Annotated in this window: 105 protein-coding genes, 1 tRNA gene and 1 riboswitch (1 of these 107 running past the window's edge); of the genes, 26 read left to right on the forward strand and 80 right to left on the reverse strand. The window is 35.7% G+C overall.

Features of this window, described 5'->3' with window-relative positions; genetic code table 11:
- Positions 1–179: 179 nt before the first annotated feature.
- Positions 180–512: a PTS lactose/cellobiose transporter subunit IIA gene (locus tag HNR52_RS02540; RefSeq protein ID WP_013787345.1), complete on the reverse strand. Its 333-nt coding sequence runs from the start codon at positions 510–512 to the stop codon at positions 180–182.
- Between the two features lie 300 nt (positions 513–812).
- On the opposite strand from HNR52_RS02540, the gene HNR52_RS02545 reads away from it, so the two are divergent.
- The gene (locus HNR52_RS02545; RefSeq protein ID WP_435619620.1) at positions 813–3,512 is read left to right on the forward strand and encodes a sigma-54-dependent transcriptional regulator; all 2,700 of its coding nucleotides are present in this window, start codon (positions 813–815) and stop codon (positions 3,510–3,512) included.
- Positions 3,513–3,548: 36 nt separating this feature from the next.
- Here HNR52_RS02545 and HNR52_RS02550 read toward each other — a convergent pair whose 3' ends face one another.
- The 9 genes from HNR52_RS02550 to hprK all read right to left on the reverse strand — a co-directional run bounded on the left by HNR52_RS02550 (position 3,549) and on the right by hprK (position 12,881).
- A complete protein-coding gene (locus tag HNR52_RS02550; RefSeq protein WP_435619621.1) occupies positions 3,549–4,592 on the reverse strand; it encodes a Gfo/Idh/MocA family protein in 1,044 nt (347 codons plus the stop codon).
- A 74-nt stretch (positions 4,593–4,666) separates the two neighbouring features.
- Entirely contained in the window at positions 4,667–5,587 is a 921-nt protein-coding gene (locus HNR52_RS02555) for a sugar phosphate isomerase/epimerase family protein (protein ID WP_435619622.1), read from the reverse strand.
- 46 nt (positions 5,588–5,633) lie between these two features.
- Positions 5,634–6,368 carry a sugar phosphate isomerase/epimerase family protein gene (locus HNR52_RS02560; RefSeq protein ID WP_435619623.1) on the reverse strand — a complete coding sequence of 245 codons (735 nt, stop codon included), beginning with the start codon at positions 6,366–6,368 and terminating at the stop codon, positions 5,634–5,636.
- 10 nt (positions 6,369–6,378) lie between these two features.
- Positions 6,379–7,464 (reverse strand): Gfo/Idh/MocA family protein, encoded by a 1,086-nt coding sequence (locus HNR52_RS02565; RefSeq protein ID WP_435619624.1) that lies wholly within the window; start codon positions 7,462–7,464, stop codon positions 6,379–6,381.
- A gap of 14 nt (positions 7,465–7,478) precedes the next feature.
- Positions 7,479–8,471, reverse strand: coding sequence for a LacI family DNA-binding transcriptional regulator (locus tag HNR52_RS02570; RefSeq protein ID WP_435619625.1), 993 nt, complete (start codon positions 8,469–8,471; stop codon positions 7,479–7,481).
- A gap of 271 nt (positions 8,472–8,742) precedes the next feature.
- Entirely contained in the window at positions 8,743–10,215 is a 1,473-nt protein-coding gene (locus tag HNR52_RS02575; protein WP_435619626.1) for a long-chain-fatty-acid--CoA ligase, read from the reverse strand.
- 16 nt (positions 10,216–10,231) lie between these two features.
- Positions 10,232–11,167 (reverse strand): ROK family protein, encoded by a 936-nt coding sequence (locus HNR52_RS02580; protein ID WP_435619627.1) that lies wholly within the window; start codon positions 11,165–11,167, stop codon positions 10,232–10,234.
- A gap of 18 nt (positions 11,168–11,185) precedes the next feature.
- A complete protein-coding gene (locus tag HNR52_RS02585; RefSeq protein ID WP_435619628.1) occupies positions 11,186–11,908 on the reverse strand; it encodes a phosphatase in 723 nt (240 codons plus the stop codon).
- A gap of 58 nt (positions 11,909–11,966) precedes the next feature.
- Positions 11,967–12,881, reverse strand: a complete 915-nt coding sequence (gene hprK / locus HNR52_RS02590; RefSeq protein ID WP_013787334.1) for an HPr(Ser) kinase/phosphatase — start codon at positions 12,879–12,881, stop codon at positions 11,967–11,969.
- Positions 12,882–13,035: 154 nt separating this feature from the next.
- Between hprK and HNR52_RS02595 the strand changes: the two genes are divergently transcribed.
- The 4 genes from HNR52_RS02595 (at position 13,036) to HNR52_RS02610 (ending at position 16,858) form a co-directional block, all read left to right on the forward strand.
- Complete coding sequence (locus HNR52_RS02595; protein WP_435619629.1) at positions 13,036–14,016, forward strand: biotin--[acetyl-CoA-carboxylase] ligase; 981 nt, start codon at positions 13,036–13,038, stop codon at positions 14,014–14,016.
- Between the two features lie 140 nt (positions 14,017–14,156).
- Entirely contained in the window at positions 14,157–15,194 is a 1,038-nt protein-coding gene (locus HNR52_RS02600) for an ABC transporter substrate-binding protein (RefSeq protein ID WP_013787332.1), read from the forward strand.
- A 13-nt stretch (positions 15,195–15,207) separates the two neighbouring features.
- Positions 15,208–16,050, forward strand: a complete 843-nt coding sequence (locus HNR52_RS02605) for an ABC transporter permease (RefSeq protein WP_435619630.1) — start codon at positions 15,208–15,210, stop codon at positions 16,048–16,050.
- A gap of 37 nt (positions 16,051–16,087) precedes the next feature.
- A complete protein-coding gene (locus HNR52_RS02610; protein ID WP_435619631.1) occupies positions 16,088–16,858 on the forward strand; it encodes an ABC transporter ATP-binding protein in 771 nt (256 codons plus the stop codon).
- Between the two features lie 35 nt (positions 16,859–16,893).
- Here HNR52_RS02610 and uvrC read toward each other — a convergent pair whose 3' ends face one another.
- The 13 genes from uvrC to HNR52_RS02675 form a co-directional block, all read right to left on the reverse strand.
- Entirely contained in the window at positions 16,894–18,747 is a 1,854-nt protein-coding gene (uvrC, locus tag HNR52_RS02615; RefSeq protein ID WP_435619678.1) for an excinuclease ABC subunit UvrC, read from the reverse strand.
- A gap of 35 nt (positions 18,748–18,782) precedes the next feature.
- Positions 18,783–20,210, reverse strand: a complete 1,428-nt coding sequence (locus HNR52_RS02620; protein ID WP_435619632.1) for a peptidoglycan D,D-transpeptidase FtsI family protein — start codon at positions 20,208–20,210, stop codon at positions 18,783–18,785.
- Complete coding sequence (locus HNR52_RS02625) at positions 20,182–21,426, reverse strand: FtsW/RodA/SpoVE family cell cycle protein (RefSeq protein ID WP_435619633.1); 1,245 nt, start codon at positions 21,424–21,426, stop codon at positions 20,182–20,184. Before HNR52_RS02625 ends, HNR52_RS02620 begins: the two co-directional genes overlap by 29 nt.
- Before the next feature lie 11 nt (positions 21,427–21,437).
- Positions 21,438–21,839, reverse strand: a complete 402-nt coding sequence (locus tag HNR52_RS02630; protein WP_013787326.1) for an FHA domain-containing protein — start codon at positions 21,837–21,839, stop codon at positions 21,438–21,440.
- 12 nt (positions 21,840–21,851) lie between these two features.
- Positions 21,852–24,632, reverse strand: coding sequence for an excinuclease ABC subunit UvrA (gene uvrA / locus HNR52_RS02635; RefSeq protein ID WP_435619679.1), 2,781 nt, complete (start codon positions 24,630–24,632; stop codon positions 21,852–21,854).
- Positions 24,633–24,674: 42 nt separating this feature from the next.
- Complete coding sequence (gene uvrB, locus HNR52_RS02640) at positions 24,675–26,660, reverse strand: excinuclease ABC subunit UvrB (RefSeq protein WP_435619634.1); 1,986 nt, start codon at positions 26,658–26,660, stop codon at positions 24,675–24,677.
- A 101-nt stretch (positions 26,661–26,761) separates the two neighbouring features.
- The gene (locus HNR52_RS02645; RefSeq protein WP_013787323.1) at positions 26,762–27,478 is read right to left on the reverse strand and encodes a 2-phosphosulfolactate phosphatase family protein; all 717 of its coding nucleotides are present in this window, start codon (positions 27,476–27,478) and stop codon (positions 26,762–26,764) included.
- Between the two features lie 12 nt (positions 27,479–27,490).
- A complete protein-coding gene (locus HNR52_RS02650) occupies positions 27,491–28,723 on the reverse strand; it encodes a PDZ domain-containing protein (protein WP_435619635.1) in 1,233 nt (410 codons plus the stop codon).
- 9 nt (positions 28,724–28,732) lie between these two features.
- Positions 28,733–29,932, reverse strand: a complete 1,200-nt coding sequence (locus HNR52_RS02655; protein ID WP_013787321.1) for a S41 family peptidase — start codon at positions 29,930–29,932, stop codon at positions 28,733–28,735.
- Positions 29,933–30,055: 123 nt separating this feature from the next.
- A complete protein-coding gene (locus HNR52_RS02660) occupies positions 30,056–31,195 on the reverse strand; it encodes a murein hydrolase activator EnvC family protein (protein ID WP_435619636.1) in 1,140 nt (379 codons plus the stop codon).
- A 12-nt stretch (positions 31,196–31,207) separates the two neighbouring features.
- Positions 31,208–32,095: a permease-like cell division protein FtsX gene (ftsX, locus tag HNR52_RS02665; RefSeq protein ID WP_435619637.1), complete on the reverse strand. Its 888-nt coding sequence runs from the start codon at positions 32,093–32,095 to the stop codon at positions 31,208–31,210.
- A complete protein-coding gene (gene ftsE / locus HNR52_RS02670) occupies positions 32,085–32,771 on the reverse strand; it encodes a cell division ATP-binding protein FtsE (protein WP_013787318.1) in 687 nt (228 codons plus the stop codon). Before ftsE ends, ftsX begins: the two co-directional genes overlap by 11 nt.
- Positions 32,772–32,803: 32 nt before the next feature.
- Positions 32,804–33,853 (reverse strand): PucR family transcriptional regulator, encoded by a 1,050-nt coding sequence (locus HNR52_RS02675; RefSeq protein ID WP_435619638.1) that lies wholly within the window; start codon positions 33,851–33,853, stop codon positions 32,804–32,806.
- A gap of 312 nt (positions 33,854–34,165) precedes the next feature.
- Here HNR52_RS02675 and HNR52_RS02680 point away from each other — a divergent pair, with 312 nt between their 5' ends.
- The 5 genes from HNR52_RS02680 (at position 34,166) to HNR52_RS02700 (ending at position 39,298) form a co-directional block, all read left to right on the forward strand.
- A complete protein-coding gene (locus tag HNR52_RS02680; RefSeq protein WP_013787316.1) occupies positions 34,166–35,290 on the forward strand; it encodes a class II glutamine amidotransferase in 1,125 nt (374 codons plus the stop codon).
- Positions 35,287–36,792, forward strand: coding sequence for a glutamate synthase-related protein (locus HNR52_RS02685; RefSeq protein WP_435619639.1), 1,506 nt, complete (start codon positions 35,287–35,289; stop codon positions 36,790–36,792). Before HNR52_RS02680 ends, HNR52_RS02685 begins: the two co-directional genes overlap by 4 nt.
- Positions 36,793–36,855: 63 nt before the next feature.
- Positions 36,856–37,299: a 4Fe-4S dicluster domain-containing protein gene (locus tag HNR52_RS02690; protein WP_435619640.1), complete on the forward strand. Its 444-nt coding sequence runs from the start codon at positions 36,856–36,858 to the stop codon at positions 37,297–37,299.
- Positions 37,300–38,565 carry an NAD(P)/FAD-dependent oxidoreductase gene (locus HNR52_RS02695; RefSeq protein WP_435619641.1) on the forward strand — a complete coding sequence of 422 codons (1,266 nt, stop codon included), beginning with the start codon at positions 37,300–37,302 and terminating at the stop codon, positions 38,563–38,565.
- A 1-nt stretch (position 38,566) separates the two neighbouring features.
- A complete protein-coding gene (locus HNR52_RS02700; RefSeq protein ID WP_013787312.1) occupies positions 38,567–39,298 on the forward strand; it encodes a GltB/FmdC/FwdC-like GXGXG domain-containing protein in 732 nt (243 codons plus the stop codon).
- A 45-nt stretch (positions 39,299–39,343) separates the two neighbouring features.
- Here HNR52_RS02700 and HNR52_RS02705 read toward each other — a convergent pair whose 3' ends face one another.
- Both HNR52_RS02705 and HNR52_RS02710 read right to left on the reverse strand, forming a co-directional pair.
- On the reverse strand, positions 39,344–40,459 hold the full coding sequence (locus tag HNR52_RS02705) for an ABC transporter ATP-binding protein (protein WP_013787311.1): 1,116 nt from the start codon (positions 40,457–40,459) through the stop codon (positions 39,344–39,346).
- Between the two features lie 224 nt (positions 40,460–40,683).
- The gene (locus tag HNR52_RS02710; RefSeq protein WP_435619642.1) at positions 40,684–41,139 is read right to left on the reverse strand and encodes a CBO0543 family protein; all 456 of its coding nucleotides are present in this window, start codon (positions 41,137–41,139) and stop codon (positions 40,684–40,686) included.
- 124 nt (positions 41,140–41,263) lie between these two features.
- Positions 41,264–41,456: riboswitch (Lysine riboswitch) on the forward strand.
- Between the two features lie 131 nt (positions 41,457–41,587).
- On the opposite strand from HNR52_RS02710, the gene lysA reads away from it, so the two are divergent.
- Positions 41,588–42,910: a diaminopimelate decarboxylase gene (gene lysA / locus HNR52_RS02715; RefSeq protein WP_195890945.1), complete on the forward strand. Its 1,323-nt coding sequence runs from the start codon at positions 41,588–41,590 to the stop codon at positions 42,908–42,910.
- A 38-nt stretch (positions 42,911–42,948) separates the two neighbouring features.
- On the opposite strand, the gene HNR52_RS02720 is transcribed toward lysA, so the two are convergent.
- Positions 42,949–43,545 carry a 50S ribosomal protein L25/general stress protein Ctc gene (locus HNR52_RS02720; RefSeq protein ID WP_435619643.1) on the reverse strand — a complete coding sequence of 199 codons (597 nt, stop codon included), beginning with the start codon at positions 43,543–43,545 and terminating at the stop codon, positions 42,949–42,951.
- A gap of 138 nt (positions 43,546–43,683) precedes the next feature.
- Between HNR52_RS02720 and HNR52_RS02725 the strand changes: the two genes are divergently transcribed.
- Positions 43,684–43,759 (forward strand) — tRNA-Arg (locus HNR52_RS02725).
- A gap of 13 nt (positions 43,760–43,772) precedes the next feature.
- Here HNR52_RS02725 and HNR52_RS02730 read toward each other — a convergent pair.
- The gene (locus HNR52_RS02730; protein ID WP_013787307.1) at positions 43,773–44,189 is read right to left on the reverse strand and encodes a type II toxin-antitoxin system HicB family antitoxin; all 417 of its coding nucleotides are present in this window, start codon (positions 44,187–44,189) and stop codon (positions 43,773–43,775) included.
- A gap of 55 nt (positions 44,190–44,244) precedes the next feature.
- Entirely contained in the window at positions 44,245–44,382 is a 138-nt protein-coding gene (locus HNR52_RS02735) for a type II toxin-antitoxin system HicA family toxin (RefSeq protein WP_349265817.1), read from the reverse strand.
- A gap of 244 nt (positions 44,383–44,626) precedes the next feature.
- Here HNR52_RS02735 and HNR52_RS02740 point away from each other — a divergent pair, with 244 nt between their 5' ends.
- The 7 genes from HNR52_RS02740 to HNR52_RS02770 all read left to right on the forward strand — a co-directional run bounded on the left by HNR52_RS02740 (position 44,627) and on the right by HNR52_RS02770 (position 51,479).
- The gene (locus HNR52_RS02740; protein WP_435619644.1) at positions 44,627–45,016 is read left to right on the forward strand and encodes a YmaF family protein; all 390 of its coding nucleotides are present in this window, start codon (positions 44,627–44,629) and stop codon (positions 45,014–45,016) included.
- Positions 45,017–45,113: 97 nt separating this feature from the next.
- On the forward strand, positions 45,114–45,470 hold the full coding sequence (locus tag HNR52_RS02745) for a hypothetical protein (RefSeq protein ID WP_013787305.1): 357 nt from the start codon (positions 45,114–45,116) through the stop codon (positions 45,468–45,470).
- A gap of 118 nt (positions 45,471–45,588) precedes the next feature.
- On the forward strand, positions 45,589–46,572 hold the full coding sequence (locus tag HNR52_RS02750; protein ID WP_013787304.1) for an ABC transporter ATP-binding protein: 984 nt from the start codon (positions 45,589–45,591) through the stop codon (positions 46,570–46,572).
- Positions 46,538–47,245, forward strand: a complete 708-nt coding sequence (locus tag HNR52_RS02755; RefSeq protein ID WP_013787303.1) for an ABC transporter permease — start codon at positions 46,538–46,540, stop codon at positions 47,243–47,245. Before HNR52_RS02750 ends, HNR52_RS02755 begins: the two co-directional genes overlap by 35 nt.
- Positions 47,246–47,257: 12 nt before the next feature.
- Positions 47,258–48,640: a GldG family protein gene (locus tag HNR52_RS02760; RefSeq protein WP_013787302.1), complete on the forward strand. Its 1,383-nt coding sequence runs from the start codon at positions 47,258–47,260 to the stop codon at positions 48,638–48,640.
- Positions 48,637–49,530 (forward strand): DUF4340 domain-containing protein, encoded by an 894-nt coding sequence (locus HNR52_RS02765; RefSeq protein ID WP_435619645.1) that lies wholly within the window; start codon positions 48,637–48,639, stop codon positions 49,528–49,530. Before HNR52_RS02760 ends, HNR52_RS02765 begins: the two co-directional genes overlap by 4 nt.
- Before the next feature lie 194 nt (positions 49,531–49,724).
- Complete coding sequence (locus tag HNR52_RS02770; RefSeq protein ID WP_435619646.1) at positions 49,725–51,479, forward strand: cell division protein FtsA; 1,755 nt, start codon at positions 49,725–49,727, stop codon at positions 51,477–51,479.
- 42 nt (positions 51,480–51,521) lie between these two features.
- On the opposite strand, the gene HNR52_RS02775 is transcribed toward HNR52_RS02770, so the two are convergent.
- Complete coding sequence (locus HNR52_RS02775) at positions 51,522–52,505, reverse strand: acyl-CoA dehydratase activase (RefSeq protein ID WP_435619647.1); 984 nt, start codon at positions 52,503–52,505, stop codon at positions 51,522–51,524.
- 129 nt (positions 52,506–52,634) lie between these two features.
- Between HNR52_RS02775 and HNR52_RS02780 the strand changes: the two genes are divergently transcribed.
- On the forward strand, positions 52,635–54,155 hold the full coding sequence (locus tag HNR52_RS02780; RefSeq protein ID WP_013787298.1) for an ATP-dependent metallopeptidase FtsH/Yme1/Tma family protein: 1,521 nt from the start codon (positions 52,635–52,637) through the stop codon (positions 54,153–54,155).
- A 12-nt stretch (positions 54,156–54,167) separates the two neighbouring features.
- On the opposite strand, the gene HNR52_RS02785 is transcribed toward HNR52_RS02780, so the two are convergent.
- From HNR52_RS02785 to HNR52_RS02865, 17 genes are all read right to left on the reverse strand, one after another.
- Positions 54,168–54,848, reverse strand: coding sequence for a TIGR01906 family membrane protein (locus HNR52_RS02785; protein WP_435619648.1), 681 nt, complete (start codon positions 54,846–54,848; stop codon positions 54,168–54,170).
- A gap of 3 nt (positions 54,849–54,851) precedes the next feature.
- Entirely contained in the window at positions 54,852–56,342 is a 1,491-nt protein-coding gene (locus tag HNR52_RS02790; protein WP_435619649.1) for a hypothetical protein, read from the reverse strand.
- A 15-nt stretch (positions 56,343–56,357) separates the two neighbouring features.
- Positions 56,358–57,338: a coiled-coil domain-containing protein gene (locus HNR52_RS02795; protein WP_435619650.1), complete on the reverse strand. Its 981-nt coding sequence runs from the start codon at positions 57,336–57,338 to the stop codon at positions 56,358–56,360.
- Positions 57,335–58,918 (reverse strand): HEAT repeat domain-containing protein, encoded by a 1,584-nt coding sequence (locus tag HNR52_RS02800; RefSeq protein ID WP_435619651.1) that lies wholly within the window; start codon positions 58,916–58,918, stop codon positions 57,335–57,337. The genes HNR52_RS02795 and HNR52_RS02800 overlap by 4 nt, the downstream gene beginning before the upstream one ends.
- Positions 58,905–60,524, reverse strand: coding sequence for an Hsp70 family protein (locus HNR52_RS02805; protein WP_435619652.1), 1,620 nt, complete (start codon positions 60,522–60,524; stop codon positions 58,905–58,907). The genes HNR52_RS02800 and HNR52_RS02805 overlap by 14 nt, the downstream gene beginning before the upstream one ends.
- Before the next feature lie 43 nt (positions 60,525–60,567).
- Positions 60,568–61,671, reverse strand: a complete 1,104-nt coding sequence (locus HNR52_RS02810) for an MBL fold metallo-hydrolase (protein WP_435619680.1) — start codon at positions 61,669–61,671, stop codon at positions 60,568–60,570.
- Positions 61,575–62,510, reverse strand: a complete 936-nt coding sequence (locus HNR52_RS02815) for a hypothetical protein (RefSeq protein WP_435619653.1) — start codon at positions 62,508–62,510, stop codon at positions 61,575–61,577. The genes HNR52_RS02810 and HNR52_RS02815 overlap by 97 nt, the downstream gene beginning before the upstream one ends.
- A gap of 80 nt (positions 62,511–62,590) precedes the next feature.
- Positions 62,591–62,983 carry a dihydroxyacetone kinase phosphoryl donor subunit DhaM gene (gene dhaM / locus HNR52_RS02820; RefSeq protein ID WP_013787291.1) on the reverse strand — a complete coding sequence of 131 codons (393 nt, stop codon included), beginning with the start codon at positions 62,981–62,983 and terminating at the stop codon, positions 62,591–62,593.
- A gap of 17 nt (positions 62,984–63,000) precedes the next feature.
- Complete coding sequence (dhaL, locus tag HNR52_RS02825; RefSeq protein WP_041592059.1) at positions 63,001–63,642, reverse strand: dihydroxyacetone kinase subunit DhaL; 642 nt, start codon at positions 63,640–63,642, stop codon at positions 63,001–63,003.
- Between the two features lie 26 nt (positions 63,643–63,668).
- On the reverse strand, positions 63,669–64,667 hold the full coding sequence (gene dhaK / locus HNR52_RS02830) for a dihydroxyacetone kinase subunit DhaK (protein WP_435619654.1): 999 nt from the start codon (positions 64,665–64,667) through the stop codon (positions 63,669–63,671).
- A gap of 160 nt (positions 64,668–64,827) precedes the next feature.
- Positions 64,828–66,459 (reverse strand): sigma 54-interacting transcriptional regulator, encoded by a 1,632-nt coding sequence (locus HNR52_RS02835; protein ID WP_435619655.1) that lies wholly within the window; start codon positions 66,457–66,459, stop codon positions 64,828–64,830.
- A 54-nt stretch (positions 66,460–66,513) separates the two neighbouring features.
- Entirely contained in the window at positions 66,514–66,879 is a 366-nt protein-coding gene (locus HNR52_RS02840; RefSeq protein WP_013787287.1) for a DUF1667 domain-containing protein, read from the reverse strand.
- 1 nt (position 66,880) lies between these two features.
- A complete protein-coding gene (locus tag HNR52_RS02845) occupies positions 66,881–68,149 on the reverse strand; it encodes an NAD(P)/FAD-dependent oxidoreductase (protein WP_041592185.1) in 1,269 nt (422 codons plus the stop codon).
- A gap of 3 nt (positions 68,150–68,152) precedes the next feature.
- Positions 68,153–69,634, reverse strand: coding sequence for an NAD(P)/FAD-dependent oxidoreductase (locus HNR52_RS02850; protein ID WP_435619681.1), 1,482 nt, complete (start codon positions 69,632–69,634; stop codon positions 68,153–68,155).
- A 141-nt stretch (positions 69,635–69,775) separates the two neighbouring features.
- Positions 69,776–71,266, reverse strand: a complete 1,491-nt coding sequence (gene glpK, locus HNR52_RS02855; RefSeq protein ID WP_435619656.1) for a glycerol kinase GlpK — start codon at positions 71,264–71,266, stop codon at positions 69,776–69,778.
- Between the two features lie 43 nt (positions 71,267–71,309).
- On the reverse strand, positions 71,310–72,044 hold the full coding sequence (locus tag HNR52_RS02860; protein ID WP_435619657.1) for an MIP/aquaporin family protein: 735 nt from the start codon (positions 72,042–72,044) through the stop codon (positions 71,310–71,312).
- A 74-nt stretch (positions 72,045–72,118) separates the two neighbouring features.
- On the reverse strand, positions 72,119–72,688 hold the full coding sequence (locus HNR52_RS02865) for a glycerol-3-phosphate responsive antiterminator (RefSeq protein ID WP_013787282.1): 570 nt from the start codon (positions 72,686–72,688) through the stop codon (positions 72,119–72,121).
- Positions 72,689–72,892: 204 nt separating this feature from the next.
- On the opposite strand from HNR52_RS02865, the gene HNR52_RS02870 reads away from it, so the two are divergent.
- From HNR52_RS02870 to HNR52_RS02880, 3 genes are read left to right on the forward strand one after another with little or no spacing between them, the layout of a single operon-like run.
- Complete coding sequence (locus HNR52_RS02870; RefSeq protein ID WP_435619658.1) at positions 72,893–73,252, forward strand: ArsR/SmtB family transcription factor; 360 nt, start codon at positions 72,893–72,895, stop codon at positions 73,250–73,252.
- Positions 73,253–73,254: 2 nt separating this feature from the next.
- Entirely contained in the window at positions 73,255–74,331 is a 1,077-nt protein-coding gene (gene arsB / locus HNR52_RS02875; RefSeq protein ID WP_435619659.1) for an ACR3 family arsenite efflux transporter, read from the forward strand.
- A gap of 15 nt (positions 74,332–74,346) precedes the next feature.
- Positions 74,347–74,757: an arsenate reductase ArsC gene (locus tag HNR52_RS02880; RefSeq protein ID WP_013787279.1), complete on the forward strand. Its 411-nt coding sequence runs from the start codon at positions 74,347–74,349 to the stop codon at positions 74,755–74,757.
- A gap of 53 nt (positions 74,758–74,810) precedes the next feature.
- Here the strand turns inward: HNR52_RS02880 and HNR52_RS02885 are convergent, their stop codons facing one another.
- The 18 genes from HNR52_RS02885 to HNR52_RS02970 form a co-directional block, all read right to left on the reverse strand.
- The gene (locus HNR52_RS02885; protein ID WP_230197655.1) at positions 74,811–75,440 is read right to left on the reverse strand and encodes a glycerol-3-phosphate acyltransferase; all 630 of its coding nucleotides are present in this window, start codon (positions 75,438–75,440) and stop codon (positions 74,811–74,813) included.
- Between the two features lie 20 nt (positions 75,441–75,460).
- Positions 75,461–76,546, reverse strand: coding sequence for a glycosyltransferase family 2 protein (locus HNR52_RS02890; protein WP_013787277.1), 1,086 nt, complete (start codon positions 76,544–76,546; stop codon positions 75,461–75,463).
- Positions 76,547–76,588: 42 nt separating this feature from the next.
- On the reverse strand, positions 76,589–77,503 hold the full coding sequence (locus HNR52_RS02895; protein WP_013787276.1) for a cation diffusion facilitator family transporter: 915 nt from the start codon (positions 77,501–77,503) through the stop codon (positions 76,589–76,591).
- Positions 77,504–77,523: 20 nt separating this feature from the next.
- The gene (locus tag HNR52_RS02900; protein ID WP_013787275.1) at positions 77,524–78,486 is read right to left on the reverse strand and encodes an acyl-CoA dehydratase activase; all 963 of its coding nucleotides are present in this window, start codon (positions 78,484–78,486) and stop codon (positions 77,524–77,526) included.
- Position 78,487: 1 nt separating this feature from the next.
- Positions 78,488–79,582, reverse strand: coding sequence for a 2-hydroxyacyl-CoA dehydratase (locus HNR52_RS02905; protein WP_435619660.1), 1,095 nt, complete (start codon positions 79,580–79,582; stop codon positions 78,488–78,490).
- Positions 79,583–80,581 carry an acyl-CoA dehydratase activase-related protein gene (locus HNR52_RS02910; protein ID WP_435619661.1) on the reverse strand — a complete coding sequence of 333 codons (999 nt, stop codon included), beginning with the start codon at positions 80,579–80,581 and terminating at the stop codon, positions 79,583–79,585.
- 92 nt (positions 80,582–80,673) lie between these two features.
- Positions 80,674–82,062 carry a dihydrolipoyl dehydrogenase gene (gene lpdA, locus HNR52_RS02915; protein WP_013787272.1) on the reverse strand — a complete coding sequence of 463 codons (1,389 nt, stop codon included), beginning with the start codon at positions 82,060–82,062 and terminating at the stop codon, positions 80,674–80,676.
- 19 nt (positions 82,063–82,081) lie between these two features.
- Positions 82,082–83,479, reverse strand: a complete 1,398-nt coding sequence (locus HNR52_RS02920) for an MFS transporter (RefSeq protein WP_435619662.1) — start codon at positions 83,477–83,479, stop codon at positions 82,082–82,084.
- Positions 83,480–83,741: 262 nt separating this feature from the next.
- Positions 83,742–84,107 carry a hypothetical protein gene (locus HNR52_RS02925; protein WP_013787270.1) on the reverse strand — a complete coding sequence of 122 codons (366 nt, stop codon included), beginning with the start codon at positions 84,105–84,107 and terminating at the stop codon, positions 83,742–83,744.
- Positions 84,108–84,172: 65 nt separating this feature from the next.
- Positions 84,173–84,379, reverse strand: coding sequence for a 4Fe-4S dicluster domain-containing protein (locus HNR52_RS02930; RefSeq protein WP_013787269.1), 207 nt, complete (start codon positions 84,377–84,379; stop codon positions 84,173–84,175).
- A gap of 33 nt (positions 84,380–84,412) precedes the next feature.
- Positions 84,413–84,730, reverse strand: a complete 318-nt coding sequence (locus HNR52_RS02935; RefSeq protein WP_013787268.1) for a NifB/NifX family molybdenum-iron cluster-binding protein — start codon at positions 84,728–84,730, stop codon at positions 84,413–84,415.
- A gap of 151 nt (positions 84,731–84,881) precedes the next feature.
- Positions 84,882–85,979, reverse strand: coding sequence for a TDT family transporter (locus HNR52_RS02940; RefSeq protein WP_435619663.1), 1,098 nt, complete (start codon positions 85,977–85,979; stop codon positions 84,882–84,884).
- Between the two features lie 126 nt (positions 85,980–86,105).
- Positions 86,106–86,390 (reverse strand): ArsR/SmtB family transcription factor, encoded by a 285-nt coding sequence (locus HNR52_RS02945; protein WP_013787266.1) that lies wholly within the window; start codon positions 86,388–86,390, stop codon positions 86,106–86,108.
- An 84-nt stretch (positions 86,391–86,474) separates the two neighbouring features.
- A complete protein-coding gene (locus HNR52_RS02950) occupies positions 86,475–87,509 on the reverse strand; it encodes a lysylphosphatidylglycerol synthase transmembrane domain-containing protein (protein ID WP_013787265.1) in 1,035 nt (344 codons plus the stop codon).
- A 15-nt stretch (positions 87,510–87,524) separates the two neighbouring features.
- Entirely contained in the window at positions 87,525–88,490 is a 966-nt protein-coding gene (gene pdaA, locus HNR52_RS02955) for a delta-lactam-biosynthetic de-N-acetylase (RefSeq protein WP_435619664.1), read from the reverse strand.
- 66 nt (positions 88,491–88,556) lie between these two features.
- The gene (gene cas4 / locus HNR52_RS02960; protein ID WP_013787263.1) at positions 88,557–89,129 is read right to left on the reverse strand and encodes a CRISPR-associated protein Cas4; all 573 of its coding nucleotides are present in this window, start codon (positions 89,127–89,129) and stop codon (positions 88,557–88,559) included.
- Complete coding sequence (locus tag HNR52_RS02965) at positions 89,126–89,395, reverse strand: hypothetical protein (RefSeq protein ID WP_435619665.1); 270 nt, start codon at positions 89,393–89,395, stop codon at positions 89,126–89,128. The genes cas4 and HNR52_RS02965 overlap by 4 nt, the downstream gene beginning before the upstream one ends.
- Before the next feature lie 105 nt (positions 89,396–89,500).
- A complete protein-coding gene (locus HNR52_RS02970) occupies positions 89,501–91,846 on the reverse strand; it encodes a sugar phosphate nucleotidyltransferase (RefSeq protein ID WP_435619666.1) in 2,346 nt (781 codons plus the stop codon).
- Between the two features lie 129 nt (positions 91,847–91,975).
- Here HNR52_RS02970 and HNR52_RS02975 point away from each other — a divergent pair, with 129 nt between their 5' ends.
- Together HNR52_RS02975 and HNR52_RS02980 are read left to right on the forward strand one after the other, a co-directional pair.
- Complete coding sequence (locus HNR52_RS02975; RefSeq protein WP_435619667.1) at positions 91,976–92,908, forward strand: Na/Pi cotransporter family protein; 933 nt, start codon at positions 91,976–91,978, stop codon at positions 92,906–92,908.
- A gap of 62 nt (positions 92,909–92,970) precedes the next feature.
- Positions 92,971–94,065 (forward strand): GerAB/ArcD/ProY family transporter, encoded by a 1,095-nt coding sequence (locus HNR52_RS02980; RefSeq protein WP_435619668.1) that lies wholly within the window; start codon positions 92,971–92,973, stop codon positions 94,063–94,065.
- A 14-nt stretch (positions 94,066–94,079) separates the two neighbouring features.
- Here HNR52_RS02980 and glyA read toward each other — a convergent pair whose 3' ends face one another.
- Together glyA and HNR52_RS02990 are read right to left on the reverse strand one after the other, a co-directional pair.
- Complete coding sequence (gene glyA, locus HNR52_RS02985) at positions 94,080–95,312, reverse strand: serine hydroxymethyltransferase (protein ID WP_435619669.1); 1,233 nt, start codon at positions 95,310–95,312, stop codon at positions 94,080–94,082.
- Between the two features lie 273 nt (positions 95,313–95,585).
- Positions 95,586–96,521, reverse strand: a complete 936-nt coding sequence (locus HNR52_RS02990; RefSeq protein ID WP_435619670.1) for a dipeptidase — start codon at positions 96,519–96,521, stop codon at positions 95,586–95,588.
- Between the two features lie 148 nt (positions 96,522–96,669).
- Here HNR52_RS02990 and HNR52_RS02995 point away from each other — a divergent pair, with 148 nt between their 5' ends.
- A complete protein-coding gene (locus HNR52_RS02995; protein ID WP_435619671.1) occupies positions 96,670–98,094 on the forward strand; it encodes a PIG-L deacetylase family protein in 1,425 nt (474 codons plus the stop codon).
- Between the two features lie 20 nt (positions 98,095–98,114).
- Here HNR52_RS02995 and hisIE read toward each other — a convergent pair whose 3' ends face one another.
- From hisIE to HNR52_RS03065, 14 genes are all read right to left on the reverse strand, one after another.
- On the reverse strand, positions 98,115–98,795 hold the full coding sequence (hisIE, locus tag HNR52_RS03000) for a bifunctional phosphoribosyl-AMP cyclohydrolase/phosphoribosyl-ATP diphosphatase HisIE (protein WP_013787255.1): 681 nt from the start codon (positions 98,793–98,795) through the stop codon (positions 98,115–98,117).
- Entirely contained in the window at positions 98,795–99,559 is a 765-nt protein-coding gene (gene hisF / locus HNR52_RS03005; protein WP_435619672.1) for an imidazole glycerol phosphate synthase subunit HisF, read from the reverse strand. Before hisF ends, hisIE begins: the two co-directional genes overlap by 1 nt.
- Positions 99,556–100,266, reverse strand: coding sequence for a 1-(5-phosphoribosyl)-5-[(5-phosphoribosylamino)methylideneamino]imidazole-4-carboxamide isomerase (gene hisA, locus HNR52_RS03010; protein WP_435619673.1), 711 nt, complete (start codon positions 100,264–100,266; stop codon positions 99,556–99,558). The genes hisF and hisA overlap by 4 nt, the downstream gene beginning before the upstream one ends.
- 22 nt (positions 100,267–100,288) lie before the next feature.
- Positions 100,289–100,891, reverse strand: a complete 603-nt coding sequence (gene hisH / locus HNR52_RS03015; protein WP_013787252.1) for an imidazole glycerol phosphate synthase subunit HisH — start codon at positions 100,889–100,891, stop codon at positions 100,289–100,291.
- 16 nt (positions 100,892–100,907) lie between these two features.
- On the reverse strand, positions 100,908–101,492 hold the full coding sequence (hisB, locus tag HNR52_RS03020) for an imidazoleglycerol-phosphate dehydratase HisB (protein ID WP_013787251.1): 585 nt from the start codon (positions 101,490–101,492) through the stop codon (positions 100,908–100,910).
- Positions 101,489–102,544 carry a histidinol-phosphate transaminase gene (gene hisC / locus HNR52_RS03025; RefSeq protein WP_013787250.1) on the reverse strand — a complete coding sequence of 352 codons (1,056 nt, stop codon included), beginning with the start codon at positions 102,542–102,544 and terminating at the stop codon, positions 101,489–101,491. The genes hisB and hisC overlap by 4 nt, the downstream gene beginning before the upstream one ends.
- Positions 102,544–103,827 (reverse strand): histidinol dehydrogenase, encoded by a 1,284-nt coding sequence (gene hisD / locus HNR52_RS03030; RefSeq protein WP_435619683.1) that lies wholly within the window; start codon positions 103,825–103,827, stop codon positions 102,544–102,546. Before hisD ends, hisC begins: the two co-directional genes overlap by 1 nt.
- A gap of 25 nt (positions 103,828–103,852) precedes the next feature.
- Positions 103,853–104,497: an ATP phosphoribosyltransferase gene (hisG, locus tag HNR52_RS03035; RefSeq protein WP_013787248.1), complete on the reverse strand. Its 645-nt coding sequence runs from the start codon at positions 104,495–104,497 to the stop codon at positions 103,853–103,855.
- Positions 104,490–105,650, reverse strand: a complete 1,161-nt coding sequence (hisZ, locus tag HNR52_RS03040) for an ATP phosphoribosyltransferase regulatory subunit (protein WP_435619674.1) — start codon at positions 105,648–105,650, stop codon at positions 104,490–104,492. The genes hisG and hisZ overlap by 8 nt, the downstream gene beginning before the upstream one ends.
- 103 nt (positions 105,651–105,753) lie before the next feature.
- Positions 105,754–106,449: an endonuclease/exonuclease/phosphatase family protein gene (locus HNR52_RS03045; RefSeq protein ID WP_013787246.1), complete on the reverse strand. Its 696-nt coding sequence runs from the start codon at positions 106,447–106,449 to the stop codon at positions 105,754–105,756.
- Between the two features lie 96 nt (positions 106,450–106,545).
- A complete protein-coding gene (locus tag HNR52_RS03050) occupies positions 106,546–107,502 on the reverse strand; it encodes a slipin family protein (protein WP_435619675.1) in 957 nt (318 codons plus the stop codon).
- Between the two features lie 127 nt (positions 107,503–107,629).
- Positions 107,630–108,718: a DUF1648 domain-containing protein gene (locus HNR52_RS03055; protein WP_435619676.1), complete on the reverse strand. Its 1,089-nt coding sequence runs from the start codon at positions 108,716–108,718 to the stop codon at positions 107,630–107,632.
- A gap of 12 nt (positions 108,719–108,730) precedes the next feature.
- Positions 108,731–109,111, reverse strand: a complete 381-nt coding sequence (locus HNR52_RS03060; RefSeq protein WP_013787243.1) for a GntR family transcriptional regulator — start codon at positions 109,109–109,111, stop codon at positions 108,731–108,733.
- Between the two features lie 124 nt (positions 109,112–109,235).
- A protein-coding gene (locus HNR52_RS03065; protein WP_435619684.1) for a glycoside hydrolase family 94 protein crosses the window boundary here: on the reverse strand, positions 109,236–115,343 show its 3' portion. Its footprint extends 2,493 nt past the window's final position; 6,108 of the gene's 8,601 nt are visible here — the last part of the coding sequence; its start codon lies off the right edge, out of view — the gene reads right to left on this strand; it ends in the stop codon at positions 109,236–109,238.

Genomic DNA, 115,343 nt, shown 5'->3' on the forward strand with positions numbered 1-115,343 from the left:
CATAAAGCTGCTTAAAGTCTTGCACTATACTTGGAAATAGCTATTAACTATATTAAGTTTTCAAAGTTCGGCTCTTAATTGAGTTTGTTTGCTATACCCTTTTTTACAACGTAAAAAATTTTAAATTTCTTTTTAAAACCTATTGACTTTTACTAGCTGGTCTATTTAGTGTTTGATTTTTATTTTGTCACGCATGTATGAAGAACTGGCTCCAACATCTTTCTAAGCTCAATAATCTCTGATATGAGATTTTTCTCTGATATAGCAGTCATAAGATGATCTTGTGAATGCACGAACAATATAGAAAAATCTAATTTTTCGCCCGATGCTTCTTTTTGCAACATGCTGGTCTGCACATTATGTGCCTTCTCAATAGCCTCATTAGCCTGGGACATAAGTTTTTCAGCTTCTTCAAATTCGCCGTCATATGCCTTTCTAAGCGCTTCATGTGCATATGCTCTTGCTTCACCTGATTGTATAATGATTTCCATAACTATTTGCTGCAAATCCATATTATTTTCCTCCTTGAATTGGTTTTATCTATTTTGGGGTTCACTAAATAATATATGCAAAAACCATGCCAAAACACTAAACTGCGTAAAAAGGCCGCAATTTATGCCGTCCATGCGCTTTAAAGCGAGTAGTGTTTCTTAGTGTTTAATAAAAATCTGCATATTGTTTTATTATTTTTTATTAGTGTTTTAATGTTTAAATAGTGTTTAATCCAGTAAATCACTATTGAAAAACTTATTGCGAAATATATAATAAGATATAGGTATAGAAAGTTACTTATGGCAAAGGGGATCTTTAAATTGAAGAGAAAAGACTTGATTTTAAAAAAATTAATAGAGCTAAGCAATGGAAACGGTATAGACGCTATGACATTAGCAAATGAGCTAAATATGTCGCGAGCAAACGTTAGTCATGAGTTAAATCTTTTGTGCAAGGAAGGAAAAGTCGTAAAGTCAGATGGCAGGCCAGTGATGTTTTCACCTGTGTTTGAAAACACAAAAAGCAATTCCAGTGACAGCAAATTGTATGAGCTGGACATGCTGATTAAAAATAATATAAGCCTAAAACAAGCTGGTGAACAGGCAAAAGCTGCTATTTTATATCCTCCCAAAGGAATACACTGCTTAATATTAGGTGAAACAGGTGTGGGAAAATCTACTTTTGCGAGAATAATGCACAAGTATGCCATAGATATGGGAGTAAAAAAGCCTGACGCTCCCTTTATAGCTTTTAACTGCGCAGATTACAGCAACAATCCTCAACTTTTGACAGCACAGCTATTTGGGGTTAAAAAAGGCGCTTACACAGGTGCTGATACCGACAAAGAAGGACTAATCGAAAAGGCAAATGGAGGAATCTTATTCCTTGATGAAGTACATCGCTTGCCGCCTGAAGGGCAGGAGATCTTATTCACTTTCCTCGATACTGGGTATTTTAGAAGAGTTGGCGATGTGGAAAACAGGACATCTGATGTGCTAATCATATCAGCCACAACTGAGGATCCTTCTTCATCCCTTTTAAATACATTTACAAGAAGAATACCGATGATAATTAAAATACCGCCACTTCGAGAAAGGACTTTAGAAGAAAGGTTTTACATTTTAAAAAGGTTCTTTAAACATGAAAGCATAAAGCTAAACAGAGATATATTCGTGTCCCTTAATTCCATGAGAGCGTTTTGTTCATATGACTGTCCAAACAACATCGGTCAATTAGAAAGCGATGTCAAGCTTATATGTGCAAAAGTCTATTCAGAATTTTTGACTAATAAGAAAAATGACATAAGGATCTGCAGTAGAGACTTGCCAGACTATATAAAGAAAGGATTATACACAGATAAACAGCACAGGATGCTGTGGAATGAAGTCATAGGTGACGATATAGAGTTCTTTAAGTTTTCCCCTACAAACGAAATAGAAGAAATTCCAACTGCATCTAACGATAACAGCATTTACGAGATAATAAACGACAGACTAAGGCAGCTTAAAGCAAAAGGTATATCTGATATAGACATTGAATCGATTTTGGAGAAAGACATAGCAAAGTACTTCCACAAGCAGATATACGGTATAACTGAGGAGAAAAACAAGCAGAATTTGATTCATATTTTAGGAGAAGACATAATAAGCATTACAGATAGGATCGCAGAACTTGTATCCGAACTTCTTGGGAAAGATCTCAGCCAAAACAGCTATACTGCACTGGCTTTACACTTAAACACGCTTATTGAAAGGGTCAATAAAAATAAGCCTATTGTAAATCCCCAACTGTCAAAAATAAAGCAATTGTACCCAAGAGAATTTGAAGTTGCAGTGGAAGCTAAAAAAATCATAGAGAAATATTTGAACGTTTCGATTCCAGAAGATGAAGCTGGATTTATCGCAATATTTCTCATGTCCGACAAGGAATACATCAATAAGCAAAACGAGAAAGTTAAAGTTATCATAATTGCTCATGGCAATTCTACTGCCACATCCATGGCAGATGTGGCCAACAAGCTACTGGGTGAAAATTATGCAATAGGCTTAGACGCTCATCTTGACAAAAGTCCTCTTGAAGTCTTAGAAACTTTAAAAGATTACGTGAGAAATGATATGAATCAGGCAGGATATCTTCTCTTAGTAGACATGGGCTCCCTTACAACGTTTGGCGAAACGATTGAAAAAGAGTTTAACGTGCCAGTAAAAGTTATACCGCTTATTTCCACACTCCACGTCATTGAAGCTACCAGAAAAGCACTATTAGGCATGCCTCTTAACAATATTTACATGAGCGTACAGTCCATAAATTCTTATATGGAGAACAACATGGATTTCGCCCCACTGATAAGCGACAAAAAGAAAATCGCAATCATAACAGCATGTCTCACTGGTGAAGGCGCCTCTGTTGCGATTAAAAGCTTCTTGAAAAACAACTTAAAGTACGACAAAGATTTATTTGAGATAATACCAATTGACAGCCTTGATAAGCACATAACAATTAAGAAAATTGATGAAATACAGGAAAACATGGAAATAGCTTTTATCGTATCGTCTTTCCCATTGGAAACTAATATTAAACAGTACAGCATGAATGACGTTTTAAGCTTGAAAGTCATGAAAGAATTGCAAGAAATAGTAGATATTAAGACAACCCTTATCAAAATGGGCAATGTCCTAAAGGAAAACATCGATAATATTGACGGAGAAGAGCTATATAGCGACATACAAAACACAATAATGAAGCTTTGCGACACGCTGTCGATTTGCTTTGATGATGACATGCTACTTGGCATAATACTTCACTTTGCTTTTATGGTAAGCAGAATCAAAAAAGGAGAAAAAAGCATTGAGTATATAGGGAAAGAAGAATATATTAAAAGCAACAAATCATTGTACAACGCAGTAAAGAAAGCATTGACACATTTAAACTCAAAATATTCTATAAAAATACCAGATGATGAAATATGCTATATAATGAGGTTTTTCCAAGAAAAAGATGCTCTTTTCAATATGATATAAAAAATCCCCTGTGCATTATGCATAGGGGATATCATTTTATAGCTCAACAGCTTTTCCTATATGGTTTGATTTAAATGCAGCTTCTATTATCGAATAAACTCTTTTTACTTCATCTGGTTTTACTATAAGCTCTGCTTTTCCTTCAATCGTATCGCGGACATTCTCATAAAACTCTATCCACTCTGTGTCTACATCTGGAAGTTCAAAATGATCTTTTACTTCTTCTGGTCTCGGTGCAAATGTGCGGGTCGGTCCTGCCGTCGTCTCTACTATTTCCGCATCAAATTTGTCTGCAAGCTTATTTAGCTTGACAATTTCACCATGTCCTTCAAAATCATCTACTACCAGTGTCCCTTTATTTCCGCCCACAAACCATCTTGGCAATGGCTTTAGACAAAATGTTCCCACTTCTATCTGTGCAGATAAACCATTGTCAAATTTCATCAACAGTTTGAAATAATCGTCTACATCTTTGTTTAATACGCTAAATAGTTCAGCGTAGACTCTGACTACTTTATTCGGGATCATATATAGAATCTGATCTATAAGGTGGACACCCCAATCTAAAAGCATCCCGCCGCCGCACTCTTTTTTATTCCTCCAACCGTAAATTAATCCACCTGCGCCGTGTACTCTGCTTTCGATTGTATAGACATCACCAATCATACCTAATTCTACGGCTTTTTTCACTTTATTAAAGTCTTTATCCCATCTGCGGTTCTGATGTACTGTAAACACCACGCTGTTCTTCTCTGCAGCCTCTATTATTTCATCTATTTCTTTCATTGACATTGCAACAGGCTTTTCAACTATAACATTCTTTCCAGCATTTGCTGATGCCACTGCAAGATCCTTATGCACATCGTTGGGAGTTGCAATTAATACGGTATTTACTTCCTCATCTTTTAAAAATTCATCCAACTTATCATATCCTCTAAGTCCAGCTTTTTTCGCTACATCGATTTGATATGCATCAATATCGTACGCCGCTACTACATCTACACCTTTAACTTTTGGGGCGTTTTTATGATGCCACATTCCCATTCCACCATAGCCTATTATTCCAAGTTTAATTGGCATCTTTCTACCTCCTACTGTGATTAAATAAAAACATTTTATAGACAAGTAGATTAAACTACTTGTCTATTTGGAATTTATATGAATTGTTTCAAATGATCATACCCTAATTTCAATCCTTCTTTGACTTTTTCCTCGCTGCCTTCATACAGCGGATCTTCATGCTCAATGCTTATAACCCCATCGTATCCTACATCTTTTAAAGCTTTTATAAACTTGTTCCAATCCACTTGACCAAGGCCAGGCATTCTAAACCTCCAATAGCCTGTTTCGCCTTTTTTATGAAATTGCCTGTTAAATACGCCATACCACTCAAGCTTATCTTTGAAAATTTCAGCGTCTTTTGCATGTACGTGGAAAATTCTATCCTTAAATGCTGGCACAACTTTTACATAATCAATTAGCTGAAACAAAAGGTGAGATGGGTCTAAGTTAAGTCCAAAATTCATAGACGGTATTCGCCTAAACATCTCCTCCCAAAGCTCTGGAGTAAATGATATTGTACCAGGAAGTCCTTCTTTCTGCCAACCTTCCATTGGACAATTTTCAATTATGATCTTTACGCCTTTGCTTTCCGCATAGCTTACTATATCACCAAAGACTTCTTCAAATTCATCAAAGTTTTCTTTTAGGTTTTTCTCAGGATTTCTACCTATAAACGTTCCAACCATAGATGTACCTAACATTGCTGCAGCATCTATGCATTTTTTAGTGTGATTGTTTATAAATACCCTCTTTTCAGGATCAGGGTGCAAATTATTATCATAGTATGCCAAAGACGATATGGAAAGACCCAAATCCCTCATGTATTTTTTTATTTTTTGAGCTTCTTCTTCTGTCAACGTTTCTACATCTATGTCACAACTGGAATAATCTCTGTCGTTTAGCTGCGGCCAACAAGCAATTTCTAATGATTTAAACCCATTCTCTGATGCCCACTTAGCCTTATCCAAAAGTGGCATGTTTCCTAAACAAACTGTTAAAAATCCAAGATACATGATTTATCTCTCCTCACATTTTTCACATTTTCTTTATTCACATTTTTCACATTTTCTTTATATTATCAAAGCTTATCTTAACACTTTCAAGAGGCGGCCTTTTGCAAACATCTTGTTCAACTATAAGCCAATCGACACCTGCCTCAAGTGAAGCGTCTATAATATCCTTAATATTCATAATACCTTCGCCAATCTCAGCAAAATCCTTTGTTGCATCATCCATATCCTTTAGATGTACCAAAGGCACACGACCACTGTAGTTTTTAATGTAACTTACAGGATCTTCTCCAGCATATTTGACCCAATACGTGTCTATCTCTGCCTTCAAAAATGCTAAATCAGCATTTTCATAGAGCAAATCCAATCCGTATTTTCCGTCAAAGTTAACGAATTCATGATTATGGTTATGATAGCAAAAAATCAATCCTTTTTCTGCACACTTCTCTCCTATTTCATTAAAAAGTTTCGCAGTTTCAATGAAATCCTCTTTCCCCTCGTATTTGTTCCAAGGGCATACAATGTATTTGTTTCCTATTTCGAGGTTGTACTCTATTTCTTCGTCAAGATTGTTTTTTAGCACATCTAAACTTATGTGACTTCCAGTCGGGGTCAATCCAAGTCGTTCTAAATGTCTTCTTAGTTCATTTGCCTTTAAGCCACCATATCCAGCAAATTCAACACCTTTGTACCCTATCTCTGCCACTTTCTCTAAAGTCCCTACAAAATCGTCTTTCAATTCATTTCTTACAGTGTACAACTGCAGTGACAACGGCAAATCCATATAAATCACCCTATTCATTAAAATATACTGGCTTACCAGTCTTTGATGATGTGTATATAGCCTCTAATATCTGTGATACTATATATGCCTCTTCTGGCTTTACGACAGGTTCCGTATCGTTTATAATACTTTCTATCCACAATCTTGCCTCCAAGTCAGCAGCATCTTCTGCCTTTCCTTCGTAAAATGCCACACCACCTGAACTTAAATCGATTTTTGTAGTGTACAATCGCCCATTCATCTCTCCATTGATCCTAAGCCCATCTTTCATGTCTGCTCCACCTTCTGTCCCGCACAATGTGGTCTTTGCTTCATCTACATCGAGAGAATTTAAGGCCCAACTGGATTCAAGAATGATCGTTGCACCATTTTCCATGGTTATAAAGCCAAAAGCCGAATCTTCCACCGTAAATTTATCAGGATCCCATGGCCCCCAAGCATTCGCTGCATTCCTTCTTTCAGCTAATTTACGGTATGTATTTCCGACAACGTATTTAGGCTTATAGTTGTTCATCATCCAAAGGGTTAAGTCAAGGGCATGTGTACCAATATCTATAAGAGGCCCTCCACCTTGCTCTTCTTCGTTTAAAAATACTCCCCATGTAGGAACAGCGCGACGCCTTATAGCATGTGCCTTTGCAAAGTATATTTCGCCTAACACGCCATCTTGACACAATTTGTGCAAATACTGAGAGTCCGGTCTAAAGCGGTTCTGATATCCTATTGTCAACTTCTTTCCAGTTCTTTTTGCAGCATCCAGCATCCGTTTAGCGTCATTAGAAGTCTTCGCCATAGGTTTTTCGCACATGACGTGCTTTCCAGCTTCTAATGCGTCAACTGTTATATCTGAATGTGATTTATTTGGTGTACACACGTGCACTACATCGATGCTTTTATCCTCTAAAAGCTTTCTGTAGTCATTATATGTCTTAGCTCCATCTACACCATAATCTTTTGCAGCTTTTAATGCTTTCTCCTCTTTTACATCGCAAAAAGCAACCATTTCTACGTTGTCAAGCTTTGATAGGGACGGCATGTGCTTGCCATTTGCTATGCCTCCACATCCTATTATTCCAATTCTTATCTTCTCTCCCATAAGAATTTCCTCCTTCATTTTACAGTAGAATGCCTTATTATCAATTCATGCTCTAAAACTATGTTCTCTTTATTACCTCCTTTATTTTCTATTTGCTTTATGAGTAGCTCCATAGCAGTACAACCTATATCGTACTTTGGCTGAGACACCGTTGTAAGAGACGGATTGTACATGGAAGCAAAGCTTATATTGTCAAATCCAACAATGCCAATGTCGTCAGGAACCTTCAAGCTATTTTCATAACATGATTTAATTGCCCCAATGGCCATTATGTCTGATATAGCAAATATTGCCGTAATCTCTTTATGATCTTTTAAGAGACCTTGCGCTGCTCTGAAGCCGCTTTTAAATGAATAATCGCCATACCTTATGTAATCGGGATTAAACGAGATTCCTGAATCCTCTAAAGCGCTTTTATATCCTTCTTCCCTGTGTTTTGTAGACAAAAAATTATTTTTGCAGCTAATGAGCCCGATGTGCTTATGCCCTAATCCAATCAGATGCTTTACCGCCTTATACGATGCCTTGTAATTGTCTATAGATACATGTGAAACATTTGCACCCTCCTTGTACTCGCAACACTGGACAACGGCGTATTTTTCTCCTATCTCGTTAAGCTCGTCTTTATCCATCTCAGGCGCCATAAAAATCACACCGTCAGACAACCTGTTCTTTAAAAGCTCCAGGTACATCTTTTCTCTCTCTATATTGGAATCTGTATTGCAAAGCATCACACCATACCCATTTTTTTGTGCCACATCCTCTATGCCTTTTACTATCCTTGCGTAAAAGGGATTTGATATTGTGGGAAGCAGCACCAACACCATTTTAGTCTCCATCCTACGAAGATTGCGCCCCAAAAGATTGGGATTGTAGTTTAGCCTTTTTATAACAGATAAAACTCTTTCTCTCGTCTCATCCGAGACGCCAGGACTGTTATTCAAAACCCTCGATATTGTAGCAACAGATACGCCAGCTTCTTTGGCAACATCTTTTATCGTTATCATAGCAGCTCCTTCGTAATTGATTACTATAATTTTAGGTGAAATTTCCTTAAATTTAACTCACTAATAACTCTTTCTAAAAATATTTTGCGTAACGGATTACATTAATATCATAAAACAAGTTTTCCGTCATGTCAATTTCAATAAACACTTTTAATTTTATATTTCCAGTAATTTAATGCATCTACCTTCAAATAACTTTTGTTTGCTTCAACTTTTGAGCAGTTCAAACTTGTCCTAAAAACAAAAGCCACGCTCATGACGTGGCTTTTGTTCATTTAAGCAACTTCTTTAACACCTTCCCAGTTGGACTCTTAGGAAGTTCATTGACAAACTCAAATATCTTAGGAATCTTATACTTCGCCAATTTATCATGCAAGAAGTTTTGAAGCTCTTTTCTGTCTGCAGTCATTCCATCTTCCAACACGATAAATGCCTTGACTTCCTCGCCCTTATATTTATCACCAACTCCGATGACTGCTGCTTCTCTAACTGCTGGATGCTCCATAAGTGCTTCTTCTACTTCTCTTGGATACACATTAAATCCTCCCAATATAATCATGTCTTTAAGTCTATCAACTATATAATAATAGCCATCTTCGTCTTTTTTTGCAACATCACCTGTATGAAGCCATCCATTTCGCAAAACCTTTTCTGTCTCCTCTGGCATATTGTGATATCCTACCATTATGTTGGAACCTTTTAAAATAAGCTCACCTACTTCACCAACTGGCACTTCATTGTCGTCTTCATCTACTATTTTAGCTTCATTGCACGGAAGAGGTAGCCCTATGGAGCCTGGCTTCCTTATTTCGTCAGCTCCAAGGGGATTCAACATCGCTACAGGCGCAGCTTCTGACAATCCATATCCTTCAACAAGCGGAAAATTAAACTTTTCTTCAAATCCCCTTTGCACTTCTGGCGCTAATGGCGCACCGCCTGAGATAGCAAGCCTTAATGCTTTAAACTGTCCTTTTTCTACCATTCTAATCAAAAATGCAAAAATAGATGGGACACCGCAAAATACAGTTATATCTTCATTTAAAAGCGTCTCCAATGTATCCTTTGGCATGAAGTTGTCTTTAATAGTTACTGTGCTGCCAAGATATAATGCAAGTAGCACATTTACAGTCCATGAAAAGCTGTGAAAAAGCGGCAACACGCATAGAAAATTATCATCTGGACCTAAATCAGATATTTCATCCATCGCCACTACATCAGCTTCAAAATTTCTATGTGTAAGCATAGCACCTTTTGGCTTGCCAGTTGTCCCTGACGTATATAGGTATGTGCAAACTTCATCATCATCTATCTCAACTTGCTTAAAATCATCGTGTTCCATAATTTTTTTCTTTGTGTCATCGCTTAAAACTACTATGTTTTTTAGATTCAGCTTTCCAAAAGCTGATATATCCACATTTTTAAGAACGACAGGATGCACCACGATAGTATCCGCTTCAGATTCTTTGACAACGTACTGGATTTCTTCCATCGTGTACATGAGGTTTAAAGGAATAGTAACAGCTCCAGCCTTTGCAGAACCTAAATACGAAAAAACAAATTCCGGGCAATTTGGCATGCTAAGTATTACTTTATCCCCTTTTTTGACACCTAAAGATTGAAGATACGCTGCATAACTATTTACATACTTTGGCAAATCGCCATATGTTATAGTTTCACCTTTAAATTTTATCGCAACGCGATCTTTTAAACCTGCGTTTTTCTCAAAAAACTCATAAATCTTCACATTAAAACCCCTTTTCTTAAAGAATTGCTGCGCCTATTATTCCAGCATCATTTCCAAGCTCTGCTTTTCTAATGTCAGCATAAGGCAGATCTTTAAAAAGTATGTTTTTGCTTACTTCTTCTTTAAGCGGTTTTAAAAGGAAATCACCAGCATTAGCAACACCGCCACCTATTATGACTACCTCTGGATCAAGTATGTTTATGATATTGACAATTCCTATGGCAAGATACTTTACGTAATCATTAAATATAAGCATTGCTGTTTCATCAAATTGCCTTGCAGCGTCAATTACGTTTTTAGCCGTTATGGACTCAATCTCTCCGCCTGCCAATTTGAGTATGAGAGAATCGCTGTTTTTCATGACAGCCTTTTTGCCTTCTCTGATTAATGCCGTTGCAGACGCAAAAGTCTCAAGACATCCTACTTTGCCGCAATTGCACAAAACCCCATTGTCTCCAATCACAATGTGCCCCAGCTCAGGAGCAAAATGGTGCGAACCGTTAAACACTTTGCCATTTAATATAAATCCGGAACCTACACCTGTGCCCAAAGTTATAGTAACAGATGAGTTTGTACCTCTTCCAGCTCCAAATACACCTTCCGCAAGCGCAGCTACATTTGCGTCATTGTCCATGTTTATAGGCACATCGATGTATTTATGTATTTCCTTTACTAATGGCACCTTTGTCCAATATAAATTCACAGCTCTTAAAACAATACCTTTTTCGTTATCAGCAACACCAGGAACACCAATACCCATCGACTCAATTTGAGATACGTCAAGCCCACACCTTTTCACAAGTTCCAGCGAAATTTCAGCAATGTCTTTAGCAATAGCAGCATAACCTCTTTTAGGCTCTGCAGGTCTCGATCCTGTCGCTACTATTTTCCCATCCCTGTCGACTAACCCAACAGCTATGTTTGTTCCTCCTATATCAACGCCAATTCTCATATTACACTCCTCCTTAACTCAATTTCTAAGTTTTCCCTTTGATTTTAAATACGCTTTAAACTTACCTAAATCTGTATTTAAAATATTTTCCTCTCCAATATTTGCGCTTTCAATTACTTCCACTGCCTTGTCAAATCTTCCTACATCAAACGATATATGTGCATCGCTTCCAACACAGATCTTCACATTTTTCACCGAAGCTTTTTTGGCTATTAAAAGGCAATTGTCATAACTTCCAACTCTGGAAGACACAAAAGAACTGTTGTTTATCTCTATACACGTATCGTATTCCAATGCCGCTTCTATTACTTTATCGATATCAATTTCAAACAAAGGATTGCCAGGATGGCCAATGATATCTACATAAGGGTTTTTCATCGCATTAATGATAGCTTCCGTATTTGATTCTACATCCCTGTAAGGAAAACACACATCGTGAAGACTGGCAATAACGACATCCAACTTCTTCAAGATTTCATCTGGAACATCGAGATTTCCATCTCTATCGATTATGTTTGCTTCAACACCTCTTAGTATTTCAACGCCATATATCTCCCTCGGCATGACTTTTAAATTGCCAAAGTGAAAAATATGTGGTCCACCAGGCATTTTAGGCCCATGATCGGTCATGCAGATAAGTTTAAGACCTTTTTCAGATGCTCCTTTGGCATTTTCCATTATTGTACTATAAGCATGTCCACTTGCTACCGTATGTGTATGTGTATCAAGTAAAAGATTCATCAGGCTTTGCATCCTTTCGAATATAAAAATTTAAAACAATCACTACAACAATTATATTTTATGTGGAAATCTGTTTCAACAATTTTTTATTAAGCTCATGAGCAGCGTTATAGCCCATTTGCTTTTGCCTGTGATTCATGGCTGCCACTTCCACTATTATGGCAAGATTTCGCCCCGGTCTTACAGGTATAGTCAGCTTTGGAACTTTTATGTCTAAAAACTTTATGTAATCGTCATCAAGCCCCAGCCTATCATAGTACTTATCCTCATCCCACTCCTCCAGTTGTATCACCAAGTCGATGTTCATGTTGTCCCTTACTGAACCGACACCGTAAAGTGTCTTTATATCAAGTATTCCTATTCCTCTTATCTCTATATAATGCCGTATTATATCAGGTGAACTTCCTTGTAAGACGTAATCGCTAATTTTCCTTATCTCCGTTGCATCATCAGCCACAAGCCTATGACCTCTTTTTATAAGCTCAAGGGCTGTCTCGCTTTTTCCTATGCCGCTTTCTCCCAATAAAAGCACACCAACGCCATACACATCTACAAGATCTCCATGAATAGTAATCTGCGGTGCCAATTTTTCTTCCAAATAATTAATGAGTCTGCTTATGAATTTTGTAGATGATTCCTTCGTCCTTAATAGATAACGACCATGTTTTTGTGCCGCATCTACGATTTCCCTTTTTATATTCAATCCCCTTGTGACAATTACACAAGGCACAGGGTATTCAAAAAATTTATCAGCCCTTTCTGCTAACAAATCAAGAGGCATTCCGTCTATAAAAGCTGTTTCTACCATCCCTATGACTTGAACTCTCTCTTTAGCAAAATGCTCATAAAATCCTGAAAATTGAAGACCCGGTCTGTTTACATCACTTGTGGTTATATCGATCTTTTCCTTAGCTTCTACTATAACTTCTAAGCTCAGATCTTTAATTAAATCCTCAACAGATACACTTAACAAATCTATTACCTCCTAACCGGCACTGCTGACCTTTACATTAATTATATTATTTTATATCAAATATGTAAATAAATTACCTTATAAACAAAACTATTTGTTGCAAATTATTTTTCTTGTATAATAGACTTGAATCTAAAATTGAGGGTGAGTAGCTTTGCTAAAAAATGATGTTTTATCGATTTTGAAATCAAATAAAGGAAAATACACATCAGGTCAAGATTTGTGCTACAAGTTAAATGTTTCAAGGACAGCAGTGTGGAAGTGCATAAATGAGTTGAAGTCAGACGGTTACATCATAGATTCCAAACACAAATCAGGATACATTCTGATGGAAGAACCTGATATCATAAATTACACTGAAATATCTCCAAATCTAAAGACTGATTTTATAGGAAGAAACTATCTGTACTTCGATACAATATCATCTACAAATGACTATGCAAAAGAAATAGCTTCAGATTCCCCTGATGGAACGACAATCGTTGCAGAAGAACAGACATCTGGAAGAGGCCGCATGGGTAGAATCTGGGTTTCTTACAAAAAGCAAGGTATATGGATGTCTATTATACTCAAACCAGATATAGCACCTAATGACGCAGTTAAGCTGACACAAGTTGCAGCAGTATCATTAGTAGACGCAATAAAAGAAACAGCAAATTTGACATCTTACATAAAGTGGCCAAATGACATAATCGTAAATGGTAAAAAAGTTTGTGGAATTCTGACAGAAATGAATGGCGAATTAGATAAGATAAATTTTATAGTAGTAGGCATAGGAGTAAATGCCAATGTTGTTAGTTTTCCAGTTGATTTGCAGGATAAAGCTACATCTCTCTCCATTGAGGCTTCGAAAAAAATAGATAGAAAGCTTTTAACGGCATCTATACTAAACAATTTTGAAAAATATTATCGTACATTCCTTAATGAGGGATTTTTCAACATTAGAAATCTGTGCAAAGAATACTCTTTGACATTAGAAAAAGATGTAAAAGTCATTATGAACAACAAGGAATATGTAGGACGAGCTATTGACATAGACAATGACGGTAATCTCATCATCATGTTTAAAAACGGCGAAAAAAAAGCGATAACATCTGGTGAAGTGTCGATAAGAGGTCTGACTGATTACATCTGATATATTTTCAAATATACGCATTACACACTGAAGAATCAATTGTGTTTAGTCGAATTTATTAACATTTGATAGAACCTTTTATTTATTTGTTGAATAAGATAAAGTAAAACTTATTCCAAATAAATAGAAGGAGGCGCAACATGAAAAAAATTCTTTCATTTCTTTTTATACTTTTATTTATCATCTCTATAAGCGGCTGTGGAAAAGAGCAAAAAAGCACAGCCGTAAACAAGATAGAAACTGTAAGAGTCGCATTTGATGATTCCCCGTCTGAATCAGGTATAATTTTAGCTGACAAATTAGGCTTTTTCGCAAAACAAGGTATAAAAATCGAATACGTAAAATTTAATTCAGGTGCTGATGAACTTTCAGCAATGGCATCAAACCAAGTTGATGTAAGCAGAGGAATAATAAACGCAGGACTTTTCAATGCTTGGAATAGCGGCATAGATATAAAGCTTGTAGCAGATGGAGGACATAATATACCAGGAAAAGGTTACTTCCAAATAGCTTTAAAAAAAGGATTGGGGCAAAAAGTCAAAGACTTTAAAGATTTAAAGGGTTTAAGAATAGCAATAGCATCTACAGGATCAATAAACGAACTTTTTGTTCAAAAGGCATTAGAAAAAGGCGGTTTAACTGACAAGGATATAACATTTGTTGTTGTGGATTCATTCCCAGATATGCTAACCGCCGTCGCCAATGGAAGCGCAGATGCAGCTATGGAAATAGAGCCTCTCATAACTAAAGGTGTAGAAGAAAACATACTTGAATGGTGGAAAGACCCTGATGAATACATTAAAGGCGAAGAAATATCTGTTTTAATGTACAGCCCAAATTTCTCCAAAAACAAAGATTTGGGCAACAGGTTTATGATTGCTTATCTACAAGGCGTTAGAGCATACAACGATGCATTTATAACAGGCAATAAAGACCAAGACAAGATAATAAGAATACTCACAAAATACACGTTTGTAAACACACCAGAAACATTTAAAAAGATGAAGCCACCAGGACTTGACCCAAATGGTCACGTATTAAAACAAGGTGTTTTAAATGATCTAAATTGGTACATGAGCAAAGGAATGGTTAAAAAAGCACCTGATGTCAATAAATTTGTAGATGACTCGTACGTTGAAAATGCATTAAAAGTTTTAGGACCATATAAAAGTCCATAATCTGGCATAAGGGGTGATTCGCTTGAACAGCACAAATGTATTAGAAAAAAGCAGCGCAAAAACAAGTGTAAAAAACAAAAAAGATAAAAAACTCAAAGACGAAGCAAAATCCAATAAGTTTATACAGCAGATAATCTCTCCCATAGCCATTTTAATCCTTTGGGAAATATTAGCTGATTTAAGGTTGATTGACACCAGATTTTTCCCTGCTCCTTCTATGATATTTCACTCGTTTATAAATCTTTTAACAACAGGTATACTCTTAAACGATCTGTCTGTAAGTCTTTTTAGAATCATCGGGGGATTTATAGTAGGAGCTGTACCTGGGCTTATAATCGGGCTTACAATGGGGCTTTTCCCCATAATCAGAAATATATTAGACCCTATTGTAGCTGCCACATATCCTATACCAAAATTAGCTTTAATGCCACTTATCATGATAATGTTTGGACTTAACGACTTAGAAAAAATAGTCGTCATCGCAATAGGCACTTTTTTCATCGTCCTTATGAATACAGCAGCAGGTGTAATAAATTTAGATAAAATATACATGGATGTAGCCAGAAACTATGGAGCATCGAAAAAAGACTACTACTTGACAGTTGCCCTTCCCGGAGCACTGCCGATGATATTTACCGGGTTGAAGCTTGGCATGGGAATGGCTCTCCTACTCATAGTAGCTGCCGAAATGAACGGTGCAAGCTCAGGCATAGGGTATAGAATATGGGAATCCTACAATATATTTGATATACCTGCCATGTTCGTTTCCTTCATAATCATGTCAATATTAGGATACGTATTTACAATTATTCTGGATTTAATAGAAAAATTGATAATTCCTTGGAAGCACAGCTAGCGCATCAAACCAATTTCAATAAAGATGGTGATAAATTATGAAAGATGTTAAAGTTGAATTAAAAGATCTGACAAAAAAGTTCAAAATCAAGAAAAATATCGTAACTGCTTTTGAAGACATTTCTTTGCAAATCAAAGAAGGTGAATTTTGGTGCTTCATAGGTCCCAGCGGATGTGGAAAAACGACACTATTGCGCGTATTAGCAGGACTTGAAGCTCCCACAGACGGGACAATTTACATTAAGCATGTAGATGACAGCAAGCCTCTTAACTCCATGGTCTTTCAAGAACACGCCATATTTCCATGGATGGATGTAAAAAACAATATCGCTTATGGTCTTAAAATGAGAAAGATAAAGCCTAATCAAATAAATGATATAGTAGACTTCTATATAGACAAGATGGGTCTTACTCCTTTCAAACACGCTTATCCACACCAACTATCAGGTGGCATGAAGCAGAGAGTTTCCATCGCCAGGGCATTTGCCAATGATCCAGAAATACTGCTTATGGATGAACCTTTTGCAAACTTAGATGAACAAAATAGGGTTCTCCTTCAGCAGGAACTTCTAAAAATATGGGAAAAAAGCGGAAAAACAGTCATATTCGTCACCCACAGCATAGACGAAGCTATATTCCTATCAGATAAAATAATGCTTATGACCAGACATCCTGGTAAAATAAAAAACATCTACGATATAGACATAAAAAGGCCAAGGATAATCGAAGAAATAAGATCATCACCACAGTATGCAGATATATTTCAGGATATCTGGCTAAACTTGCGCCAAGAGGTATCATGTTCTTAATGATGCCTCTTTTGTTATAATGTTTTTAATTTCGCTTATCCATGGCTTCTAAAATAATCATATACGGCATTAGCAGCTTTCTCGTTCATTCCTTCAACTTTTTTAAGTTCATCGACTGTTGCATTTTTAATGCCATCAATTGTCTTAAAAGCATTATACAATGCTTTCATTCGCTTTTCACCAATGCCTGGTATGTTTAAGAGATCGCTTCGTAACTTTTTACTTTTTGTATCTTTATGGAATGTAATAGCAAATCTGTGGGCTTCATTTTGAATTTCAGCCACAAGCCTAAAAGCCCTGCCTGTCATAGGCATATCTATTTCTCCATCAGGTGAAACTAATCCTCTTGTCCTGTGTTTTGAATCTTTTACCATACCATACACAGGAATCTCAACATTTAATTGTTGTAGCGCTTCTATTACTGTCTTGACATGCCCCAGTCCACCATCAACAAGAATGAGATCTGGCATAATGTGAAACTTAGCTTTTTCCTCTTTAAGTTCACCAGTCTCAATCTGCTTTTGCTCTTTAAGCCCATGAGATATTCTCCTTGAAATGGCCTCTCTCATGCTGCCGTAATCATCTTGTCCCTCCACCGTCTTTATGATAAACTTTCTATAGGACGATTTATGAGGTTTTCCATCTACAAATACAACCATCGATGCTACATTATCGGTTCCCCTTATATTTGATATGTCAAAAGCCTCAATTCTCTCGGCATAGTCAATTCCTACAAGGTTAGATAACTCTGATACAGCATCATTTTTATGTCTTTCCATCTTTAAGCTTACGTCATTTTTTAAAGCTTCAAGGGCATTCTCATATACCATATCTACCAGTTCTTTCTTTTTACCCCTTGATGGAACGACGATAGACACTTTATTTCCACGCTTTTCAGAAAGCCATTCCACCAAAACATCCTTTTCTTCCATATCTACATCCAATATGATCTCTTTTGGCACATACGGTGCACTGTCATAAAATTGCTTTATAAAAGATGACATAATTTCGCTTCTGTCCATATCGTCAGTATTTTTCATAAAATAATGCTCTCTGCCGCTTACTTTTCCATCTCTTATAAAAAACACTTGAATGCATGCATCCTCTGCACTTCTTGCCATAGATATTACATCTTGATCTTCTAAAGATGCAGAAACTATTTTCTGCTTCTCTGATGTCTTCTCGATTCCGTATATTTGATCTCTTAATTTTGCAGCCTTCTCAAATTCCATATTTTCCGCTACCTTTTCCATCTCTTCCTTTAGCTTTTTAAGCAGCACATCCCGCTTGCCTTCTAAGAACATCAAGGCATCATCTGTCAGTTTTTTGTATTCCTCTTTTGTTATACGGCCTGTACACGGCGCTGAGCACAATCCGATATGATAATACAGACATTCTCTGCCTTTGCCTATATCTCTCTCTATGTTTCTGTTGCATGACCTTAAAGGAAACATATGTCTTAAAAGTTTTATCGTCTCCCTTACCGCAAACGCACTGCTGTAAGGTCCAAAATACTTAGCGCCATCCATATCAACCTTCCTGGTAAAGACGATCCTTGGATAGTCTTCATTTACTGTTATCTTTATATAAGGGTAGTTTTTATCGTCTTTAAGCAGTATGTTGTACTTGGGCTTATGCTTTTTTATTAAGTTGCATTCCAATATTAGGGCTTCTAATTCTGTATCTGTCACAATGTACTCAAAATCTGCAACATGCTTTACCATTGTTCTAACTTTTGGAAGCTGATTCGACTGATTTTGAAAATACTGCCTTACGCGATTTTTTAAGATGACAGCCTTTCCAACGTAAATTATCTTGCCGCTTGAGTCTTTCATTATATATACACCTGGTTTGTCAGGCAACAATTTTAATTTTTCTTCGATGTTTATCATATCATCACCTTAAATGGTATATTTACATTATATCAATAACCTAAATACGCCTTCATGACTTCTCTGGCAATAGGCGCAGCAGTAGTTCCACCAGCGCCGCCATTTTCTATGATTACTGAGACGACGATCTTTGGATTGTCAGCAGGTGCAAATCCTACAAACCAAGCATGTGCTTGCCCATGTGGATTTTCTGCAGTACCTGTTTTGCCTGCAACAGTAATCCCTGATATCTGCGCAGCCGTACCTGTACCTTGCTGTACAACACCTATCATAAGTTGTTTTATTTTATCAGCTACATCTTTTGTTATCGGATTTAGATATTTTTCGGGTGTCGTCTTTTCTAATATCTCTCCGGTGACTGGATTTTTGACGTAATCCATAAGATATGGTTTCATTATAACTCCACCGTTTGCAGGTGCCGAAGCCATCAAAGCCATCGTAAGCGGCGTCACTAAAATCTTGCCTTGCCCAATGGAACTTTCTGCTAATTGGACCTTTCCGTTTATTAACGGAATTGATGGAAACTGATTCTTTTCAACAGGTATGTCAAATGGAACGCTGTCATTTAATCCATACTTGTTGGCCATCGCTTCTAAATTCGAACGTCCCAATTGAAGTCCTATTTTTACAAAAGAGGTATTGGAAGAAACGTAAAATGCCTTTTGAAACCCTATAGTCCCATAAGCTATGTTGTCATAGTTTGTAATCTTATTCCCATCAACTGTTACATACCCTACATCGTTAAATGTTTGATTGTAAATATCCGGTTTGTACGTCAAAGCAGCAGAAGCCGTTATGATTTTAAATATTGAACCTGGAGGGTACAATCCCTGTGTAGCCCTATTTAAGACGACGTGATCAGGGCTATTCATCACACTGCTCCAGTTTTCGCTTAAAGTATTTGGATCGTAGGATGGGGACGATACTAAAGCCAACACTGCACCTGTTTTTGGATCTAAAGCCACTACAGCACCTTTTCTGCCTCCTAATAAGCTATACGCCAAATCCTGCAGTCTTTTATCTACAGTCAATACCACATCATCGCCAACCTGACTTTTGCCTAAGACAGTCTCTCTTAAAAAAGTCATAGGATCTGTATTGATCATTCCCAACAGCTCTCTGTCGTACGTGTTTTCTATGCCTGTACTGCCTTGTTGATATATCCTCCTGCTGTATCCGATTATATCTGCAAAAGGCACCCCATCAGGATACTGCCTAATTTGTTCTCCATTTACAATAGTGCTTTTTGCCAGGACATTGCCATTTCTATCGTAAATACTGCCTCTTAAAATCTTTTTTTCCTGTTCGATCAGCCTTTTGTTATAGACGCTGTATGAACTTGTGATAAGTTTATTCTTTTCATATAATTGAAAGTAAGAAAGATACGCTATGAGGCTAAAAAAAAGAATTGAAAAGACGGCAAAAAGTATTTTAATGTTGCGGTTCATACTGTTCAACATCCTCATCCTCTCTTACTGCGATGCCGTTTAACATACCCAATGTTATAAAGCTCATTACCATAGAGCTTCCGCCGTAGCTTACAAAAGGAAGTGTCACACCTGTCAATGGTATGAATTTTATGACGCCGCCTATTATTGTAAAAACTTGTAAACTGAATATACTGGTAAGTCCTATAGCAATCAAAGCGCCAAACTCATCTTTGGCGTCAAGAGCGACTTTTATACCTCTGTACATTATCACAAAGTAGACCAAGATTATAGCAACAGCACCCAACATTCCAAACTCTTCACTGATGGCTGAAAAAATAAAATCGCTGGCCACAACCGGAATATATTCGGGATGACCCATGCCAAGACCCGTGCCAAAAAAGCCTCCTGCACCTATTGCAAAGAGAGACTGGGCAATTTGGTATGTCTTCCCAGGCACATCCATCCACGGATTTAGCCATGCCTGTATTCTAACGCGAACATGATTAAAAAGAAAGTACGAAATGACGCCTCCAATTCCTAAAAAAGCTACACCTACGCCTGTGTAAAGTACACTTGAAGTTGCCACAAATATCATGAACATCGTTGTGAGGTAAAACAGTAGCGCAGTACCAAGGTCTTTTTCAATCACCAAAATTCCTACAATCAAAATTGTTATTGCGCCTATTTTTATTATGTCGTTTGTGGTCTTATGGTCTTTTAAATACCTTGCAAGGTATATTATATAAATTATCTTAACCACTTCAGATGGCTGTACTGAAACGGAACCAAACGTAAGCCAGTTTTTAGATCCACCTATTTCCTTTCCAAATATAAATGTGGAAAACAACAAAATAAAGGATATTGCTAAGTACACGTAGTCTCCGTACTTAACCTTGTAAAAAAAGTCATAATGGAGAGAAGCGTATGATGAAGCAAAGTACAAAATAAAGCCTATAAATATCCAAGCAATTTGCTTCAATATCAAATCAGGCGCCACTCTGTATATCATTATGAGGCCCATCTCTGCCAAGAAAGAGCTTAGTATAATAAGCTGAATTTCTCCCATCGGAAAAAGCCTAACATGCAAATAATAAACAATGTAAATAAGCGGCAAAAAGGCTATCGTAAAGTAAATCGTATCAAACCCTTTAGGCTTATGATATATAAAAAGTAGCATAAAGGCGATTACAAATATCAAAAAAACATCTTTCATAGCCTTCGAGCCAGTCTTAACATACTCTTCCATCAGATACCACCTTAAATCAAAAATCTGTACTCTTCATTCCCCAGTTTTATCACATCTTCATTTTTTAATCTAACAATGTTTTTTACACGCCTACCATTTACAAACGTCCCATTCGTGCTATTTAGATCTTGTATGATGTATTTTTTACCTTTTTTTCTGATCATGGCATGTTTACTGGATACATAAGGATTATCAACGACTATATCGCAATCGTCGGCTCTGCCAATTGTTGTCACTTCAAAAAGGTTAAAGCTACCCATACCTGAAAGAGAAACCAACTTTGCCTTTGTAATCTCTCTTTCTTTTCTTACACCTTTAATGTCAAGGTAAATAATCTTAAAAACTCTGTACAAAAAAAGATATATAAGCAGTAATAATACATATTTTAATATGTTTGCTGCCAGTTGATACATAAAAACACCTCATTATCTGGCAAGAATTTTTTTCAAAAACTGCCCCGTATATGATAGGCTGTTTTCAGCCACTTCCTCTGGTGTGCCAGTAGCCACAATAGTTCCTCCTCTGTCTCCGCCCTCAGGTCCCATGTCGATGATGTAATCAGCAGATTTAATAACGTCTAAGTTGTGCTCTATCACAATTACAGTATTGCCTCCGTCCACAAGCCTGTTTAGCACATCCAAGAGCCTGTCGACATCTGCAAAGTGAAGACCTGTAGTAGGCTCATCAAGTATATAAACCGTCTTGCCTGTAGAACGCCTTGATAATTCAGTTGCCAATTTGACTCTTTGGGCTTCGCCACCAGAAAGCTGCGTAGAAGGCTGCCCTAACTTAATATAACCTAATCCCACATCATTCAATGTCTCCAACTTGCTTTTTATCCTTGGTATATTGGCAAAAAACTCCAACGCTTCTTCCACCGTCATATTTAAAACATCAGATATATTCTTACCCTTGTATTTTATATCCAAGGTTTCTCTATTATACCTGTTGCCTTTACATACTTCACATGGCACGTATACGTCTGGAAGAAAGTTCATCTCAATCTTTATTATACCATCACCACTGCAGGCCTCGCACCTTCCACCTTTGACATTGAAGCTAAAGCGACCAGGTTTATAGCCTCTCATCTTGGCATCTGGCGTATTTGAAAATAGTTCTCTAATAGGATCAAATACACCTGTATACGTGGCTGGATTTGATCTGGGGGTTCTTCCTATAGGTGACTGGTCGATGTTTATGACTTTGTCTATATTCTCAATTCCTTCTAATGCAGCATATTTCCCAGGCAAGTCCTTTGCTTTGTACAATTTTTGTGCCAGCGCTTTGTAGAGAATTTCGTTTATAAGGGTACTTTTGCCTGATCCAGACACGCCTGTTATACATATAAGTATGCCAAGTGGAAACGTAACATCTATATTTTTTAAGTTGTTTTCAGCTGCACCGCGAATTGTCAAGTAGTTACCATTAGGCTTTCTCCTTGTCTTTGGAACATCGATTTTCTTCTTCCCACTCAAATACTGACCAGTAAGAGATTCTTCACATGCCATTATATCTTCTACTGTTCCTACAGCAACGATTTTACCGCCATGTTCTCCAGGACCTGGACCTACGTCGACGATGTAATCTGCAGCAAACATGGTATCCTCGTCATGCTCAACTACAATCAGCGTATTTCCTTGGTCCTTCAACTTCTTAAGGGAATTTAAAAGCCTTTCGTTATCTCTTTGATGAAGCCCTATGCTGGGCTCATCAAGTATATAAGTAACTCCTACCAATCCTGAACCTATCTGGCTGGCAAGCCTTATCCTCTGAGACTCTCCGCCTGATAATGTACCTGCATTTCTTGAAAGAGTAAGGTAATCCAATCCTACATCTTTTAAGAAATTAAGCCTTGCTTTAATTTCTTTAATTATTTGATGTGCAATAAACTCCTCTCTTTCTGTCAATTTAAGTTCATCCATAAATTGCAGAAGTTCTGTTACAGAAAAATCTGTCATCTTGTTTATAGGTATACCACCTACAGTGACAGCCAACACTTCGGGTTTTAGGCGAGCACCATGACAATCAGGACATACGATTGGCCTCATGTACTTTTCTATTTCTTCCCGCATAAAGCTTGAATTAGTGGAATTATACCGTCTCTCCAAATTACTTACTATTCCCTCAAATCCATGTCTTTTACCGTTTTTATCTTTCCCATACAGTAAAACATTTATCAAATCATCGCTGTACTCTTCTAATGGAGTATTCTCACTATATCCATAGCTTTCTACAAGGTTTAAAATATTTTGATACGTGTAACTTTCCTGTGATACGATAAATCCAGAAAACACTCCATCTTTTAACGACTTGCTTCTATCTCTTATAAGCAAATCCGGATCGATTCTCATAAATTCACCTAACCCAGCACACGTTGGGCAAGCACCGTAAGGGCTATTAAAAGAAAACATCCTTGGAGAAAGTTCTTCAATACTTATGTTGCAGTCAGGACATGAATACTTCTCAGACATCGTAAAGCTTTCTTGACCTATGACGTCAATTGTGACGATTCCATCTGACAGCTTTAGTGCAGATTCTATTGAATCTGTAATCCTTGACTCGATATGTGGCTTTACAATTATTCTGTCTACAACAACCTCTATAGTGTGTTTTTTGTTTTTTTCTAATTTTATGTCTTCGCTTAAATCGTACATTATTCCATCTATTCTCACTCTGACGTATCCGCTTTTCTTTACGTCTTCCATGAGCTTTTGGTACTCGCCTTTGCGCCCTCTTATGATAGGCGAAAGGACTTGTATCCTTGTGCCTTCATCCAACTTCATTACTCTGTCCACCATCTGATCAACTGTCTGCATGGAAATCTCTCTGCCACATTTAGGGCAATGTGGTATACCTATCCTTGCGTACAATAATCTCAGATAATCGTATATTTCTGTAACCGTCCCTACTGTAGAGCGGGGATTTCTATTCGTAGTCTTCTGATCTATAGATATTGCAGGTGACAAACCTTCGATGTACTCCACATCTGGTTTATCCATCTGACCTAAAAATTGTCTCGCATAGGCAGATAGAGACTCCACATATCTACGCTGTCCTTCCGCATATATCGTGTCAAATGCCAATGACGATTTCCCTGAGCCAGAAAGCCCAGTTATGACGACAAACTTGTCTCTCGGTATTTCAACGTCAATATTTTTCAAATTATGGACTTTTGCACCTTTAATTACGATTTTATCTATTGCCAATTTGCTTCTTCCTTTCATGTGTTTGAAAAATTGCAATAGCAATCATATAGCATTTTTCATCATCTTTTGAAGTTCAAATATCCTATCTCTGAGTTTTGCAGCTTTTTCAAATTCAAGGTCTTTTGCAGCTTTTTTCATCTCTTTTTCAAGTTCACTTATCATTTTCTCAATAGATACTTTGTCTATTACTTCTGCTTTCTTCACCTTATAAGTGCCCTTATCTTCTGCTACTTTTGTAGCCTCTATCACATCTCTTATGCCTTTTACAATCGTCTTTGGCGTAATACCGTGCTTTTTGTTGTATTCCATCTGTATGGCTCTTCTTCTGTTGGTTTCGTTTATGGCGTTTTTCATAGATTCTGTTACAATGTCTGCATACATGATGACTTTTCCATCGGCATTTCTCGCAGCACGGCCTATAGTCTGTATAAGTGAAGTTTCCGAACGCAAAAAGCCCTCTTTATCTGCATCGAGAATGGCAACTAAAGCCACTTCAGGCAAATCCAAACCTTCTCTCAACAGATTTATTCCAATTAAGACATCAAACTTACCTAACCTCAAATCCCTAATTATCTCCATTCTCTCTATCGTTTCAATATCCGAATGCAGATATTTCACTTTCACACCCATGTCCCTAAAATAATCTGTTAAATCTTCGGCCATCTTTTTTGTCAAAGTCGTGACTAATACTCTGTATCCTTTTTCCACAGTCATTTTTATCTCGCTTAGTAGATCATCTACTTGTCCTTTAACAGGTTTAACAACCACTTCTGGGTCTACAAGCCCTGTTGGTCTTATTATCTGCTCAACAACTCTTTCAGAATGCTCCAATTCATATGGACCGGGTGTAGCAGAAACACATATTAGCTGATTTATCCTCTCTTCAAATTCCTCAAATTTCAAAGGTCTATTGTCAAATGCAGACGGAAGCCTAAAACCAAAATCCACCAAAGATTCTTTTCTGGCTCTATCTCCATTGTACATGCCTCTAATCTGCGGTATTGTGACATGTGATTCATCGATGAACATTAAAAAATCATCAGGAAAGTAATCTAACAGTGTATACGGCGGGCTTCCAGCGGCCCTGCCTGATATATGCCTCGAATAATTCTCAATTCCAGAACAATACCCAACTTCTTGAAGCATCTCGATGTCGTAATTAGTCCTCTGTTTAAGCCTTTCAGCTTCCAAAATTTTCCCTTGATCCTTAAGCTCTTTATACCTCTCTTCCAGCTCTTTTTCTATGCTTTCTATGGCTTTTTTCAACTTTTCCTTCGATGTAGCATAGTGTGATGCTGGAAAGATAGCCACATGGCTTCTTTCGCCGATTATCTCGCCAGTCAATACATCTATTTCTGTGATTCTATCGATCTCATCGCCAAAAAGCTCGATCCTGATTGCTTTGTCAGATGATGATGCTGGGAAAACCTCTATTACATCACCTCTCACTCTAAACTTGCCTCTTATAAAATTTATGTCATTCCGTTCGTATTGAATGTCAACAAGTTTCTTCAAAATCTCATCTCTATCTTTTATCATGCCAGGCCTTAAAGAAAGCATAAGCTCCTCATAATCCTCCGGATCACCTAATCCGTATATGCATGAAACACTGGCAACGATAATCACGTCTCTTCGCTCGAAAAGGGCTGCAGTAGCTGAATGCCTAAGTTTATCAATTTCTTCGTTTATGGATGCATCTTTTTCAATATAAGTATCTGTCTGTGGAACATAAGCCTCTGGTTGATAGTAGTCATAGTAACTTACAAAGTATTCTACAGCGTTCTCTGGAAAGAATTCTTTAAACTCTGCGCAAAGCTGAGCTGCTAAAGTCTTATTATGTGCAATTACAAGTGTAGGTTTATTGACATTCTTTATGATATTTGCCATAGTGTATGTTTTGCCAGAACCGGTGACCCCCAACAATGTCTGACACTTAAGGCCTATGTTTACGCCTTCTGTCAATTTTCTTATTGCTTCCGGCTGATCACCTGTAGGCTTATAATCTGATACAAGTTTGAACTCACTCATTACAAACACCTTCTATAAACAATTCCCAAGCATTTTATAATATTATACCATATATAAAAAATCAACACAAACATATGTTTTTAGCCGGCATGTGCCGGCTTTCAACATATCTTTACTACACCATTTATGTATTTAGGAACAATTGAAAACATATCTATCCTTGTGCAAAACTCCACATCATCATGATAACCTAATTTTTCAATCCTGTTTAAATGATAACCATATTTCATTATGTCTAAAACATTGTCTTTAAATGATTCATATAGAAAATATGACGCCTTCGACAAATCGTCACTTTCATACGGCTTTAGTTCTTTAAGCTTATGCAAAATAGCACCTGCAGTTATAATATCGTCGATGGAGAATTTACCCTCAGTGCCAGCACAGATGATTACTACATCTTTATCTTCTTTTTGGATGTATTCTGCAATAGATGAAACATTTAAAAGGCATCCAACAACCACATCATCTGATGAAGAAGCCTTTTTTAAAGCCCTCGTACCATTAGTAGTCGTCAATATGATAGTTTTTCCTTCTACAACATCTTTTGAATATTCCAAAGGCGAGTTGGAAAGATCAAACCCATCGATTTTGACGGCATTTCTCTCGCCACCTAATAATATTTCATCTTTGTCAAAATTGTAAGACAGGTTTACAGCTTCTTCAATATCAGCTACTGGTATAACCTCTTTTGAACCATTGACAAGGGCTGTCGTTATGACACTGGTAGCCCTAAGCGTATCTATCACAACCACCAATTTACCTTTCAATGTTTTATCAGAAACAGCATTGTATGTCTCATAAGTTTCTACAAACATCTGCTTTACCTCCTAATGCTTTTTCGTAAACTTACGCAACAAGCTTTTTATCAACCCCCCATTTTCCATCTCACTTATGCTGTATAAATTATCTGGATACTGCGGTACGATAAGCAGTCCAAGCCAATTTATCCCCTTGCAATTTCTGTATTCATATCTGACAAAACTGCCATCAGCCTCTCTTACTGTAATAAACAATATGGTTGGATTGGTTGAAAGCAATCTTTTAATATCATCTTCACTGTTAATCTGAATATCATTTATCTTTAAAACCACATCGCCTGGCTTTATTCCAATTTGTTCAGCAGGAGAATTTTTTACTACAGACAGCACCATCAAACCAGTATCTTGGTATTCAAAAAGTGGTTTTTTCGTCTTTTCTTCCCTCTGCCCAATTATAATGATTAGCTCGTGTGCCAACGGTCCAAAGAAAGCCGCAATCCATTTGAAAATATATATTTTAATGCTTAAAAGAGATAATCCTATCAATATTAAGCTAAAACCCAGAAGCCTTATTGATGATCTATGCGCTCTTTTCTTAGGCATCTCTGTAAGCGCTATATCTCCATACCCAAGTGCAGCAACTACAGGCATCATGATAAATACAATATCTTTTAAATTTGAAGAAGGTCCTAAGAGAGGCCACCAATCAGGCATGTTTATGGATGAAGCACCACCTAATATGGCTGTCGTCGTAGACAAGGCAATAAACGGTATAGGCCAAAATTTCTGCATCGTATATCCACCGGCAATATTACCGTTTTTTAGCCTTACGAATACCGGTATGCTATTTGCTGAACCATCCAAGTAAATGAGTATGCTTTCCATCAGATGGAGAATGCCCACAATAGCCATAAGCCCAGATACATTTACATTTGGATATCCAATCATCAAGCTTATGAGTGATACAATCCCGCCAGCGTAAGAAAAACATATATACCTTGGATTTATCAGCATAAGCAGTATAGCAAGCGGAAATACGTACTCTATGCCAATATTATCTATTGTTATTCCTAAAAAAACTATCACTATGCTTCCTAAAATGCCTATCAAAAAGCCATATATAGTAGAATCTAAAACCTGGTCTTTAAGGGATGTTTGCTCTTTTCCCACCATCTGCCTTTCAATCTCTACATTTCTCTTGTACTGAAAGTAAATAAAGGCAACGACAAGCCACATGAAAGGGTTTAAAATCATCAACGCAATAGATTTAATTATAAGCCATATTAAATTAATGTATATCATATAAACACCTTATTTGATCTCTGATTTTACTATGTCGTATGCTTTTATAAGCTGTGTATCGCCTTTTAAATCTGGTGTGTCCGTCACGACATAGTTTTTTGGAAGCTCGACAACGTAGTTTGGTTCAATGCCCTTCCCTTGAATGTTTACACCGCTTGGCGTGTAGTACCTTGCAGATGTGTACTTAAGGGCAGTGCCATCGCCAAAATCTATGACAGACTGTACCAAACCTTTGCCAAATGTCTTTGTACCCACAAGCACACCGACTTTTCTGTCTTTTATTGCCCCTGACAGTATTTCAGAAGCACTGGCGCTTCCACCATTAACAAGGACAGCTATCGGCTTTTGCAACCCCGGCCCTTTTGCATATATCACTTGGTCATCCTTACTTTGTCTGCCTTTCGTAGATACTATAAGCCCCTTTGGCAAAAGTTCATTAGCAATATTGACACACTGCTCCAATATGCCACCTGGATTGTCTCTTAAATCTATGATAAGTCCTTTTAAGCCCTGTGATTTAAGACCATCGAGAGCCTTTGTAAAATCAGCAGATGTGTTTTCATCAAACATCGTCATCTTAATGTAGCCTATGTTGCCTGGCAGCATAGTGCTGCTTACCGTCTGCAGTTTGATTATCTCTCGCGTCAAAGTCTTAGTAATAAGCTTATTGTCTCTCATCAAAACAAGTGAAACTTTAGTGCCTTGAGGCCCTTTCATCAAAGAAACAGCTTTATCTAAATTATTTCCATTAACCTTAACATTGTCTACAGATACTATTATGTCGCCAGATTTTATTCCAGCTTTCTCACCTGGTGTTCCTTTCATTGGCGAAACAACTACAATATGTCCATCTTTGTCAACTGAAACCACGATGCCAACACCAGCATAAGAACCTGTCGTCTGTGTAGTGAAATCTTGGTAGTCTTTCTTATCCATGTAAACTGTATATGGATCTCCAAGGGAGCTAGCAAGACCCTTTATCGATCCATCAACAAGTTTAGATTGATCTATCTTATCGACATAATCATTTGTCAGTATGTTCTCAACTTGAAAAAGCTTGCTGTATTGTTTAATAAGGTTGTACTCTTCTCTTGGCACAATCACCGAACCACCGTATGCAAGTGGTACAAGCCTTGTGAGGTAAAAAGTCATTATGCTGCTTACAAATACAAGTAAAACCGCACCAGCAACCATTCTTTTTTTATTCATATATTTATCCATTCCTTTCTTTAAAGCCAAAATATTAAACTGCCAAATATCAAAACAGTTCTCTAAATTATATGATGTTACATCTTATTATACAATAATATGGTGACAAAAAAAATAGACCGGTTATTTTAACCAGTCCATAGGATTTACAGGTACTCCATTTTTTCTTACTTCAAAATGACAATGCGGTCCTGTCGACAATCCAGTGCTCCCAGCTCTTGCTATTTGTTGGCCTCTTTTCACCGTTTCACCGACTGTAACTAAAAGTTCGGAGTTATGACCGTATAAAGTGGTTATGCCGCCGCCATGATCGATTATTACCGCATTTCCATATCCACCATAGTATCCTGCGTATATGACTTTGCCATCTGCTGCAGCAACTATAGCGGCTCCATATGATGCAGCTATATCAATGCCTGTATGCATTATATACTCATGCAAAATAGGATGATACCTTGTGCCAAATGGCGATGTTATTGTTGAACTGCTGGGAACAGGCCATCCAAGCTTTCCACCTGTATAAACCGTGTTAGAGGACTGCAATTTGGCTATGGTGCTCTCCAATTGCTTTGACTGCTCTAAAAGAGCCTTTTCTTGCTCCTCATATAGCTCTTGCTGCCTCTCTAAATCTCTCATAAATCCTTCCCTGGATGACAAGGCAACTTGAATATCCCTCTTTCTGGCTTCAACTTGATTCTTGTAATTTTCTGCATCCTGCTTTGCGATAGTTAATTGCTTCGTCTTTTCCTCAACAGTCTTTCTCTGCTGCTGATACGAATTTAGGAGATTGACATCAAATCCAACAAGCCTTTCTACTAAATCAAGCCTTGTTACAAAGTCAGCAAAGCTTTTTGCACTTAAAAGCACATCAAGATAACCTGTTTCTCCACCGCTTATGTACATGGCTCTTACTCTTCCTTTCAATATATCCCTTTGACTCTCTTCCGCCTTTTTTGCCGTATCAAGCTCTTGCTGTGCTTTATTTAATTTTGCTATCGCATCATTTAATTTCGCCTCTGCATCGTTAAGCTGTCTTGTAGTATCGTTCAATTTCATATCAAGATCTTGTATTTCCTTTTGTATATCCTGCTTCTGACTTGCAATCTGGTTCTGCTTAGCCTTGTTTTGATTTATGGCACTTTGAACATTGTTTAATTTGTTTTTTGCATCTTGCAGTTGGTCAGCTCTGGGAAATGATGTCGTAAGAAGCATCACTGAAATTAATAATGTAAAAATTATCTTCCTCCATTTTCCTTCCTTCAATAATATACCTCCTCAGACATTTAAAAATCTCTTTATAGATATACCACTGCCAATGGCACCTATTAAAGAACCCATAGCCAAAAAGTACACAAGTGATTGCCTTATCACGACACCTGCAGGAAGAAGCGTAAATATAATCAGTTTGTTGTTCACAAGGTCTGAAGCATATCCGTATATAAAACCTAGGATAGCTATAGCCAGCACTGAACCGACAAGCCCTAATACAATGCCCTCTACAAGAAATGGCCACCTAATGAACCAATCTGTAGCGCCAATATACTTCATGATGTTAATCTCCCTGCGACGTGCAAACACTCCCAATTTAATTGTGTTTGAAATTATTACAACTGAAATTATAAAGAGAATAAGTATCACAAATAGGCCAACAATCCTTATTATCTTTATAATTCCCAGCAGTTTATCTACCACATCTTGTCCATAGCTTACCTGCGTTACACCATCAATCTTCTTTATCTCTTCTGACACTTGCTTCATCATGTTTGCATCTGTCACTTTGACTATAAAAGACTGCGGCATCGGATTGTCATTTTCCAAGCCATTTACTAAATAACTTTTGTCACCCAACTGCTTTTTAAAATTATTAAGAGCATCTTTTTTAGACTCAAACGTTATGGATTTTACACCGCTTATTGCCTTTATCTCCTCACCCACTTTTGCCACTTTAGCAGCATCATAATTATCATTTATGAATGCTTTAAGCTCCAATTGCGATTCAACTTGGCTGGCCATAGAATCCACGTTAAGTATGATTATCAAAAACAGCCCTAATATCAGCAGTGCCGCCGTAACAGAAGTAATAGATGCAACTGTCATCGCTCTGTTTCTTTTGACATTCGTAAGACCTTCTCTTATGTAATATGCTGCAGTGTTAAGCTTCATATCCGTAAACACCTCTCATCTCATCTCTTACTATATTTCCCTTTTCAAGAGCAATGACCCTTTTCTTCATCGAATCAACAATATCTTTTGCATGCGTAGACATTATTACAGTTGTTCCCCTTTTATTGATTTCAGACAGCAATTTTACTATTTCCCATGACGTATCAGGATCCAAATTTCCCGTAGGTTCATCAGCCACAAGAATCGAAGGCTCATTTACAATCGCCCTTGCAATTGACACCCTCTGCTGTTCACCACCAGACAATTGCTGCGGATACGAATTGGCTCTCTCGCTTAATCCAACTAAAGACAAAACCATCGGTACCCTTCTTCTTATATACTTAGGCTCAGCTTCCACAATCTGCAGTGCAAATGCTATATTCTCATACACTGTTTTATTCGGCAAAAGTTTAAAATCCTGAAACACTACGCCGATATTTCTTCTTAAATACGGCACTTCTTTTCTTTTTAACTTTGTTATATCTTTTTTATCTACAAAGATACTTCCTGTAGTAGGAATTTCTTCTCTCAAAAGAAGCTTTAATATCGTAGATTTTCCAGCACCACTTGGCCCCACCAAAAAGACAAACTCGCCGTTATCAATCGTAAAATTGATATTTGAAACAGCGATAATGTCATTTTTGTACTTCTTTGAAACCCCAACAAATTTAATCATTTCCTGCAACATTCCTTTCGAAATTGTTTTTACTATGGTAAAAATTTCGCAAACGTCATTAAAACCTTAAGTATTACGGCATCATTAAACTGTTTAGGATCAAATCCTGTTAATTTATGTATCTTATCCAATCTATAAACTAAAGTGTTCCTATGGATGTACAAATCTCTTGATGTTTCACTTAAATTCAAACTATTCCTAAAAAAAGCATTGAGAGTCGTAACAAGTTCATCGTCATTGAAATAATCTAAATTGCCATCTGTAAAAGCCATAAGAAATCTCTTAATGTCATCATCTGAAAGCTTCAACAGCAGATCCTCTAAAGCATAGCTTCTGTAAAAGTAAATCCCTTTCTCATTGTTATCAATTTTTTCCCCAAATTTCAATGCTATAAACGCTTCATCATAGCCTTTGCTTATCTCTTTAAAATTGTAGGCTTTGTTTGAAACACCCATATCTATCCTAATATATATTTCGGATTCAATTGTATCCTTTAAAGTTTTTGCAGCCATATCAATATCCGTTAAAGCTGTCTCTAAAAGCAAAACAGCAAATCTATTTTCACTTAGAATGATAGTTTGAAAGCTGTTCTTTTCAAATATGTGACCTACTATCTTATGAGCATCATAAATCTGCTCACTTGACTCGATTATTATAACTCTATAAAGTTCTTTTTCTTCGATTTTAAATTTTTGAAAGTAATACTCCATCTCATCGTCTTTTAAATCACCTAAAAGAAGCTTTAAAAGCAAGTCGTCTTTCGACAACTGATTTGCAATGTGTTCAAAGCTCATCGATAACAGCATGACAATGTTTCGAGCCTTCTCACCAGTGCCTTTAACACCGACAGTCAAGAAACGCCATCCGTTTACAAATATGTTGTAGAAAGTCATGGCTTGACATTCGTATACATCCTTTTTGTCTATAAATTCTCTGTTTACGACAAAAATTCCTTCTTTTTTTAAAGAATTTTCTTCACCTGAAAAGATCAACTTGCCATCTTTATCGATGAGATATATTGGAACATCTACATATCTTTGAAAATCTCTAACGGCTTTTTTAACATTATCGTAAATACTCATACAATACCACCTTAATATAAAGTATATAATAATTATACAATATTTTGTAGTAGAAAAAATAGGTATTGTAGAAATTAACAAAATTTTGCCGTAAAATGTCACAAACGTTTTTGGGTAAAACAACTTTATGAATTTCTACATTTTTGTATTGCAATTTTCAAAAAATGTAATATAATATTGATAACACTCTTATCAAGCTGAAAATTTGGTTTCAAACGGTTTACTGTAAGAATATGCTGCAGTAAACTTTTTCTAAAAATTGCAGTTTACAAAAAAAATATTGCACATAAAAAATTTTAAGGGGGTTATAAAATGTTGAAAGAAGGAAATATAAGGATACCTTCTGGGTGCGCTATTAGCGGCATAATAGATAGATCTGGAGCGGTTTTTTCTGGCCAGATAATTGCCGATTCGATTGCAACGATGCATGATAGATCAAACGGCCTTGGTGGTGGTTTTGCTGCCTACGGCATTTATCCTGAGTTTAAAGAACATTACGCATTCCACATGTTTTACGACAACACAAAGGCAAAACAGGAAACGGAAGAACTGCTTAAAGCAAATTTCGTCATAGCTTACGAGGAAAAAATACCTACAAGAAAGACAGAAAGCATAAAAAATGCGCCTCTTATCTACAGATACTTTGCATTACCTAAACTTGAAGTATTAAATGCCAATGAAATTACCGACGAAGATTTCGTCGTTAAGTTTATCTTCAATGTAAATAAAAACGTGGATGGAGCGTATATTTTCTCCAGCGGCAAAAACATGGGTGTCTTTAAAGCGGTTGGTTATCCAGAAGACGTGGCTGAGTTTTACAAATTGGAAACTTACAATGGCTACATGTGGACAGCTCACGGCAGATTTCCTACTAACACTCCTGGATGGTGGGGCGGTGCACATCCTTTCAATCTCTTAAACATATCAGTAGTACACAATGGAGAGCTTTCTTCTTATGACACAAATAGAAAGTATTTAGAAGAATTCGGATATTCTTGCACACTTCAGACAGATACCGAAGTCGCTGCATATATCTTCGATCTGCTGTTGAGAAAGCACAATCTACCCGTGTCTTTGGCAGCGAAAGTCGTAGCGTCACCTCTGTGGAATCAAGTTGAACGCATGCCTCAAAAGGAAAGGGAACTTTATCACAGTCTCAAAATGATATACAGCAAAGCTTTATTGAATGGTCCTTTCTCGCTAATCGTAACATACGATAATGGCTTCATCGCCATCAATGACAGGATAAAATTAAGACCATTAACAGCCGCAAGCCACGGTGATGTAATTTACGTCGCAAGCGAAGAATCAGCTATAAGGCAAGTCTGCAAAAATCCTGATAGAGTATGGATACCTAAAGGTGGAGAGCCTGTAATTGCAGAGATGGACCAGCAAAACGTCTCTGAGATTTTCAATAAAAAGGAGGTTACTGCATGAGCCTTAATTACCTTACACCAGAATTTAAAGTGATAAGAGATTACGATAAATGCATAAACTGCAAAGTCTGCATGAGACAATGCGCAAATGAAGTACACAGCTACGATGAAGATTTAGGCAAAATGGTAGCTGACGATTATAAATGCGTAAATTGCCAAAGATGTGTCGTAATGTGTCCTACACATGCTTTAACAATAGTAAAACATCCTCAAGTTTTCAGAGAAAACGCCAACTGGACTTACGACGCCATAAGAGATATATACAGGCAAGCTGAAACAGGGGGAGTTCTTCTGTCAGCCATGGGAAATGACAGGCCATATCCTATTTACTGGGACAAGATGGTGATTAATGCAAGTCAGGTTACGAACCCTTCTATAGATCCATTAAGAGAACCAATGGAGTTAAAAATTTTCATAGGGAGAAAGCCAGATAAAATAGAATTAGACGAAAATTTAAACGTAAAGACAAAAATGCCTCCGCAGCTAACATTAAATTACCCTATAATGTTTTCTGCCATGTCGTATGGTTCAATAAGCTACAATGCTCACGCATCACTGGCAAGAGCAGCAAAAGAATTAGGAATATACTACAATACTGGTGAAGGCGGTCTTCATAAGGATTTTAGAAAATACGGTCCTAATACAATCGTTCAAGTAGCATCAGGTAGATTTGGAGTTGATAGGGAATACTTAAAGATTGCTGCGGCAGTTGAGATAAAGATTGGTCAAGGGGCAAAACCTGGAATTGGCGGTCATTTGCCTGGTGAAAAAGTAAGCGAGGACATTTCCGAAACAAGAATGATACCTGTAGGCAGCGACGCCATATCACCTGCACCACACCATGACATCTACTCAATTGAAGATTTAAGTCAGTTGATATATTCGCTAAAAGAAGCAACAGACTACAAAAAGCCTGTCGGTGTGAAAATAGCTGCAGTCAACAACGTGGCAGCCATAGCATCTGGCATTGCAAGAGCTGGTGCTGACTACATCGCTATAGATGGTTTTAGAGGCGGTACAGGTGCGGCTCCAAAGCGCATAAGGGATAATGTAGGCATTCCAATTGAGTTTGCCATCGCATCAGTAGATTCAAGGCTCCGCTCTGAAGGTATAAGACACACCATCTCCCTCATCGCAGCAGGCAGCATAAGAAGCAGCGCTGACATAATAAAAGCTATTGCGTTAGGCGCTGATGCAGTCTATATAGGCTCTGCGGCGCTCATCGCACTTGGTTGCCACATGTGTCAACAATGCTACACTGGAAAATGCAATTGGGGAATAGCCACTCAAGATCCTAATCTCGTAAAAAGATTAAACCCTGAAATAGGATATAAAAGGCTTATAAACCTCATTACAGCTTGGGGCCATGAGATACAGGAGATGCTTGGCGGTATGGGTATAAACGACATTGAAAGCCTAAAAGGCAACAGGCTTATGCTAAGAGGAATAGGCATGACTCAGAAAGAACTGGATGTATTAGGCATACTGGCAGCCGGAGAATAAAATCTTTTAATATTACATTTATCAACTATTAATCTATCATATTGAATGAAAGGATTGAAATATATGAAGAAGGTTTATGCCAAGGAAGAAGTTTGCGTCGGATGCAAACTTTGCGAGGTATACTGTATAACATCCCACTCCAAGTACAAAGATGTTTTGAAGGCATACAAACTCGACAGTAACCGTCCAACTCCAAGAATTGTTGTAGAAGAAAATCGTCCATTATCCTTTTCACTGCAGTGCAGACACTGTGATGATGCTCCATGTGTAAAGGCTTGTATAACAGGTGCAATGCAAAAAGATCCTGTAACAGGTGTTGTAACTTGCGATACCGATAAGTGTGTAGGATGCTGGACATGTGTCCTCGTATGTGGATTTGGAGCAATCGTAAGAGACACAAACAATAAAATCGCTTCAAAGTGTGATCTATGTGCAGAAGCTGGTGAGCCTGCCTGTGTAAAAAACTGTCCTAACGAAGCTCTTGTTTTTTCAGAAGGAGGTATTTAGATGAATATAGTAATAATCGGAAACTCCGCTGCAATGGTTGGGGCAGTGGAAGCCATCAGAAAGTACGACAAAGCGTCAAATATAACCGTCATATCTGATGAAAAATACCACGTGTATTCAAGACCTTTAATATCGTACTACCTTGCAGGGACAGTTACAGAAGAAAAAATGGCTTACAGAGACAAGGACTTTTACCAAAAAAACAATGTAAAAACCATTCTTGGTGTAAAAGCAGTATCCATTGATGAAAACAAGAAAAATGTAATGCTTGAAAATGGCGATTCTGTATCATACGATAAACTGCTTATAGCAACAGGTGGCAAACCCTTCGTCCCTCCAATAAGCGGACTTGAAAAGAAAAACATTCAGACATTTATAAAACTTGACGAAGCAAAAAGCTTAAAATCAAATATCAGGCCAAACTCAAAAGTAGTCATCGTCGGAGGCGGCCTGATAGGGTTCAAAGCCGCAGAAGGACTTCATGAATTAGGAGCAGATGTCACCATCGTTGAGCTTGCCGATAGGATTTTAAGCACTATCCTTGATAATGAATCCGCATGTATAGTAACAAAAAGGCTTACAAACGAGGGTATAAAGATTAAGTTAAATACAACAGTAGACGAAATTATAGGTGACGACTATGTAAAAGAAGTCCATTTGAAAAATGGTGAAACATTGGCTGCCGATCATCTCATATTTGCAATAGGCGTGACTCCAAATACAGATGTTACAAAAGGAACATCCATAAAAGTCAATCGCGGTATATTGGTAGATAAACATATGAAGACTAACCTTGACGATGTATACGCTGCTGGAGATGTGGCTGAAGGATACGATATGCTCATCGATTCAAATAGAGTCGTACCTATATGGCCCAGTGCCTACATGCAAGGAGAGATTGCTGGTTTAAACATGGTAGGCGTTGAAAGTACCACAAAAGGTACATTCCCAATGAATTCCATAGGCTACAAAGATACTTACATCATTACAGCCGGAATCATAAATCCTCCAGATAGCTCTTATGATGTGATAACAAAAGCTGATTATGACAAAAACTCTTATAAAAAAATTGTGCTTAAAGGTAACAATATTGTAGGCTTCATACTGATAAACGATGTTGATAGAGCAGGAATATATACAGGACTAATAAGAGACAGAATAGATGTTTCCCCATTTAAAGATCATCTTATGAAAGATGATTTCGGATACGTTTATTTCCCTAAAGACTTACGTAAATCCAAAATGTTGGATCTGGAGGTGCATTAATGTGAAGACAATCGATGCAAAAGACATGCATTATAAAGACTTAAACGAAATGATAAAAGAATTAGTCAATTCAGGAGAAGATGTGATAAATTTAAAAAATGTGAACGGACAAAGGTATATAGGAGATAACTTGAATGGTAGTACCAAAATAAACATAGAAGGTACGCCAGGAAATGACTTAGCTGCATTTATGGACGGATTGACTATTGAAGTGTTTGGCAATGGTCAAGACGCCATTGGAAACACCATGAACGATGGAAGCATAATAGTCCACGGTCATGTTGGAGATGTTGTTGGATACGGCATGAGAGGCGGCTCCATGTATATAAAAAGCGATGCCGGATACAGAGTAGGTATCCACATGAAACAGTACAACGACAAAGTTCCAGTAGTTGTAATAGGTGGAACGCCTGGAGACTTCTTCGGTGAATACATGGCAGGTGGATGCATGATAGTGTTAAATTTAAGCAACAAGAAAGATATCGTTGGTGAATACTGCGGGACTGGAATGCACGGCGGTGTCATATATTTAAGGTGCAATGACGTAGAAGATTACAAGCTTGGAAAAGAAGTCATAAAAGAAGAAGCAACAGAAGATGATTTAAAGGAAATAAGCAAATACATCAAAAACTTTTCATCGTATTTCAAGTACGACTACGATAAAATAATGAATCACAAGTTTATAAAGCTTCATCCTGCAGGTCATAGGCCTTACGGAAAGCTGTATGCATAAATAAAACCCATAGGAAGAATAATCTTCCCTATGGGTTTTATTGTTTTATCTATTTAATATCGTCTGCTCTGTCTGCTTGTCAAACAGATGGAGTTTATTCGTATCAAGACCGATTTTGATTATATCGCCAGCTTTTGCTGTCGATCTTGGATCAACTCTCGCTGTAAGCGGCTGTCCTTGCAAATCGAGGTAGAGATATGTTTCAGAACCCATAAGCTCTGTAACATCTACTTTAGTCTCAATCACGCTATCTGGATATGCTTCAAGGAAAACTTCCTCGTCATGCAGATCTTCTGGCCTTATGCCTAATACAACTTCTTTGCCTATATAGCTTTCATCTTTTAACCTCTTTACGATTCCATCCGGAACCACAACTTTAAAGCCTTTGAAAGATGCATAAACTTTTCCATTTTCGCTTTCAAGCCTTGCATCTATGAAATTCATCTGTGGACTTCCAATGAAACCTGCAACAAACAAATTATCAGGATGCTCATATATTACTTGTGGCTTATCTACCTGCTGTATAACGCCATCTTTCATGACGACTATTCTTGATCCCATCGTCATAGCCTCTGTCTGATCGTGTGTTACGTATATAAATGTCGTCTGCAATCTGTCATGAAGCTTTGCAATCTCTGTCCTCATCTGAACCCTAAGCTTTGCATCCAAGTTTGAAAGAGGCTCATCCATGAGGAACACCTTAGGATTACGAACTATAGCACGTCCTAAAGCAACCCTCTGCCTTTGTCCACCTGACAATGCCTTTGGCTTTCTCTTTAAATAATCTTCTATGCCAAGTATCCTGGCTGCTTCCTTTACTTTTTGGTCTATTTCTGCCCTTGGCACTTTTCTAAGCTTTAAGCCGAAAGCCATGTTGTCATAGACTGTCATGTGTGGGTACAGAGCATAGTTCTGGAACACCATCGCTATATCTCTGTCCTTTGGTGGAACATCATTTACTAATTTCCCGTCAATATATAACTCTCCTTGACTTATCTCCTCAAGACCAGCAACCATCCTCAATGTAGTAGATTTACCGCATCCAGATGGTCCGACTAAGACTATAAATTCTTTGTCTTTAATCTCCAAGTTGAAATCTTTAACAGCCGTCACTCCACCCTGATATGTTTTGTATACATGCTTAAGAATAACATCAGCCATCTTTCGATATCCCCCTTAAAATGGTAAACGTTTGATACTTATATTATAATATTATTTTTCAGTATTTCAAATATACAATACCTATGATATTTACATTGTTTTTTTGTACATTATTAATCATCTATTTTTTCTTAATCTGTCTAAATATCTAAACCACATGTAAACAAGTATTGAATCTATAGAAACAATTAAGATAAATTTAAGCATACTTATCCCCCATTCAGCTATCTTTCACTTCTCATCCACGGCGCTAACTTAAATATCGTAATTAAATTGCCTAAAGACATCAATGCCAAAACGTCTATCGTAATGCTGTAAAAATAATGCCAATGTATATATTTAAGTGCTCCAGACAGCTTTAATGCGAACTCTAACCCAAAAAACAAAGCAGTAGATACAAAGACATTTATAAGCCTCAATATTCTATTCTCCGGATAAGTCTGGGCATATAATATGCCTATCGTAAATGGTGCGCCAAATGTAAAAAAGAATGATGAATTGAAAATCTTTAAAATGTCGTACCTAAAATCGTACAATTTTAAGTGAAACGCCATATTATCAATTATTAACTGACAGATAGCAGCTAACAGTCCTGCCCATATCGTATACTTTATCTGTTTTAAATCAATAAGCAAGATGAAAATTATCCAAGATGCTATAAAAGTCATCAACCACTGCATAACATCACCCCTTGAAAGTCTCATTATTGATTATTCCCTAAAGATTTATAAATATGTTGACACATTAAGTTTTTAATGGTATCATATTAAAAAAAATAAATACTATGTACCTCATCTTCCTTGAAGGTGAGGTAGAGGAGCGGGGCATCAAGAGTAACATGCATTAGGCTTTAAGGAGTCGATGATTGCATGTGAAAGGGATAAATCCGCCGAAGCGTGTAGATACCTTAATATCTACATAGCTGGGCCTATGCATAAGATGTATAGGACTGTCACAAGTAGTTGACCCGGACTATTTGTGATGAGCTATCTCGCTAAGGGAAAGGAGGTATTTCTATGTCTATTAAAGCACAGCTAAAGAAAATACCTTAGCTGTTTTTATTTATACATTGATTTTGATATTTTAAATTAATAAAGTGATGGAGATGATTTTGTGTTTCAAAAGAACATGCGCATAAATTCAAAAGGTCATTTAGAAATTGCTGGGTGCGATACCGTAAAGATAGCAAAGCAATACGGTACTCCCCTTTACGTTATAGATGAAGAGCTATTAAGAGAAAATTGCCGTTCCTTCTACAACGGTTTTAAGAAAAATTATCCAGGAAATGAAGTGATTTATGCCAGTAAGGCATTTATGACAACAGCCATATGTAAAATCATAGAAGAAGAAAATTTAGGATTAGACGTAGTATCCGGAGGTGAACTCTATACAGCACTAAAAGCCGATTTTCCTGTCCAAAATATATACTTCCACGGTAACAACAAATCAATAGACGAGCTAACGATGGCATTGGAATACAACATAGGCTGCATCATAGTCGACAATTGGTTTGAACTCAATATGCTAAATGAACTGGCTTTAAAGATGGGCAAAAAACCCAACATATACTTAAGAATTTCACCTGGTGTAGAAGCCCATACACACGAATACATTAAAACTGGTCAAATAGACTCTAAGTTTGGATTCCCTCTTTTTAATGGCGATGCCCTCGACGCCATAAAGTACGCCTTGACGCTGGATAATGTAAATCTAACTGGTTTACACTGCCATATAGGTTCACAGATTTTCAGCTACGATTCGTATAAGGCAGAAATAGATATAATGATGAACTTCCTTAAAAAAGTAAAAGACACTACAGGTTGGGAAGTCGAAAATCTGGATTTAGGCGGTGGATTTGGAATAGCTTACGTTGAAGAAGATGACCCACAACCTATAGAATTAATAGCAAGCGAGATAATGAAGACAGTTGAAGAATTTTCAAAGGAATTAAATATAAAAAGGCCCAACATAATAGTAGAGCCAGGTCGCTCTATAATTGGCAATGCAGGCACTACGCTTTACACTGTTGGAGCGATAAAAAACATTCCTGGCGTAAGAAAGTACGTCTCAGTTGACGGCGGAATGGCTGACAATATACGTACAGCTTTGTACGGTGCAAAATACAATGCAATTGTGGCCAACAAAGCTCGCAAAATAAACCTTGAGAAAGTTTCTATTGCAGGGAAATGTTGTGAATCTGGTGACATGCTTATATGGGACATAGATTTACCACAGCTTGAAAGTGGCGATATAATAGCCGTAACGTGTACAGGCGCTTACAATTACTCAATGGCAAGCAATTACAACCGCCTCCCTCGACCTGCTGCTGTACTTCTAAATAACGGTGAATCAGATTTAATAGTAGCCAGAGAAACTTATGATGACTTAATCAAAAATGATGTAATACCAGAGAGACTTTTAAGTGAAAACAAAAAGATCATAAATTATTAAAAGGAGCAAAATGCTCCTTTTAATTTTCTCAAATATTCTTATTCACCCTCTGAAGCAGCTTCAGTAGACTCCTCTGCTACATCAGCATCCTTTGGAGCTACTACTGTCAATATAACCTCGTCAGAATCATCTACCTTCTCAACATTTTCAGGAACAACTACATCTTTTACAAGTATCGTATCTCCTATATCTAAATTAGATACATCTACTACAATCTCTTCTGGTATGTCTGTAGGCAGAGCCTCAACATTAAGCTCCCACTTCTGATGCTGTACTAAAAGACCTTTGCTTTCAATAACGCCTACACCTTCAAATTTAAGCGGTACTGCTGCTTCAACTTTCTCATTCATAGACACTCGCTGAAAATCTATATGTATCAGCTTTCCAGTCAATTCATCCTTTTGTTCATCTTTCAGTATTGCTTGATGCGTAGCACCGTTAACTATCAAATTGAGGAGGACATTCCTGCCGTGTTTTTGTACTATTGTGCGAAGCTTACCGGTTTCGACAGCTAGCGGAATGCTCTCCATGCCTTTTCCGTACAGTATGGCAGGAATGTAGCCTTTTTCCTTCAGCTTGCGGGCCGCATTCTTACCCGGTGTTCTCAATACAGCTTCAAGTTCGACATTTTGCATTGTCTCTCCTCCTTCGTAATTATTTTGTTCAATTTTTAATTAATTATAGCACTACATAACAAAAATATCAAATTTCTGTCAGCAAATACGGTTGACTTATGTCTTTTAAAAAGGATATAATGTAGTATGAAGTTTCGTGCGCCTGTAGCTCAGTGGATAGAGCGTTCGGCTCCGAACCGGGAGGTCGCAGGTTCGATTCCTGTCAGGCGCACCAGAACGCACCCCTCTTAGAGTGCTTTATATCTATCTGTTATTTTTAATTGTTCTTTTAGTGCATATTGAAGTACTTGTGAAAAGTTTATGTTTGCATTTTCTGCTGCCTCATTTAACCATCGTGGTATTGTTACTGTTTTATTTACACTTTTATTGGCCATTTCATCACGAACAGGAGGCATGTAAACCTCGATAAGATTTACAAAAGCACCTTCAGGAACTTTTATCTTTTCTGGAGCTGTTGGTATTGGAATTGTTTCGTTATCCTCTTCCAAATTGTATATATAAAGCTCTAAAGCATCCTTAGCCATGTATAATGCTTCATCAAGTGTATCACCTTCAGTTATGCATCCAGGAAAATCTGGAAAAGTTACAGTATAACCGCCGTTTCCATCAGACTCAAATACAGCTGGGAAAATATATCTATCCATAACAAAACCTCCTTTTATATTTTTTTATGTTATCCTTTTATGCAAACAGAATTTTTTATTTTAACCCTGCTTGCTTTAGGATTGAATTCAATGTTTTAGGCTTTAAGTCTTTGTTGTGATATGGAATTTGAATTTTGCCTGGTTTTGAAGAATGTATCATATGTACATGAGAGCCCCTCTGATTTTTTATTATTCATCCTTCTTTCTGAAGCATTTTTATTAATTCCTTGGGTTTCATTTCCCTCACTCCTGACAATTATATCATAACACGTGTATATTACACGTATCAATAGATTTTATAAAAATTGTAAAAATCTTAACATAATATATTTTTTATAAATATTAAACCTTCTAAAATGATTTTTTAAGCACATATTATATTACATTTGCATATTATATCATTGTCATTACTCAATAATTTATTGGAGGTTGAATTTATGGAATTATCAATTGAAGAAATTAAAAACTATTTTGATCTTTATAACAATAAAAAAGATGAAGGTCAAACTCATAACCACGAATTTTTAGGAAGTACCATGTTAGCAGGTGAACACGAAGAAGAAGATCACAACCACAGATTTGCTGGTGTCACAAGCCAAGTAATAAAAGATGGTGATAGCCATGTCCATGCAATCTTAGTAAGCACAGATTTTTATGAAGATCATCATCACGAAATTGGTGTAATAACAGGGCCAGCTATTGAAGTCGGTTACGGTAAGCATGTTCATTTTGTAGAAGGCAAGACTACTGTTGACGATGACCACTATCATAAATTCGTCTTTGCAACTTTGATAGAAGATCCGATTTCAAAGCATAAACATTGTTAAGTTTTTAATCGACATTTTAAAATACCCGGTAAAACCGGGTATTTTTTCATAATACATATTTATCTTAATTAAGCCCAAAATATATTTGGGTGATTTTATGAAAATAAATGGATATTTTTACAGTTTAGAAAGCGCCAATAAAGCTTCTGCGTATTTAAAAAGCATGGGATATAAAGCGTACATCGACATTATTGATAAATATGCAGATACTTATAATGACAAACAAAACATAGCTGGCACAGAAACAGGACCTACACTGGCATCACTTGTCTTAAAATCTGGATACACTTTTGACATAAGAAAAAGTCCTCTGTTGATGTCAGATCCCACGATAAGTGGAATGGGTTATTACGATGAAACTGCCGATGCTAATATACAGCTTAATGTAGAAGTCAGTGATGATAAGATAAACGATGTAGTAAAAGTTATCAGTTCTTTTGGCGGCTTAACATAGGGCTTTTTAAAGCTCTATGCTTTTTTTATTTTAAAATTCTCTTACATTTTATTAACAATTTGTTAATAAAAGTTGGTTATAATTAAGTAGTATATACAAAAAGGAGGTTTAGCCGCGTATGATGATTGAAGTAAACAACGTTACCAAAGTTTACGGAAACCGCAAAGCTGTTGACAACATAAGCTTTTCTGTTGACAGCGGAGAAATAGTAGGATTTTTAGGCCCCAATGGAGCTGGAAAAAGCTCAACGATGAAAATGATAACTGGTTTTATGCCACCAACATCAGGCACAATAAAAATCGCTGGATATGATATTATAGAAGATTCTATAAAGGCCAAAAAACATATTGGCTATCTTCCAGAAGTTCCACCATTGTATTTAGATATGACTGTAGAAGCGTATCTGGCTTTTGTCTGCGAATTAAAAGAAGTCCCAAATAACAAGAAAAAAGCCACAGTAGATAAAGTCATAGGTGAAGTTGGTTTAGCAGACGTAAGAAAAAGGATCATTAAAAACCTTTCAAAAGGTTATAAACAGAGAGTAGGTCTTGCACAAGCAATAGTAGGAGATCCAGATGTATTGGTGCTGGATGAGCCGACGGTAGGTTTAGATCCAAAACAAATCAAAGAAATAAGAGATATAATAAAGGAATTAGGAAAAAAACATACAATAATTCTAAGTACGCATATTTTGCCAGAAGTAAGCATGATATGCGATAGAGTTATAATCATAAACAAAGGTAAGATTGTGGCGGTAGATTCAACTGAAAATTTGACAGACACCATAGGAAAATCAAAACGATATTTCCTAAAAGTAATAGGTTCTGTAGAAAAGATATCTACTACTTTAAAAGGAATAAATGGAATTAAAAGCTTTAAATCAAAAGCAGATTCAAAAGAAAATTGCATCGATGTAGATGTTGAAACAGATGTAGACCATGACCTAAGAAAAGAGATTTTCTTTTCCTTTGCAAATCAAAGTTTGCCTATCATTGAATTTAGGCCTGTAAACTACAGCTTAGAAGAAGTCTTCCTACAGCTTACAACAGATGAGGAGGTAAATGATAATGAAAATGCTGACAATATACAAAAGGGAGCTTAAGTCCTACTTTCTTTCGCCTCTTGCGTATGTACTTGTGGGCTTTTTGCTGCTTATATCTGGATATTTCTTTGCGACATTTGTCCTTTCAACGCAGTACGCATTGATGTCACCAGTTTTCGGGAACATGGTGTTTGTATTCATGTTTGTAAGCCCTATTTTGACTATGAGATTAATATCAGAAGAAATGAAAAATGGCACAGACCAACTGCTTATGACATCACCTCTTAGGATAACCGACATGGTTTTAGGAAAATACTTTGCTGCATTGACTGTCTATACATTATCTTTGGTGGTTTCTTTAATATATCCTTTGTACCTTAAAATATACAGCACACCTGACTTTGGGCCAATTTTGACAGGATACATTGGGACATTTTTGATGGGTGCAGCGTTTATCGCAATAGGCATTTTTGCTTCATCTTTAACTGAAAACCAGCTAATTGCAGGCGTTATAGGTTTTTCAATATTGCTGCTTTTTTGGATAGTTAGCTGGCTGGGAGATGTTTTCCAAGGAACGGCAAAAAACATTGTAGACAACATTTCGCTTTTACAAAGGTTCACTAACTTTCAAAACGGTGTTTTAAGCTTAAATGACGTTGTCTTCTACTTGAGTGTGATAATTTTCTTTGTTTTTGTCACTATAATGGTAGTCGACAAAAGACGCTGGAGTTAGGAGGTAATTCTATTGAACAAACTCAGATTAAAATACGGAAGTAACATGGTTTTATCAATCGTTATTTTACTTGGCATATTGATCTTTGGTAATCTAGTATTGGCTCAAAAACCTGTAAAATGGGATCTCACTAAATCAAAACAGTATACCCTTTCTGATAAGACGAAGCAAGTATTGAAAAATCTAAAGACAGATGTGACAGTCTACGCATTTTTCCAAAATGACAGTGCGAAGTCACAAGTCCAAAATCTTTTAGATGAATACACAGCATTGTCAAAAAGGATAAAAGTCCAATTCATCGATCCTGACAAAAATCCATCCCTCGCACAAAAATACGGAATTACAGATTACGATACAACGTTATTTTTAAACAGCAAAGACGACAGCAAGAGACAGATCGTAAATTCATACGACATTTTCACACAATCTCAAGAAACCGGTCAGAATATTTTCAGCGGTGAGCAACAATTTACTCAAGCAATAATCAATGTCACCGAAGTCAACAAAACAAATGCTTACATCATTCAAGGCCATAATGAGGTAAACAGCACAGATTCCCTTACGACCTTTAAGTCAGCATTGCAAGGTGAAGGCTACAGCGTAAATGACCTTAATATTGGTCAAGCTGGTGGTATACCAAAAGATGCCGGGCTTATAATCATTGCCAATCCAAAGTCAGATTACACTCAACAAGAAATGAATGCTATAATGGATTATCTGAAAAAAGGCGGAAAGGCCTTCATCATGATGGGAGCTGAAAATGGCCCTCTTACTGAAAAATCAATCAATGATCTTTTGTCGAATTGGAATGTAAAAATTGACAATGACATAGTTGTGGATCCTTCAAGAAACTATTTTATGGACGCTTTATCGCCTGTACCAGAGTATGGATACCATGACATCACTGACAAACTGGAATCAGCTAATTTAGCAACTGTTGCTCCAAGCTCCAGAAGTATAACTTACAAAGCGTCAAGTAGCAGCAACATCTCGGTTCAATCATTCCTGACCACCAGCGACAAAGCATGGGGAGAAACGAATTTCAACAGCAAGCAAGCATCTTACGACAAAAACGACATAAAAGGACCTTTGACATTAGGCGTTACCATCTCTGACAGCAAAACAGGCATGAAGATAGTGGTGCTTGGAAACGACCTTATGGCTACAGATAGAGTTATAGGTTTAGAGGGCAATAGAGATCTCCTTATGAATAGTGCAAACTGGCTTACAAACAAAACAGTACAGATCTCCATAAGTCCTAAATCTCTTGACTACGCGACATTATTCATGACAGGAAAACAAGCTGACTACATGTTCATAGTCACAGTTATAGTTATACCTTTAGTTATTTGGATCATAGGCGGCTACGTCTTCTTCAGGAGGAGAGCTTTATGAAGACTTTTAGAAACACTATAATAATGCTTTTAATTCTCGGCGTACTTGCAGGATACTATTATTACGCAAAATCTACAAAAAAGCCTGCGCCGTCTACAAATATAATCAACATAAGCAAAAGCAAAATATCTTCTGTAGACATAAAAGATGCAGGCAATGAATTGGCTATTGAAAAGAGTGGCAGCACCTACAATGTAACAAAGCCTGTCAGTTATAAGGCAGATAGCACCAGCACAGATGATCTGTTTAATTCGATTTCAGGCCTTAAATACAGCAGAAAATTTACAGATACCGATGTAAAAAAATACGGTTTAGATAAATCTGATTTTACAATATCTGTATCATCTAAGGACGGAAAAAATGAAGAATTGCTTGTAGGAAATAAATCACCTGTGGGAGATTCATACTACGCAAAGCTTAAAAATTCTAATTATATATACGTTGTAGATGCCAGCTCGATAGAAAACTTTCAAATAACCAGTAACGATACCTTGTTTAATTACTTAGACAAAGACGTGTACACAATGTCAAAAGACAAGATTTCAAAGATAACATACACAGATTCCACTGGAACTTACAATATAGAAAAAAACAAAAGTGGAAAATGGGTATACAATGGCAAAGAAATAAGCAGCGATAATTCGGAAGCTCTCCTTAATGACATTGTTTTGTTGAATCCGACAGGCATCGATCCAAACAAAAAAATTGTTGGAAACAATTCAAGTTTTACACTGACAATATCTGACGGAAATAAAAGTGAAGAAGTTAAATTTTTGACTAATGACAATGCCACATACTATTTGCAAAAGAATGCAACTCAAATTGGATTGTATATATCAAAAGACCAATTAAGCAGTTTATTAAGCGATATAAAGAAAGTGATAAAATAAGGAGTCGTTGTACTCCTTATTTCTTTGCCGTTTTAATAACATCTTCTTTAATCATATTCTATTTGTTCCTCTACAAAAATTACTTTTAAGGTAAATAAAAAAATTGTATAATGTATAATATGAAATAATGCATTTATCTAAAAATTATTTAAAATATATTTTTGTTTTACGATATATTTTTCGGGGGAATTTTGATGAACGATAATTTAATTTTTTCACTTGACATAGGTACAAGAATTGTTGTAGGTATAGTAGGTGTACCAGAAAATGATAGGCTAAAAGTCTTAGCTGTCGAACAAATGGAGCATACAGATAGAGTTATGTTTGACGGCCAAGTTCATGACATAGACAAGGTGGCATCTGTCGCAACCAAGATAAAGGAAAAATTGGAAAAAAAGCTCGGAATAACGCTTAAAAACGTTAGCCTTGCTGCCGCCGGAAGATCTCTTAAAACCAAAATGGTAAGAGTCGAAAAAAACATTGAGGAAAACTACATAATAAAAGACAGCGACATAGATAACCTGGTACTGTATGCATTGAACACAGCAAAAGAAGAAATATCCCGAGAAAGCCACACTTTAAAGTACCACATGGTGGGATACTCCATAAAAAGCTTTTACTTAGACGGCCTGCCTATAACTAATCTTAAAGACCATACAGGCAAGGAAATCTCTGTAGAGATAATAGCCACATTCTTGCCGTATGATGTAGTAGAAAGCTTATACTCCGTAGCAAAAAAAGCAGGGTTAGAAGTATCATACCTTACATTGGAGCCAATTGCAGCAATCGGCGTTGCAATAATGCCACAAATTAGAATGCTTAACATAGCGCTTGTAGATATTGGAGCAGGTACATCTGACATAGCCATTTCAAAAGACGGAAATATCATATCATACTCAATGGTTCCATTTGCAGGTGATGAAGTAACTGAAACCATACAGCAGCATTACCTTACTGATTTTAATACAGCAGAAAAAATCAAAACTACATCTAAAAAAGATATAAAATTCAAAGACGTTATAGGACTCCAGCATCAAATATCTCGCTTAGACGTTTTAGACTTAATATCGCCTGTTGTCAAAAATCTCGCGAAGAAGATCTGCGATGAAATAGTAAAGTACAATGGAAAAAGTCCATCTGCTGTATTTTTAGTTGGAGGCAGCAGCAACCTGCCAGGCATAGCAGAGGAAATAGCAAAAAATCTATCTATACCGATAGAAAGAGTTTCAGTAAGAGATGCCAGCACTATTGCCGTCGTAGATTATAAGTGCAAAAAATTAAAAGGTCCAGAGTACATAACACCTATAGGCATCGCATACTCCACCATGAGAGACAGAAAAAAAGATTTCATAACAATTTATTTCAATGACGAAAAATTAGAATTATTAAACCTGAAAGAAATGACAATAATGGACGTACTTTTAAAAACCAACTTTGATTCAAAAAGATTAATCGCAAAGCCAGGTAAAAATTTGTCATTTTCCCTTAACGGTGAAAATATAATCATAAAAGGTCAAATAGGAACACCAGCTAAAATTTTAAAAAATGGCAAAGTCGCAAATCTTAAATCTAAAGTAGAAAATGGAGACAAAATAGTGGTCGAAAGTGGCATAAATGGAAGTGATGCATCTATCTCGATTCGAGAAATAAAAGAAAAATACAACGCATCTAAAGTCACTGTTAATAATTTAATTGTAGATGACGATTATATGATAAAAGATGGAGACACAATTAAAACAATCATTGATGAAGAAGATTGCTTTTACGTATACATAAATGGCGATAAAAAAATTCTCACAGGTAAACAACAGTATATATTTGTGGATATATTTAACACTGTAGACTTCGACATACCTAAAAATAAAATTCCTGAGATGACCTTAAACGGCAAAAAAGCATCGTATACGGACATCTTAAAAAAAGGAGACAAAATAGAAATACTTGTTTGATGATAAGGGCCAAATTAGGCCCTTATATTACAATAAGCGTCACTATACACTTTGTGAAAAGATATTTTTGTTTGTTGAATTTGACCATTTGCCACACCTGTCTCCCCAACGTGATACGACTTCTTCGTCTTTTATAAACTCAACAACTTCACAATTGTTTGAACAGCCAGAACATATAAACCCCTGTGCTTTATAATCAATATCGGCAATTTCAAATCCATTAAACTGTGTATATCCTTTTTTCTTTACAGCTTCTTTAGCAAGTATTGCAGCACCTATTGCACCCATCACTCCATAATATTTTGGTACGAATACTTCCATCCCTAAAGCTTTTTCAAAGGCAGCCTTTATGCCTTTGTTGGCCGCTACACCTCCCTGAAATACTATAGGTTCTCTTATATCCTTCCCTTTCCCTACATTGTTTAAATAATTTCTAACTAATGCTTCGCATAAACCGTTTATTATATCGTTAAGAGGATATCCCATCTGTTGCTTATGTATCATGTCAGACTCGGCAAACACACCACATCTGCCTGCTATCCTTACAGGATTTTTTGACTCCAACGCCAAATCCCCAAATCTCTCTATTGGTATGTTAAGCCTATACGCCTGTTGATCCAGAAACGAACCTGTTCCTGCAGCGCAAACAGTATTCATGGCAAAGTCAACTACAATCCCATCCCTTAAAATGATTATCTTGGAATCTTGACCGCCTATCTCAAAAATCGTATGGACATCAGGTATCAAGCTGGACGACGCAATTGCATGTGCAGTAATTTCATTTTTGACGATATCTGCACCTACCATGAGACCTGTCAATTGCCTTCCACTTCCAGTCGTGCCGACTCCTTTTACATTTACATCGCCATTAAGTCTGTCTCTAAGTTCCATCAAAGCATTTTGAACAGCTTTAATTGGCTGTCCTTGTGTCCTCATATAAACATAATCAATAACCTCATTGTTTTCATCTATCAAAGCCACATCTGTGCTGACAGATCCAACATCAATCCCAATATATGCATCCATTCAAATTTCCTCCTTTGCAACAATTTACTTTGAATCCAAAATTACCCTGAACTTTTATATTTATTATCTACGCATAATTTGCAATTGTGGGCAAAAACTATTGTTAGTAAATCACTGGGGGCGATGGCTATGAAAAAAAACTTATATATAATATTATTGACACTATCACTGTTAATAAACATTGTTTTAGGCATGTTACATAGTAAAAATGGAAATTCAGCGCTTATAATAATTTCCATGCTGACTCTTTTGCTTATAGGGTACATGCTTTACAAAAACAAAGTGTCTGAAATGATGCCTGTAAACCTAAAAAATGAATTTCCACCCAAAGAAAAAGAATCCAGCAAAAAGGTCAATATTACATTCAGAGATGTTGCAGGACTTGATGAGGTTATTGATGAGCTTAAAATCATCATTGATTTTATAAACAACACTGAAAAGTACGACAGGATGGGTGCTAAAATACCAAAGGGAATACTTTTTTACGGTCCGCCAGGTACAGGCAAAACCTTGCTGGCAACTGCTTTAGCAGGTGAAACAAATTCTACATTCATATCTGCATCAGGTTCAGAATTTGTTGAAAAATACGTGGGCGTTGGAGCCAGCCGCATAAGAGCATTATTTGCAAGAGCTAAAAAATCAACACCAAGCATTATCTTCATAGACGAGATCGATGCAGTTGGAAGTAAGCGAAATAACGACAACAATTCTGAAAAAGATCAAACATTGAATCAGCTATTAGTTGAAATGGATGGGTTCAACAGCAATGACGGGATAATCGTAATAGGTGCTACAAACAGGCTGGATATGTTGGATGAAGCCCTTTTAAGGCCTGGAAGATTTGACAGAACTATTCACATAGGAAATCCAAACGTAAAAGCCAGATTGGAAATACTGAAAGTACATACGAGAAATAAACCTTTAGACACTGACATATCGTTAGATGAAATTGCTAAAAAAACTCACGGCATGACAGGAGCACACTTATCGTCTATATGCAATGAAGCTGCCATTCTTGCTGTAATAAGGCACAAGCAGAGAATAGGAAGAGAAGAATTTGATGAAGCAATAGAGAGGGTCGTCGCAGGCCTTCAAAAGAAAAATCCAGAAGTATTGGAGAAAGAGCGCAAAATTGCGGCACACCATGAAGCAGGTCATGCCATAATCGGAAAAATATTAAACTCCAGCACAGTGGAGAAAATATCCATCGTACCACGAGGAGAAGCCTTAGGATACGTCTTGAACTTTCCAAAAGACGATGCTTTTTTGATGACAAAAACAGATTTAAAAAATAAGATAACAATGCTTTTAGGCGGTCGTGCCGCTGAGGAGATAATGTTTAATGAAGTATCAACTGGTGCAGAAAACGACCTAAAGGAAGCTACAAATATCTCATATCAAATGGTTTGCAATTATGGCATGAGCGAATTAGGCCACAGAATATATGACATTAGAATGACAAAAACAACAGATAAAATTGACGCTGAAGTAAATAAAATAATCAATAACTGCTACACTAATGCAAAGAAAATCCTCTTAGAGAAAAAAGACAAGATAATCTTAATAGCAGAAAGATTATTGTCTAACGAGACGATAACGAAGGAAGAAATCGACGAATTGATGAAAGACGAAAAACAAATGTGCATATAAAATAGGCCTTCTTTAGAGGCCTATTTTACTGTCTTTTTTCCCTTTTAATAGAAAAGATACAAATCCAATTATAATGTATGTAATGATTGAATTCCTGAAAGTCAAATACGATATGTCACTGAAAAAACCTTCTGGAAGCATCTGAATTAACCTATCTCGAGTTACATCTAATTGCCATAAATTATTGTCAAAAAAAATGTGGTGAAAATATATAAACCATCTGTTAAAATCTAATGAAACTATGGCTCCTGTAACGAGTAAAAACAATATCACAAAAAGCATACCTCGGTATATATGATAAAAAACATCCTCTTTTCTAAAATACAGAAACAAAAAAGCCAAAATATAAATAAGTATCATTAAGTTTCTAATCAAAAGGCCATTCTCAAAAAGCTTTCTGACATCTCTCATATGTTCCAATTCCCTATCATTAAAAACCTTCTGATTTTGTCCATCTATTACAGCGTCTATTTGAAGGCTTTCAGATTTCCCATAAAGATAATCTTGAATTCTTAATGCAACTTTGCTTAATTGCGATTTATCCATACCTGTAACGTACTTAACACCGTATTTGTCAAATTCATTTATATAGAAATTTAAATTAAACGCCAAGTACTGCAAATTCGAAAGTAAGACAACCAAAAATAAAAGCACAGTCATAATTATAGATACAGTTTTATTTGTAACTTTCATTCACTACAATCCTTCCTTGACGTTTTTTAAAAGAGCTTCATACAAAAGCTTGCTGTTTTTCATGTCCTTGTACAACTTTATCCTTTTGTCGACACTTTCCATTATGGCAGCCTTAACATTTGACGTCGTCTCAAACTCCAAAGAGCTTTTTAAATAGTTTAAAAACTCATTTTCAAAATTCCCAGGAACAGGTATAATTCCTAAAAGTCGCCTCATTCGTACCTTTCTGTAATCAGGATTCATGAACTTTATTATATCATCTATCATGGAAACAAGGTTATTTATTTCGTCTTCAACAATGCTTCCATCTATTATATCGCCTGTGATGTCGTCAAATTCGTCGCTGTCATCATTCATCAGATTTTCGTACTCAGCTAAAATTTCTATATCATTCAGTATATCTTCATCTATCAATGTATCTATCTCATTTTCAAGATAATTCACATCACTTAACAATCTATTGTAATTGTAAAGCTCAAAATACCAATTAGAAATATCTTCGTTCAACATCTTTAAAAAGTCTTTGACTTTCTTCTTTGTATATCTTTCCTCGTATATACTGCTGTAAATGTCAAAAAAGATTTTTATTTTAGGTTCCTCATGCATAATATCTTCTATCTTTTTGTCTGATTTATAAAATATTAAAAGTCTATTTACGATCCTTATGAGCGAATAAACTATTTCTCTTACATCCTGTATCTTGCTTAAAAGCAAGATTGTATCTTTTAAATACATCTCCAAATCATCTTTTGCAGCATTCTTTAAGTCCAATGTCTGAAGCTCATCTATCTTGTTGGCTATCTCTGCAAATTTATCCCCATAACCTTCTACCAATTTTCCATAAAAATTTTCCTCTATCTCAAAAATGCTCTCTAAAAGTTTCTCGTAGCCAGTGTATTCATGGATCAAACCACTTTTCATGTAATCAAAAAACCTCTTTCTGGAAAGGGCAAAAGGTATAGCTGATATGACTTCCTGAATCCTCTCAAATTTCTCATCTTCATTTTCAAATACAAACTCCTTAATTTTATCGTAAAACTCATCAATGCTTATATTAATTTCATTCTGATTAAAAATCTTTAATTTATCATTAAACACATCACTGCAATACCTTGCTTCCACAAAATACCCAAATAGCACTTCAAGATCTGCTTCTAACTTATCTTTTTCTTCTTGAAGCGTTTTTATGATGTTATCCTTAATTTTCATGTCTATCTGCCTATAGTGCCTGATCCTACTGACAACATCTCTGTAACTTTCAACAGTAACGTACAGTTGGTTATCTACACTTTTTATAAACTTTAAAACACCACTTCTCTTTAAAATGATGTCATATAGATATACAGATTCATATATAAGTTCTAAGACGCAAATTGTCATGATTATGCTTTTTTGTCTTTTAAATACTTCTTTAAGAGCTCTCGAAATATTAGTTTCATCATTGTTGTCTTCAATTAGTATCTTTTTAAGTTTTTGAATCTCATCATGATGCATTGTTACACCTCGCAATTATGAATTTTTAAGCATTTTTGATAGATCGTCCAACAAAGAGTAATCATCGTCTTCTAAACTTACTGCCGATTGCAAGTGAGCGGTTCCTACATAGTTAGATGCAATCTTCTTCTCAATATTAAATATCAGATCCTTGATTTCAGAAAAATTTTTCTTTATTTCCTGATTGTCTTGTTGTAAATCCACCAATATTTTATTTAAAGAAACCTTTAAATTTTCACTTTTCTTCTCCTTAGCCATGCTTTCATTTATGAGTTTTACTACGTGTTTGTCGAATTCTACCCCTATATGCTCCAGAATCATTTCCAAACGTCTTTTTTCTTGTCTTAAATCCTCCAATCTTTTGTTTAAAGATGCTATTTCCTTGTCCTTATTTTCCAACGCCTTTTTTAAATTGTCCACCTCAATTATATTCTTTTTTTCTTCTTTTATCAATTTGTCCTGCAATTTTTCTACTTCTCTTTCAAGCTTTTTGACCTTCTTGAGTAAGTCTACGCTATCTTTTTGATTCATTATTCTATCATCGTCTTCTACCAATTTTTCATCAGCCACATCCACATTTAGCTCCATGGCTTTATTAATTATATCACCAAGTTCCTGCCTATTGTCAATAAGAAGCGCAGAAACGACATTTTCACGTCCATAATTGCGGCATAACTCAACGATGTTTTCTTCCATTTCGTCAACATCCATCTGGCTTATCTTCTCATAAAGATCTTTTTTTAGAACCTTCCATGTATCTATTAAATCAGCATAGTCAAAATTTCCTTTTAATATTTCTTGCCTTAGTATAGGAACGATTTTTGATGGAGGGCTGGATTTTTCGTTTAGTCTAAATCCGGCAAGCTTCTTCTGGAGATTTTTGTCCTTATTAAAAGGTCTTATCAATACGCTGTATGGTAAAGAATACAAAAATATATCTAAACATTTGGCAATATCTATTCCATTTTTGTCTAACAAGACACATCTTCCCTTCATGCTTTTATAAGTTTATCTTTTCCTTTGTAATTCCTCTCAATAATCTTTTGTGCAAGGTATCTGATTCTGGTGCTATCGTTAAACGACGCATCAATAAAAATCCTCTCATTTATGATATTGCTTAATAAACCTGTGTTCTTGCCTAAAATTTTGTAAATAGTGTATTGAATCTCTTCTTTCTTTGTTGTCTTAAGTTTTAAAATCAACTCTTCAGCCATGCTGTCATCAATGTTGGTGTCTAAAATCCTTAATGCGTTTAAGCATGCAAAGCCGTCATTATTTCTTATTAAGTATCTGACGCCATTGGTTATTTCCTTGCTTATCTTGCTGTCTTTAAATCCTTTAAGCCTTTTAAGCTCTTTGATTGCACATGATATGTCGCTGTAAGAATTATTTGGAGATATCAAATACTCAAATAAGCCTCCTAAGTATTTTATCTCACCTAACTGCACTAATGCAGACATAGTATTTATTCTAAGTTCCTTATCATTCATATACTTTTTGATTATGTCTTTTGCCTCAAAAGCTTCTAAATTTGCCAGTGACGTTATGATACAAGCCTTAACATCATTTTTGAAATTCTCATTCTCCAGCATATTCATCAAATATTTTACAGCCTTTTTGTCCTTTGTATATCCTAAACCTATGATGATGTTCATTTTATCTTCTATCAAAGGAGATTCCAGCGCTTCAATAAGCTTATCTGTTGCATTTTCAATCCTCATCTTCCCTAATGTTATAGCGGCTTTTTGATTGTACTCATCATTGTAAAGCATCTTCGACAAGCTTTCTATCGCCATCTCCTTTGAACGAGATATAACATTTGAATAGACTGTATTGAGGCTTTTATTCTCGTTGTTCATGTAGCACTTCAAAATTTCAGACAGTGCATCTTCTCCAAATCGTGAAAGCCTATCTATAAGTCTAAATGCCACATTTCTTTCATTCACACTGAACCCATTGAATTTATTCACCATGTTTAAAATAGGTCTTACACATCTTTCGTCGTCACCAATGTCCAAAAGACATTCCGCAGCTTCGATTTTTAAACTTTCATTGTCAAACAAAAGCAAAAGCGTATCAAAAGCAGACTTTTCCTTAATAGTCCTTATGACTTCTATTGCTATTTTCATCTGAAGATCCCATGACCAACTCTTTAGCACACTGATAAGAGCATCTCTCCCTGCCTTGCTTAAATTGCACACCGATACTAAGACCCTCAATATAGATTGGTAAATATTCCTATCACTTAAATTCAGTGCTTTCGTGCAGTATAAAAACATTTCAATAGGATTCTGCCCTTCCTCTAATATGCTTTTAAATAAATCTATGATTTCAACTTCTATTAAATTCACACCTTTTTCGCTTGTTGAACCTAATTTAAGCGTTTTTTCATAGATAAGCCGTGCATTTACATCAGATATATAGTATTCAAAAACCTGTTCTTTAGCTGATTCCACTTTTTCAGCATTTGCAGCAGCTCCTAAATATCCTTTACCTTCTTTGATTTCTTCATTGTGTATATTAAAAAACAAATCTCTGTTTTCTTGAAGCAAAGCTCTCCAATTAACAGCCATCATACAACACCTCTTTATCAAATGTGACATCTATTTTCTGCTTAAAATTTCCCGTAACCCATGCTTCTAAATGCAATATCCTGTTTTTGTCAAAAGTCACTTTTATAGAAATAGGTGTACCAGGCTTTATAATATCAGTAAACGTCAATTGCACTGATTTAAGCCTTTTCATCTTTGGATCGTAAATGCTTTTCCCTGATAAAATGTCAAGCTTTATTCCTGTAGCATTGTCTACTTTTACAATGCCTTCATACACTTTTTCATAAGGTGCTTTCGTTCCTTGGCTTACTAATAGAACTGGCAAATTATTTTTCACATCAAGGTAAATATTCTCTGCTACTACGGGATATATGATGATTTTTCCTTTTTCGTTTTTCTTTTTATTTTCGTTGTAATAATTATATAAAGCAGCACCTTTTGCTACTGAATACATAGGATCTAAGTAGCTTATAGTTTTCTTGCCAAAAAAGTTCTCTATCGTTTCCCTAACAGTGCTGTAAGCCGTCATGCCTCCCACTAAGAAAACTTCGTCAATATCTTCCTTTTTTAAATTAGCTTTATTGAGAGTATCAATTATCGGATCTATTATATTGAACCCTAAATTGCCGCCTTTTGTAAGTAAAGGCTTTATACACTCATCATATTCTTTTTTACTTATTTCAAATTCAAATGACTGCCTACTGTAGAAATTTTCTAAACTATTTCTATACACAACATCACCATATTCTTCACCTGTTAAACCACTGCCTATAGACGAAAACATGATTCTGGCTTTCTCAATCTCCAACGACAATACGCTAAATATATATCGCTTTACATCAACATTAGGCAACATTCGCTTATAATCAACATCATTTAAAATAGAATACTTGTGCAATAAATACAGAACTCCACATACATCAAAGTCAACGCCTCCAAGTTGTGTATGAGGAGATATTGCCAATTCTTCAACTTTATAATCATCACCATTTATTTCCACATTCATTATGGATACGTCACAAGTGCCTCCACCTAAATCAAATACCAAAACTTTTTTTGGCTTGCTAAAATCGTGAATGGCGTATCTTTTATCGCTTAACTTTTCTTCATAAATTAGATCCAACAATGCCGCTGTAGGCTCTGATATAAAGATAAGCTGATCCTCTAAAAATCCTGCCGATTTAGCTGCATTTTTAGTAGATTCAATTTGGTCATGATTAAAAGATGCCGGAACTGTTATGACAGCACCATATACTCTTTCACCATAAAATCTTTCAACGTTTGCCTTAGCAACAGACAAAATTTTCTCTGCCACATCTTCTGGAGTATACTTTTTTTTGCCAATTTGCCACACATGATTCCTATTCCCTATATAATTTTTGCTATTGTATATTACACGATCGTATTCAATGTTTTTCATATTTTTAGCCAATTGGCCTATATATTCATTTCCGCCATCATCCACGTAAATGCAGGATGGCAACGTTTTTTTTACTGTTATACTACCGTTCTTATCAGAGATTTGCTCTATATCTAAAATATCAATTTTCACGTTGCCATCTTCTGTATAATCAGCACACGCCACGACCGTATTAGTAGTTCCAAGGTCAATACCAATATATGGTTTCATTTTTCCTCCTTTACTCCCTCATGGTAAAATAAATTTAAACGCTCTACGGAGCCATAACGTCTACATCATCAAACATATTCAAAATCTCCTCAATATTAAATGTACTATTTGTCTTTGCTCCTCTATGAACAATATAAACCTTTTTAGGTGTCAATTTCAAAAATACTTCTAAAATATCCTGCAGTATCCCATGGTTGATAATAGGAATATTCTCCTGCAACATAGATATAGGTTTCTTTATGTTGTTGCTTATGTTTAGCAAAATCGCATTGTCAAATGACATCAACTCCCGCCCGTACACAAAAGAAGTACTGCCTTCGGTAAGATTGTCCGAGCTGGTCATTACCAGACAATTTCCCAGCGAAATTTCCTTTCTTATAAATTCCCTTTTGCTATCATACAATTTTATGTCATTTGCATTTAATATGCCATTTCCGTAGATAGGCCCTCTTACTTTTTCATATAACATGGTTATATACGACAATGCTCCATCAACATACACATTGTACGGCATATATTCAAAGTTTCTCTTCATAAGCATCAATAAATCTTGAGCTTTCCCTACAGCAAATGCAGGTATAAAGCCAACACCACGATTGGCTAATTCCTCTATCACTTCCAGAATCAACTTATCTTGAATTGTCTTATCATAAACGCTAAAGCTTGACGTATATCCAAACGTAGCTTCAGTAATCAGCACATCAGCGTGCATTCCATCAGGAATTGTAAGACCACTATTTGTCTCAACATCTTTTACAGTAAAATCGCCTGTATAAAACACTGAAAAACCACCAATTTCTGCGTAAACCCCGCAAGCCCCCAATATATGTCCGGATGGAATAAGCTTCACTAAGACTCTTTTGCCTTTCACAGATTCATCAAAAAGGCAATCGGTCAATGTCATGCTGTTTATTTTATTCAGCAACTTATAATCAGCATCATTTAGATTTAAATCCTGCATATTGCTGTTTTTAGAAAAAAATCCGTTCAATATATATTTCGTCTCATAAGACATAATTATAGGACAATTTAGTCCGCTTTTTATAAGGTTTACAATGCCCCCGCAGTGATCAAGATGGCAATGTGTAATAATGAGTAAATCAATATCTTTAATATCAATGCCAATTTTTTTAAATTCTCGTAATATATGTGATCATCTTTAAAGTTAATTCCACAATCTAATAATACATTAACATCATCGTACGTTATTAAGTAACTACTACCACCCGTACCACCACCTTCTAATAAATTAAATTTAAACAGATTAAAATCACGACCTTTACCATCTACTTCGCTGTAAAGCTGGTAATACTTCTTTAAAATAAATTTATTTTCAGGAAAATACCTAAAATATTTAACCTTTCTAAGCTCATCATCTCCTTTGACGCCCCATTGTATCATAAGCCTAATCATTCTCAAATTGTCGTGATTAAGCTCATAAGCCTTCCTCAATTCAATATACCATCTCTCGTTTCTATCATCTTTGTACACCTCTGCCAATACAGTATGTATTAATGACTGAAAAAATCTGTCAGTATTTTTTTCTGCCATATATAGTAGTTCGTCCTCAATTGAATAATTCCTGCTTTTATTTTTAAAACTTAATATAAAAATATATAAATTTATCCAATTATTTTCTTCATCGTAGTTCATCAATTGCTCATATATGCCATCTTTTTTTAGCGACAATTCGAACATATCAAGCAACAGCACACATTCAATAAATAATGATATGTTATTCTTAGATAAAATAATATTATCAAAAATGTTCAAAAAGTGCTCTTTCGCATCTTCAATAATACCGAGATAAATTTCAACTTTAATTTGCCATAAAATTAAGTATAAGTAAATACTTCTATCGAGATCGCTGACGAGATTTTTCTGTTTGAAAATGTATTTATACGCATCCATGTACCTCCTTTCTTCTACATATGTTTTAAGTTTGGTATCGTATTCAGAAACTATGTGATCGTAAATTGACTTCACCCCCCTCTGTATATTATATATTTTAATATTTTTTTATAAAAATTTCTACAAAAAAATAAAGCCTGGTTTCATCCAGGCAATTAAATCTTAACAAGATTCTTAGCCGCTTCTGCTACTGCTTTAACTTTTAATATGTCACTGCCTATTGAAGCTTCTACGCTTGCAGCAATCGTTCCTTCAACAAGAGGCGCATCTGCTATCTCAACTTTTCCCGCGTATTCTTCATCAAGAAATTCTAACGCCATTTGAGCACTCATTACAGAACTTCCTAAATCAACTAAGATTAAAACGCCGTCGCCGCTTTCGCACTTTTTTATTTCTTCTACGATTTCGTCTACATTTGTGCCTAATCGCCCATCTTTGGTGCCGCCAGACTTGCCTATTCTTATTTTCCCTCCTGTCATCTGGTCAGCTAATTCATACAAGCCATCTGCCACCTTCTTTGAATGAGACACAATAACTATACCTACCATTAGATCCAATCCTTTCTTCATTGTTGCAACTTATCTACATAATCAGCAACAGTTTTTATCATCAAATAAGCTGATGTTGCTCCAGGATCCTGATGTCCTATGCTTCTTTCGCCAAGATAGCTGGCTCTGCCTTTTTTTGCAGCAATGTCTTTAGTCATTAAAACACCATTGTATGCATTATTTGCCGCTGCTTCTATAGCTTCTTTTAAACCACGTCCTTCACTTAATGCTTTCTTTAACTCATTCAAGGCAGGCTCCATCGAATCGATCATAGTCTTGTCTCCTACTTGTGCTTTTCCTCTTTCTTTTATTCCAGAAAGACCAGCCTCAAACATCGCGACAATGTCATTTTCATCTAATGTGTTTTTGCCTGATACTACATTTCCCATTCTCATGAAAAATGTTCCATAAAGTGGTCCAGATGCTCCACCAACAGTAGAAACTAAAACCATACCAACATTTTTAAGTATTGTGCCTATGTCTTTATCTGAAAATTGTGTCATCTTATCCCTCACTGCTTTAAATCCCCTATCAAGATTTATGCCGTGATCAGCATCACCTATTGCTGCATCCAGATCTGTAAGGTATTGCCTATTGTCTTCAATTGTCTTTACTATGTCATTTAAAATGTTTACTACGTCTGTCTTTCTCAACAACAATATCATCATCCCTTTCGGCTCATATCTTATAATTGCTTAAATGCAGGTGTATCTGCTGATGCATCTAAAAGCGATTTAAGCTCATCATCAAGTTTTAAAAGTGTTATTGAAAATCCGCTCATCTCAAGGGACGTCATGTATTCACCTACGAAAGTCTTATAAATGTTGATATTTTTTCCCATAAGGTATTCATTCACTTCTTTGTTTGCTATGAAAAGCTCTGAAAGAGGTGTAGCACCAAGGCCATTTACCATCAATGCCACTTCATCACCGTCGTTAAACGGCAAGTCAGAAACAATTTTGTCCATAAGCTCAGCAACTATCTCTTTTGCACTTTTTATCTTCTCCCTATGTGTACCAGGTTCACCGTGTATTCCAATTCCTATCTCAATTTCATCTTCTTCAAGTGTAAAGCTTGGTTTTCCTGCTGCAGGCACAATGCATGGTGTAAATGCCATTCCCATAGACCTTAAATTCTTTATGACCTTTTCTGCAACTTCCTTGACTTCTTCAATCTCAGCCCCTTCTTCAGCTTTAGCTCCAGCTATTTTATGGACGAAAACAGTACCTGCAATACCTCTCCTGCCCTGCGTATATGTGCTGTTTTCAACAGCCACATCATCATTCACAATCACTTCTGAAACCTTTATACCATCCATTTCAGCCATCTCTTTTGCCATCTCAAAATTCATTACATCGCCTGTATAATTTTTGATTATGAGCAAAACACCTTTTCCGCCGTCAACAGCTTTTATAGCTTCATAGATTTGATCAGGCGTTGGCGACGTAAAAACAGCACCTAAGCAAGCTGCATCCAACATGCCTTTACCTACATACCCTGCATGTGCAGGCTCATGTCCACTGCCACCACCGCTTACAAGCCCAACTTTCCCCTCTACAGGAGATGTTTTTCTTACTACAACATCTACATTATCAAGCTTTCTCAAGTATGTTGGATATGCGTAAAGAAGTCCTGCCACCATTTCCTTTACAACTTCTTCAGGATTGTTAATGAGCTTTTTCATGATATTAACCCCCATATTTTTTATTTTTTTATATCTATTGCAAATTGTATGCCAATAAAAAAGGTCATATGCAGATGAAAATGTCAGCATATGGCCACTTCAATGAAAAGATTTTTATTTTTTCTTGGTAAAAAGTATCAATCATAAATGAATCCTGATATTAATTTTCAACCAAATGAAATTTTCTCGCTTTAGCTGCAACTGTTTTATGGGTCAATCCTAAGGCTTTTCCAGCTTTGTTAAAACTTTTATACCTGGATAATGCAGCTTTGATTATTTTATACTCATAATTTTCCATCTTTTCAATATCGTAATTGTCGCCTAAGTATATTACTTCGTCGTCTTTGCTGTCTTTTACATTTTTTATATACGATGGAAGATCATCGAAGTCAATGTACTCTTTATCGCTTAATGTTATGCACCTTTCAATTAGATTTTCAAGCTCTCTTATATTTCCCGGCCAATCATACTTTATCAGGGATTTTATGGCTGTGTTTGTAATAAACTGAACATTTCTTCCAAGTTTTTTGTTCATCTTCTTTATAAAATGCTCTACCAAAACAGGAATGTCCTCTTTTCTATCCCTTAAAGCTGGCAAAAAGACAGGTATAACATTTAACCTGTAGTAAAGATCTTCCCTAAATGTGCCATTTTTCATAGCTTCTTCAAGGTTTTTGTTTGTTGCCGCAATTATCCTTACATCTACTTTTATAGTCTTTATTCCACCAACTCTTTCAAACTCTTTATCTTGAAGAACCCTTAAAAGTTTTGCTTGAATTTCTATTGGAATATCTCCTATTTCATCCAGGAAGATCGTCCCTCCATCAGCAAGTTCAAACTTCCCTATTTTCTGCATTATTGCGCCAGTAAACGCTCCTTTTTCGTGACCAAAAAGCTCACTTTCTAAAAGTGTGCTTGGTATAGCAGCACAATTTACCCTTATAAAAGGTTTATCGTGTCTTTTGCTTGAATAATGTATCGCATTAGCAACTAATTCTTTTCCTGTCCCGCTTTCGCCTCGTATTATTACGTTAGAATCCGTTTCTGCCGCTTTAGATGCCACCGTCAATGCATCTTTCAATTTTCCGCTGTTACCTACTATTATGTCAAAGGCTTTATCAAGTTTTCTGCTCCTTTTAAGTTCTCCTTCAAGGTACTCGATTTGTGGAAAATCTTGAAATACAACCAATGATCCAGTAATGTTGCCTCCAGCATAAATAGGAGTCATGTTTAAAAAAAGCGTCTTTTCACCTATGACGTATTTTTTGTTTAAAAACTCACTTCCATATTTTAAGACTTGACTTACATCTATATCTGACATAACTTCACTTATATTTTTGCCGATTGCCTTATCAAGGCTAAAACCTGTTATTTTTTCAGATGCTTTATTAAATATAGTTATGATTCCATTATCGTCCGTAGCAATTATGCCAACTGCAATGGAGTTAAATATTTCTTCGTACGCAATAGACGTATTCTTTAAAAGCTCGTATGTTCCACTCTCGTCATTCACCTTTTTTAAATCCACTAAAAAAATCTTTTTAATCTCTTCCATTGAAGAAATGCAGTTATCTCCTTCTACGATTATATCAATATCATCGCCTTCTGATGCAAAAAAAGTTATCATGGAAAGCATGCTATTGGCAGGCACAAGCCTTGCGCTTTCAGCTTTTTTAAGCATAACTTTGACATTGTCCTTTTTGCATACGTCATTTACTCTCCTGACTATCATTGCAGATATTTGCGAGTGTATATTAATTGGAGACTTTATTCTTTCACAAATTTTCTCCATACTTTGCATTCCTTCCTCATTAAAATATGTCATAATTAATAAGCCACTAAACACTTATTTGCTGTAAAGATTTCTCGTTGCAATAACATCCACACCAGTATTTAAGATGTTTTTGACAACGACATCACCTACATTAATCGGCGGCTTTAAAGTTATTTTAGATAGTTCCATCACTGCTTTGCCGATAAGCTCTTTTGGAATTGGCTCTTTAGTCCTGACAGAAACTACTGGAAGATGACCCTTTTCAGCTTTTACTATTGTAGTCAGAGTCCTTTTGGGAGCAATTATCTCATCTTCAGCATACTTTAATCCTCTTTTGCACTCATATCCTGTGATATTTACAATTTCCTTTCCTTCCATTTCTACAACCAAGCGACAACCATTTGGGCATACAATACAAGTTAATTCTCTTTTTATCATATTATACCACCTCTACTTCGAATGTGATTTCATCTGCAGGAGATAGATCATCTCTTAAAAATTTTTCCTTTGGCACATCTATTAATATCATCTCTCCTGGTGTCAACCTCTGCATTTTTTTCCTGGCTATCTCTCTGTCACCTGATTTCACGGCGATATAAGCGTTTTTGTACACATCAGTAGGCCTCATGTGAAATTTAACTTTTGCATCTATATTATCATAATTTACTATTTGCGGCACCACATATCTAATGCCTAAACCAGCTTTCACGACGATGTATCGCCCTTCTTTTATTAACATATTATTAATGTACTTTACTGCAGAATCAGCCGCCAGCCTTGCTTCTTTTGTAACATTGTCCACAAGATCGTGCACTTGCAACACATTGCCACAGGCAAATATCCCTTCCACATTCGTTTCCATACTTTCATTCACAAGCGGTCCCCCAGTAACGGGATCTAACATTATGCCTGCACTTTTTGACAGTTCATTCTCAGGAATCAAACCTACAGATAATATTAAAGTATCACAGCTTATGTATTTAGCTGTGTTTAATATTGGCTTTCTGTTTTCATCTACCTGTGCTATTGTCACACCTTCAACTCTTTCTTTACCGCGTATTTCTATCACAGTGTGGCTTAAAAGAAGCGGTATGCCAAAGTCATCTAAACACTGAACAATGTTTCTGGTAAGTCCACTGGAATAAGGCATAAGTTCAACAACAGCTTTTACCGTAGCACCTTCAAGCGTAAACCTCCTGGCCATTATAAGTCCAATATCACCAGAACCCAATATCACAATCTCTTTGCCAGGCATGTATCCTTCCATATTTACATATCTTTGTGCCGTTCCCGCCGTAAATATCCCTGCAGGCCTTGTGCCAGGTATGCTGATTGCACCTCTTGGCCTTTCTCTACAGCCCATCGCAAGTATTATCGCTTTCGCTTTAATCTCCATGACGCCATTTTCTTGATTTACTGCTTTAACTACTTTATCGCTTGATATGTTTAATACCATCGTATTAAGCATAATCTTTATTCCATATTCATTTACCTTTTCTATAAATCTTTCTGCGTATTCCGGCCCAGATAATTCTTCTTTGAATTCAATAAGTCCAAATCCATTGTGTATGCACTGCTGAAGTATTCCTCCCGGATAGCTGTCCCTTTCGATTATTAAAATATCTTTTACACCTTTTTCATACGCTTCAACTGCTGCTCCAAGTCCTGCAGGACCTGCACCAATTATTACTATGTCGTATTTCATCATCATCTACACCCCACTTTTTAATAGTTCATTGTACAAATTTACGACGTATTCTTTCGCTTTAGCCGTCAAAATATTTGAATTGCCGCCAAACTTTGTGACATTAAGCGGATCTACATTAAGCTCTCTTGAAAGTATCTCTAACACTCTGGGGCTGCAAAATCCACCTTGACATCTGCCCATGCCAGCTCTGGTCCGCCTCTTTACGCCGTCAATGCTTTTTGCGCCAACAGGCCTTCTTATGGCATCAATTATCTCACCTTCAGTAACTGTCTCACATCTGCAAATGATCTTTCCATAAGCAGGTTCTCTCTTTATCAGCTCATTTCTTTCTTCATCTGTCAATTCATTAAAGCGTATGACAGGCTTCCTCTTGGGATTGAAATTATCTTTTTCAACCATTTTAAGTCCTGCATCTTTAAGAATTTCTCTTACCATCTCCGCAATTGCTGGTGATGATGTGAAACCAGGTGATTCAATGCCTGCTACATTTATAAAACCTTTAACATCTGATTCGCTTATAATAAAGTCTTCGCCATCTACATCTGGCACAGCCCTTACACCAGTAAATTGTGTTATCGTCTTCCTTTCGCTAAATTTTTCAACGCTCTTTTTGGCGCCTTTTATAGCCTTCTCCAATCCTTTGTAAGTAGTCTTTCGAAATTCCTTATTGGATATATCCTCAGACGTAGGACCTATAAGCAAGTTGCCATCAACAGTTGGCGACACCAGTATTCCTTTTCCCATCTTAGTTGGTACTTGAAATATGACAGTATTTGCCAGATAGCCTTCTTCTTTATCTAAAATCAAATATTCGCCTTTTCTTGGATGAATCGAAAAATGTTGATCGCTTACCATATTGTTTATCACATCTGCATAAAGCCCTGCCGCATTGATTACGTATTTGCTAAAATACTCTTTCACTTGTGTTTTTACCCTAAAAACATCGTCTTCTTTATCTATAGATATGACTTCTTGATTAAATACAAATTCGACGCCGTTTTGTGCAGCATTTTCAGCCAAGGCTATTACAAAACCGTAAGGACATATAATGCCTGCTGTCTTTGCATATAAAGCAGCAACAATTGTGTCGTTTATGTTTGGTTCAATTTCCTTAACCATATCTGAAGATATAATAGACATATTCTTGACGCCATTTTTTAACCCTCTATCATACAATTTATAAAGGCTATCTACTTCATCTTGTGAAAATGCGGCAACAAGTGAACCAACTCTTTTCATTGGAACATCTAAATCTTTACAAAGCTCATCAAACATCTCATTTCCTCTTACATTTAGTTTGGCTTTCAATGTACCAGGCACTGGGTCGTATCCCGCATGAAGTATAGCACTATTGGCTTTTGATGCACCACCTGACGCTACATCATCTTCTTTTTCTATAAGCAGAACTTTAATGTTGTATTTAGATAATTCTCTGGCAACTGATGAACCTACTACACCGCCGCCGATTATTATGACATCGTACATTTTACCATCCCTTTCAGCTATCAAATTCTTAAAAAAAGACAAAGCCATATATAGCCGGCTCTCCGGTTATATATGGCTCTCCTATTCTCCGCCATCCTAATATTCAATTGTATCTTTTGTTTATCAATTTAATTATACCACTTAATCAGCCCAATTCATAGACCTTTCTACGGCTTTTTTCCATCCCGCATAAAGTTTTTCTCTTGTTTCATCATTCATGTTAGGCTCGAAATGTCTGTCAACTCCCCAATTCTTAGCTACTTCTTCTCTGCCACTCCAGAATCCTGTAGCAATACCTGCAAGATATGATGCACCTAATGCAGTCGTCTCTATGACAGTAGGTCTATCTACAGGTACACCTAATATATCTGCCTGGAACTGCATCAAGAAATTATTTGCAGATGCTCCACCGTCAACCTTTAATGCACTTAACTTTATACCAGAATCATCCTGCATAGCCTCTAAGACGTCTCTCGTCTGATACGCCAAAGATTCTAACGTTGCTCTTATAATGTGCTCTCTTTTCACACCTCTTGTCAAGCCCAAAATCGCGCCCCTTGCATACATATCCCAGTATGGTGCACCTAATCCCACAAATGCCGGCACAACGTACACTCCATTTGTGTCACTGACCCTTTGAGCGTATTCTTCACTTTGCGGTGAATTGTCAATTATCTTAAGCTCATCTCTTAGCCACTGTATAGCAGCACCAGCTATGAATATGCTTCCTTCTAAAGCATATTCAACTTTATCATCGATACCCCACGCTATCGTGGTAAGCAAACCATTCTTGGATGGCACAGCCCTTTCGCCTGTATTCATAAGCATAAAGCATCCGGTTCCATAAGTATTCTTAGCCATTCCTTTGTCATAACAAGTCTGACCAAATAGTGCTGCTTGTTGGTCACCTGCGCAACCTGCTATAGGTATTTCAACGCCAAATATGCTTTTGTCCGTGTATCCGTATACATAACTGGACGGCTTAACATCAGGAAGCACCGATTCTGGAATGTCAAGATATTCTAATATGTCCTTATCCCACTTCAATTCGTATATGTTAAAAAGCATCGTACGAGAAGCATTAGAATAGTCTGTCACATGTGCCTTTCCACCAGTCAAATTCCAAATTAACCAGCTATCAATATTTCCAAAGTAAAGATCTCCATTTTCTGCTTTCTCCCTTGCACCTTCTACATTGTCAAGTATCCATTTTATCTTCGTACCCGAAAAATAAGCATCAACTACAAGACCAGTCTTCTTTAGAATTTCTTTGTCAAACCCACTATTTTTGATTTCATCGCAGATAGGTGCAGTCCTCCTACACTGCCAAACTATCGCATTGTACACTGGCTTGCCTGTGTTTTTATCCCAAACCACAGTCGTCTCTCTTTGATTTGTTATGCCGATTGCTGCAATGTCTTCTGCCTTAATCCCAGTTTTCTCAAGCACCGCCTTAGCTACTTCTATCTGAGAATCTAAAATCTCCATAGGGTCGTGTTCAACCCACCCTGGATTAGGGTAAATCTGCGTAAACTCTTTGTTTAGTGATGCAACTATGTTTCCACTGTGATCAAAGATTATTGCCCTTGAGCTTGTGGTGCCTTGATCTAATGCCATTATATACTTTGACATGATATGTTCCCCCTATATTTTATAATTTCATCCTTTATAAATTTTACAACATATTTATGAATGCCTGATATATCAAAGCTCCTAAAATACCTCCTACTATAGGTCCAAATAACGGAACAATAAGACCATATCCCCAATCAGAATCTCTCTTGCCTGGTATCGGCAATACAGCATGTGCAAGCCTTGGTCCTAAATCTCTCGCTGGGTTTATAGCATAACCTGTTGGACCACCAAGTGTAAGACCAATAACCCAAATTAAAATACCTACTAAGAATGCACCTAATGCCCCAACTTGATTGTGTTCATTTGTTATACCCAGTATTCCAACTAATAGCATTGCAGTTCCAATGACCTCTGTCAAGAAATTGTAAAACAGATTTCTGATGGCTGGAATTGTGCAAAATACACCAAGTTTTGAATTCTTGTCTTCTGTAGCATGGAAGTGATCTCTATATGCCACATATACAAGCAAAGCTCCTACAAATGCTCCTAAAAATTGAGCTACAATATAGCCCGGAACTTGCGACCAAGGGAATTTACCTAAAACCGCCATTGATATTGTCACTGCTGGATTAAAATGAGCTCCACCTATCCATCCCGTAATATACACAGGTACAGCAACTGCAAAAGCCCATCCTGCTGTTATGACTATCCATCCACTGTTTTGACCTTTAGTCTTATTTAGTACAACGTTTGCAACAACGCCGTCACCAAGGAGAATGAGTATCATGGTACCAAAAAACTCGGACAAAATCTTGCCAAACAATGATATTTCCATAAAAACCCCTCCGTTTAAACTTTTAAATTTTTTCTAAAATCTGAAGCTACACTCTCAATAACACCACCTCCTTGTCAGTCGATAAACCAAAGACTTTTTTCGCTTGTAGAAACTGCTACTGCACCAGAAGAAAGAGCATTTATCACATCTTCTTTTGTTTTAACTAAACCGCCTGCAATGATAGGTTGATACACTTCCGTAGTAAGCTTTTTCGTCACATCATGTGCAACACCTGGCATCACCTCTATTGCAGTTGGTTCAATCTGCTTAATTGAATTTAAACCTGTTTTTAGCGCTTGCGTATCCAGTAGAAAAATGCGCTCAATACAAGGAATATTCAACTCCTTAGCATATGTAAGTATATTAGTACGCGTAGAAATTATGCCATCTGGTTTTACTACTTCCTTAAGATACTCCACCGCCTTATAATCTTTACCAAGCCCTTCTACTAAATCAAAATGAATGAATGCTGTTTTCTCATGTGATTTAATGTCATCAATTGCATCTTTCAATATCAATATATTACTTGTCAACAAAAATATTACTTCACAGTTAGATGAGTAAACATCTTTTATATCTTCTAAATTTCTTATAGCTGCGATAATAGGAAAATTTTTAATCCTTTCAACAATGAAATTATCCACATCAATTCCTCCTATCATTTTATAAATGCAAATTGTATGCCAACACATCTTCATTTATTTTAGCATATGCGGAATTAATAAGTTGATATATATTATCAATTTTATGCTTTTACATGGTATTTAATATCAATATCAATTTGACAGTTTTAATTTGTTAAGCTATAATATGAGTATAATCAAATATAATCATAAGGAGGGTAGCTATTGAATATTGTTGGCGTCTTTAAGGCATTATGTGATGAAAACAGATTGAGAATATTTAACCTCTTATCACAAGAAACATTATGTGTATGTGATATAGAAACCATTTTAAACATGACTCAATCAAATGTTTCCCGCCATCTAAATAAGCTAAAAAGCGAAGGGATCATAACATTTGAAAAAAAAGCCCAGTGGGCGTATTACAAAATTGATGATAATTTTATAAAAGAAAATAAATTATTGTATGATTACCTTATTAGCACATTAAGAAATCATCCAAAATTTTTAGAAGACAATGAAAATTACAAAAAACATAAAGAAAGCAATATATCTTGCGAACAATTTATAAAGAGAGGAAATTGACATTGAGAGAAAGCAAAAGAAGATTATCTTTTTTAGACAAGTTTTTAACTGTATGGATTTTATTAGCAATGATCATTGGTATTTTGATAGGATATATTTTCCCTAATTTTGCAAATATGCTTAATAAGCTTAGCATAGGAGCAACGTCGATTCCAATTGCAATTGGGCTTATTTTAATGATGTATCCACCACTTGCAAAAGTTAAATACGAGGAAATAGGAAAAAGCAAAACTTCAAAAAAACCTTTTAAAATTGCAATTTTATATAACTGGTTTATAGGACCTTTAGTGATGTTTCTTCTTGCCATTATATTTCTTCACAATTATCCACATCTAATGATAGGTGTAATACTGGTAGGACTTGCAAGATGCATTGCAATGGTATTAGTCTGGAATGATTTAGCAGATGGGGATAGAGATTTTGTTGCTCTTTTGGTGGCTTTTAACGCTATCTGGCAGGTAATCACTTATTCCATATTTGCTTATGTATTTATAAAAATACTTCCTCCGATTTTTGGTGTTAGCACCAAAGCAATTAATATAAATATATCTATAAAAGATATTGCTACATCTGTTCTTATATATCTCGGCATCCCATTTGTTGCAGGGGTTCTATCGAGATTGTTACTTGTTAAAGCTAAAGGAAACACATGGTATGAAAAAAATTTTATACCTAAAATAAGTCCTATTACTCTTATAGCACTTTTGTTTACAATTATAGTTATGTTCTCTCTAAAGGGAAAATATATAGTAACATTGCCTTTGCAAGTTTTAATGGTTGCAATTCCACTGACGCTATATTTTATTATAATGTTTCTAATGGGATTTTTCACATCATACAAATTTAAATACGGATATTCAGAAAGTACAACTGTTGGTTTAAATGCGGCAAGCAATGACTTTGAATTGGCAATAGCAGTTGCAGTTGCGGTTTTTGGACTTAATTCAAATGAGGCTTTTGCAAGTGTAATTGGCCCATTAATAGAAGTTCCTGTAATGCTAATGTTAGTTAATGTAGCCTTGTATTTTAGGAAAAGGCTCAACTGGAATAAAAACAAAGAATCAAACAGTGAAAAATAAGAGAGGAGAATTTTTATGAAAGTAAAAGTAGCATTTATCTGTGTGGCAAATTCATGCAGAAGTCAAATGGCAGAAGGTTTTGCGAAATATTTAGGTTCTGATATATTTGAAGCATACAGCGCTGGTACAAAACTTGCTGAAAGGGTAAATCCAAAAGCGGTTGAAGTTATGAAAGAAGTAGGCATCGATATAAGCAGTCATCGCCCAAAATTATTAGATGAGATACCTCCAAAAGTGGACATCTTGATTACTATGGGATGCAATGTAGAATGCCCATATATACCTTGCAAGTTAAAAGAAGACTGGGGCTTAGATGATCCCGATGGAAAACCAATAGATGAGTTTAGAAGGACAAGAGACATAATTGAATCAAAGGTTAAAGAACTTATTGAAAGAATTAAAAACAATGAAATAAACTTAAATTAACGCATATCCACAATACCCTTTTTCTATTTAAGCCAGCAAGTTTTCTTGCTGGCTTATCTCATAACAGCGTTTTTTTCATGACGTTTATCATAAACATCTTTATAAAGCTTATAAAGCTTCTCCTTATTTGTATATGTAATGATGAGAAGGTTAGCAAACCATATATCATAAATATACATTTGGTATGATTTGTAATAAAGAAATAATACCAAAGTCAACATTCCAACTACAACCATCAATCCATCTACTTCAGATGATGTAGCTTTTCCCTTGTTTAAAATGACGGCTATGACATACAACATAGCCAATATAACAGCGTATGCAATAGACACTCTAAATGATGTTAAAGCACTCCATACACCAAACGTAACAGCTATTCCCTTGCCACCACGCCATTTTAGAAAAGGAGAAAAAACATGACCTAATATCGTAGCAACAGCTACAGGAACTATTCCAATGCCGCTAATATATCCCTTTGACATCATGAATAATAGAGGAAAATAGCCTTTTAAAAAGTCAAGAACAACTCCTAAAATACCAAATTTGTATCCAACTGCATGCCAGAGATTAAATGCACCGGGATTTCCATCACCGTAATGACGTATATCTTTTAAAGCTAATAAGCCTAACCAGTATGAAAACATCATTGAACCACTTAGAAATCCTATTAAGACAAAAAGCATTATCAATGTAATCCCCCCCTTTAAACCTTAATCCTTCTCCCCTTCCATGTGACGTATCCTAAAAAGAAAACTTGGTACAATGAGTAAACCATGATGTATATAAAAAATAGCGATGATAGTATATGAAATAAAGGAACTATGATGCCATAACGCCCTGTCCAGTTGTCTATATAAATTATCTGCAATGTGTACATAATGTAAAGCACCAAAAACAAACCAAACAAATCACTTTTATAAAATGCAAGAAATGGAGTAATAAACTCTACCGCCAATAATCCTATAAGCCATAACGCTATAAGAATTATCGTCGCAGTTTCTAATCTGGATGTGCTTAATATCGCTCCTTTTCCAAACCCCTCTACTTCACTTTTTATGCCGTATGGATACATCCTAAACGAAATTAGATCGTATCCTATGAAATTCTGAACATTTATACCATTTGACGTAAATTTCTCTCCTAAATTTAAATCGTCCAAAAGCTCTCCCTTTATGCTGTAATGTCCGTTTACCTTTTCATAATCTTCACGAGACACAACAATACAAGAGCCATACATTCCTTTTCGTGGATTGTATTTTTCAAATGGCGATGTAAATGCAAAAATCCCCAAAATATATGGTATCAATGAAAGCTTTTCATAAAATTTCTCAGGGCTATGATATGGCACAACAGATATAGCTCCATTTGCCTTCTCCCTCGCTTTCACCAATGACTCCAAAGCACGTGGAGATAGCCTAACATCAGCATCGATGAATGCAAATACGTCACCTGTAGAATTTTTATATCCATTCCACAAAGCCCACGTCTTCCCAGTCCAACCATCAGGCATTTCAGTATTTCTTATAACTTTAATGCCATAACTTTCAGCGATCTCAAAAGTCCTATCTGAGGAAAAATCATCAACTACAATTACTTCATAAGGCATATACGTCTGATTTTTTAAAGACTCAAGTATATATGGGAGATTTTTCTCTTCATTTCTTGCAGGGATTATGACAGAAATTTTATAATGCCTTTTAAGAGGCTGATTACCATAAGTCACCTTCAAATTTCTAAATAAAACAAAACCAGAAATAATGCCTAAAAGCAAAAAAGCACTGGCTATCATTTCGCATCACATTCCTCTCCCATTTTAAATTACAGAAATGTGTTAATTAATAGTATCATCAACCTTTTTTATCAAGCCAACATCTTCACAACATTCGTACTCCATCTGCAATGTAACATGATGTATGTCAAACAATTCATCTAAAACAATTTCAATCTGTTCCATCACCTCTTTTGATTGACTTACTTTAACATCATCTTTTAAATTTACATGGCATTCAAAATGTACATCGTCGTCATTTGTCTGCCAAACATGAACATGGTGAATATTTTTTACATTTGGTAATTTCTCAATTTCTCTTTTTACAATTTCTAAATCTATGTTTTCAGGTGTTCCTTGCATAAGTATGCTCACAGATTCGTTGATTATTTCAAAGCTTTCTTTAATTATATATATACCAATTAAAACCGTCAATAGCGGATCTATCCAATAAATTTTAAAAAAATATATACATATTCCTCCAATAACTACTCCTACAGAAGACAAGGCATCTGACAGAAGATGTACGTAGGCAGAACGAATGTTGAGATTTTCTTCTGCATTTTCTTTAAGCAGAAGTACCGACGATGCATTTGCCAAAAGACCTATTAGAGCAACTACAATCATTATAGCTCCATTGATAGGCTCTGGATTGAAAAATTTTATATAAGCCTCTTTAAACAAAAATACCGATATTACAACCAAAACGACTGAATTAAAAAGAGCTGCAAGAATTTCTGCTCTCTTATATCCAAACGTCATCCTTTCATTATTTTCCTTCTGTGATATCAACATAGCAAAATAACTAATTATGATAGATATAGCATCGCTAAAATTGTGAAGCGCATCTGATATAAGGGACAAACTTCCTGAGAATAGCCCTCCAATAATTTCTGCTGCTGTTATTGAAAAATTTAAAAACATCGTTGTTATTAAGCTTTTCTTAGTTTTGACTTCATGTTCATGATGATGAGCCATTTTAATAACCTCCCAATTTTTTAAACTATAGAATTAGACCATTTACCACACTTATCGCCTGTCATTGCAATCGTCTTGCCATTTGCCTGTATTTTAATAACTTCACATTCATTTGGGCAACCATTGCAAATAAAACTAGTTGTTACAAATTTCTCTTCAGAAATTTCAAAACCTTTAAACTTTGTCGGCTTATTTGTTGTCTTTATATGATTTTTTGCTATCATTGCAATTCCAATCGCACCCATTACATCAAAATGCTTAGGTACAATAACTTCTTCTCCAATTTCTTCTTCAAATGCCTTTTTAATTGCTACGTTTGCTGCAACACCTCCTTGAAAGACATAAAGAGGTTTTAATTTCTTTCCTCTTACAAGGTTATTCATGTAATTTCTGACTAAAGCCTTAGAAAGACCCTTTAATATTTCAGCTTTGCTAAATCCGTACTGCTGTTTTGATATCATATCTGATTCTGCAAAAACAGTACATCTGCCTGCTATTCTAACATCTCTTTCAGCAGTCAGTGCAATTTCTCCAAAATCCTCTATTTTTATTCCAAGCCTCTCTGCCTGATGATCAAGAAACGATCCGGTTCCGGCCGCACAGACTGTATTCATTGCAAAGTCTGATATGATACCATCGTTAATAATTATTAACTTAGAATCCTGTCCTCCTATCTCAAATATCGTTTTTACATCTGGATAATAATACAATGTTGCTGTAGCATGTGCTGTAATCTCATTTTTTACTACATCTGCTCCTAAAATATATCCTAAAAGTTGCCTTCCACTGCCAGTTATTCCAATCCCATTTATATTGCTATCACCAATTGCTTGATAAAGCTTTTTAATTTCACTTTTTACTATATCTACTGGTTGTCCTATATTCCTTGTATATGACTTAAATAACAAATCGTCTTCCTCGTCAATTGCTACGACATTTACGCTAACAGAACCAACATCAACACCAATGTATATATTCTTCATACTACTTCACCTTCTTTACCATTAATTTTTTATTTTTTACCACGTCAATAAATGCTTCAATCCTTGTTAATAAATTTGCAGTAGCTGACTGTTCATCAATGGAAAGAGATATAATTGGAAAATCATATTGCTTAGATATTTTATCTATTATACTCTGAGAAATTAATTCCGGTAAACATCCAAAGGGCTTTAAGTGTATGACACCATCAAATCCCCTATCTTTAAAATCCAAAATTGCACCGATCGACTGTTTTGCATGACCACCTATTATTATCTCTATATATTTTTCTGCTTTTTTCAAAATATCATGTTCTTTTTTATTGATCTTAAAAGGCAGTAAATTATTGTCTATCCATTCTGATATATAATGAGCTCTTTCCACTTCTACTCCATATCCATTCAAAACTTCTTCTATATTGTTATTTATAGATGGCTCCATAACAACATATATTTCACCAACTATACCTATTTTTATTTTTTCGCTCTCAGGAACATTGCATATCTCAATATTATTAATGCGTCTATATGCCTCTTTTTCTACAAATAATATATCATCAGGCATTCTAATTCTTCTATACAACGATAATATTTCATTCCAAGCTTTTGTAAATTCGCCTTTGTTGCATTCATAAGCTCTTTTTTCTTCTATTATTTTTTCTATTTTATCCATAGATTTTGCCATTTTATATACAGTGTTTACTATTCTTAATACGTCTGTCCACGTATTTTCTCCTTTAATCCTTGATATTTTCTGTAAGAAGCCTTTAAAATCTCTTTTTGGTTCATCCAATATTATAAAATCCACTTCATACCCCATATTCTCTAAAATTTTCTTCTGTGCTTCTCCATAGTAACCAGCTCTACAAGGTCCATTACCCCCAGATGTTATTATCGTATCTGCTCCTAACTCAATAGCTTCTAAATATGTTCCCAATATGACTTTCAAAGGAAAACATGCAAATTCAGGGCTATATTTAACACCATAATTTATTGTCTTGAGAGATGGCTTTGGCGGAGTTATAACATCATGCCCTAACAATTCAAATAACTTTTCATAAATAAGTGGTGAACCCATATATGGAAAAGTAACTTTCAATTAAATCACGCCTTCCGAAGTGTTTTCAACTTTAACTCTTTTCAATTTTTGCTTTTTTATTCTAACAAGATCAATAAACGCTTCTATACGTGTCAATATATGACTTTCTCCCGTTTGCTCATCTATTCGCAATATCATGTACGGTTTCTTTGCATTTTCTGAATCTATAGAAAGAAACGGTTCAAGAATGGAATCAGGACCACATCCAAAGGCTGATATTTGTATTATGCCATCAATAATATCCATTTCCATAAAATTATAAGCAGCTCCCATTATCTTATTAGTAAACTCCCAAAACATCTCTTTTTTAAAACGGCTTTGATACTTTTTGATTAATTTTTCATCTAACATATCAAATGTAATGATTTTTACATTCATCTTTCTCAATGTATTTATAAGATCCATATTCATAAATCTGTCGTAAACATTGTATACATATCCCAATAAACCTATTGTAATATCGCCATCATATTTTTGAGGTGTATCTTCATCCAAAAGTTCATTTATATCAAAACCTTTTTTATTTAACTTTCTAAAAGAGAGCCATTCTTCTCTTGCTCTTTTTAATGCTTTTTTTAAATCATATTTACTTACGCCTAACCTCACTATGAAATCTTTGTAAATCTTAAAATCAGAAATATCATCGTCTTTAGAAATTATGCTATTCGTCAATATCTTGTCATCAATGTCATCAAACAATCCCTTAATCATGTCTGGCAATCCCATGAATTTTGGACACATGAATGTACCTTTGCTTAAACTTACGAATCTAGGAATATATATATAATCAACATTTTTATCTAAAAGATTTATAATGTGTCCAGTATACACTTTCATTGGAACACATATCTCTGGCACTGCTTTCTTAACGCCTAAATCCAATATGACTTTCGATGTGTCTTCAGATAATACCGTTTCTATTCCCAATTCTTTAAATAGAACATCCCAAAACGGAAAATAATAATAATATAAAAGCGCCTTTGGAATACCAATCTTCATCTCTTTGCTCTCCCGATAATCATGTTAAATCCTATATATTATTGGACATACGTATGCAAGCAATAAACTTGCATACGTAGCATAATAAAGTTTTATAAAAGATTTAATGCTTTCTCTGCCGCTTCAGTTATTATTTCGCTTAATGTAGGATGTGTATGGATGCTTGCAGTAATATCCTCAAGCCTACCATTCGTCCTAATTATATATGTTGCTTCCATTATAAGCTCACCAGCTTCTTTTCCTACTATCTGCATACCATAAAGCTTATGAGTCGCAGGGTCGACAATCATCTGAACAAATCCCTTATCATCACCTACAATCAATGCTCTTGCATCCTCTGAATAAGAGAATTTGATAACTTTGTAACCTAAATCAGTTGCTTTTGATGAGTCAATGCCAACACTTGCCGCCTCAGGTTCACAGAAAATCGCATGTGGTATTGCATTGTAAGTCATCGGAACATTGCTCCCCAATATTGATTTCGCTGCAATAATTGATTCTCTTGTAGCCGCATGTGCAAGCATAATTTTGCCATTTACATCGCCAGTTGCATACACATTTGGGTTTTCTGTTTGCATAAAATCATTTACTGGTATCTCTTTATGATTTCCTAATTTTATTCCCAATAATTCTATATTTAAGTTTTCAGTACGAGGTCTTCTTCCAACTGCTACCAATACTTTTTCAGCTGATACCGCATTTTCGATACCACCTTTTACATAGTTGACCTTAAATAAGTCATTTTCTTTAGAAATTGATGCTACTTTAGCATCTGTGTAAATATCTATATTGTATTCTTTTAAGCCTTCTTCTACTGCTTCACTTACTGCAACATCTTCAGTAGTCAATATCCTTGGAAGTGCCTCAATGATAGTGACCTTTGTATCCATTCTAGCAAGCATAGATGCTATTTCAACACCAATATATCCACCACCTACTACAACCATAGATTTAGGTTTTGTTTTTAGTTCAAATACATCTTCACTAAACATTATACCTGGCAACTCAATTCCCGGTATAGGTGGTTTTACTGTCTCAGAACCTGTAGCAATAATAAGCTTATCAAATACAAGCCTTATCTTCTCCTCTTTTGTTTCAACTTCTACAACATTTTTGTCTGCTATAGTAGCCATTCCATAATAAATGTCCAATTTATTCATTTTAGAAGCTTTTTCAGCTCTTGTAACACGTGCATTTAATATTTTATCTTTTCTTTCCTTTATGGCTAAAAAATCGACATCAATATCATTGTAATTAAGTATTCCGCCAAAATTTTTAAACTTTTTTATATCTGCATATCTTGTAGCCGTCTCAATATATATTTTTGATGGAATGCAACCCTCAAAAAGACACGTTCCACCTAAGCCAACACCTTTTTCAACAAGGGCAACTTTAAGGCCATTTTTGGAAAGCATATTGGCTCCCGGTGTTCCACCAGGCCCTCCGCCTACCACAACAACATCATACTTTAGTTCCTTCACTTTAATCACCTTTCTTTTATTAATTTGTTTTATTTCTAATTGCAGATATTGCAGCACCTATAAAGCTCAATACTGCAGCAATATAGTAAACTATATGAGCACTTTGAAGAAATTTAGTGCTATAGTTTCCTGTGTAATGCTTCATAAATGCTGTAAACAATGCAACAGAAAATGCCATGCCCATTACCATGCCTAAATTTTTTACAAGTTGCGTAATGCCATTTGCCGCTCCTAATTTATCCTTAGGAACGCTGCCCATTATACAGCTATTATTAGGTGACTGAAACATTCCAAGAGACAATCCCATAAGCCCTACATACACTAAAACTAAATAAATTGGTGTATTTATTTTAACATTTGCAAGCAGTATGAGACCAATTCCATTTATGACAAGTCCAGATGACGTCAATGCTACAGCTCCTATCCTATCAGAAAGTGCACCACTAAAAGGAGATATTATAGCCATTGCCACTGGAAAAGCCATCATATATAATCCTGATGTCCCTACACTTAATCCAACAACTTTCTGATAATAGAAAGGCATCAAGACATTTGGTGAGTACATGGTCATAAACGATAATAATGAAGCTATAACTGATGATGTAAAAGTGATATTCTTGAATAAGCTTAAATTTACAACAGGATGTTCTTTTTTTGTTTCAGCTATAATAAATATGACAAATGACACTGCAAAAATGATTAAGCTACCATAAACAATAGGATTATTTATCCCATACTTATTTATATCCGAAAATCCTAATATGAATGTTACTATTGAAAGCACCAAAAATATAGAACCAGTAAGATCAAATTTAAAATCTTTTTTTGCACGTTTTCTATCTAAAGGAACTGAATAGTACGAAGCTATAAATCCCAAAATAGATACAATAAATGTCAAATAAAATACAGATCTCCAACCCCAAATTCCAGTTACATACCCTCCTAATGGAGGACCTGCAATACTTCCTATAGCCATAGTAGTAGCCAGCAAGCCTATATTTTTACCTCTTTCATTAGGTGGATAATTTTCTGTCACAATGGCCATTCCATTTGCCATTACCATTGCACCACCTACTGCCTGTAAAGTCCTCATCACTAAAAGCATTGTAAGATTTACAGATAGACCACACAGTAGCGTAAAGATTGATATTATAAAATATCCCATATTGTATATCTTCCTTCTGCCATAATTATCAGCTATTGTGCCGAGTATCGGCAAAAGTGCAGACATAGTAAGCAAATAAATGGTGGCTATCCATTGAACAGTATTTATGTCTACTTTAAATTCTTTTGATATGACAGGAAGTCCCACATTTACAACACCGCTGTCAAACATAGACATAAATGCGCCTATCATTACGGTATACAAAATCCATTTCGATTTTGAATAACCATTTGAATCACCCATATTGTTCATAATATTTCCTCCACATTTATAGAACTCTTTTTAATATATTGTTACCTATAATACCTATTTAATAACATTTTCTGTTCTCGACAATTAATTTATACTATACTATAGCAGGGTATAATAGAAGCAAAATATATATTTGAAATTTCAAATATATTATATACCGATTATTGTCATATGTCAATTTATGATTTATTTTTAAACTGCTGCGACTAACATAATTAAGATTATTTAGCAATCGCAGCAGTTATATTATATTTCTTTTATTTTAACCTTGTTCTTTTTCTTTAACAGCCTTTTTAATCTCATTTATTACTTGCTCTGTATTCATATTTCTTATTTCTATACCGATATGCTTTTCTCTGTCGAATCCTACTGCATCAAAAGCATCCCTGTACATTTTTCTCTGCATTACTGGATCACATGCAGCAACGTATAACTCATCTATATCTGCACCTTTCAAAAGTTCACGCAAATACCTGTCGCCATCCTCTGCGCAAAGCTGTGGATGCAATCCTACCCATTCGAATATATTTTCTCTTCTCAATGTGTTTAAGACTTCGAATGTGTCCATCTCCTGAAATGAAGGACATGTGCCTTGGCATACACATAAAAGCAATCCCTTTTTGCTCATTTTATTATTCCCTCCAATTAAATTTATAATTTTTTAAAATCTTTAAACGAGATTGTAAATTAAGCTTATTTATTGTCGCCAAAATAAGATATAGCATCGTTATCGCATATCTTCTGGCAACCTCTGCAGAATTCTACACAGTTGTCAGGATTTATTACAAGCGGAAAACCATCGTCGCCTATTGTATAAACATCGTGTGTGCAGAAATTAACACACTGGTAGCACTGTATGCATTTATCGTGGTCAATAATCGGATACCAATTTTTAGCCATGTCTTTCACCCCCTTTCAATCTTTTTTCAATCTTTAAAATGACTTTAATATATCTGCTATTCGCCCTAATGTTACAAGCTTTACTGATATGTTGTTCTTTAAAAGTTCTGCTTTTATTTCTTCACTTATGTTCATCACAACAAAAATCTCAGCATTTGTCTTTGAAATAAAGTCCACAAAATCTTTTGCATTCAATTTTTGATCATTGTAAAATATATTTTCTACATTTTTTACTTTCTTTAACTTACCATCTTCTACCTCTGCAACTGTAATGTATTCAGAATTTACAATATCACTTCCTATATCGCTGTTAAGTCCCAAATGATTTTTTGATGCAAAAGCTATAATCATCATCGCACCTCCTTTTATTTCTTGATTCGGTTTTTCGAATCAAATAGCCAAAAAAATAACTATTTGTTCTAAAAAAAATATTTCATAAATTTATAAAATATATTATAGGTTGCCTGTGTAATGTAGCAAATAGCTACATTACACAAGTTATTTACTTTTTATTTTTAGGTTCCTGAGGGACCAAAAGCTTTCCATTAAATGTCCCAACCAAAGATTTTATAAAAGTGCTTATCCATAAGACAATCAATAATGCAGCTAATAAAAGTGTGTACCAGTACACTATTTGAAGCTTCACATACATATATACATTAAATGAAGAAAGCGTATATGCTGAAAGCGGGAATATGAAGGCCCACCATGATAGTGAAAAAGGAATTCCACCTTCTCTTAAATATTTGACAGTTATAGCAATTGTGAGAACAAAAGCCCATATTCCAAATCCCCACAAAATAAGAGATAACATTTTTAGAGAATCAGTGGTTGTAATAAGGCCAACTAATTTCGACGCATCAGCGATTCCCATTAAGCTTAACGTTCCTACGCCTATGGGGCCTAAAATTATCCAAAATGTAGGTGTAGCCATAGCATGAGGCATTTTATGATTTATAAACCTGTTTAATATTATACTGCTAAGTATTATGAATAGAAACAAACCTATTCCAAAAAACACAATATCAGTAAGATTTACAATTTGTGCTACACCAATACTTTTCTTTGCATAAGCTTTCACAAGCTGATTTCCAAGAAGCGGTATTACTATACTTGCCACAGGTGTTATATACCATGAATTATTAGTTAGTTCTGGGCTTACTTCATCCATTAACATCATATTGTATGTTACAAATACGCCAAAAATTAGAGCTAATAACACACCATAAGCCCATAGTATAGTTCCAAGAAGCACTACAAAGCTCATATTAAAGAAATCTTTTCCTATGATAAAGAAATTAGTACCTAAGATAAGTCCTCCAACAGGCATCGTGACGAAAAAGTTTGACATCACTGGATGTCTTAAATCATCTTTTAACTTATCAAAGTGCAAAAACCATCTCGCTGTCCATGGCCCTATCAACAATAAAAACAGAATAACATTTAACCAAAAGATTATTACAGAGAGCGGCTTTAAAAACGCCATTTTACCGCTTAGCATATACAAAACATTTGCTAAGCCTCCTGTCCCCATGACTGATGCATACCAAGCAGGGGAAAAGTGCCTTACAACATCATTTAAACTAATTTTTTCTTTCATCTCAGACCTCCTATAATATTTTGCTAAATCAATAATAGTATATCTTGGTTTTTGTCATATGTCAATATATTTATTGAAATTTTATTTTTTTATTCGGTTATTCGAATATATCGGATAAGCAACTACCTACTCACCAACTATTTTCTTAACTGAATCTATAATTTTAACCATGTCCTTATTTTTAAGAGTATAATAAATCTTCGTCCCTTCCCTTGAATCTTTTACTATCCCATTTGCTCTTAACACCATAAGATGTCTTGAAATATGAGATTGGTCAAGATTCAAAACAGCCATCATTTCACAAACGCACATCTCATTTCTACTTAGAAGCTCAATAATCTTGATTCTTGTCGGATGCGACAGTGCTTTAAAGTACTCAGCCGTCTTGTCGTACAAATCAATTGTTACCATGTTATCACCCTTCCCAACTAATTATATTCGTTTTTTCGAATAAAGTCAATAAAAAGATTTTTAAGGCGCAATGTGGTAAAATAATCATTCAGCGCCTAACGGCTTGTCTGTATCTTTTCTCATCATTAAGAAAAATCCTATTCCTGATGCAATCAAATAAACGTAGTATGTGAAAAATCTCCATATACCTATAAACACACCTAATAGATGATGTGGAACTATATTTGAAAATATACTGGCAAAGCCAACTTCAACAAATCCTGCCCCACTTGGTATCACATTATAAGCAAGAATATCGTAAAATATAATTTGCCTTGATATGACAGCTAAAATATTGAATTTTATGTTCATTGCTATCATCAAAATTGGTGCAATGCTGTAAAACAAAGTCCAAAAAAGCATAGCGTACAAAAGCTGTGATATTAAGAGCTTTCCTCCCGAACTTACCATGAAAAGTTCATTAAATCTGTGATTGTATTCAATAATTTCAGTTTTTGTATTTTCAAAAAACTTTTTATACCTTTCACCTGAGAAAAAACTTATGCCAGCAATCAAATTTACTACAGAGATTAAAAAAGCTGGCCTCAATATTATATAGATGAGAGCTATCAATAAAATCAGTAGTATAAATGAAACCAATATGGCAAATATAGATAAAGCATGCGTAAGCTCCAACTGCTTTCTAAAAAATATCAGTAAAATAGGAGGTATCGTGCCGAAAAAAATACCTGAAAACAAAATCTTGGCTGTAAAAATCATAAGACTTTTATTTGGTGGTATCTTTTTTTTGTTTAAAAGGTAAATAGTTATTGGAAGTGCACCTGAACCAAATGGAGTTATATAACTGAAGAAAAAAGTAGCCAAATTGAACTTAAATAGATATCCAACGCTTAGATCTTCTCCTAACGCCAAAAGTAAATCCCTTATCCTATAAGTATCAACCATCAAGCTTAAAAAAATAAAAAGCAGCATGATGCCAATGTATATAGGATTTATATTCATAACATCTTTTAATCCTTGATACCCTGAAAATTTCATTATGATGGCTATAGCGCCAAAGCTTAAAACAAACGCAACAGCCATCATGTAAAAATTCTTCCTCTCTAATATATGATTCAAAATTATCCCCTCGCTTTATTGGCTTATATCATCTAAAGTCTTAAATACATATCCCTGCGCTTTTATATCTTTTAATATCCTATCAAGAGCCATCGTATCATCTTTTGAGACAGCATGAAGCAGTATTACTGCTCCTGGATGAATTCTGGCCATAACGGTATTGTAGCTTTCATCAGGACCTCCTGGCAGTGGCTGCCAATCAGCAAGAGCAAGACTCCAAAACACCGTCTTATATCCCAAAGACTTTGCTATATACAATGTCCTTTCGCTGTACTCACCCATAGGTGGCCTCAAATAATGCATATCTTTTCCTGTAAGCTCTTTAAACATTTCAGCAAGACCAGTTATCTCGGTTTTAACTTTTTCATCTAAAAGCTTAGGAAGACTGGGGTGATTTACTGTATGGTTGCCTACTATATGTCCTTCAGACACCATTCTCTTAACAAGATCACCATGCTCTTTAATATACGGACCCGTCACAAAAAAAGCCGCTTTTACATCATTTACCTTTAGTATGTCTAAGATTTTAGGTGTATATCCGTTTTCATATCCTTCATCGAATGTCAAGTACACGTATTTTTTTGTTGTGTCGCCTGTAAATATTCCATCGTATTTTTTTATAAGGCTCATAGCTTTGGATGTAATCTCAGGCGTCTTGTGATCAGGTAACACCCTCATACCCCATCCGTACAATGTATTATCAAGGCCTTGTGTATTTATCAAAGAATTACTGTACACATTGCTATTCACGGTGTTGTTCTCCGTAATCTTAGTATCACTAACATCGTTAGAAGTATTTTTAGCTGAATTATCTTTCCCGTTATTGCTTGCCACACTGCTATTTGTCTTCACATTCACACTTGGCTTTTGAACAGACTTCTTTTCCACATTTGTTGGATTCTTGGTTTTCAGAAAGCTGCAAGATGCTGTCGATAAAACCATCACTATGACAAAAAATAAAACGCCTAACTTTTTTAACATTTTATCATCCTCATTTCAAAAATATCTTCTTATGTATTTTTTGCATTCAGATGTTTTGTATTCTTATCAGATTTTTACTTTGCTTCCTTTATATATCTCGCACACAGTGTCTCTACATGGGCAAAATCTGCACTTTATAAAATCCCCTTCCACATCAGGGAAAAACTTTTCTTCTTCTAAGAGTCTCATCTCTTTTATAATTTTAATAAGTTCTCTTCTAAGACCTTTCGTATTATATACTTCAAACATCGTATTTTGATAGACGATTCTACCCCGTCTTACTTTTTTACCAAATTCTTCTTCTATTATCAAAAAATAAGCAGTCAATTGCATGACATCTTTCAAAAATGGGGAATGTCCTTCGGCTTTTGAACTTTTTAGCTCCAACGGTATCAATTCATTCCCAACATCGTAAATATAATCTGGCTTTCCACTTATGCCATATTTTGAAGATTTTAAAAGCTTGCTGTACATAACGCCGTCCTTTTTTACCTCTTCCTGCTTATCTATGTATATAAGCTTTCCTCTTTTGAAACCGATTGTCCTTTTCATCTCCTTATAAGGAGGTCTTTTTTCTGCAATCTCCTTCAAGATGACGTAAAGTATTAAAAGTGTAAAGACGAAATTTAACACTATCATTTCAAAAACCCTATTACAATAGCTACAAAAGCCAAGAGAATCAATATGGCTATAGCTATTTTCTTGTATTTTAACCTTACAATATCTCTATAGTATTTCTCATGATACTCAATGCCTTTTTTAAAGTTGCTATCTTCATACCTTATGCCGTTTTTTTCTCTCAATTCATTTATATATTTATGTCCGTACTTTTTTTCATAGTACCATTGATATGGGCAATACAAGTATTGATTTATCTCAGAAGCAGATATGTATTTGTTTGACATATTATCACCATTCTAAGCAAAAATAAAAACATTGCAGATCATTCCACAATATTAACTATATCAATTTTTAGGTTCATCTGCAATGTTTTAGACATTAATTTTTTATTAACTGTCTTTAGACTTTATTATTTCATTCACATATTCAACATACTTGTTTAAAAGTGCCTCTGCTTTTTCCTTTGTGGGAGCCTCTGAATATATTCTGCATGCAGGCAGCTCTGAATCTGGAACTAACAAAACCCAAGCATCGCCATAATTAAACCTTATCCCATCTAAAAACATCGATTTTTCATCCTTTTTTTCGTAAAACTTTCTTATTATCAAACCCTTGTCCTTCCAATTACAGTTTATCACTTTGTTCAATTTAACCCTCTGTGGTATAGACTTCTTTAAATCAGACAATTTAAGCTTGTTTTTGCTTAAATATTCAACTAATCTCAATGTAAAATTTATACCGTCGAAACTAAGGCTAAACTGAGAATTCTCATCACCATTATTACTTTCAATCTCAAACATTTTTTTCATCTTCTCGCTCTGAGAGATTTTACTAAACCTCGTCTCGATGCCAAGCTCTTTCGACATTTCACTTAAAAATTGAGAACTATTGAATGGTATTATAAACTTACTTTTCCCATTTTCCTTGCCGACAAGTATCCTCAAATAATCCAATTCATCTTCATCAAGCAAATGTCCTTCATCATCATAAATTTCAACATTTTCTCCATCATCTGAAATCTTAATACCCATATCGTAACTTGCCACAGCTTTTTCATAACCGCGACTTTGATTTAACAAGCTTAATAAACTTCTTGTGGTCTGACCAATAAAATTTACATTTAATTTTTCAAATGAATCGCCATTTAAAGATAAACTTTCAGCGTACTCCTTATTTACATCTACTATAACTTCGTCATTTATAACATTGGCTATACTATAATCGTTGATCTTGTATTTATTCAATATCTTTTTCTCTACATTTCTGTCCACGTCACACCCATTCTCATCTATTAAAATAATATTTACCGTTTTTTTATCTATTTTTTTTACAAATACGCCTGCTTTATATCCATTTTTTTTGATAGAATACCTCATAGCAGGCAGTATGGTAGAATGAGCATTGTACACCTTTCTTCCCACTGAAATTATCCCATCTTTTAAAAGATTTAAAGCTAATCTTGCGTAAGAATCATCCACACATCCCACAAGTATCTCTCCATCAAATACGCTGCCTATTACTTCACCTAATCTTACCAAATTGTCAGGTGTAAGATTATCATGCAAATTCCCCTTTATCCCTCTATCTCCAAACAATGACGCTTCATCATTATTTCCCCACACAACATCTCTTTCTACTATATTCCCTGTTGATATGATTCTATTAGGCCATATTTTCGTATTTGGTTTAATCTCACAAAACGATTGAAGCTTAGATTTTTCACCTATTATTGAATTATCAAAAGTCCTGACGTTATTTTCGGTAATTGCTCCGCTGCAAAATACAGTTCCTCTGATTTCGTTATTTCTTCCAATTTTTACATTGTCCCAAAGTACGCTATTCTTTAATGTTGACATAGGTCCTACATAGCTTCCACTTCCAATTATTACATTCGGTCCTATCACTGCACCATCATCTATAATAGCACTGTCGCCTATTATTAATGGCGGAACAAGCTTGGCACTCTGAGATATAAAAACATTTTTACCAAAAATCATTCCATCTTTGCTTATTTTCTCTTTAAATCCAAGATCGATATTCCCACTTAGGAGATCAAGGTGGCTTTTAAGGTATTGAACTCCATTCCCTATGTCACACCAGTAATCGTTGCTGATGTATCCATACACAGGAACATTTTTTTCAAGCAGCATTGGAAATAAATCCTTGCTAAAGTCAAATTGCCTGTTATCAGGTATGAAATTTAGAATCTCAGGCTCTATGATGTAAATACCTGTATTTACAGTATCGCTAAATACCTCTCCCCATGATGGTTTTTCTAAAAACTTCACGATTTTTCCATCATCATCTGTTATCACAACGCCATATTCCAATGGAATATCTACTTTTGTAAGCACCAATGTCACTTTCGAACCTTTGTTTTTGTGAAATTCATAAGCCTTTTTCAGATCTATATCTGTTATCACATCGCCGCTTATTACCACAAATGTATCATCAAGAAAATCAGCAGCATTCTTTACGCTGCCTGCTGTCCCAAGTGGTTTATCTTCCACGTAATACTTTATCACGTCACCGTATTGCTCATACAAATAATCTTTTATCTTGTGAGGCAAATAAAAAAGGGTTACACCCACATCATTTATGCCATACTTTTGAACATGGTTTATAATATGCCAAATAGCTGGCTTTCCAGCCATAGGTACCATAGGCTTAGGAATTCCACATGTCAACGGCCTTAACCTGCTACCCTCACCACCAGCCATGATTATAGCTTTCATATCATCACCTTCTATGATTATTACTACTAATTAGTATCCAGAAAAAAAATCATTTTATACAAAGTCATATTTAATAGTAATATTTCAAAATCAAAATAAATATGTATTAAAAAAACGCTGGAGGTCAAAATGGTAAATACGATCTTTTTCATAGCTTTAGGTATCGCAATTTTTCTCCTTGGACTTTTATTTTTAACTTCATCGTTAAAAATCATTTCAAAGCACAAAGTCAAGACACTTATTGAAAAATACACAGGTAATATATATTTATCAATATTTATTGGATTCATTCTGGCCATAATGATGCAAAGCAGCAGCATGATTACAATAGTAGCAGTTAGCATGGCTGATGCAGGACTTCTAAACTTGTACAGTGCAGCAGGCATAATAATGGGAGCAAATATCGGAACAACGATTGCCGTTCAACTCTACGCATTTGACCTTTACAGTGCTGTACCTTACTTGATTTTTTTAGGCTCCATTTTAAGATTTCAAAAGCAAAAAATATTTAAGTTCATCGGCAATATACTTTTGGGCTTCGGAATCATATTTGCGGGACTAAAAATAATTGATATAGCCGTTTCACCACTTAGAAATTTTTCTGCTATAAAAAATTTTGTCACTATGACAGAAAACCCATTTTATGGCATAGCAACTGGAATCGTCATGGCACTTATCATGCAGTCTAGCACATTTTGCATCGCAATGCTTCAAGTTCTTGCAAATGTTAAAATAATGCCTGTATACAATGCCATCTACATCGTGTATGGACTTAATATAGGCACGTGCTCTGAAGCTTTATTGATAAGCATTGCCACAAACAAAGAAGGAAAGAAAATAGCTATTTTTAACGTGCTTTTTAATCTAATAGGAACAATCGTTTTTCTCCCTTTGACACACTATTACTATAAATTTTTGAAATTTATTACTCCAGGCAATGTGTCTTTGCAAATTTCAAATAGCCATATGTTCTTTAATATTGCTTCAACATTGTTGGTTCTACCAATAATGAAATACCTGTTTTATTTTATAGAAATTATGTTTGAAAATGGTTCTAAGTGAGTAAAAACAAAAAATTATTCACAACATAATAATATAGAATAGCAGATTAGGATGTGAAACTAATGAATAAAATAACGTACAAGGAACTTTTTTCTGCAATGCTGGCGTTTGAATTAGGAAGTGCTGTATTATTTGTATTAGGCGCGTCTGCAAAGCAAGACGCGTGGATATCAATATTGCTGGCAACTGTCGCTGCACTGCCACTGGTCTACTTATACGTAACACTTTATAAAATGCACGATGGAAATCTGCCTCAAATTTTGGAAGTCACATTTGGAAAGGCATTTGGCAAAGTGCTTTCTGTAATTTACGCCATTTACTTCTTGTACATAGCTGCCCGCGTAACAAGAGATTTTGCCGAGCTTAATATAGGTACCATATACAAGCAAGCACCTGTATCAGCCTTTTCAATTGCAATTTTGGTTGTAGTTATGTACTACCTTGTGTTCGACATAAGCGTTATGATAAAGTCTTCACACGTGCTATTGCCAACTTTTATTATCATGGCATTTTTTCAAATCATTGGCGTATTCAGCGTAAATTGTGTAACTATAAAAAAAATTTTTCCTATCTTAGGAAATGGACTTATGCCTGTAGTAAAAGCTGCATTTCCAAATATTCTCACATTTCCATACGGTGAGCTTATCACATTTATGATGGTGTTCCCAGAATTCAAGTTTAACACAAATAAATTGACCAAATATTGCTTTGCATTAGTTGTAACAACAGGCCTTTGGCTTGCATTAAACACAGTGGAAATATTTTCAGTCCTTGGAGTAGCAGAAGCGACAAGGGCAAATTTCCCATTTTATGAGCTTGCACTTATAATGAAATTTGGAACTTTTAGAAATCTTGACCCATTTTATGCAATAGTAACTGTTATAGGAGGTGTCATAAAAATAACTGTCTTTACGTATGCCGCCATAAAGACAATACAGACGATCTTCAACTTAAAAGAGTACAAATTTTTGCTTATACCTGTGGGCACTATCGTATACGCCTTATCTATATTAATAGCTGATTCATACCCACTTCACATTCTGATTGGCCTTAAATTGACGACGCTTTATATTCATGTGCCGCTGCAGATAATCATACCGCTTATAGCATTGATACTGTCTTTCATAAGAAATCCTAAAACAAGTAAAAATAAATAAGCCTAACTGCAGGCTTATTCATAAAGTGGATATTTGTCGAGAAGTTCACTTACTCTCTTTTTAGCTACATCAACGTAATTTTCATCTTTTAAAACATTATAGATTATATCAGCAATCACATCCATGTCATCTTCATTCATTCCTCTCGTAGTAACCGCTGGTGTTCCAAGCCTTAGGCCTGAAGTGACATTAGGACCCAATGGATCGTTTGGTATGGCATTTTTATTTGCCGTTATTCCTACATAGTCAAGCCTTTTTTCTAATTCCTTGCCTGTGACGCCAGTCCCTCTTAAGTCCAATAACATCAAATGATTGTCTGTACCACCTGAAACTAAGTTCACTTTTCTGTCCATAAGGCCATCTGCCAAGGCTTTTGCATTTCTCACGATCTTCTTCTGATATTCTTTAAATTCTGGTTTTAATGCTTCATTAAAGCATACTGCTTTTGCAGCGATTACGTGCATCAGTGGACCACCTTGTACTCCTGGAAAAACAGATTTATCGATGGCCTTTGCGTGAACCTCTTTAGATAAGATTATGCCGCCTCTTGGCCCTCTTAAAGTCTTATGTGTTGTAGACGTTACAACGTCTGAATACTCTACAGGATTAGGATGAAGTCCTGCCGCTACAAGTCCTGCAATGTGTGCCATGTCTACCATTAAATATGCTCCAACTGAATCTGCAATTTCTTTAAATCTCTTAAAATCTATTATCCTGGGATACGCGCTTGCACCTGCTACAATAAGCTTAGGCTTGTACTCTTTTGCTAATCTTTCCAACTCATCGTAGTCTATAAAACCAGTGTCTTCCCTTACTCCATAAGGTATGATGTTGTACAACTTGCCTGAGAAATTTACTTTGCTGCCATGTGTTAAATGTCCACCGTGTGCCAAATTCATGCCTAATACTGTATCACCTGGATTTATCAATGCAAAATAAGCTGCCATGTTGGCTTGAGCGCCAGAATGAGGCTGTACATTTGCATGCTCTGCTCCAAAAAGCTTTTTAAGCCTCTCTCTTGCCAACTCCTCAACTACATCGACGTACTCGCAACCTCCGTAATACCGCTTTCCAGGATACCCCTCAGCATACTTGTTTGTAAGCGGTGAGCCCATCGCTTCCATGACTGCAGGGCTTACAAAATTCTCTGATGCGATCAGCTCAATCTTATTTTTCTGCCTTTTAATCTCATTAGAAATTGCATCAGCCACTTCAGGATCTACTTCTCTTATAATATCGATATTCATTGTCTTACCTCCAATTTTTATTTTCACTATACAGCAATAAAGTGCTATATTTTTATTATAATTACTGAAGCTAAATTGTTCAACAAAAAAGTATAAAAGTTGACACTAAAATATAATCTTCTGAAAATTTATTTATCAAATAATTTTTTAATAACCTCTTGATTTTTATTTGAATTATATGTATAATGTATTCTTGGTCAAAACAATGACTCCCCCTTTAACATATGCAAGCCCCAATTAAATCATCGGGGCTATTTTTTATTGTAAAAATAATCAATGTAAGATTTCTTTTATTATTCTTTCGAAATTGCCGTGAGATATTAAATCTATTTCGTCGTCGTTAAAACCTCTTTTTTTAAGTCCTTCAAGTACCTTAGGAAAACACGATACATCATGAAGCTCGAGAGGTGTTTTTTCTATGCCATCAAAGTCTGAGCCAAATCCAACATGCTCTGCACCTACTAATTTCGCAATATATTCCACATGGTCAAGCACATCTTCTATTGTAGCATTGCCATCTTCTCTTAAAAAATCAGGGCAAAAATTAATTCCTATGGCGCCATTTTTATCAGCAATAGCCTTTATCTGCTTATCACTTAGATTTCTCGGATGATTGCAAAGAGCTTTACAGTCAGAATGGGACGCTATAAATGGCTTATCACACAAATCTACAACATCCCAAAATCCTCTTTCATTTAAATGTGATACATCTACGATCATTCCTAACCTGTTCATTTCTTTTACGACACTTTCACCGAATTGCGTGATGCCGCAATCCTTGCATCCTAATACACCATCACCTATGTCATTTCTAAGGCTCCAAGTAAGCGTCATAGCTCTCACGCCCAGTCTATAAAACATCCTTAAAAGGGACAAATCTCCTTCTATTGCTTCGCCGCCTTCTATTGACAATAATACGCCTAATTTGTTTTTATTTTTTGCTTCATCAATATCATCACCACTTAAAATCAATTTGATTCTATCGCTTTTTTCTATGGCTTGATAAAGTTTATCGATCATCTTTAACGTTTTTGCTGCAGCATCTTTTTTCATAAATTCTGGTTCAACAAAAGTGGCAAATACTTGAAGATGTACCAATCCTCCTTCTAATCTAACTAAGTCAAGATGCCCATCAGTATTTTTTATCGTCATGTCTCTTCCGTATTTTTCAGCTAAGTACAACGTATCACAATGGAAATCAACTATCATGCCAATGCCTCCTAAAAATTTTCTCTCAAATAATATTTTACGCTTATGGTTATACATTACAAAAAATTTTTCACATAAAATCTCAATTTTTTAACAAATTATTAATAAATATATGCTACAATTATGACATAATTGGAGGTGTGAAGCGATGAAGGTGAAGAAATATTTAATAATTACTATAATTGTATTATCGCTATTGGTATCATATGTTATGAATTTAAAGACCACCTTCGCAAATCTGACAGAAAAAAAGCCGGAACCGGAATTTAAAAATCCCGGACAACGGATACTTGTAATTGTACCACACCCTGATGATGAATCTTTAGGAATGGCGGGAGTCATACAGCGAGCAGTAAGCCAAAACATTCCGGTAAAAGTAGTCATAGTTACAAATGGAGATAGCTACAAAAAAGCTGCTGCTGTACTTACAGGTCATGTAAATCCTACACCATCAGACTTTTATAAGCTTGGCCTTCAAAGACAAAGTGAAAGCATAGCTGCAATGGCAGAACTTGGCCTTCCAAAAAACGATGTAGTATTTTTAGGCTTTGCTGATGGTAGCACTCGTTTTTTATGGAGCGATTTTTGGGACAATAACGTTCCCAGAATTAGTGGCGGAACAAAATCCGCATTTTCCCCCTATAAAAATGTGTATAAACCTGGCATAGCATATACAGGAAACAATCTTGAAAATTGCATACAAGAAATCATAAAATCTTTCAATCCTACAGATATTTATTATCCAATGGCAGATGACGTGCACCCTGATCATTGGGCTGTAAGCAATTTTGTAAGATATGCCATCGTAGCCATGAACTTAAATGTACGAGAGCATATGTTTCTGATTCATCATCCACAATGGCCTGTCCCATGGCTTTTAGAGCCAAACAGACCGCTTCTTCCACCTGTTGATATAGCTGACAGCAATACAAAATGGCAGGTGTTCAAATTGACGCCAAGCGAAATCCAAAAGAAGGAAGTAGCACTTAAGAAATACAAATCTCAAATTGCTGTGATGGAACCATTTTTAATGGGATTTGTAAGGCAAAACGAGCTTTTTGGCACGAAACCTGTAATAAATATAAAGGATGTCAGCACGCTGCCAAATTTAAATCAGGCAGAAATGCCATACACATTGTTTAAAGTTCCTGCAGGAGGCGTATTAAATCAAGAGATATACAGAAGCGCAGATCTCACTGAGATGGCATCATTTTACTACAGAGGAAATGAGCTTTACGTAGGAATGAAGTCATTGGCACCTATATCAAAAAAAGTGGCTTATCATTTGGAAATGAGGCTATTTTACAAAGGTGATATCAAAAGAATAGATATAGGACTGATAGGCGGAAAACTTTACGAGTACAGAAAGGCTAAAAATTCCATCTACAATGTCCCAATTTCAAATCCAGTCTTTAGTAAAAATGTAGTCTGGATTAAGATTGACATTCCAAATACGCAAAATTTGAATTATATATTTATGGGGGCTGATTCAATATATAAAAACAAGTTGATAGACAAGATTCCTTGGAACGTCTACAAAGTCGAAAATAAGGAAGCATCGCAAACTACTTAATTGAAGTTTGCGATGCTTCCTTATTTTGTCTCTTTTCTCATTTTGTGTTGTTCTTTAAATTCATCTGTTTTGTAATACCTTCTTGAAAGTTCATCATACACATCTTCAAGGCTTATTTCTTTTTCTACCATCAAAACCAATAAGTGATAAATATAATCAGCTATTTCATATATTATTTCTTCCTTGTCACCTTCTTTTGATGCGATCAATATTTCAGTGTTTTCTTCCCCAATCTTTTTCAAAATCTTATTCAATCCTTTTGAAAAAAGGTAATTTGTGTAAGACCCTTCTACAGGATTTTCTTTTCTACCTTCGATCCTTCTGTAGAGATTTTTTAAGATTGATTCACTTTCATCACCTGAAAGATCTAAAATGCTTCTGTAAAAGCAGCTTCTATTGCCTGTATGACAAGCAGGTCCATCCGCTTCAACCTCTATAAGGATCGTATCACCATCGCAGTCGTATTTGATAGATTTAATGTGTTGAATATTGCCGGATGTTTCGCCTTTATGCCATAAGCACTGCCTACTTCTTGAGAAAAAATACGTCTCCTTAGTTTCTAAACTTTTCTCAAGACTTTCCCTGTTCATGTAAGCCATCATAAGGACTTCCTTTGTCTTATAATCTTGAACGATAGCGGGTATCAATCCATTATCATCAAATTTCAATTCATCAATGTACATAAACACGATCCTTTCCATCAAATCATCCTGACAGGTATATGGTTATCTTTAAGATAACTTTTGAGTTTATTTATCTCAAGCTCTCCATAGTGAAATAGAGAAGCTGCCAATGCTGCATCGGCTTTTGCCTCCAAAAAAACCTCTTTAAAGTGTTCTTTGCAGCCTGCACCGCCCGATGCTATAACAGGTATTCTTACATTTTCAGCCACCATTCTCGTCAATTCAATATCATATCCGTTTTTCGTTCCATCTGCATCCATGCTTGTAAGCAAAATCTCACCAGCTCCCAAGCTCTCCACCTTCTTCGCCCATTCTAATACATCGTATCCTGTATTAACACGACCCCCATTTATATACACATCAAAGCCTTTGCCATCAGCTTTTCTTTTGGCATCTATTGCAACAACGACGCATTGGCTGCCAAATTTCTTTGCAGCATCTTTTATAAGATCTGGATTCTTAACTGCCTCGGAATTGATTGAAATTTTATCTGCTCCTGCCTTCAGTATCCGCCTGAAATCATCTACAGTCCTTATTCCTCCACCTACAGTAAGGGGTATGAATACTTTCTCCGATGTCCTTCTTACAACATCTATCATTATATCCCGTTTTTCATAAGACGCTGTAATATCTAAAAAGACTATCTCATCAGCACCAGCTTTATTGTATTCCTCTGCTACATCTACAGGATCTCCGGCATCTTTCAAATTTACAAAATTCACGCCTTTTACAACTCGTCCATCTTTTACATCAAGACAAGGTATAATCCTCTTTGAAATCATTGTACGACCTCCAATGCGTCCTTTAAATTTATTCTGCCTGTATAAAGAGCTTTGCCTATTATAGCTCCAAATGCTCCCATGTCTTTTAATCTCCGTATGTCATCCAATGTGGCAATTCCTCCAGAAGCAATGACATTCAACTGAGTATTGACGATATTTTTTATTGCGTCAAAATTAGGGCCCTCCATCATTCCATCCTTTTTAATGTCTGTGTATATGACCGTACTAAGACCTATATCTTTAATCTCTTTTGCAAGTTCATCATCTTTTATGTGGCTTTTTTCAAGCCATCCTTTCGTAGCAACATATCCGTCTTTTGCATCAATTCCCACGATAATTTTATCTTTATATTTTTCAGTGATCTCTAATAGCAATCGCCTGTCATGTACTGCTACACTGCCTAAAATGATGTAATCAACACCTAAATTAAAAAGCTCTGAAACAGTTTCAATGTTTCTTATTCCACCGCCTACTTCTATTTCGTTGTCAAATGCTTTTCTTATTTTTTCGATAGAACGCAAATTCACAAGGCGTCCTTCTTTAGCCCCTTCTAAATCGACAATGTGAATTCTTTTAGCACCATGATCTCTCCAAGCCTTCGCTGCATCATCTGGTTTTTCATAGTACACTGTACTTTTCTCATAATCTCCCATTGTAAGCCTTACACATTTACCATCTATTATATCTATAGCAGGTATAATAAGCATCAAATCCCTCCAAAAATCAAAATCATATCATCTCTGCAAAATTCCTTAATATCTTAAGCCCAATGTTACCGCTTTTTTCAGGATGAAATTGGCAAGAAAATACATTGTCTTTACATACAACAGCAGGTATTGAAATTCCATAATCAACTGTCGCACATATATCATCTAAATCTCCATTTGAAAGATAATACGAATGGACAAAATATACGCTGTCTCCATCCCTTACCCCATTTAAAAGTTGATTATCCTTTTTTATGATGAGAGAATTCCAGCCTATATGTGGCACTTTTAAATTTGTCTTAATCTCAGATATTTCGCCTTTTAAAATGTGCAATCCTTCAGTCTCCCTGACTTCAAAGCTTCTATCAAACAAAAGCTGCATGCCAAGGCATATACCTAATAGCATCTTTCCCTTTTCCACTTCTTCTTTGATGGCATTTGAAATTCCTCTTTTATTTAATATCTCCATAGCGTCAGGAAAAGCTCCTACACCGGGCAATACCAGCGCTGCAGCATCTTTAATTTCTTTTGCATCATCGATGATTTTTGCATCATGCCCAATATATTGGAATGCTTTTTCTACGCTTCTTAAGTTTCCCATTCCATAATCTACAATGCCTATCATTTAAACACCGCCTTAATTATAATGAGCCTTTCGTTGATGGTATTCCATCTATTCTGTCATCTATTTTTGTCGCTTCATCTAATGCACGTCCTAACGATTTAAAAGCACCCTCTATTATATGATGTGTGTTTATGCCATGTAGCATTTCTACATGAAGCGTAATCAAAGAATTAAACGCAAATGCTCTAAAAAAATCTTCTACAGTTTCCGTTTCAAAGTTCCCAAGCAATGTGGAGTCAAGCTTCAATTTGTAATAAAGATATGGTCTTCCGCTTATGTCAACTACCGTTCTTAAAAGCGCTTCATCCATGGGGACGTATGAAACACCGTAACGCTTAATCGACATCTTGTCATCTAAAGCTTTTAAGAAAGCCTGCCCCAACGTTATACCTACATCTTCGACAGTATGATGTGTATCAACGTGCAAATCGCCTTTTGCAACCACTTGCAAGTCAAAAAGACCGTGTTTCGAAAAAAGAGTTAGCATATGATCTAAAAAGCCTATTCCAGTATCAATTGATGAATTTCCTTTCCCATCAATGTTTATCTTCACATATACATCTGTCTCATTTGTCTTTCTTCTAATTTCCGCTTCTCTCATACTAATATCTCCTTAAGACATTTTAAAAAATAACTATTTGCTTCTCTCGTTCCAATCGTCACGCGAAGTGCATTAGAGAGGATTTTGTCTCCTAAGAAATTTCTCACAAGTACGCCCTTTTCCAATAGTTTATTGTACACATAGTAAGCATCATCAAATTCTATCAGCAGAAAATTGGCCTTAGAATCATACACTTTTAAGTTGCCTATTTCCTTTAATCCATCCTGTAAAAATTTTCTTTCATTTTTGATGTAATCAACTTTTTCGTCAACTCGTCCTTCTTCTAAAACACTTAATGCAATTGCTTGCGATATGCTGTTTACATTGTAAGGTGATTTAACCATATTAAGGCAACTAATTACATCAGAGTTTGATACTGCATATCCAACTCTCAATCCTGCAAGGCCATACGCCTTTGAAAGGGTCCTTAATACAATAAGCCTTTCAAATTTTCCAATCAAATCAACTACTGTATCTCCATAAAATTCATAGTAAGCCTCATCAACAACCGTAATTCCATCGTTAACCTTCAGTATTTTTACTATGTCATCTCTATCTAATGTAGTACCTGTTGGATTGTTGGGATTGCATAAAATGACCATTTTAGGATTAAATATATTTATTGTATTTATGATTTCATCAACATTGTAACTGTAATCATCTTTCAAGGCCACTTCTACATTTTTTGCACCAGCTATTTGAGAATACACTTTGTACATGCTGAAAGACGGTACGGGGTATACGACACAATCATTCTTTGAGACAAAAGCGTTCATCAATATATGAATTATCTCATCAGAACCATTCCCTACAAAGATATTTTCTCTGGTTGTGCCACAGTATTCCGCTAATTTATCTCTCAATTTTAAGCTTACAGGGTCCGGATACCTATTGACATTCGCACTTTTTACTATTTCCTGAAGATTATTCATAGTAGCTTCAGGAAGGCCAAAAGGAGTCTCATTTGCATCCATTTTATACATACATTCTATTGTTGGGACTTCGTAATTCTTAAAACCCTTTATCTCATCCCTAATCAAATCGTATATCATTATCTGTACCTCACTTTTATGGAATTAGCATGTGCAGTAAGCCCTTCTGATTCTGCAAGCCTTACTATGTCATCTGCTACCTTCATCAGCGATTTTCTGTCGTAGTAGAGGATGCTCATCTTTTTAATGAAATCATCAACGGAAAGCGGCGAAAAAAACTTCGATGTTCCACTGGTAGGAAGCACATGGTTAGGACCTGCCATATAGTCTCCTAAAGGTTCTGGCGAATTTTCTCCTAAGAAAACCGCACCTGCATTTTTTACTTTTCCTATCATCTCAAAAGAATTTTCTAAAACAAGTTCTAAGTGCTCAGGTGCTATTTCATTTGCTATGCTTAATGCTACATCTAAGTCATCAACGACGATTATGGCTCCATAATCATTTATTGATTTTTCTATTATTTCCTTTCTTTCAAGATACTTAATTTGCCTTTCTATCTCCATCTTTACACTCTCTGCAACCTCAATCGAAGTGGTGATTAAAACCGCAGATGCCATAACATCGTGCTCTGCTTGCGACAAAAGATCTGCTGCAAGATAGGAGGGATTGCCACTTTCATCAGCCACTATTAAAACTTCGCTTGGTCCTGCCACCATATCGATGTCTACGAATCCATAAACAGCCTTCTTAGCCATCGCAACAAATATATTTCCTGGTCCGACTATTTTATCCACCTTTGGCACAGATTCTGTTCCAAAAGCCAATGCCGCAATTGCCTGAGCTCCACCGATTTTATATACTTTTTTGATTCCTACTTCATTAGCAGCAACCAACACAAATGGACTTATCCCCATCTTTATGGGCGTAACCATAATAATCTCATCAACTCCAGCAACTTTTGCCGGAATGCTGTTCATAATGACAGAAGATGGGTAAGAAGCAGTTCCACCAGGCACGTAAATACCCACTTTTTCTAAAGGTCTGATTTTCTGACCATACACTATACCGTCTTTAAAATCCATCCACGTCTTTTGCTTTTGATTTTGGTGATAATCTTCAATATTTTTTATGGCTTTCCTCAAAGACGATAAAAAATCGCCATCTACTTTGCTGTATGCATCATCTATTTCTTCTTGTGATACCATTATGGTGCTCTCGTCTATTTCAACACCATCGTATTTCAGTGTGTAGTCAAACAAAGCCTTATTTTTATTCATCTTTACATTTTGAATTATTTCATAAACAATATCCTCTATCCTTTTATCTTCTAATTTTGATCTATTAGTCAACTTTTCTATTACTTTGTAATCAATTGAGCTTCTAAAATCGAAAATTTCTATCACTATCACCAGCTCCTTCAAATCAATACTAAGCCTTAAACATATCGCTTTCTATAGCGCCTTTTAATTTGTATATTATTTCCTTTATCCTTTCACTTTTTGTCTTCATGCTGGCTTTATTTACGATAAGCCTCGCGCTGGAAGAAAATATCTCTTCATACACTGTAAGTCCATTTTCCTTTAGAGTTGTCCCAGTCTCTACGATATCCACTATGACTTCAGACAACCCTACTAATGGAGCCAATTCTACAGAACCATTTAATTTTATAATTTCCACATTTTCTCCTTTTTTTTTGTAAAATTCTTCAGCTATAGCTGGAAATTTAGTCGCAACCCTCTTGTTGCTCAAAAAATTATCCTTCTTATTCAAAGGGCCTGCAACAACCATTTTACATCTGCCAAATCCCAAATCAAGAACCTCGTAACAGTCTCTTTTCAATTCCAAAAGCACATCTTTTCCGCAAACACCCAAATCTGCAGCACCGTGCTCTACATAAGTAGGCACATCAGATGGCTTTACAAGTATAAAATTGAGATTATTTTCATGATCGTATATAAATAATTTTCTCGAAATCTCATTTTGAATGTTTGTAGTTATGCCACATGATGCAAATACTTCAAAAGACTTTTCTGCCAATCTCCCTTTAGGCAGCGCTACTGTTATGCTATCCATCTTGCACACCTGCCTTGATAATTTCATCAAATTTCTTTCTGTTAGCATATTCACTGTTGTCCATATTTACAAGTTCAGCTATATTCCCTTGCTTTCTCAATTTCACTGCGATGTCGTATGCAACTTTTCTGTTTTTTTCATCAAAAACCACTGCCACCCTCTTAGGCTTTTTAGTGGTTATGCCGCTTTGACTTTGAAGTGCTAACATAGCTCTTTCAACGCTTATAGCAAAACCAGTAGCTGGTAAGTCTTTGCCGTAATTTTTCAACAAGTTGTCATACCTGCCACCTGCACAAATTGCATAACCAAGGTCTTTTACAAATACTCTAAATATTAGTCCTGTGTAGTAATCGATACTTTGAACCATGCCTAAATCAAATGTAATGTAACTATCCATGTCAAAATCTTTTAAAATGTCATAAACTCTCTCAAGATAGTTTAAAGCTTTCATGGCACTTTCAAATCCATATACGCGTTTTGCTTCTTCTACAACATCTATGCCCCCAAAGAAAAGTGGCAAATTAGCTACCAATTCATAGTTACGCCCTGTAATATTGTTGTATTTTAAAAAATATTCGATCTCTGACTGATTCTTGTCTTTAAGAAGTCCTTTTAGAATATCTTCTTCCTCCTTAGTCAGCCTCAACTCACAAAGTATCGATTTAAAAAATTCTGCTTGACCAATATCTACTTTAAAATCTTTTATCTCAATGTTTCTAAGAGCTTCAATTGCAACAGATATACACTCTGCGTCAGAATATTCATGATTTCTCCCTATAAGCTCTATTCCTGCCTGTGTAAATTCCCTCATTCTGCCTACTTGTGGATTATCATATCTAAAAACATTAGCAATGTAGGAAAATTTAAGCGGATATTCATTGTATTTTGTAGATGCTATTCTCGCCACTTGTGTCGTAACATCAGGTCTTAATACCAGTAGATCTCCTTTTTTATCAAAAAACCTGTAAATATTGTTTTCATCGAAAAAAATTCCCGATGTGACAGAAAAGTTGTCAATGTACTCAAATGTAGGCGGCATTATCTCTTCGTATCCTGATAATTCAAATGTATTTCTCAATATATTTTCTATGTTTCGCTTGAATCTCAACTCATCAGGCAAAAAATCCTGTACTCCGTCAGGTAAATTCTTCATCAAAGCACCTCTTATACTATTTTACTTTATTTTTGTAAAGTGATAAAGTAATGACTTGTTATTTAAATAATAATTTATTTTTGTCTATGTGTCAAGTACATTTTCAAAAATCACACCTTAAAGAAGCTACTACCGGTAAATGATCTGATAAAGTAGAGTCAATAGCCTTTATTGATTCAACGCGCATGCCTTTTGAATGCATTATATAATCTATTCTGACATTTTCGCATCCATCCACATAAGTGTGAAAAGCAGAATTTTGAGTATTTACAGCATCTTTAAGCACTCTGATTATGGTAGAATAAGCTTCTTCTCCAGGTGTCTCATTAAAATCCCCCGTCATAATAACCGGATATTCCAAGTTCGAAACGATTTTCAATATTTCTTGTGACTGCACCAATCTCTCTTTACGATTAAGTCCCAAATGGGTAGTCAAAAACCATATCTTTTTGTTTTCATTTAGCTGTATCAACGCTGTCAATACACCCCTTCTTTCACCTTTTGAGTAAATGTGATGATTCTTTTTCTTTACAATAGGATACCTGGAAAGTATTCCATTGCCAAACGATCCAAACCCAATTCTTAAATTCGGTCCAAAAGCATAATGCATTTTAAGCCTTTTTGCCAGATACTTAATCTCGTTTAAAAAATATGAACGCTTTAAAAACACGTCAACCTCTTGCAATCCGACAATATCAACACCTATTTCTCTAATCAAATTAGAAATCCCGTACAATGTCAAATTTCCTTCAATATCCTTTCCACCATGAATATTGTACGTCATAACTTTAATAATCATAATATCCCTTCATTTCACTGAATTAATTCCAACAATATTATATGCTTAATAAATAAAGCAGAACCTCAATCGAGATTCCGCTTAGCATCATGTTCATTATTTTTCCTCTTTATCTTCCACAAGCTTTGTAAAAACGTTAAAAAGCTCTATTGGTATAGGGAACAATATAGTAGAATTTTTTTCAGCAGCTATTTCAGGAAGCGTCTGAAGGTATCTCAATTGCAATGCTGCAGGCTCTGTGGATATGACAGCAGCAGCTTCTTTAAGTTTTTGAGATGCTTGAAACTCTCCATCCGCAAAAATAACTTTCGCCCGTCTCTCCCTTTCTGCTTCCGCCTGTTTTGCCATAGCCCTTTTCATCGTATCCGGAAGCTCAATGCTCTTTATCTCCACTGCCGTAACCTTGATTCCCCAAGGATCCGTAGCTTCATCCAACAACTCCCTAAGCTTTTCATTAAGCTCTGCTCTCTTTGCCAGCATTTCATCAAGTTCATGCTGACCAAGTATTGAGCGCAATATTGTTTGCCCAAGGAGTGTGGTGCTTTGAGTATAATTTGCAACCTTCGTTATAGCTAATATAGGATCAAACACATTAAAGTAAACAACAGCATCAACATTTACAGGAACATTGTCCTTTGTAATGACTTCCTGCTTTGCAACATCGATTGTAAAAGTCCTTAAATCTACTTTTATTACTCTATCTATTCCAAATGGAAATATAACATTAAACCCAGGTCCTAAAAGTCCAGACAATTTTCCAAATCGAAACAGAACTCCCCTTTGGTACTCCGTAATTATTTTTACCATGCCAGGTAGTATTATAAACGGTATGATGACTAATACAATTCCAATCACTGCAAAATTGACGTTCATATTTATTACCACATATACATCAAGACCACACCAAATTATGAACGTCACCAGCATGAAGTAGAAATTTGCCATGATCTTTCTTGATGCTGCTATTGCCATCCATACAATCCACCAAATACATTCAATAGCGAAAACACCAATAAAGACAGTGCTTAAAATTGAGATTGCCGATGAATCCATACTATTGCATCTCCTTTCTAAAAATCATCTTCAATTCTAATATTACCCAATTAATTTTCAATTTCAAGCATTAAATTATAAATTTTACATTAATTTTTAAATTGTTTCATATGGAACAAATTGTAAATCATTTTATTAATGCTATCACTAAAATTATCAATATAACCGCCAATATAAATAGCCACGCTGTTGGCCTTGCAAAATTGAAAGTCCACCCTACGCCAAATCGCTTCTCTACAAACAACGCTGGATCGTCAGGATTATAGTAAATGAGCCCTCCTTTCCAATATTTATCGTCGTCTCTATCAACTGATATCAGCTTCTCATTTTCTTTATTTATTTTTATCCTTTCACCACCTTGACCGGTCTTTATAGATAAGATTATCACAGCGATTATTATGATCAATGCCAACAACAATGAAAAAATAGCCATAATATTTTGCCAACCCTTACCTACTCCGTACATAATAAGCGCTGTTACCATCAACATAGCATTAATTAGAATAGATGTAAACACGACGAAACCCGACCATATTCTCCTAAACCTTAAGTTCTTTTCCTTTGAAATCTCTGGATCCGAAGGATCTATCTGTTGTTTAGCTAATTCAATCATCTTGAATGCAAAAAACATCAAACCGGTCATAAACGCCTGTACTATGCATATTGAAAACACTGACAAAATTGACTTATCAGCAAATGAATCTGCTTCACCTCGAAAATTAAAATGCATTGGTATTCTTTGTGGTATCTTCGGATACATATATATCCCAACAACTAATGTCAAAATTGCTATCGCTGCAGGCAATAAAAACCATAAAGGCGATACAACTATCTTTTCCTTTCTAAAATCTATGTCTACAACTGCTACTTCTTTTTTCCCCTTGCTCCACTCTCTTTTAGATTTTAATGTAGCTATTTCATGGTGGGCTTTCATATACATTGCAAACATAATGATTACTTCAACAAAAATACCACCAACAGCAAAATTTATGTTTCTCATTCTGCTGATGACAAGAATCAAAAAGATTAAACTTACAGTCAAAAAATTTATTATATAAGAAGTTTTAATCCTTTGAAGCTCTTTATCATTTAAAAAGTCCTTGGGAACATGGACACCAAATACAATAGTCTTGCGAGTAATGAATGGTGTAATAACACCTATTATGATTAATATGAAATATGGCATCAAAAGATTGATAAAATACAATCCCTTCACTTAAAAGACCTCCTATTCTTCGTTTTTAAATTTATGCAATATATCTTCACATATCTTCAATATTTCATCTTGCATCATTCCTCTTGAATACGCATTTGCTAATATTGGCTGAAGATCTTTCTCCAATTTCTCGATAAAATCATCATCGGCAAAAGCATTTTTAGTTACAACGTAGCCTTTCCTTCTATGAACGCTTAGAAATCCTTCATCTTTCAAAAGATCGTAAGCCTTTTTCACTGTATGAAGATTTATGCCGAAATCACTTGCCAACTGCCGTATTGATGGCATCTCATCACCTTCTTTAAGCAATCCTAAAGCTATTCCTTCTATTATTTGATTTTTTATTTGCGTATATATGGGAACATCTGACTCAAATTCTATCTTTAACAGCAATGTCCACCTTCACCTCCACTGTAATATCTGTTATATATATAGTATAACAAATATTACAAAAAGTCAATCACATTTATAAATCATATAAGAAAAATCAGCAGATAGACTTCATCTGCTGATTTTTTTATGCTTTGACAGATACTCTCGTTCCCATGACCACAAAAACATGATGTATCTTCCCATCATCTTTTAAAGTAATTCTATTGTCATCAATTATATTTCCATCTACAGAAACTTCACGTACGCCTCTGTTGACCATTTCAGGGTTTTCCACTTCGATTATATACTTCGTGTCATTTTTGTACATGTACTCTATTTTATACTTCGCCCAATCTTTTGGAACGCATGGATTGATGACAATTGCATCTCCTTCTTTTTTAAACCCTAAAATATGCTCAATACCAACTCTGTACATCCATCCTGAGGAACCAGTATACCACGTCCAACCTCCTCTGCCTGTATTCGGCTCCACGGCATATACATCGGCTGCCATGACATAAGGCTCTACTTTGTACCTGGAGTTTTCTATAGGTGTCCTTGTATGGTTTATAGGATTTATCATAGAGTAAAGCCTATAAGCCTTGTCGCCATCACCAATCATTGCGTAAGCCATTATAGCCCATATTGCAGCGTGGGTGTATTGACCTCCATTTTCTCTTACGCCAGGCACATACCCTTTTATATAGCCAGGATTCAAATCCCCTTTATCAAATGGCGGCGAAAGAAGCTTAATTATTGCATTGTCGTAGTCCACCAAGTAATTTTCAAGTGCATCAAGTGCTTCTTTCACTCTATCCCATTTTGCTGCACCTGAGATTGCAGCCCATGATTGCGCTATAGAATCTATTTTGCACTCATTATTCTGGCTTGAGCCAAGCGGAATTCCATTATCAAAGTACGCTCTTCTATACCAGCTTCCATCCCAGCCGTACTCTTCAATTGATTTTATTATGTCATTGGCAACTTCTTCATATTTTTCACACCTTTCATGGTCATTTTTCTCAATGCATATCTTAGAGAATTTTTTAAGTGTTACGTACATAAACCAACCAAGCCATACACTTTCACCTTTTCCTTTATTGCCTACCATATTCATGCCATCGTTCCAGTCTCCAGATCCCATCAGCGGTATTCCATGCTGCCCAAATTTCAATGAATGTTCTATAGCCCTTATGCAGTGCTCATAAACTGTGGCAGTTTCATCTGATACCTTAGGTCTGCCATACCTTTCATCTTCGTCATCTTTTAATGGTTCTTCATTTAAAAACGGAATTTGTATATCTAATATTTTTGTATCATCTGTTACGGAGACATAATCCGCAACAGCATACGGCAACCATAAAAGGTCATCTGAGTATTTCGTGCGTATTCCTTTGTCGGTCACGGGATGCCACCAATGGAGTACGTCACCTTCTTTAAACTGATGTGCGCAAGCGTTTAATATTTGTGCTCTCGTAAGCTCTGGTGCAACGTACACAACATTCATAGTATCTTGTAGTTGATCTCTAAATCCGTATGCACCACCTGACTGATAAAATGCAGACCGAGCCCAAATCCTACATGATATGGTCTGATACAATAGCCAACCATTCAAAAGCAAATCGAAAGATTTGTCAGGTGTCGCTACATTTATTGTGCCGACGAAGTTGTTCCAGAACGTATTGACATAATTCAATGCCTCTTTTACGTTATTGATATTCTTGTAATAACTCATAATCCGTCTGACATCATCTAAAGACATTCCAGTTCCCAACAAAAATGACAGCTCTTTTTCTTCATTTTCTTCTAATTCGACAACAACTTGAATCGCGGCACATGGACTTAAACCAATTCCTACATTATTCGATAGAGATTCCATTTTTAATGCTTCAGGTCGTTTAGTGTCAAAATCAGATCCCAGAAATTCCGACAGGTTTCCTGTATATGATTGAACTTTGACAGATGAACTTATAAAGGAAATCCTGTCCTTAAAATCTTCATTGTACACATTTCTTATTAAGAGCCCATCGATTTCTTCATTCATCTCTGTAACCACATATGGCGATGTTATGCTTTCTGAAACGCCTAATACAGGTTTTATAAAGTAATACAAACTCAACCTTCTTTTCTCGCCACTTACATTTTTTAACTTTACAAGCGATATTTTAACGGTATCGTTCATAGGCACAAACTCTAACATCTCATGGTTAATCCCTGAACATCCATGTTTAAATAAAGAATATCCGAATCCATGCTCAATCACATATTGTCCCTTATCCCTTAGTGGCTTTGGTGTTATCGTCCAATATTCACCTGTAAAGTCATCTCTTAAGTACAGAATCTCCCCGCCTTCGTCCAAAACAGGATCATTTGACCATGGGGTGATTTTATATTCTCTGCTATTTTCTGCCCATGAAAAACCGCTTCCTGATTCTGAAACTTGAAATCCAAATTTATAGTTTGATACAACATTTATCCATGGCATAGGCGTTACCTTGTCATCATCTAAATTTATAACGTATTTATGTCCATCTAAAGAAAATCCACCATACCCATTGCTGTAATGCAATTGCAGATTCTCTCTAAGTGGAACTGGATATGTTTTTTTCTTATTGTTTTCATCTATATGAAGCAATTTGGCTTTTTTATTTTTCTCAATATCATCATATTCAAGTTGCTTCTCAATAGGCATATCAGCAGTAAGAGATAATTTTGCAACTGTATTTAACAAAATGTAATCTTCCTCTTTTAAACTACTTCTATTTATCAGAAACACTCCACCAAACTGCCCCATTATGTTATATGCAAAACTTCCATTTATTACGTCTTTGATTCTATCGCCCAATGCATCAATATATCCACCTTTGTCATTGTTTAAAATCACTAAATCTACGTATAGCCCTTTCATTCTCCAATATTCATGAGCCTTAAGAAGTTTTTTTAATACAGGCAATTCCTCTTTTTTGCATATTTCTAAAAGAACTATCGGTATATCTCCGGATATTCCGTATGCCCACAGTCCAGATTGACCTTTTTGATTTTTTAATATTGTATCTTTTTTTGCTATCCTGACGGGGCTTGAAAATACTATATGTGGAAGCATCTTTTGAAAAAGCCCTAACTCGTCTGATTTAAGATTCAAGTAATCTAATTCAACTTTACCTCTGGATACTGACATTTCAAATGCTCTTTCCGTCGCACTACCATTTTTGTACTTGTTCGCCAATTTCACTGCTTCTGCCTTTGACTCTGCCACAGAAGTAATGTATACAACTTTAACCGTTTCATTTGGATCTAACTTAATCCTCTTTCTCAATGACATGATAGGGTCCAAAACAGAGCCATCTGAATTTGACAATGGTCTATCTGTCTCTAAGGCAGCAGGATTCCTTAATGTCCGCCCTCTGCCAATGAATTTAGCCCTGTCTGTCTCAAACTGAGTATCGCCTACCGTCTCGCCACCATCTACGTATACAGCATGAGCAACCCACAAATATGACTTTTTTAAATCTCTGGGTCTTCTGTTTGCAACTATCATGTCGCTGTCAAACAATATCTCTGTTTTGATAAACAGCTTGTTAAAAGCAGGATGCGCAATGTCTGCATTAATGTCGCTTAAGACTGGTTCGAAATAGCTTGTAACTTCCAGCACTCTATCATGTTCGCTGTGATTTTTTAACGTCACACGCCTTATTTCAACATCGTCTTCCGGTGATACAATGACTTCCGTTTCTGTATCGATATTCCCGACTTTTTTAATGAATTTAGCCATATCTTGCTTAAATACAACTTTATATTTTTCATCTTTCGCAAAAAATGGAGCATAAGTCGTAGACCAAGTGGTATTTGAGTTTACATTCTGGACGAATATAAACGTCCCATGAATTTCATCTAAACTGTTTTTCCACCTGGTTATGTTTATTCCTTCCTTCTTACTGTAACCTGTTCCCCTATCTGTCAAAACAACAGAATAATCACCGTTTGATAAAATATGCACCTGCGGAAGGATATCATCTATCTCTTCTACAACCCTTACGGCCTTAACTTCTTCTTTCTTTTGCTCTTCAAATTCCTTTTGTGCCTCTACTTCTTCTCTAAGAATCATTGGGCCATTCGGTACTTTCTCCTGCAACAATATTTCAACAGATTTTATATATGGATCTGAATGAAATCTTTCCTGCATCACGTTTTTATTTATAAAATTGTTTAGTGCAAGCATGCTCATGCCTAAATGGTGAGACATGAAACTTTTGACTATAGCATACTTTTTCCCATAAGGAATTCTTTCCGGCGTAAAGTCGACAGCCTCATAAAGCCCATACTTACCTTCTACTCCAAGGTCTTTCAATCTTTTAATATTTTCAACAACAGATTTTGGATCTACCCTGAGGGATAGAATCGCACCATAAGGCGCTATAACAACATCTCGAGATAGTCCCCTCTTAAGCCCAAGCCAAGGAACACCAAAAGCTTTGTACTGATAATTAAGTTTAATATCAAATGAGTAAAAGCCTGACTCCGATATTCCCCATGGAATACTGTATTTTTTTGCATACTTCTTTTGCATCATTACGACAAATTTGTACGTCTGATCCAAAATAGTATTTTTAAAATTTTTCATTATCAAAAGCGGCATAAAATATTCAAACATTGTACCAGACCACGAAATTAACCCTCTGTGAGCATTTTCTCCTGTCACCATTCTCCCCATTCTAAACCAATGCTTTGCATCAACTTCCTTCTTTGCTATAGCTATAAAACTGGCTTGTCTTGCTTCAGAGGCAAATAAATCATAATACGATTTAGTCAATTTTTCATCTTCTATATTGTAACCTATTGAAAAAAGCTGCCTTTTCTCATCAAACAATGGCCTAAACTCTGTTTTCTCTATAAGAATATTTAATCTAATTATCAAATCTTCTACTTTTTCTATTAAATGCTTCACATTTTCGTAAGGCTTTATAAACTTTTCTTTATCAGATGACGACCTTTCTAAGATTTTTTCATACATTGCCTTCAAATTATTTAGCGTAATATCTTTGTTTGACTTAAGCATTTGTTCATATTCGTCATAATCATAAATTGGCGCAAGATCTTCCAATTCTTTTATATCAGAATCAATTGTATCGACAATTTTCATATACCATCCATCATCATCACTATATTTAATACTGCTTAAGCTGTCTTTAAGTTGTTTCAAGCTTCTATGCCAGTCTTCAATGGTGTAATCTCCTTCAAGCATCTCATATTTTATCTTTTTACTTTTTAATTCGTCATTTACGATCTCAATTAAGTCTGATAAACCTGCTGACAATTTTTCAGTCAATGGCATGTCTGGAACTTTTTTAAGGCCTTCCTTAAGCGCTATCATATACCCAACAAGATTTCCACTATCTACCGTAGAAATATAGTACGGCTTCAATGGCTCTAAGTCGTCTGTTTTGTACCAGTTGTAAAGATGTCCATGCCATTTCTCCATCTTTTCAATAGTGCTGACCGTTTTATCTATTCTATCAACCATTTCTGAAGTAGTGATATATCCAAAGTCTCTCGCCGATATTGTAGAAGTCAAGTATAAGCCTATGTTGGTAGGCGAAGTTCTTCTGGCAATACCCGCATACGGATCTAACTGAAAATTATCAGGAGGCAAGTAATTATCATTTTCAGTCACAAAATCCTCAAAATACCTCCAAATTTTCCTGGACAGTTTTCTTAGCTCTTTAATATCACTTTCTTCCATCATAAACTCACGTTCAACAATAGGACTGCTTATCCGATAAGCAATGTACGGCGATGCAAACCATATTAAAGAAATTAAAATTGAGTATGGCAGCATATCACGTTTAAAGTACATGCTCATCAAGATTAAAATAGCGCCAATAGGGATAGACACCCACATTCTTTTTAAGAAACTGATAAAATCATTTTTAAGTTGCCTTTCCATATCAGCCGCGGTAACCCACTCTAATAGATTTTTTCTTGATACATAAACTCTGTAGACAGTTCTAACCACTGCATCTATCATTAAGTAGCCTTGATAAGGCAAAAAAGCAAACTGCAACAAACTTGCGTAAAATGTGTTTTTTAGGCTATTTGCAAGCAAACTGCTGCGACTATTTATCTCTTTTGATTTTTCCAGAACTGCATCAATTGCTGCTGCTATAAATGGTTCAAATAAAGCTAATATCACTACCCCATACATAACAAAGCTTTTATAAGGCACAAGGTTACTTAAAAGAAGCAAAGCCAAAGC

The organism is Thermoanaerobacterium thermosulfurigenes, assembly GCF_051201035.1.
GTDB classification, from domain to species: domain Bacteria; phylum Bacillota; class Thermoanaerobacteria; order Thermoanaerobacterales; family Thermoanaerobacteraceae; genus Thermoanaerobacterium; species Thermoanaerobacterium thermosulfurigenes.

Coding starts and splice junctions, on each gene's coding strand:
- HNR52_RS02540 (WP_013787345.1), bottom strand. CDS start 512: ATGGATTTGCAGCAAATAGTTATGGAAATCATTATACAATCAGGTGAA.
- HNR52_RS02550 (WP_435619621.1), bottom strand. CDS start 4,592: ATGCCAATTAAACTTGGAATAATAGGCTATGGTGGAATGGGAATGTGG.
- HNR52_RS02555 (WP_435619622.1), bottom strand. CDS start 5,587: ATGTATCTTGGATTTTTAACAGTTTGTTTAGGAAACATGCCACTTTTG.
- HNR52_RS02560 (WP_435619623.1), bottom strand. CDS start 6,368: ATGGATTTGCCGTTGTCACTGCAGTTGTACACTGTAAGAAATGAATTG.
- HNR52_RS02565 (WP_435619624.1), bottom strand. CDS start 7,464: ATGGGAGAGAAGATAAGAATTGGAATAATAGGATGTGGAGGCATAGCA.
- HNR52_RS02570 (WP_435619625.1), bottom strand. CDS start 8,471: ATGATAACGATAAAAGATGTTGCCAAAGAAGCTGGCGTATCTGTTGCT.
- HNR52_RS02580 (WP_435619627.1), bottom strand. CDS start 11,167: ATGAGAATTGGCGTTGATATAGGAGGAACAAACATAGCTGTTGGGTTA.
- HNR52_RS02585 (WP_435619628.1), bottom strand. CDS start 11,908: ATGAATCTTTTACTTGATACACATACACATACGGTAGCAAGTGGACAT.
- HNR52_RS02600 (WP_013787332.1), top strand. CDS start 14,157: ATGAAAAAAATTCTTTCATTTCTTTTTATACTTTTATTTATCATCTCT.
- HNR52_RS02610 (WP_435619631.1), top strand. CDS start 16,088: ATGAAAGATGTTAAAGTTGAATTAAAAGATCTGACAAAAAAGTTCAAA.
- HNR52_RS02620 (WP_435619632.1), bottom strand. CDS start 20,210: ATGTTGAACAGTATGAACCGCAACATTAAAATACTTTTTGCCGTCTTT.
- HNR52_RS02625 (WP_435619633.1), bottom strand. CDS start 21,426: ATGGAAGAGTATGTTAAGACTGGCTCGAAGGCTATGAAAGATGTTTTT.
- HNR52_RS02630 (WP_013787326.1), bottom strand. CDS start 21,839: ATGTATCAACTGGCAGCAAACATATTAAAATATGTATTATTACTGCTT.
- uvrB (WP_435619634.1), bottom strand. CDS start 26,660: ATGAGTGAGTTCAAACTTGTATCAGATTATAAGCCTACAGGTGATCAG.
- HNR52_RS02645 (WP_013787323.1), bottom strand. CDS start 27,478: ATGTTTGTAGAAACTTATGAGACATACAATGCTGTTTCTGATAAAACA.
- HNR52_RS02650 (WP_435619635.1), bottom strand. CDS start 28,723: ATGATATACATTAATTTAATATGGCTTATAATTAAATCTATTGCGTTG.
- HNR52_RS02655 (WP_013787321.1), bottom strand. CDS start 29,932: ATGAATAAAAAAAGAATGGTTGCTGGTGCGGTTTTACTTGTATTTGTA.
- ftsX (WP_435619637.1), bottom strand. CDS start 32,095: ATGAAGCTTAACACTGCAGCATATTACATAAGAGAAGGTCTTACGAAT.
- ftsE (WP_013787318.1), bottom strand. CDS start 32,771: ATGATTAAATTTGTTGGGGTTTCAAAGAAGTACAAAAATGACATTATC.
- HNR52_RS02675 (WP_435619638.1), bottom strand. CDS start 33,853: ATGAGTATTTACGATAATGTTAAAAAAGCCGTTAGAGATTTTCAAAGA.
- HNR52_RS02680 (WP_013787316.1), top strand. CDS start 34,166: ATGTTGAAAGAAGGAAATATAAGGATACCTTCTGGGTGCGCTATTAGC.
- HNR52_RS02685 (WP_435619639.1), top strand. CDS start 35,287: ATGAGCCTTAATTACCTTACACCAGAATTTAAAGTGATAAGAGATTAC.
- HNR52_RS02690 (WP_435619640.1), top strand. CDS start 36,856: ATGAAGAAGGTTTATGCCAAGGAAGAAGTTTGCGTCGGATGCAAACTT.
- HNR52_RS02695 (WP_435619641.1), top strand. CDS start 37,300: ATGAATATAGTAATAATCGGAAACTCCGCTGCAATGGTTGGGGCAGTG.
- HNR52_RS02705 (WP_013787311.1), bottom strand. CDS start 40,459: ATGGCTGATGTTATTCTTAAGCATGTATACAAAACATATCAGGGTGGA.
- HNR52_RS02710 (WP_435619642.1), bottom strand. CDS start 41,139: ATGCAGTGGTTGATGACTTTTATAGCATCTTGGATAATTTTCATCTTG.
- lysA (WP_195890945.1), top strand. CDS start 41,588: ATGCGCATAAATTCAAAAGGTCATTTAGAAATTGCTGGGTGCGATACC.
- HNR52_RS02720 (WP_435619643.1), bottom strand. CDS start 43,545: ATGCAAAATGTCGAACTTGAAGCTGTATTGAGAACACCGGGTAAGAAT.
- HNR52_RS02730 (WP_013787307.1), bottom strand. CDS start 44,189: ATGGATAGATATATTTTCCCAGCTGTATTTGAGTCTGATGGAAACGGC.
- HNR52_RS02740 (WP_435619644.1), top strand. CDS start 44,627: ATGGAATTATCAATTGAAGAAATTAAAAACTATTTTGATCTTTATAAC.
- HNR52_RS02745 (WP_013787305.1), top strand. CDS start 45,114: ATGAAAATAAATGGATATTTTTACAGTTTAGAAAGCGCCAATAAAGCT.
- HNR52_RS02750 (WP_013787304.1), top strand. CDS start 45,589: ATGATGATTGAAGTAAACAACGTTACCAAAGTTTACGGAAACCGCAAA.
- HNR52_RS02755 (WP_013787303.1), top strand. CDS start 46,538: ATGAAAATGCTGACAATATACAAAAGGGAGCTTAAGTCCTACTTTCTT.
- HNR52_RS02765 (WP_435619645.1), top strand. CDS start 48,637: ATGAAGACTTTTAGAAACACTATAATAATGCTTTTAATTCTCGGCGTA.
- HNR52_RS02770 (WP_435619646.1), top strand. CDS start 49,725: ATGAACGATAATTTAATTTTTTCACTTGACATAGGTACAAGAATTGTT.
- HNR52_RS02775 (WP_435619647.1), bottom strand. CDS start 52,505: ATGGATGCATATATTGGGATTGATGTTGGATCTGTCAGCACAGATGTG.
- HNR52_RS02780 (WP_013787298.1), top strand. CDS start 52,635: ATGAAAAAAAACTTATATATAATATTATTGACACTATCACTGTTAATA.
- HNR52_RS02785 (WP_435619648.1), bottom strand. CDS start 54,848: ATGAAAGTTACAAATAAAACTGTATCTATAATTATGACTGTGCTTTTA.
- HNR52_RS02790 (WP_435619649.1), bottom strand. CDS start 56,342: ATGCATCATGATGAGATTCAAAAACTTAAAAAGATACTAATTGAAGAC.
- HNR52_RS02795 (WP_435619650.1), bottom strand. CDS start 57,338: ATGAAGGGAAGATGTGTCTTGTTAGACAAAAATGGAATAGATATTGCC.
- HNR52_RS02800 (WP_435619651.1), bottom strand. CDS start 58,918: ATGATGGCTGTTAATTGGAGAGCTTTGCTTCAAGAAAACAGAGATTTG.
- HNR52_RS02805 (WP_435619652.1), bottom strand. CDS start 60,524: ATGAAACCATATATTGGTATTGACCTTGGAACTACTAATACGGTCGTG.
- dhaM (WP_013787291.1), bottom strand. CDS start 62,983: ATGGTAGGTATAGTTATTGTGTCTCATTCAAAGAAGGTGGCAGATGGC.
- dhaK (WP_435619654.1), bottom strand. CDS start 64,667: ATGAAAAAGCTCATTAACAATCCTGAAGAAGTTGTAAAGGAAATGGTG.
- HNR52_RS02835 (WP_435619655.1), bottom strand. CDS start 66,459: ATGGAGAAAATTTGTGAAAGAATAAAGTCTCCAATTAATATACACTCG.
- HNR52_RS02840 (WP_013787287.1), bottom strand. CDS start 66,879: ATGATAAAAAGAGAATTAACTTGTATTGTATGCCCAAATGGTTGTCGC.
- HNR52_RS02845 (WP_041592185.1), bottom strand. CDS start 68,149: ATGATGAAATACGACATAGTAATAATTGGTGCAGGTCCTGCAGGACTT.
- HNR52_RS02850 (WP_435619681.1), bottom strand. CDS start 69,634: ATGTACGATGTCATAATAATCGGCGGCGGTGTAGTAGGTTCATCAGTT.
- glpK (WP_435619656.1), bottom strand. CDS start 71,266: ATGTCAAAGTATATAATGGCATTAGATCAAGGCACCACAAGCTCAAGG.
- HNR52_RS02860 (WP_435619657.1), bottom strand. CDS start 72,044: ATGGAAATATCATTGTTTGGCAAGATTTTGTCCGAGTTTTTTGGTACC.
- HNR52_RS02880 (WP_013787279.1), top strand. CDS start 74,347: ATGAAAGTAAAAGTAGCATTTATCTGTGTGGCAAATTCATGCAGAAGT.
- HNR52_RS02885 (WP_230197655.1), bottom strand. CDS start 75,440: ATGCTTTTTGTCTTAATAGGATTTCTAAGTGGTTCAATGATGTTTTCA.
- HNR52_RS02890 (WP_013787277.1), bottom strand. CDS start 76,546: ATGATAGCCAGTGCTTTTTTGCTTTTAGGCATTATTTCTGGTTTTGTT.
- HNR52_RS02895 (WP_013787276.1), bottom strand. CDS start 77,503: ATGGCTCATCATCATGAACATGAAGTCAAAACTAAGAAAAGCTTAATA.
- HNR52_RS02900 (WP_013787275.1), bottom strand. CDS start 78,486: ATGAAGAATATATACATTGGTGTTGATGTTGGTTCTGTTAGCGTAAAT.
- HNR52_RS02910 (WP_435619661.1), bottom strand. CDS start 80,581: ATGAAGATTGGTATTCCAAAGGCGCTTTTATATTATTATTATTTTCCG.
- HNR52_RS02920 (WP_435619662.1), bottom strand. CDS start 83,479: ATGAACAATATGGGTGATTCAAATGGTTATTCAAAATCGAAATGGATT.
- HNR52_RS02925 (WP_013787270.1), bottom strand. CDS start 84,107: ATGAGCAAAAAGGGATTGCTTTTATGTGTATGCCAAGGCACATGTCCT.
- HNR52_RS02930 (WP_013787269.1), bottom strand. CDS start 84,379: ATGGCTAAAAATTGGTATCCGATTATTGACCACGATAAATGCATACAG.
- HNR52_RS02935 (WP_013787268.1), bottom strand. CDS start 84,730: ATGATTATAGCTTTTGCATCAAAAAATCATTTGGGACTTAACAGCGAT.
- HNR52_RS02940 (WP_435619663.1), bottom strand. CDS start 85,979: ATGAAAGAAAAAATTAGTTTAAATGATGTTGTAAGGCACTTTTCCCCT.
- HNR52_RS02945 (WP_013787266.1), bottom strand. CDS start 86,390: ATGGTAACAATTGATTTGTACGACAAGACGGCTGAGTACTTTAAAGCA.
- pdaA (WP_435619664.1), bottom strand. CDS start 88,490: ATGTTAAAAAAGTTAGGCGTTTTATTTTTTGTCATAGTGATGGTTTTA.
- cas4 (WP_013787263.1), bottom strand. CDS start 89,129: ATGATAGTGTTAAATTTCGTCTTTACACTTTTAATACTTTACGTCATC.
- HNR52_RS02965 (WP_435619665.1), bottom strand. CDS start 89,395: ATGTCAAACAAATACATATCTGCTTCTGAGATAAATCAATACTTGTAT.
- HNR52_RS02970 (WP_435619666.1), bottom strand. CDS start 91,846: ATGAAAGCTATAATCATGGCTGGTGGTGAGGGTAGCAGGTTAAGGCCG.
- HNR52_RS02975 (WP_435619667.1), top strand. CDS start 91,976: ATGGTAAATACGATCTTTTTCATAGCTTTAGGTATCGCAATTTTTCTC.
- HNR52_RS02980 (WP_435619668.1), top strand. CDS start 92,971: ATGAATAAAATAACGTACAAGGAACTTTTTTCTGCAATGCTGGCGTTT.
- glyA (WP_435619669.1), bottom strand. CDS start 95,312: ATGAATATCGATATTATAAGAGAAGTAGATCCTGAAGTGGCTGATGCA.
- HNR52_RS02990 (WP_435619670.1), bottom strand. CDS start 96,521: ATGATAGTTGATTTCCATTGTGATACGTTGTACTTAGCTGAAAAATAC.
- HNR52_RS02995 (WP_435619671.1), top strand. CDS start 96,670: ATGAAGGTGAAGAAATATTTAATAATTACTATAATTGTATTATCGCTA.
- hisIE (WP_013787255.1), bottom strand. CDS start 98,795: ATGGAAAGGATCGTGTTTATGTACATTGATGAATTGAAATTTGATGAT.
- hisF (WP_435619672.1), bottom strand. CDS start 99,559: ATGATTTCAAAGAGGATTATACCTTGTCTTGATGTAAAAGATGGACGA.
- hisA (WP_435619673.1), bottom strand. CDS start 100,266: ATGCTTATTATACCTGCTATAGATATAATAGATGGTAAATGTGTAAGG.
- hisH (WP_013787252.1), bottom strand. CDS start 100,891: ATGATAGGCATTGTAGATTATGGAATGGGAAACTTAAGAAGCGTAGAA.
- hisB (WP_013787251.1), bottom strand. CDS start 101,492: ATGAGAGAAGCGGAAATTAGAAGAAAGACAAATGAGACAGATGTATAT.
- hisC (WP_013787250.1), bottom strand. CDS start 102,544: ATGATATACGATTTGATTAGGGATGAGATAAAGGGTTTTAAGAATTAC.
- hisG (WP_013787248.1), bottom strand. CDS start 104,497: ATGGATAGCATAACAGTAGCGCTGCCTAAAGGGAGATTGGCAGAAAAG.
- hisZ (WP_435619674.1), bottom strand. CDS start 105,650: ATGAAGAATTTACCTGACGGAGTACAGGATTTTTTGCCTGATGAGTTG.
- HNR52_RS03045 (WP_013787246.1), bottom strand. CDS start 106,449: ATGATTATTAAAGTTATGACGTACAATATTCATGGTGGAAAGGATATT.
- HNR52_RS03050 (WP_435619675.1), bottom strand. CDS start 107,502: ATGGATTCATCGGCAATCTCAATTTTAAGCACTGTCTTTATTGGTGTT.